90 protein-coding genes are annotated in these 94,363 nt (G+C 60.6%); 41 read left to right on the top strand and 49 right to left on the bottom strand.

The window, feature by feature from the left end:
* Positions 1 to 173 precede the first annotated feature (173 nt).
* From C1X29_RS18790 to C1X29_RS18775, 4 genes are all read left to right on the top strand, one after another.
* Positions 174 to 1,499 (top strand): APC family permease, encoded by a 1,326-nt coding sequence (locus tag C1X29_RS18790; protein WP_085745286.1) that lies wholly within the window; start codon positions 174 to 176, stop codon positions 1,497 to 1,499.
* A gap of 76 nt (positions 1,500 to 1,575) precedes the next feature.
* Complete coding sequence (locus C1X29_RS18785) at positions 1,576 to 2,001, top strand: NUDIX domain-containing protein (protein WP_085745285.1); 426 nt, start codon at positions 1,576 to 1,578, stop codon at positions 1,999 to 2,001.
* Between the two features lie 23 nt (positions 2,002 to 2,024).
* On the top strand, positions 2,025 to 2,663 hold the full coding sequence (locus C1X29_RS18780; RefSeq protein WP_085745284.1) for a LysE family translocator: 639 nt from the start codon (positions 2,025 to 2,027) through the stop codon (positions 2,661 to 2,663).
* A gap of 2 nt (positions 2,664 to 2,665) precedes the next feature.
* Complete coding sequence (locus C1X29_RS18775) at positions 2,666 to 3,196, top strand: GNAT family N-acetyltransferase (protein ID WP_085745283.1); 531 nt, start codon at positions 2,666 to 2,668, stop codon at positions 3,194 to 3,196.
* Here the strand turns inward: C1X29_RS18775 and metR are convergent.
* Positions 3,180 to 4,097, bottom strand: a complete 918-nt coding sequence (gene metR / locus C1X29_RS18770; protein WP_102718081.1) for a transcriptional regulator MetR — start codon at positions 4,095 to 4,097, stop codon at positions 3,180 to 3,182. The genes C1X29_RS18775 and metR overlap by 17 nt on opposite strands.
* A 111-nt stretch (positions 4,098 to 4,208) precedes the next feature.
* On the opposite strand from metR, the gene metE reads away from it, so the two are divergent.
* Together metE and C1X29_RS18760 are read left to right on the top strand one after the other, a co-directional pair.
* Positions 4,209 to 6,521 carry a 5-methyltetrahydropteroyltriglutamate--homocysteine S-methyltransferase gene (gene metE / locus C1X29_RS18765; protein ID WP_102718080.1) on the top strand — a complete coding sequence of 771 codons (2,313 nt, stop codon included), beginning with the start codon at positions 4,209 to 4,211 and terminating at the stop codon, positions 6,519 to 6,521.
* Between the two features lie 130 nt (positions 6,522 to 6,651).
* Positions 6,652 to 7,686: an alpha/beta fold hydrolase gene (locus C1X29_RS18760; RefSeq protein WP_085745281.1), complete on the top strand. Its 1,035-nt coding sequence runs from the start codon at positions 6,652 to 6,654 to the stop codon at positions 7,684 to 7,686.
* Between the two features lie 73 nt (positions 7,687 to 7,759).
* On the opposite strand, the gene C1X29_RS18755 is transcribed toward C1X29_RS18760, so the two are convergent.
* The 12 genes from C1X29_RS18755 to C1X29_RS18700 all read right to left on the bottom strand — a co-directional run bounded on the left by C1X29_RS18755 (position 7,760) and on the right by C1X29_RS18700 (position 22,653).
* Positions 7,760 to 10,102, bottom strand: coding sequence for a hypothetical protein (locus C1X29_RS18755; protein WP_102718079.1), 2,343 nt, complete (start codon positions 10,100 to 10,102; stop codon positions 7,760 to 7,762).
* Positions 10,103 to 10,242: 140 nt separating this feature from the next.
* Positions 10,243 to 10,572 (bottom strand): GlpM family protein, encoded by a 330-nt coding sequence (locus tag C1X29_RS18750; protein ID WP_162831789.1) that lies wholly within the window; start codon positions 10,570 to 10,572, stop codon positions 10,243 to 10,245.
* A gap of 20 nt (positions 10,573 to 10,592) precedes the next feature.
* Complete coding sequence (locus tag C1X29_RS18745; RefSeq protein ID WP_039765821.1) at positions 10,593 to 11,921, bottom strand: sigma-54 dependent transcriptional regulator; 1,329 nt, start codon at positions 11,919 to 11,921, stop codon at positions 10,593 to 10,595.
* Entirely contained in the window at positions 11,918 to 13,831 is a 1,914-nt protein-coding gene (locus C1X29_RS18740; protein ID WP_102718078.1) for a sensor histidine kinase, read from the bottom strand. Before C1X29_RS18740 ends, C1X29_RS18745 begins: the two co-directional genes overlap by 4 nt.
* A gap of 64 nt (positions 13,832 to 13,895) precedes the next feature.
* The gene (locus C1X29_RS18735) at positions 13,896 to 14,630 is read right to left on the bottom strand and encodes an amino acid ABC transporter ATP-binding protein (protein WP_007953170.1); all 735 of its coding nucleotides are present in this window, start codon (positions 14,628 to 14,630) and stop codon (positions 13,896 to 13,898) included.
* Positions 14,627 to 15,298, bottom strand: coding sequence for an amino acid ABC transporter permease (locus C1X29_RS18730; protein WP_007953172.1), 672 nt, complete (start codon positions 15,296 to 15,298; stop codon positions 14,627 to 14,629). The genes C1X29_RS18735 and C1X29_RS18730 overlap by 4 nt, the downstream gene beginning before the upstream one ends.
* Positions 15,298 to 16,044: an amino acid ABC transporter permease gene (locus tag C1X29_RS18725; RefSeq protein ID WP_085745278.1), complete on the bottom strand. Its 747-nt coding sequence runs from the start codon at positions 16,042 to 16,044 to the stop codon at positions 15,298 to 15,300. The genes C1X29_RS18730 and C1X29_RS18725 overlap by 1 nt, the downstream gene beginning before the upstream one ends.
* Positions 16,045 to 16,238: 194 nt before the next feature.
* A complete protein-coding gene (locus tag C1X29_RS18720; protein WP_039765825.1) occupies positions 16,239 to 17,153 on the bottom strand; it encodes a glutamate/aspartate ABC transporter substrate-binding protein in 915 nt (304 codons plus the stop codon).
* 339 nt (positions 17,154 to 17,492) lie between these two features.
* Positions 17,493 to 19,031 (bottom strand): glycerol-3-phosphate dehydrogenase, encoded by a 1,539-nt coding sequence (gene glpD / locus C1X29_RS18715; protein WP_102718077.1) that lies wholly within the window; start codon positions 19,029 to 19,031, stop codon positions 17,493 to 17,495.
* Between the two features lie 339 nt (positions 19,032 to 19,370).
* Positions 19,371 to 20,126 carry a DeoR/GlpR family transcriptional regulator gene (locus C1X29_RS18710; RefSeq protein ID WP_007953179.1) on the bottom strand — a complete coding sequence of 252 codons (756 nt, stop codon included), beginning with the start codon at positions 20,124 to 20,126 and terminating at the stop codon, positions 19,371 to 19,373.
* Positions 20,127 to 20,221: 95 nt separating this feature from the next.
* Positions 20,222 to 21,724 (bottom strand): glycerol kinase GlpK, encoded by a 1,503-nt coding sequence (gene glpK, locus C1X29_RS18705; RefSeq protein WP_039765827.1) that lies wholly within the window; start codon positions 21,722 to 21,724, stop codon positions 20,222 to 20,224.
* 77 nt (positions 21,725 to 21,801) lie between these two features.
* Positions 21,802 to 22,653: an MIP/aquaporin family protein gene (locus C1X29_RS18700; RefSeq protein ID WP_102718076.1), complete on the bottom strand. Its 852-nt coding sequence runs from the start codon at positions 22,651 to 22,653 to the stop codon at positions 21,802 to 21,804.
* A 360-nt stretch (positions 22,654 to 23,013) separates the two neighbouring features.
* Between C1X29_RS18700 and ybaK the strand changes: the two genes are divergently transcribed.
* Both ybaK and C1X29_RS18690 read left to right on the top strand, forming a co-directional pair.
* Positions 23,014 to 23,484 carry a Cys-tRNA(Pro) deacylase gene (ybaK, locus tag C1X29_RS18695; protein ID WP_007953184.1) on the top strand — a complete coding sequence of 157 codons (471 nt, stop codon included), beginning with the start codon at positions 23,014 to 23,016 and terminating at the stop codon, positions 23,482 to 23,484.
* 89 nt (positions 23,485 to 23,573) lie between these two features.
* On the top strand, positions 23,574 to 24,356 hold the full coding sequence (locus C1X29_RS18690) for a PhzF family phenazine biosynthesis protein (protein ID WP_102718075.1): 783 nt from the start codon (positions 23,574 to 23,576) through the stop codon (positions 24,354 to 24,356).
* Positions 24,357 to 24,405: 49 nt separating this feature from the next.
* Here the strand turns inward: C1X29_RS18690 and C1X29_RS18685 are convergent, their stop codons facing one another.
* A complete protein-coding gene (locus C1X29_RS18685; RefSeq protein ID WP_085647248.1) occupies positions 24,406 to 25,515 on the bottom strand; it encodes an ABC transporter ATP-binding protein in 1,110 nt (369 codons plus the stop codon).
* On the bottom strand, positions 25,512 to 26,432 hold the full coding sequence (argF, locus tag C1X29_RS18680) for an ornithine carbamoyltransferase (RefSeq protein WP_039765834.1): 921 nt from the start codon (positions 26,430 to 26,432) through the stop codon (positions 25,512 to 25,514). The genes C1X29_RS18685 and argF overlap by 4 nt, the downstream gene beginning before the upstream one ends.
* Positions 26,433 to 26,838: 406 nt before the next feature.
* Here argF and C1X29_RS18675 point away from each other — a divergent pair, with 406 nt between their 5' ends.
* From C1X29_RS18675 to grxD, 3 genes are all read left to right on the top strand, one after another.
* Complete coding sequence (locus C1X29_RS18675) at positions 26,839 to 27,129, top strand: hypothetical protein (protein ID WP_007953190.1); 291 nt, start codon at positions 26,839 to 26,841, stop codon at positions 27,127 to 27,129.
* Between the two features lie 129 nt (positions 27,130 to 27,258).
* Positions 27,259 to 29,364 (top strand): molybdopterin oxidoreductase family protein, encoded by a 2,106-nt coding sequence (locus tag C1X29_RS18670; RefSeq protein ID WP_102718074.1) that lies wholly within the window; start codon positions 27,259 to 27,261, stop codon positions 29,362 to 29,364.
* A gap of 97 nt (positions 29,365 to 29,461) precedes the next feature.
* The gene (gene grxD, locus C1X29_RS18665; protein ID WP_003227729.1) at positions 29,462 to 29,803 is read left to right on the top strand and encodes a Grx4 family monothiol glutaredoxin; all 342 of its coding nucleotides are present in this window, start codon (positions 29,462 to 29,464) and stop codon (positions 29,801 to 29,803) included.
* A 106-nt stretch (positions 29,804 to 29,909) separates the two neighbouring features.
* On the opposite strand, the gene bfr is transcribed toward grxD, so the two are convergent.
* Together bfr and C1X29_RS18655 are read right to left on the bottom strand one after the other, a co-directional pair.
* Complete coding sequence (gene bfr, locus C1X29_RS18660; RefSeq protein ID WP_011335740.1) at positions 29,910 to 30,386, bottom strand: bacterioferritin; 477 nt, start codon at positions 30,384 to 30,386, stop codon at positions 29,910 to 29,912.
* A gap of 199 nt (positions 30,387 to 30,585) precedes the next feature.
* Positions 30,586 to 30,804: a bacterioferritin-associated ferredoxin gene (locus tag C1X29_RS18655; RefSeq protein ID WP_007953193.1), complete on the bottom strand. Its 219-nt coding sequence runs from the start codon at positions 30,802 to 30,804 to the stop codon at positions 30,586 to 30,588.
* Positions 30,805 to 31,095: 291 nt separating this feature from the next.
* On the opposite strand from C1X29_RS18655, the gene C1X29_RS18650 reads away from it, so the two are divergent.
* Positions 31,096 to 31,698, top strand: coding sequence for a peroxiredoxin (locus C1X29_RS18650; RefSeq protein WP_007953195.1), 603 nt, complete (start codon positions 31,096 to 31,098; stop codon positions 31,696 to 31,698).
* Between the two features lie 74 nt (positions 31,699 to 31,772).
* Here C1X29_RS18650 and rnt read toward each other — a convergent pair whose 3' ends face one another.
* The gene (rnt, locus tag C1X29_RS18645; protein WP_007953196.1) at positions 31,773 to 32,447 is read right to left on the bottom strand and encodes a ribonuclease T; all 675 of its coding nucleotides are present in this window, start codon (positions 32,445 to 32,447) and stop codon (positions 31,773 to 31,775) included.
* Positions 32,444 to 33,490 carry a dihydroorotase gene (pyrC, locus tag C1X29_RS18640; RefSeq protein ID WP_039765844.1) on the bottom strand — a complete coding sequence of 349 codons (1,047 nt, stop codon included), beginning with the start codon at positions 33,488 to 33,490 and terminating at the stop codon, positions 32,444 to 32,446. Before pyrC ends, rnt begins: the two co-directional genes overlap by 4 nt.
* A 160-nt stretch (positions 33,491 to 33,650) precedes the next feature.
* Between pyrC and C1X29_RS18635 the strand changes: the two genes are divergently transcribed.
* Positions 33,651 to 34,559, top strand: a complete 909-nt coding sequence (locus tag C1X29_RS18635) for an OmpA family protein (RefSeq protein ID WP_102718073.1) — start codon at positions 33,651 to 33,653, stop codon at positions 34,557 to 34,559.
* A gap of 129 nt (positions 34,560 to 34,688) precedes the next feature.
* A complete protein-coding gene (locus C1X29_RS18630; protein ID WP_007953201.1) occupies positions 34,689 to 35,906 on the top strand; it encodes an argininosuccinate synthase in 1,218 nt (405 codons plus the stop codon).
* 155 nt (positions 35,907 to 36,061) lie between these two features.
* Here the strand turns inward: C1X29_RS18630 and C1X29_RS18625 are convergent, their stop codons facing one another.
* On the bottom strand, positions 36,062 to 36,646 hold the full coding sequence (locus C1X29_RS18625) for a hypothetical protein (protein ID WP_102718072.1): 585 nt from the start codon (positions 36,644 to 36,646) through the stop codon (positions 36,062 to 36,064).
* A 396-nt stretch (positions 36,647 to 37,042) separates the two neighbouring features.
* On the opposite strand from C1X29_RS18625, the gene C1X29_RS18620 reads away from it, so the two are divergent.
* Positions 37,043 to 37,669, top strand: coding sequence for a response regulator transcription factor (locus C1X29_RS18620; RefSeq protein ID WP_102718071.1), 627 nt, complete (start codon positions 37,043 to 37,045; stop codon positions 37,667 to 37,669).
* An 88-nt stretch (positions 37,670 to 37,757) separates the two neighbouring features.
* On the opposite strand, the gene C1X29_RS18615 is transcribed toward C1X29_RS18620, so the two are convergent.
* The 8 genes from C1X29_RS18615 to metG all read right to left on the bottom strand — a co-directional run bounded on the left by C1X29_RS18615 (position 37,758) and on the right by metG (position 44,793).
* Positions 37,758 to 37,937, bottom strand: a complete 180-nt coding sequence (locus C1X29_RS18615) for a PA3496 family putative envelope integrity protein (RefSeq protein WP_007953204.1) — start codon at positions 37,935 to 37,937, stop codon at positions 37,758 to 37,760.
* Positions 37,938 to 38,044: 107 nt separating this feature from the next.
* Positions 38,045 to 38,683: an endonuclease III gene (gene nth / locus C1X29_RS18610; protein WP_007953205.1), complete on the bottom strand. Its 639-nt coding sequence runs from the start codon at positions 38,681 to 38,683 to the stop codon at positions 38,045 to 38,047.
* Positions 38,680 to 39,261 (bottom strand): Rnf-Nqr domain containing protein, encoded by a 582-nt coding sequence (locus tag C1X29_RS18605; RefSeq protein ID WP_085745273.1) that lies wholly within the window; start codon positions 39,259 to 39,261, stop codon positions 38,680 to 38,682. Before C1X29_RS18605 ends, nth begins: the two co-directional genes overlap by 4 nt.
* Positions 39,258 to 39,863, bottom strand: a complete 606-nt coding sequence (locus tag C1X29_RS18600; RefSeq protein ID WP_085745272.1) for an RnfABCDGE type electron transport complex subunit G — start codon at positions 39,861 to 39,863, stop codon at positions 39,258 to 39,260. Before C1X29_RS18600 ends, C1X29_RS18605 begins: the two co-directional genes overlap by 4 nt.
* The gene (locus C1X29_RS18595; protein WP_102718070.1) at positions 39,860 to 40,843 is read right to left on the bottom strand and encodes an RnfABCDGE type electron transport complex subunit D; all 984 of its coding nucleotides are present in this window, start codon (positions 40,841 to 40,843) and stop codon (positions 39,860 to 39,862) included. The genes C1X29_RS18600 and C1X29_RS18595 overlap by 4 nt, the downstream gene beginning before the upstream one ends.
* Positions 40,830 to 42,044: an electron transport complex subunit RsxB gene (gene rsxB, locus C1X29_RS18590; RefSeq protein ID WP_102718069.1), complete on the bottom strand. Its 1,215-nt coding sequence runs from the start codon at positions 42,042 to 42,044 to the stop codon at positions 40,830 to 40,832. The genes C1X29_RS18595 and rsxB overlap by 14 nt, the downstream gene beginning before the upstream one ends.
* On the bottom strand, positions 42,041 to 42,610 hold the full coding sequence (locus C1X29_RS18585; protein WP_102687208.1) for an electron transport complex protein RnfA: 570 nt from the start codon (positions 42,608 to 42,610) through the stop codon (positions 42,041 to 42,043). Before C1X29_RS18585 ends, rsxB begins: the two co-directional genes overlap by 4 nt.
* Before the next feature lie 131 nt (positions 42,611 to 42,741).
* On the bottom strand, positions 42,742 to 44,793 hold the full coding sequence (gene metG, locus C1X29_RS18580; RefSeq protein ID WP_102718068.1) for a methionine--tRNA ligase: 2,052 nt from the start codon (positions 44,791 to 44,793) through the stop codon (positions 42,742 to 42,744).
* 155 nt (positions 44,794 to 44,948) lie between these two features.
* On the opposite strand from metG, the gene apbC reads away from it, so the two are divergent.
* On the top strand, positions 44,949 to 46,043 hold the full coding sequence (gene apbC / locus C1X29_RS18575; protein WP_085745267.1) for an iron-sulfur cluster carrier protein ApbC: 1,095 nt from the start codon (positions 44,949 to 44,951) through the stop codon (positions 46,041 to 46,043).
* Positions 46,044 to 46,111: 68 nt separating this feature from the next.
* Here the strand turns inward: apbC and C1X29_RS18570 are convergent, their stop codons facing one another.
* Entirely contained in the window at positions 46,112 to 46,870 is a 759-nt protein-coding gene (locus tag C1X29_RS18570; RefSeq protein ID WP_102718067.1) for an SDR family oxidoreductase, read from the bottom strand.
* A gap of 160 nt (positions 46,871 to 47,030) precedes the next feature.
* On the opposite strand from C1X29_RS18570, the gene C1X29_RS18565 reads away from it, so the two are divergent.
* From C1X29_RS18565 to groL, 4 genes are all read left to right on the top strand, one after another.
* Entirely contained in the window at positions 47,031 to 47,762 is a 732-nt protein-coding gene (locus C1X29_RS18565) for a HugZ family protein (RefSeq protein WP_085745266.1), read from the top strand.
* Between the two features lie 65 nt (positions 47,763 to 47,827).
* Positions 47,828 to 48,304 carry an FxsA family protein gene (locus tag C1X29_RS18560; RefSeq protein ID WP_007953217.1) on the top strand — a complete coding sequence of 159 codons (477 nt, stop codon included), beginning with the start codon at positions 47,828 to 47,830 and terminating at the stop codon, positions 48,302 to 48,304.
* 259 nt (positions 48,305 to 48,563) lie between these two features.
* Complete coding sequence (locus tag C1X29_RS18555; RefSeq protein ID WP_011335724.1) at positions 48,564 to 48,857, top strand: co-chaperone GroES; 294 nt, start codon at positions 48,564 to 48,566, stop codon at positions 48,855 to 48,857.
* A gap of 51 nt (positions 48,858 to 48,908) precedes the next feature.
* Positions 48,909 to 50,555, top strand: coding sequence for a chaperonin GroEL (groL, locus tag C1X29_RS18550; protein WP_007953220.1), 1,647 nt, complete (start codon positions 48,909 to 48,911; stop codon positions 50,553 to 50,555).
* Between the two features lie 74 nt (positions 50,556 to 50,629).
* Here the strand turns inward: groL and C1X29_RS18545 are convergent, their stop codons facing one another.
* A complete protein-coding gene (locus tag C1X29_RS18545) occupies positions 50,630 to 51,373 on the bottom strand; it encodes a phosphatase PAP2 family protein (RefSeq protein WP_102687212.1) in 744 nt (247 codons plus the stop codon).
* A gap of 218 nt (positions 51,374 to 51,591) precedes the next feature.
* On the opposite strand from C1X29_RS18545, the gene colR reads away from it, so the two are divergent.
* From colR to C1X29_RS18520, 5 genes are all read left to right on the top strand, one after another.
* Positions 51,592 to 52,275, top strand: a complete 684-nt coding sequence (colR, locus tag C1X29_RS18540) for a two-component system response regulator ColR (protein WP_007953224.1) — start codon at positions 51,592 to 51,594, stop codon at positions 52,273 to 52,275.
* Positions 52,265 to 53,539 carry a HAMP domain-containing sensor histidine kinase gene (locus tag C1X29_RS18535; RefSeq protein WP_085745264.1) on the top strand — a complete coding sequence of 425 codons (1,275 nt, stop codon included), beginning with the start codon at positions 52,265 to 52,267 and terminating at the stop codon, positions 53,537 to 53,539. Before colR ends, C1X29_RS18535 begins: the two co-directional genes overlap by 11 nt.
* Before the next feature lie 162 nt (positions 53,540 to 53,701).
* A complete protein-coding gene (locus C1X29_RS18530; RefSeq protein WP_085745263.1) occupies positions 53,702 to 54,370 on the top strand; it encodes a class I SAM-dependent methyltransferase in 669 nt (222 codons plus the stop codon).
* 4 nt (positions 54,371 to 54,374) lie between these two features.
* The gene (locus tag C1X29_RS18525) at positions 54,375 to 55,088 is read left to right on the top strand and encodes a lipopolysaccharide kinase InaA family protein (RefSeq protein WP_102718066.1); all 714 of its coding nucleotides are present in this window, start codon (positions 54,375 to 54,377) and stop codon (positions 55,086 to 55,088) included.
* A 2-nt stretch (positions 55,089 to 55,090) separates the two neighbouring features.
* Positions 55,091 to 55,318 carry a hypothetical protein gene (locus C1X29_RS18520; RefSeq protein ID WP_011335717.1) on the top strand — a complete coding sequence of 76 codons (228 nt, stop codon included), beginning with the start codon at positions 55,091 to 55,093 and terminating at the stop codon, positions 55,316 to 55,318.
* 84 nt (positions 55,319 to 55,402) lie between these two features.
* Here the strand turns inward: C1X29_RS18520 and C1X29_RS18515 are convergent, their stop codons facing one another.
* The 10 genes from C1X29_RS18515 to C1X29_RS18470 form a co-directional block, all read right to left on the bottom strand.
* Entirely contained in the window at positions 55,403 to 58,432 is a 3,030-nt protein-coding gene (locus tag C1X29_RS18515; RefSeq protein WP_102718065.1) for a multidrug efflux RND transporter permease subunit, read from the bottom strand.
* A 13-nt stretch (positions 58,433 to 58,445) separates the two neighbouring features.
* Complete coding sequence (locus C1X29_RS18510; RefSeq protein ID WP_085610855.1) at positions 58,446 to 59,594, bottom strand: efflux RND transporter periplasmic adaptor subunit; 1,149 nt, start codon at positions 59,592 to 59,594, stop codon at positions 58,446 to 58,448.
* A 147-nt stretch (positions 59,595 to 59,741) separates the two neighbouring features.
* Positions 59,742 to 60,842 carry a DUF1513 domain-containing protein gene (locus C1X29_RS18505; RefSeq protein WP_102718064.1) on the bottom strand — a complete coding sequence of 367 codons (1,101 nt, stop codon included), beginning with the start codon at positions 60,840 to 60,842 and terminating at the stop codon, positions 59,742 to 59,744.
* Positions 60,843 to 60,856: 14 nt separating this feature from the next.
* On the bottom strand, positions 60,857 to 61,921 hold the full coding sequence (locus C1X29_RS18500; RefSeq protein ID WP_007953243.1) for an imelysin family protein: 1,065 nt from the start codon (positions 61,919 to 61,921) through the stop codon (positions 60,857 to 60,859).
* 26 nt (positions 61,922 to 61,947) lie between these two features.
* The gene (locus C1X29_RS18495; protein WP_085745258.1) at positions 61,948 to 63,375 is read right to left on the bottom strand and encodes a di-heme oxidoredictase family protein; all 1,428 of its coding nucleotides are present in this window, start codon (positions 63,373 to 63,375) and stop codon (positions 61,948 to 61,950) included.
* Positions 63,376 to 63,530: 155 nt separating this feature from the next.
* On the bottom strand, positions 63,531 to 64,877 hold the full coding sequence (locus C1X29_RS18490) for an imelysin family protein (protein ID WP_102718063.1): 1,347 nt from the start codon (positions 64,875 to 64,877) through the stop codon (positions 63,531 to 63,533).
* A 196-nt stretch (positions 64,878 to 65,073) separates the two neighbouring features.
* The gene (locus C1X29_RS18485; RefSeq protein WP_011335711.1) at positions 65,074 to 67,125 is read right to left on the bottom strand and encodes a bifunctional diguanylate cyclase/phosphodiesterase; all 2,052 of its coding nucleotides are present in this window, start codon (positions 67,123 to 67,125) and stop codon (positions 65,074 to 65,076) included.
* Positions 67,126 to 67,482: 357 nt separating this feature from the next.
* Entirely contained in the window at positions 67,483 to 68,079 is a 597-nt protein-coding gene (locus C1X29_RS18480; RefSeq protein ID WP_003227660.1) for a superoxide dismutase, read from the bottom strand.
* 176 nt (positions 68,080 to 68,255) lie between these two features.
* Positions 68,256 to 68,858: a LysE/ArgO family amino acid transporter gene (locus tag C1X29_RS18475; protein ID WP_102718062.1), complete on the bottom strand. Its 603-nt coding sequence runs from the start codon at positions 68,856 to 68,858 to the stop codon at positions 68,256 to 68,258.
* A 5-nt stretch (positions 68,859 to 68,863) separates the two neighbouring features.
* The gene (locus C1X29_RS18470) at positions 68,864 to 69,265 is read right to left on the bottom strand and encodes an ACT domain-containing protein (protein ID WP_102718061.1); all 402 of its coding nucleotides are present in this window, start codon (positions 69,263 to 69,265) and stop codon (positions 68,864 to 68,866) included.
* A gap of 96 nt (positions 69,266 to 69,361) precedes the next feature.
* On the opposite strand from C1X29_RS18470, the gene C1X29_RS18465 reads away from it, so the two are divergent.
* From C1X29_RS18465 to C1X29_RS18450, 4 genes are all read left to right on the top strand, one after another.
* On the top strand, positions 69,362 to 70,249 hold the full coding sequence (locus C1X29_RS18465; RefSeq protein ID WP_064383809.1) for a LysR family transcriptional regulator ArgP: 888 nt from the start codon (positions 69,362 to 69,364) through the stop codon (positions 70,247 to 70,249).
* A gap of 115 nt (positions 70,250 to 70,364) precedes the next feature.
* A complete protein-coding gene (locus C1X29_RS18460) occupies positions 70,365 to 71,357 on the top strand; it encodes an NAD(P)-dependent oxidoreductase (RefSeq protein WP_085684455.1) in 993 nt (330 codons plus the stop codon).
* A gap of 116 nt (positions 71,358 to 71,473) precedes the next feature.
* Positions 71,474 to 72,349: an ATPase gene (locus C1X29_RS18455; RefSeq protein WP_102687218.1), complete on the top strand. Its 876-nt coding sequence runs from the start codon at positions 71,474 to 71,476 to the stop codon at positions 72,347 to 72,349.
* Positions 72,350 to 72,473: 124 nt separating this feature from the next.
* Positions 72,474 to 73,322 (top strand): cache domain-containing protein, encoded by an 849-nt coding sequence (locus C1X29_RS18450; protein ID WP_102687219.1) that lies wholly within the window; start codon positions 72,474 to 72,476, stop codon positions 73,320 to 73,322.
* Positions 73,323 to 73,366: 44 nt separating this feature from the next.
* Here C1X29_RS18450 and C1X29_RS18445 read toward each other — a convergent pair whose 3' ends face one another.
* Together C1X29_RS18445 and pobA are read right to left on the bottom strand one after the other, a co-directional pair.
* Entirely contained in the window at positions 73,367 to 74,884 is a 1,518-nt protein-coding gene (locus C1X29_RS18445) for an MDR family MFS transporter (RefSeq protein WP_102718060.1), read from the bottom strand.
* Positions 74,885 to 74,963: 79 nt separating this feature from the next.
* Positions 74,964 to 76,157 carry a 4-hydroxybenzoate 3-monooxygenase gene (gene pobA / locus C1X29_RS18440; protein WP_102718059.1) on the bottom strand — a complete coding sequence of 398 codons (1,194 nt, stop codon included), beginning with the start codon at positions 76,155 to 76,157 and terminating at the stop codon, positions 74,964 to 74,966.
* Positions 76,158 to 76,335: 178 nt separating this feature from the next.
* Between pobA and C1X29_RS18435 the strand changes: the two genes are divergently transcribed.
* Positions 76,336 to 77,232 (top strand): helix-turn-helix domain-containing protein, encoded by an 897-nt coding sequence (locus C1X29_RS18435; protein ID WP_007953272.1) that lies wholly within the window; start codon positions 76,336 to 76,338, stop codon positions 77,230 to 77,232.
* A gap of 8 nt (positions 77,233 to 77,240) precedes the next feature.
* Here C1X29_RS18435 and C1X29_RS29450 read toward each other — a convergent pair whose 3' ends face one another.
* Positions 77,241 to 77,417 carry a hypothetical protein gene (locus C1X29_RS29450; protein ID WP_007953274.1) on the bottom strand — a complete coding sequence of 59 codons (177 nt, stop codon included), beginning with the start codon at positions 77,415 to 77,417 and terminating at the stop codon, positions 77,241 to 77,243.
* 179 nt (positions 77,418 to 77,596) lie between these two features.
* Positions 77,597 to 78,499 (bottom strand): LysR family transcriptional regulator, encoded by a 903-nt coding sequence (locus C1X29_RS18425; RefSeq protein ID WP_218275686.1) that lies wholly within the window; start codon positions 78,497 to 78,499, stop codon positions 77,597 to 77,599.
* Positions 78,500 to 78,614: 115 nt separating this feature from the next.
* Between C1X29_RS18425 and C1X29_RS18420 the strand changes: the two genes are divergently transcribed.
* Both C1X29_RS18420 and C1X29_RS18415 read left to right on the top strand, forming a co-directional pair.
* Positions 78,615 to 79,493 carry an MBL fold metallo-hydrolase gene (locus C1X29_RS18420; protein ID WP_102718057.1) on the top strand — a complete coding sequence of 293 codons (879 nt, stop codon included), beginning with the start codon at positions 78,615 to 78,617 and terminating at the stop codon, positions 79,491 to 79,493.
* A 46-nt stretch (positions 79,494 to 79,539) separates the two neighbouring features.
* Positions 79,540 to 80,154: an NAD(P)-dependent oxidoreductase gene (locus tag C1X29_RS18415; protein ID WP_102718056.1), complete on the top strand. Its 615-nt coding sequence runs from the start codon at positions 79,540 to 79,542 to the stop codon at positions 80,152 to 80,154.
* 195 nt (positions 80,155 to 80,349) lie between these two features.
* On the opposite strand, the gene C1X29_RS18410 is transcribed toward C1X29_RS18415, so the two are convergent.
* Positions 80,350 to 81,228: a LysR substrate-binding domain-containing protein gene (locus C1X29_RS18410; RefSeq protein ID WP_102718055.1), complete on the bottom strand. Its 879-nt coding sequence runs from the start codon at positions 81,226 to 81,228 to the stop codon at positions 80,350 to 80,352.
* A gap of 139 nt (positions 81,229 to 81,367) precedes the next feature.
* On the opposite strand from C1X29_RS18410, the gene C1X29_RS18405 reads away from it, so the two are divergent.
* From C1X29_RS18405 to C1X29_RS18380, 6 genes are all read left to right on the top strand, one after another.
* Complete coding sequence (locus tag C1X29_RS18405) at positions 81,368 to 83,005, top strand: 5-guanidino-2-oxopentanoate decarboxylase (RefSeq protein ID WP_007953284.1); 1,638 nt, start codon at positions 81,368 to 81,370, stop codon at positions 83,003 to 83,005.
* On the top strand, positions 83,002 to 84,453 hold the full coding sequence (locus C1X29_RS18400; protein WP_102718054.1) for an aldehyde dehydrogenase family protein: 1,452 nt from the start codon (positions 83,002 to 83,004) through the stop codon (positions 84,451 to 84,453). The genes C1X29_RS18405 and C1X29_RS18400 overlap by 4 nt, the downstream gene beginning before the upstream one ends.
* Positions 84,454 to 84,670: 217 nt before the next feature.
* Entirely contained in the window at positions 84,671 to 85,774 is a 1,104-nt protein-coding gene (locus C1X29_RS18395) for an extracellular solute-binding protein (RefSeq protein WP_064599076.1), read from the top strand.
* A 186-nt stretch (positions 85,775 to 85,960) separates the two neighbouring features.
* Positions 85,961 to 86,869 carry an ABC transporter permease gene (locus C1X29_RS18390; RefSeq protein ID WP_102718053.1) on the top strand — a complete coding sequence of 303 codons (909 nt, stop codon included), beginning with the start codon at positions 85,961 to 85,963 and terminating at the stop codon, positions 86,867 to 86,869.
* Positions 86,866 to 87,714 carry an ABC transporter permease gene (locus C1X29_RS18385; RefSeq protein WP_064599073.1) on the top strand — a complete coding sequence of 283 codons (849 nt, stop codon included), beginning with the start codon at positions 86,866 to 86,868 and terminating at the stop codon, positions 87,712 to 87,714. The genes C1X29_RS18390 and C1X29_RS18385 overlap by 4 nt, the downstream gene beginning before the upstream one ends.
* A 16-nt stretch (positions 87,715 to 87,730) precedes the next feature.
* Positions 87,731 to 88,786, top strand: a complete 1,056-nt coding sequence (locus C1X29_RS18380; protein ID WP_007960168.1) for an ABC transporter ATP-binding protein — start codon at positions 87,731 to 87,733, stop codon at positions 88,784 to 88,786.
* On the opposite strand, the gene C1X29_RS18375 is transcribed toward C1X29_RS18380, so the two are convergent.
* Positions 88,787 to 89,716 (bottom strand): AraC family transcriptional regulator, encoded by a 930-nt coding sequence (locus C1X29_RS18375; RefSeq protein WP_039765922.1) that lies wholly within the window; start codon positions 89,714 to 89,716, stop codon positions 88,787 to 88,789.
* Positions 89,717 to 90,051: 335 nt separating this feature from the next.
* Between C1X29_RS18375 and C1X29_RS18370 the strand changes: the two genes are divergently transcribed.
* Together C1X29_RS18370 and C1X29_RS18365 are read left to right on the top strand one after the other, a co-directional pair.
* Positions 90,052 to 90,405, top strand: coding sequence for a putative quinol monooxygenase (locus tag C1X29_RS18370; protein ID WP_102687225.1), 354 nt, complete (start codon positions 90,052 to 90,054; stop codon positions 90,403 to 90,405).
* Between the two features lie 43 nt (positions 90,406 to 90,448).
* Positions 90,449 to 90,691 (top strand): hypothetical protein, encoded by a 243-nt coding sequence (locus tag C1X29_RS18365; RefSeq protein WP_007960172.1) that lies wholly within the window; start codon positions 90,449 to 90,451, stop codon positions 90,689 to 90,691.
* Between the two features lie 4 nt (positions 90,692 to 90,695).
* On the opposite strand, the gene C1X29_RS18360 is transcribed toward C1X29_RS18365, so the two are convergent.
* Positions 90,696 to 91,325 carry a flavin reductase family protein gene (locus C1X29_RS18360; RefSeq protein ID WP_085606680.1) on the bottom strand — a complete coding sequence of 210 codons (630 nt, stop codon included), beginning with the start codon at positions 91,323 to 91,325 and terminating at the stop codon, positions 90,696 to 90,698.
* Between the two features lie 128 nt (positions 91,326 to 91,453).
* Entirely contained in the window at positions 91,454 to 91,771 is a 318-nt protein-coding gene (locus C1X29_RS18355; protein WP_102687226.1) for a hypothetical protein, read from the bottom strand.
* 348 nt (positions 91,772 to 92,119) lie between these two features.
* On the opposite strand from C1X29_RS18355, the gene C1X29_RS18350 reads away from it, so the two are divergent.
* Positions 92,120 to 92,878, top strand: a complete 759-nt coding sequence (locus C1X29_RS18350; protein ID WP_085745240.1) for a hypothetical protein — start codon at positions 92,120 to 92,122, stop codon at positions 92,876 to 92,878.
* Positions 92,879 to 92,941: 63 nt separating this feature from the next.
* Here the strand turns inward: C1X29_RS18350 and C1X29_RS18345 are convergent, their stop codons facing one another.
* Complete coding sequence (locus tag C1X29_RS18345; RefSeq protein WP_011335686.1) at positions 92,942 to 94,261, bottom strand: MFS transporter; 1,320 nt, start codon at positions 94,259 to 94,261, stop codon at positions 92,942 to 92,944.
* Positions 94,262 to 94,363: the final 102 nt, after the last annotated feature.

The following is a 94,363-nucleotide window of genomic DNA, read 5'->3' as shown; positions in this document are numbered from 1 at the left end:
CATGGAGATCGGCTCCCTTTCCCCCTCGCCCCCTTGGGGGCGGTCCGACGTTTCGGGAGGGCTGGGGTGAGGGGGTAAGGATCTCCAGTCGAACAAAAAAACAAGCAACACCCGAAACATTCGCCGAACTCGGCCTCTGCCATAAATCCAATAAAATCCGGAGTAAGTCGCCCATGGCTCGTTTGCAACGCACCCTTTCGCTAGGGGCGGTGGTGCTGTTCGGCATCGCCTACATGACGCCGATCATTGTCCTCGGCACGTTCGGCATCCTCGCCCAGTCCACCGCCGGCATGGTGCCCGCCGCGTATCTGGCGGCGCTGGTGGCGATGTTTTTCACCGCCATGAGTTATGGCCGAATGGCCGCCGCGTTCCCGGTGGCCGGCTCGGCCTACAGCTACGTGCGCAGGGCCATCAGCCCGAAACTCGGCTTCATCGCCGGTTGGGCGGTGCTGCTCGATTATCTGTTTCTGCCGATGGCGATCTGGCTGATCGGCGCCGCGTACCTGGCTTCGGCGTTCCCGTCGATCCCGCAGTGGGTCTGGGTACTGGCATTCATCGGCATCACCAGCGCGATCAACATCATCGGCTTGAAACTGGCCAACGGCATCAACGCCTTGCTGATGCTGGTGCAGTTTCTGGTGCTGATCGCCTTCGTCGCACTGTGCGTGCATTACGTTGGCGGCGATGCCAGCACGCCGTTGTGGTCGATCAAACCGTTCTTCAACGGCGACATGCAGATGCCGCTGATCATGAGCGGCGCGGCCATTGCCTGCTACTCGTTTCTCGGCTTCGATGCGGTCAGCACCTTGACCGAAGAAACCCGCGATCCGCGCCGCACCATCCCTCGGGCAATCATGTTGATCACCCTGATCGGCGGGCTGATTTTTGTCGGTGTCTCGTACTTCGTACAGATCGCCCACCCCTCGTTCCAGTTCGACAGCGTCGACTCGGCGGCCTACGAGATTGCGCGCAACATCGGCGGCGACCTGTTCGTGTCGATCTTCCTGATCGGCCTGATCGTCGGTCAGTTCGCCTCGGGCCTGTCGGCGCAGGCCAGCGGTTCGCGCTTGTTGTTCGCGATGGGCCGTGATGGTGTGCTGCCCAAGTCGTTCTTCGGCACCTTGCACGAGCGCTTCGGCACCCCGGTCAACAGCATCCTGCTGTGTGCGGTGGTGGCCTTGCTGGCGCTGAAACTCGACGTGACCACCTCGACCTCGTTCATCAACTTCGGCGCGTTCCTGGCGTTCAGCCTGGTCAATCTGTCGGTGATTTTTCACTATTGGATCGGCGGCGAGAAAAAAGGCCTGCGCGAATTGATCCTGTTCCTGATCTTTCCGTTCATCGGCCTGGCGGCGGACTTGTGGCTGATGGTCAGCCTTGATCACCTGGCGGTGTATCTGGGCCTGAGCTGGCTGGCGATTGGCGTGGTGTACCTGGCGGTGCTTACGGGTGGTTTCCGCCGGCAGCCGCCGGAGATGGATTTCCAGGAAGCGACCTGAGGTTCCGGCCGAGTCTTTGCTCATGAACGGCGGGCGTGTGATGCTTGCCGTTTTTTGAGTCAAAGGCTTTCCGTTCATGTCGACCACAAATAATTCCATCATTCGCATTGCTGCCGCATTGCTGCTCAACCCCGACGGCCAGACCCTGCTGGTGCGCAAGCGCGGCACTACGGCGTTCATGCAACCGGGCGGCAAGATCGAACCTCATGAACTGCCGGTGCATGCATTGGCCCGTGAGCTGGAAGAAGAACTGGGACTGGTGATCGATCCGGCGCAGGCGAGCTTTCTCGGCCAGTTCTCGGCGCCCGCCGCCAACGAGCCGGGATTCGTCGTGCAGGCCGAGATCTTTCAGTTGACCATCGATGCTCAAGTGTTGCCGGCTGCCGAGATCGAAGAGGTGATCTGGATCGACCCGGCCACCGACGGCAATGTAATTCTCGCCCCATTGACACGTGACCTGATCCTGCCGTTTTATCGAGCCTCGCTGACCGCGATCGCCTGATCATTCGTGTAAAGGACTTCGTCATGATCCCGCTTCAAGACCTGCTGATTTTTGCCGCCGCTGCACTGCTGATGGTACTGACGCCGGGGCCGAACATGATCTACCTGATCTCGCGGTCGATCTGTCAGGGACGCCGTGCCGGGGTGACCTCGCTGCTCGGCGTGGTGGCGGGTTTCTTTGTGCATCTGTTCGCGGCGGCCGCCGGTTTGACCGCGGTGTTTCTCGCGGTGCCGATGGCCTATGAAGTGTTGAAGTGGGCCGGCGCGCTGTACATGTTGTGGCTGGCCTGGCAGGCGGTGAAACCCGGCGCCCGCTCGCCATTCGAGGCGCAACAATTGCCGGCGGATTCGTCGCGCAAACTGATCACCATGGGCTTTCTGACCAGCGCCCTGAACCCGAAAATCGCGGTGTTCTACCTCTCGGTATTCCCGCAGTTCATCACCCCCGAGCACGGCTCGGTGTTCACCCAGAGCATCATCCTCGGCCTGACCCAGATCAGCGTCAGTTTCAGCGTCAACCTGCTGATCGCGCTGTTCGCGGCGGGCATCGCGTCGTGGTTCGTCAACAACCCGACCTGGCTGGCGGCGCAGCGTTATTTCATGGGCTTCGTGCTGGGCGGCCTGGCCGTGCGGCTGATGCTTGAACAGCGCAAGGCCGCCTGAACATGTGGATCGAACGGCTGGACGCCAGTCATGCGCTGGCCTATCGCGAATTGATGCTGGAAGCCTATGACCGGCATCCGCAGGCGTTCACCTCCAGCGTGCGCGAGCGCGCAGTGATGCCGCTGAGCTGGTGGGAATCACGCCTGACCAGCAAGCTCGACGCGGTGTTCGGCGCGTTCGAAGACGGCCGGCTGGCGGGCATCGTCGGCCTGGCGTTCGAGCCTCGGGAAAAGGCCCGGCACAAGGCAACGGTCTTCGGCATGTATGTGTCGGCCGACTTTCGTCAGCGCGGGCTGGGGCTGAAATTGATGGAAGCGGTGCTGGGTGAAGCACAGCAGCATCCTGCGCTGAAAGTCATTCAATTGACCGTCACCGCCGGCAATGATGCGGCGTTTCAGCTGTACCAGCGCTGCGGCTTCATCCAGTTCGGCCTGGAGCCGATGGCGGTGCGGGTCGGCGAGGACTATTTCGACAAGATCCACATGTGGTGCCCGCCTTCTGTGCCGACCGCCAGCCTCAACGAACCGCGCTGACCCCCTCCAGGGTCGAGAACGAAGTGTCCTTGGCCGTCAGCAGGAAATCGCGCATGTACGGCGCGTCCAGCATGTCGGCGCGGATCGCCGCGTACAGCGTCGCGAACAGACCTTTCTCACCCAGCCGCTTGCCCTTCACGTAACCGCGCGAGCTGTATTCATGCAGCGCCCAGTGCGGCATGCCGCACACGCCACGACCGCTGGCCACCAGTTGCATCATCATCACCGTCAGCTCTGAGGTACGCACCTGCGCCGGTTCGATGTCGGCCGGTTCGAGGAAGCGGGTGAAGATGTCCAGCCGATCCCGTTCCACCGGGTAGGTGATCAGGGTTTCGGTCAGCAGGTCTTCGGGAACGATGTACGGTTTGCTTGCCAGCGCGTGCTGATTGGCGACCGCGAGCATGGCTTCGTAGGTGAACAGCGGCACGTAGGTGATGCCGGCGATTTCCAGCGGGTCGGACGTCACCACCAGATCCAGATCACCCCGGGCCAGAGCCGGCAGCGGGGCAAACGAGAAACCCGAAGCGAGGTCGAGTTCGACTTCCGGCCACGCATCGCGGAACTGGTCGATGGTCGGCATCAGCCACTGGAAGCAGCTGTGGCATTCGATCGCCATGTGCAGACGCCCGGCGGTGCCCCCGGCCAGACGCCCGATATCACGTTCGGCGGCGCGCAGCAGCGGCAGGGTCGCGTCGGCCAGTTGCAGCAGGCGCAGGCCGGCGCTGGTGAAGCGCACCGGTTTGGTCTTGCGCACGAACAATGGCATGCCCATGCGCTCTTCCAGTTCCTTGAACTGGTGGGACAGCGCCGACTGGGTCAGGTGCAGGCGGTCGGCTGCATCGACCAGGCTGTCGGCTTCGCGCAGGGCATGCAGGGTTTTCAGGTGACGGATCTCAAGCACCGCAGGCTCCATGAGGAAAATTTGTGATCAACACGAAAAGGTTGAGTTTGTCTCATGTTGCCCTGGCTGTCGACAATGGCGCCATCTTTTACGCAATGGAGAACACTCGACATGGCCGTGGCACACACCCTGGGTTTCCCGCGCATCGGCGCCGACCGTGAACTGAAAAAAGCCCTCGAAGCCTGTTGGAAAGGCGATCTCGATCAGGCCGCTTTGAATCAGGTCGGCCGCGAGCTGCGTGCCAGACACTGGCAACTGCAGAAGGATGCCGGCATCGACCTGCTGCCGGTCGGCGACTTCGCCTGGTACGACCAGGTGCTGACCCACTCGCTGACCTTCGGTGTGATCCCCGAGCGCTTCGACGGTGTGCGTGACGAGCGCGGCCTGCCGACCCTCGACACCCTGTTCGCCATGGCCCGTGGCGCCACGTCGTCCTGCTGTGGCGGCGAGCACGGCAAGACTCAGTACGCGCAAGAGCTGACCAAGTGGTTCGATACCAACTACCACTACCTGGTCCCGGAATTCAGCGCAGACCAGCAATTCAAGCTGAGCTGGGAGCAGTTGTTCGATGAAGTCGAAGAAGCCAAAGCCCTCGGTCACAACGTCAAACCGGTGATCATCGGCCCGCTGACTTACCTGTGGCTGGGCAAGGCGAAAGGCAACGACTTCGACAAGCTTGATCTGCTTGAGCGCCTGTTGCCGGTGTACAACGAAATCCTCGGTCGCCTCGCCGCACAGGGCGTGGAGTGGGTGCAGATCGATGAGCCGATCCTCACCCTCGACCTGCCGCAAGCCTGGAAAAGCGCCTTCGAACGCGCCTATCACATCCTTCAGTACTCGCCGCTGAAGAAACTGGTGGCGACCTATTTCAGCGGTCTGCAAGACAACCTCGGTCTGGCCGTCGGCCTGCCGGTGCAAGGTCTGCATATCGACGCCGTGCGTGCACCGGATCAACTGGGTCAGGTGCTCGATCGCCTGCCGACCTACAAGATTCTTTCGGTGGGTCTGGTCAACGGTCGCAACGTCTGGCGCTGCGAACTGGAGCAGGCGCTGGCACAACTGCAACCGGCGCAGGAGCGTTTTGGCGACAACCTGTGGGTCAGCAGTTCCTGCTCGTTGCTGCACAGCCCGGTGGATGTCGAGCGTGAAGACAAGCTCGATCCGGAACTGAAAAGCTGGCTGGCATTCGCCGTGCAGAAGTGCAGCGAAATCTCGGTTTTGCGTGATGCGCTGAACGACCCGCAAGCGCCGAAAGTGCAAAGCGCACTGGCCGAAAGCCGCGCGATTCAAGAAAGTCGCGCCCGTTCACCGCGTATTCACAAGGCCGCCGTGCAGGCGCGGATCGAGGCGATCAATGCCAGCGACAGCCAGCGTCATTCGCCGTTCGCCAAGCGCATCGCCGCACAGCAGGCGCGTCTGAAATTGCCGACGTTCCCGACCACCACCATCGGTTCGTTCCCGCAGACCGGCTCGATTCGTCTGGCCCGTCAGGCGTTCAAGCAGGGCAAGCTGTCGGCCAACGATTACCACGACGCCATGCGCAGCGAAATCCGCCACGCGGTACAGGTGCAGGAACGTCTGGGGCTGGATGTACTGGTGCACGGTGAAGCCGAGCGCAACGACATGGTCGAGTACTTCGCCGAGCAGCTCGACGGCTACCTGTTCACCCGCTTCGGCTGGGTCCAGAGCTACGGTTCCCGTTGCGTCAAACCGGCGGTGATCTACGGCGACCTCAGCCGTCCGAACGCCATGACCGTTGACTGGATCACCTACGCCCAGAGCCTGACGGACAAGGTGATGAAAGGCATGCTGACCGGTCCCGTGACCATGCTGATGTGGTCGTTCCCCCGTGAAGATGTGTCGCGCAAAGTCCAGGCGCAACAACTGGCGCTGGCCCTGCGGGACGAAGTGGTGGATCTGGAAAACGCCGGAATCAAGATCGTGCAGATCGACGAGGCGGCCTTCCGCGAAGGCTTGCCATTGCGCCGTGAACAATGGCAGGAATACCTCGACTGGGCGGTGGAAGCGTTCCGTCTGACAGCGTCGGGCGTGAAGGATGAAACCCAGATCCACACCCACATGTGCTACAGCGAATTCAATGACGTGATCAAGGCGATCGCCGACATGGACGCCGACGTCATCACCATCGAAACCTCGCGCTCGGACATGGAATTGCTCGAAGCCTTCGAAGCGTTCGACTACCCGAACGACATCGGCCCGGGCGTCTACGACATCCACTCGCCGCGGGTGCCGGACACTGCCGAGATGGTGAAACTGATGAGCAAGGCCGTGAAGCGCATCCCGGCGCAGCGCCTGTGGGTCAACCCGGACTGCGGCCTGAAGACCCGCGCATGGCCCGAGACCGAAGCGGCGCTGGTGAACATGGTGGCAGCGGCGCGGCAGTTGCGCAGTCAGTTGGCGTAACGGCAGCACCGGATGAAGAGTGTCGACCGCTCGGCACTCTTCATCAAACTGTCATCGAACTGTGGCAGCGCGCTTGAACAAACTTCATCAGACTCGCGCTCTACTGGGGTTCTGCGTTTCGGTGTTTTTCATGTTCAAGGGATTTTTTGCAATCGCGGCGTTGTTGGCCGCGGTTTTTTTCGTTCCGGCCTCCAATGCGGCGTCGCGTTGCGACGTCAATGTACCGACCGAACGGGTCGATCTGGAGCAGGTGAGCCTGGCCTACGAGAGCGTCGGTCGTGCGTCGGATCCGGCGCTGTTGCTGGTGATGGGCCTGGGTGGGCAGTTGATCCACTGGCCGGATGAAGTGGTGGTTGCGCTGTGTCAGCAAGGCTTTCGGGTGATCCGTTATGACAACCGCGATGTCGGTCTGTCGACCTGGCGCCAGACGCCGGTGGAAGCCAACCTGACTTTTGAGGTACTGCGCTACAAGCTCGGCCTGCCGGTGGCGGCGCCTTACAGCCTGACCGACATGGCCGATGATGCGCTGGGCCTGATGGATGCGTTGCACGTCGAGCAATTCCACGTGCTCGGCGCGAGCATGGGCGGGATGATCGCCCAGCACATGGCGGCCATGGCGCCGCAACGGGTCGAGAGCCTGACGCTGATCATGACCAGCTCCGGCGCCGAAGGGTTGCCGGCGCCGAGCGCGGCGTTGGTGCAGTTGCTGGCACGACGTGGCGCGCCCAATCGCCAGATCGCGCTTGAGCAACAGGCCGATCTGCTGGCGGCGCTGGGCAGTCCTTCAGTCAGCGATGATCGCGAGGCGTTGCTGCATCAAGCGGCGCTGTCCTATGACCGAGCGTTCAATCCCGAAGGCGTGAAGCGCCAGATCATGGCGATCCTCGCCGAACCGAGCCGGGTGGCGTTGCTCAATCAACTACGCGTCCCGACGCTGGTAGTGCATGGCACGGCGGATCCTTTGTTGCCAGTGATGCACGGCGTACATCTGGCGGCACACATTCGTGGTAGTCAGCTGCGGCTGATTCCGGGGCTGGCGCACCGTTTTCAGGAAGCGTTCAAGGAGCCGTTGCTGGCGGCGGTGTTGCCGTATCTGCGCGAGCACCGCGAAGACACGTCGCACTGGGCGCAGATCGAGCCGGTGGCGGAAGGGAATTTGTTGTAGGGAGAGTAGGGCGAAGCCTCGGGGGTGTCAGTCGCCAAGGCTTCTCCGATCCGCGCGTTTGTCGTCTTGCCAATCATCCTGCGATCTTATAAAGCCAGGCTCGTCGTTCTCCGTAAGCTGAGATGCCCAAGTCAGAACCCATACTGGAAAGCCACATCGCCCAAGCGTTCGGACTCCAGGAACCATCGGGGTTGTAAAGAATATTTTCTTTTGACCAATACAGTTCGTTTGGCAGGCCCATTCTTTGGGTCGCGGTACCCGCCGGGCCGCGGTACGTTCTCCTGACGACTTCCAGCTCCCCTAGCGTCAATCCGTAGTTTGCCAGGTTGGGTTGGTCCGGTAGGGTCCAGGTGGTGTAACCGAATTCGAGTCGTTGAACATTGTAAAAAGTGATGGCGTAAAACGCAGTGCCACCTGCACTGTCATAAACCCAGATTATTGCTGTCCCGTTGCCCGTCGCATGCACTCTTCCGGTGTTTATATCTATCCAGGCGACCGACGGATTTGAAGAGTAGTACCGGAATGGTGGGGTGCCTCCTGTGGCGGATCGATGGTAAATGCCTTGCGCCAGTGGTGATTGTGGATTGACTCCCCGGAAGTTGTAACAGCCTTGTGCATTCTGTGAGTGATTCTGGCCCAGGCTCAAAGGCGCGACAACTTTGAACGTCCACGTGTTCGAGAGTGGGTTGGTCCCGGACAGCGCTTTGGCCATTATTTGATAAGTATTTGGTGCAGCGACTACAAAGGTGAAGTCCCATTTGCCGGTCGATCTTGCTGTCGTATTACCGAGCGGTGTGCTTCCGTTCAGAATCTGCAGGTTTTCGTCTTCCGACGAGCTGCCGCTCACGGTCACACTGACTGCCGTCGTGGTACCCCCATTGAGTACAGGCTGGTTGGTCTGAGTGTTGATTGTTGCGGTAATTGTAGGCGTCTGCGTTTGTGAGGCACCGATCTCAAGCAGCAACGGCTCGGACTGCACTGAGGGCGTTCCCGGATTTTCGATTTCGTAGGCAACGATCAATCGCTTGCTTGCGAACCGTTTGATGTAGTCGGCTGGCACTGTGAAGACAACCTTCTGGGTTGCATCGACAATGAATTGTCTGAACATATACATGTTCACCACCCCGTCTGATCCGGTTATCTGCCAGAACATTGTCATCTTTGCATCGTTGGCCAAAGGCCAGTATTTGGGGATCACGACATGCGCCAGCGTGGTGTCCGCAGGTAGTTCGTCTCCTTTCTGTTCGGTAATGGTCGGGGCAGCGGCGGGGTTTTCGGATTTGCTTGCGCTGACGGTAACGGTAGTGGACTTGGAGCTCTGAGTGATCGTGCCGCGTTTTTTCGTGTAGCTGAGCGTAAACAGACCTTTGATGACGTTTCGAATGAGCTCGTTTGGCAACGGTATTTGCAAAAGCCGGCTGTTGGCCTCCATCGTCCTTTCGATCACATGTTCGACCCGGTCACCCCGGGAAGTAAACAGGACAATGGTGAGTAGTACGTTATCGCCAATGCTGAATTGGTCCGTCAAAAGAACTGTTGCCGCAGCGCCGGCTAGGCTGCTGTAGTCGAGATTGTTTGCAGCATCCGTTTCATCTACCTGGGGGGGCGGGAGAAGCACAGCGGTAGGCTTCAGGGACAGCATGACTGCGCTTGACCATCCACTGGCGTTGTGCACCCGGTCTTCGAGTTCATAACTGAGCGCCACCTTGTCGGTGTTGGGCAGCCTGGCCAGGAATTCGGGAAGCAAGTCAAAAAATACCTCCCCCAAAGCGGTGACCGTTACGCTCAGGCCAAGCGGGCCAACCATCAGATAAACCGTGTCGCCGATTGCCTGATACCGGTACTGCGGCACAGTGACGGTCATGCCATTGTCCAGCACGGGTTTGTCAATTACCGTCTCCGAGGGAATTGGCCGTGCCAGTCCCTGGTTGTTGGGCTTGTCGGGCCGTGTATCTTCTTCACCGGGACCGAAGGGTTTGAACAGCAGAGACAGGGGCGGAGAGGTATTTGTATTTCCGCTCGGACGTGTGACTTTGAACACCAACGGCAACGCATCAGGCATGGGGATGGGGGAGGAAAACAACTGATTCAGAAGATCAGACGGCAGGTAAAACGGTACCGGTTTGTCGACGTTTGATCCTACCGAAATGGGGGCGCCGACAGGTCTGGGAGGTGTCCCGATGAGTAACTGTATGAAGTCCAGACTGTCCATGTCCGAGTACGGGAAAAAGTAACCCAATAGTCCCCGTCGATCGCTATTCACCATGTTTCGATTCACGCCGTAGACGTTATTTGCCAGCGCTTTCGCCCCCGGAATGAACGGCGGGACATCCGCCATTATGCGCAAGGGGTCGTGATCCGTTGAAAAGACAAGTTGCTGAGTCGAAGCGTTAGTGTTGCTCGATAGGCTGACCATGTTTTTGCCTCAAGTAAGGTAGCGCTGCAGTCCCCTGCGTATAGGGAGATTGAGCAGCTACCGATGAGGTCCGTCTACTGTCAGATCTAACAGGTCATCGTGATTTTCAGACGAGCGGTGCACCGATACCTACGTCTGATTCAGGCGTGAAGCCGCACCCACACCGACACCAGCACCGTCGCCGCCATCAGCCACGCCACCGCCGCGACCGCCAGCGAAGCCTCTAGGCGCATGCGGTCGACCATCACGTACAAGGTCGCCAGATAGACGAAGTACGGAATGATCGACCACATGCCGAAAACGATGGTGGTCTTCAGGTCGTCGATCGAACGGCCCTTGCCGACAATGTAGTGGGCGATCAGGGCGAAGGTCGGGAACAGCGGCACCAGCCCTGCGATGTAGTAGTTTTTGGTCTTGGCCAGCATGGCGAGGATCACCACCACTGCCGCGCCGAGCATTGCCTTGAAAATCAGATCCACGTCGTTCTCGCTTAATGGCTCAGGCCATATTTTTTCACTTTGTCGAACAACGTGGTCTTGGCCATGCCCAGTTCCAGGCTGGCCTGGGTCAGGTTGCCGCCGCTGCGTTGCAGGGCGTCGCTGAGCAGGTTGCGTTCGAACGCTTCCACCGCTTCGGCGAACGCCAGGCCCTGGCCTGCGCTACCCGCGCCGGTTTTCTTGAACGCCGGCAAACCGAGGGCAAAACGCTCGGCGACGTTGCGCAGCTCGCGCACGTTGCCCGGCCAGTCGTGGCTCATCAGGCTCGACAGGGTCTGGTTGTCCAGCTCCGGCAGCGCGCGGTCGAAACGCAGGGCCGATTGCTGGGTGAAGTGTTCGAACAGTTGCAGGATGTCTTCGCGGCGTTCGCGCAGGGGCGGCAGTTCCAGCGTTACCACGTTGAGGCGGTAGTACAGGTCACTGCGAAATTCCCCGGCCTTGCTCGATTCGTCGAGGTCGGACTTGGTGGCTGCGATCACCCGGCAATCCACCGCCACGCTCTGGTTCGAGCCGAGGCGTTCGAGAGTGCGCTCCTGCAACACCCGCAGCAGTTTGATCTGCAACGGCAGCGGCATGCTTTCCACTTCATCGAGGAACAGCGTGCCGCCGTCGGCGTGTTCGATCTTGCCGATCCGCCGCTTGCCGGCGCCGGTGAAGGCGTTGGCCTCGTGACCGAAGATTTCGCTTTCAAACAGGTTTTCCGGCAGCCCGCCGCAGTTCAGCGCAACGAACTGTTTGCTGTGACGGCGGCTGAAATCATGCAGGCAACGGGCGACCAGTTCCTTGCCGGTACCGGTTTCGCCTTCGATCAGCACATTAGCCGAGGTGTCGGCGACGTTGGCGATCAGCTCGCGCAGGTTCTGCATGGCTGGCGAACGGCCGATGATCCGACCTTCAAGGGAATCGCGTTCGGCCAGTTGCCGGCGCAGGGACGAGACTTCGCGATTCAGGCTGCGTTGTTCGAGGGCTCGGCGGGCCACGTCCACCAGTCGTTCTGGGGAGAACGGTTTCTCCATGAAGTCGTAGGCGCCTTTCTGCATCGCGCCGACGGCCATGGAGATGTCGCCGTGGCCGGTGATCAACACCACCGGCAGGCTGCGGTCGCGCTGCTTGAGCCGGGTCAGCAGTTCCAGGCCGTCGATGCCCGGCAGGCGAATGTCGCTGATGACGATCCCGGCGAAGTTGTCACCGACCTGCTCCAGCGCTTCTTCGGCACTGCCCACGCCGATGCAGGGAATGTCTTCCAGCGTCAGCGCCTGCTGGCAGCCGAGCAGGACATGGGGGTCGTCTTCGACGATCAATACACTGAGGTCGTTGTTCATATTGGCTCGGCAGGAGTAGGGCTTACCAACGGTAAACTGAGGACGAAAGTGGTACCACCGCTGGCCGGGTGTTCGACACCCAGATGCCCGCCGGTGGCGGCCGCCAGACTGGCCGACAGGGTCAGGCCGAGGCCGAGACCCTGTTCGCCGGGCTTGGTGGTGAAGAACGGTTCGAACAGGTGCTTGCGCGCTTCGGCGTCGATGCCGTGACCGTTGTCGCGCACCCGCAGGCGATATTTGCCGTTGAATTCTTCGCCTTCCAGCCACAGTTCCGGCAGCGGTTGCGCCTGCATGGCGTCGAGGGCGTTGCCGATCAGGTTGACCAGAATCTGTTCCAGGCGCGTCTGGTCGATCTGCACCTGCACGTCGTCGAACTGGCGATGCAGTTGCAGGGAGGCACTTTCGACGCGGGCGCCGAGCACTTGCAGCGCGGCATCCACCGCTTTGCCAAGGCTGGCGCGACCCTTGTCGTCACCGCGCCGGGCGAAGGAGCGCAGGCTGGCGGTGATCCGGCCCATGCGGTCGATCAGGTCGTTGATGGTCTTGAGGTTGGTGCTGGCGACATCGAGCTGGCCGCGTTCAAGGAAGCGGATGGTGTTGCCCGACAGTGTGCGCATCGCCGCCAGCGGCTGGTTCAGTTCGTGGGCGATGCTGGTGGACATCTGGCCGATCGCCGCGAGTTTGCCGGCCTGCACCAGTTCGTCCTGGGCACGGCGCAAAGTCTCTTCGGCCTGACGCCGTTCGCGGATCTGGCTCTTGAGCCGGTCGTTGCTGGCGCGCAGGTCGGCGGTGCGTTCGGTAATCCGACGCTCCAGCTGATTGTTGGCTTCCTGCAGGGCTTCACGGGCGGCGAGGCGGGTGGCGATGACCTTGCGCCGTTCGTTCCAGGCGATCAGCAGGAACGCGACCAAGGCAAATGCCACGGCCACCAGAATCCCCTGATTGATCGCCTCGCGCCGCAGATCCTGCAACGGCGTGAGCAGGGTGAAGTTCCACGGGGTATCGCTCAGCGGTCGGGTTTGCGCCAGATAGCTGATGTTTTCCTCATCGCCATCCTGTTGGCTCGGCACTTCGCTGTTGGCCGGGAAGGTGAGTTTCTCCACACCTTCGGACAGGGTTTCGCGGGCCAGCGGTTGCAGTTCGTTCAGCGGAAACCAGTAGTACTGCAGGCTGCGTGCGAGTTTTTCCTTGGTCTCGTCGCTCAGCGGTATGACCGATTTCAGGCGCCGGGCCGGATCGCTGGAGAGAATGATGATGCCGTTTTCATCGCTGACGAAGGCTTCGAGACGCGCTCGTTGCCAGCGTTCTTCCATGGCTTCCAGGCGCACCTTGACCACCGCGACGCCGATGATCTTGCCGTGTTCTTCGAGGCCGTGAGCCAGGTAATAACCGGGTTCGCCGTTGGTGCTGCCGATCCCGTAGAAACGTCCGGGCTGGCCGCGGATGGCATTCTGGAAGTAGGCGCGGAACGACAGGTCTTCACCGAGATAACTGTCGACGTCGCGCCAGTTGCTGGTGGCCATGACGCGGCCTGTGGTGTCCATGACATAGATGGCCCGACTGCGACTGCGTCGGTTCAGGCCTTCAAGGTAATCGTTGACCGTTTGCCGGTGTTCCGGGGTCGGGTCGTCCAGCAACTGCGAAACGCTCGATTCGAGTTCCAGCAGGCTGGGCAGGTAGGTGTATTTGCTGATCTCGCTTTCGACCGCGCGGGCGTGCAGTTCCAGCTGGCGCTGGCCGTTTTCGCCGAGGCTGCGGATGCCGAAATGTTCGCTGGTCCAGAAGCCGATGTAACCCAGTCCGATCATCAGGGCGATGACCAGCGGCGGCAGGAACAGGTGGCGGATCAGACGGGGTTTCACGGCAAGTGATGGCGGCGTGGCGCGATAGAGAGTGGGGTCGCATTTCATCACAGATGCCTTGGGTCAACCACCTGCATTCCCCGACAGAGGATGTCGGGGAATGCAGCCGTTTTTAATGCTGCAGGATTTTCTCGAGGAAATGCTGCGCGCGTTCGGAGCGTTGGCTGATGTCGCCAAAGAACTCTTCTTTCTTGCAGTCTTCGATGATCTTGCCGGCGTCCATGAAGATCACGCGGTCGGCCACTTTACGGGCGAAGCCCATTTCATGGGTCACGCACATCATGGTCATGCCTTCGTGGGCCAGCTGCACCATCACGTCGAGCACTTCGTTGACCATTTCCGGGTCGAGCGCCGAGGTCGGTTCGTCGAACAGCATGACGATCGGGTCCATCGCCAGCGCACGGGCGATCGCCACACGCTGTTGCTGACCGCCGGACAACTGGCCCGGATGTTTGTGGGCATGAGCCGACAGGCCGACGCGCTCGAGCAGTTGCAGGCCTTTCTTGGTCGCCTCTTCCTTGCTGCGGCCCAGCACCTTGATCTGCGCGATGGTCAGGTTTTCGGTGATGGTCAGGTGCGGGAACAGTTCGAAGTGCTGGAACACCATGCCGACGCGCGAGCGCAGTTTCGGCAGGTTGGTCTTCGGATCGGCAATCGACGTGCCGTCGACCACGATGTCACCTTTCTGGAACGGCTCCAGTGCGTTGACGCACTTGATCAGGGTCGACTTGCCCGAACCGGACGGACCGCAGACCACGATCACTTCACCCTTTTTGACCTCGGTGCTGCAATCGGTCAGCACCTGGAAGTCCCCATACCACTTGTTGATGTTCTTGATAGAGATCATACGGCGAACCTTTTTTGCAGACGCTTGACCAGCACCGAGGCGGCAAAGCTGATGGTGAAGTACACGAGACCTGCGAAGATCAGGAACTCATTCGAGCGGCCAATGATGTCGCCACTGGCGCGCGAGGCGTTGAGGAAGTCCACCAGGCCCACGGTGTAGACCAGCGAGGTGTCCTGGAACAGGATGATGCTCTGCTGCAGCAGCAGCGGGGTCATCTTGCGGAACGCCTGGGGCAGGATGATCAGGCGCATCATCTGGCCGTAGGTCATGCCCAGTGCCTGCGCCGCGCCCATCTGGCCTTTCGGGATCGACTGCACGCCGGCCCGGACGATTTCGCAGAAGTACGCCGCTTCGAACATCATGAACGCCACGATGCACGAGGTGAACGCGCCGATCGGGGTGTCTTCGCCGGTGATCCAGCGCAGCACGAACGGCACTGCCAGGTAGAACCAGGTGATCACCAGCAGCAGCGGGATCGAACGGAAATAGTTGACGTACGCGCCGGCGATGCTCGACAGCAGTTTGCTGTGGGACAGGCGCATCAACGCGAGGATGGTGCCGAGGATGATCCCGCCGACCACGCCCAGCGCCATCAGCTTGAGGGTCATCAGCATGCCGTTCCACAGGCCGGGAATGGCCGGAACGATGCCACTGAAATCGAATTCCATTATTTACCCCCCACGGAGATCAGGCCGGGCACGGCGACTTTCTTCTCGACCATGCGCATCAGCAGCATCAGGCTCATGTTGAGGGTGAAATAGATCAGGGTCGCCAGGGTGAACGCTTCAAACAGGTTGGCCGAGAATTCGGCGGTCTGTTTGGTTTGCGCCAGCAGCTCCATCAGACCGATCAGGGACGCCACGGAGGAGTTCTTGAACACGTTCAGGAATTCCGAGGTGAGCGGCGGAATGATGATCCGGTAGGCCTGAGGCAGCAGCACGTTCCAGTAGATCTGCGGCAGCTTGAAACCCATGGCGCGGGCAGCGGATTCCTGGCCGCGTGGCAGCGCCTGGATACCGGTGCGAACCTGTTCGCAGACACGGGCGGCGGTGAACAGGCCCAGGCAGACGACAACGCTCAGGTAGGCCGAAGTGGTCGGGTTCAGGTCCTGCTTGTACCACTCCTGCAGATCCGGCGGCAGCAGATCGGGCACCAGGAAGTACCAGATGAACAGCTGAACCAGCAGCGGCACGTTACGGAACAGTTCGACGTAGCAGGTCGCGATGCCCGACACGATGCGGTTCGGCACGGTGCGCATGATGCCCAGCAGCGAGCCGAGTATCAGGGCGATGATCCAGGCCACGATGGCGATGGCGATGGTCCAGCCCAGACCGGAAATGAACCAGTCGAGATAGGTCTCGCTGCCCACGCCGGTGGACTTGAAGAACACGCCCCAGTCCCAGTTGTAATTCATTAGGGTCTCCCCTCGATTCGATCGATGTACAAGTGCCCGCCTGGGGAAGCTCCGTTCCCGCCCTGATTGTGAAAATCAGGCACACGCGATCGGCTCGACAGCCACCGGTTCGAGTGTTTCCAGAAAATGCCAGCAGGGAGTGACCATCCCCTGAAAAGGCAGGCGCCTCCTCAGGGGATAAGGTTAGTCAGAAATCAGGATTTCTTGTCGTCAGCCGCTTTGTCGGTCGGATTGGCGATCAGGGCCTTGAGCTCGTCGCTCATCGGGAAGTTCAGGTTCAGGCCTTTTGGCGGAATCGGCTGCATGAACCATTTTTCGTAGATCTTGTTGATCTCGCCCGAGGCGTAGGTCGCCTTGATGGCGTCGTCGACAGCCTTTTTGAACGGCGCATCGCCCTTGCGCATCATGCAGCCATAGATTTCGTACGACTGTGGCGTGCCGGTTACAGCCCAGTCGGAGGCTTTCTTGGCCTTGGCGGCTTCGCCGGCCAGCAGGGCGTCGTCCATCATGAACGCAACGGCACGACCCGATTCCAGCATCTGGAAGGATTCACCGTGGTCCTTGGCGGAGATCACGTTCATGCCCATCTGCTTGTCGGCGTTCATCGCCTTGAGGATGCGCTCGGAAGTGGTGCCGGCGGTGGTCACGACGTTCTTGCCTTTCAGATCGTCGAAATCCTTGTACTTGGAGTCAGCCTTGGACAGCAGACGGGTACCGATTTCGAAGATGCCGACGGAGAAATCAACCTGTTGCTGACGCTCGACGTTGTTGGTGGTGGAGCCGCACTCGACGTCCACGGTGCCGTTCTGCACCAGCGGGATACGGGTTTGCGAAGTCACGAGGTTGTATTTGACCTGCAGGTTTGGCAGGTCCAGGTCTTTCTTGATCGCTTCGACGATGGCCAGCTGGATATCGTGGGAGTAGCCGACCGGCTTGCCGGAAGCGTCAGCGATGTAGGAGAAAGGAATGGAAGCGTCACGGTGGCCCAGGGTGATGACGCCGGACTCTTTGATCTTCTTAAGGGTGCCGGTGAGTTCGGCAGCGAAAACTGGTGTGCTGATCAGAGCGGCAGCAATGGCTGCGCCCAGGATATGGGGAACGATGCGCATCAAATTTTCCTCGACATTGTTTTTTTTATGGAGCCGGTTGAGCGGGCCCTTTGTACTTCGAATGCCTGACGGCTCCTGTTGTGTTGGCGCAACGGGCATTCGTCGAAGGAGTGTAGAGCATGAGTCGTGCCAGACCAGTCAGTACAGGTTAATTCATTGATTTATAACGTTATTAAAGTTTTGTGATGGTGTTTTTCCGTCAATCTGATCCGGTTAACCGAATTGACCGTCAGGTCGCGTTCGGAAAACCGAACGTCCTCATTGCGCCTTGTTTCAGCCTGAATGCAAAAAGCCCCTGAATCTTTCGATTCAGGGGCTTTTTGTTCAGCGACGAACGGATCAGGCCGCTTCGATCTTGCTGCGGTTCTGCTCGACCTTGTTCAGGTATGCCGCCAGTCGCTCTTGCTCGTTCGACGTGGTGAACAGGCCCAGTTTGCTGCGACGCCACAGGATGTCGTGCGCCGTGGTGGCCCACTCTTCAGTGCACAGGTAATCGACTTCACGGGTGTAGAGCCCGCCACCGATGTGTTCACCCATGTCGGCCAGGGTGTCGACGCCTTCGAGCATGCGCCAGGTGCGGCTGCCGTAGGTGGTGGCCCAGCGGCGTGCAATTTCGGTCGGCACGAAGTCAAACTTGTCGCGGATCAGCGCGCTCAGGGCCTGTGGCGTGGTCATGTCCTCGCCGCCGGGCAGGGTGGCGGTGGCCGTCCAGCTCGGGCGCATCTGGGTGAAGTACGGCATCAGCTGCGCCATCGCTGACTCGGCGAGCTTGCGATAGGTGGTCAGCTTGCCGCCGAACACCGACAGCAGCGGCGCTTCTTCGGTGCTGCCGGACAGCGCCAGAGTGTAGTCGCGGGTCACGGCCGAAGGGTTGTCGGACTCGTCGTTGCACAGCGGACGTACGCCCGAGTAGGTGTGCAGGATGTCGTCACGGCTGATCTGCTTCTTGAAGTGGGCGTTGACCACTTTGAGCAGGTAATCGGTTTCGCCGTCGGTGATCGCCACTTTGGCCGGATCGCCGGTGTATTCGCGGTCGGTGGTGCCGATCAGGGTCAGGTTGTTCAGGTACGGAATGGTGAAAACGATGCGCTGATCTTCGTTTTGCAGGATGTGCGCGTGATCGCCTTCGTACAGTTTCGGCACGATGATGTGGCTACCCTGGATCAGACGGATGCCGTACGGCGCCTCCATCTTCAGGTCGTCACGGATGAACTTGGCGACCCACGGGCCGGCGGCGTTCACCAGCGCTTTGGCGGTGATCGAAAACAGGCTGCCGTCGGCGCGTTCCAGGTTCAGGTGCCACAGGCCCTTGGCGCGGCGGGCGCTGACGCAACGGGTCTGGGTGTGAATGTGCGCGCCTTTCTCGCGGGCGGCCATGGCGTTCAGAACCACGAGGCGGGCGTCGTCGACCCAGCAGTCGGAGTATTCGAAGCCTTTGCTGATTTCACTTTTCAGTGCGCTGTCGGCGCCGAACTTCAGGCTTTTCGAGCCTGCGAGTTTTTCGCGCTTGCCGAGGTGGTCATAAAGGAACAGGCCCGCACGGATCATCCACGCCGGACGCAGGTGCGGGCGGTGCGGCAGCACGAAACGCATCGGCTTGACGATGTGCGGGGCCTTGGCCAGCAGCACTTCGCGTTCGGCCAGGGCTTCGCGCACCAGACGGAATTCGTAATGTTCGAGGTAGCGCAGGCCACCGTGGATCAGCTTGCTGCTGGCCGACGAGGTGTGGCTGGCCAGATCGTCCTTTTCGCAAAGGAACACCGAAAGACCGCGACCGGCGGCATCCGCTGCGATCCCCACGCCATTGATCCCGCCGCCGATGACGGCGATGTCGTAGATCTCGGAGATAGGGGGCGTACGCAAGGTAGATGTGGACATCGGCTGGCCTCGGGCTCTTTTGATTTTCTGTCTTGGAAATCGAACATGAATGTTCATTTGCGAAAATGGTAGCCCATAAAGACGCGCGCAGCCAGTCGACTTCGATTGAAAAAACTCATCGAAGGACGGGTAAAAGAAAATTTTCGAACATAAGATGCGCGTTAGAGCACTGATCGTTGCACGCAGAGCGGACTGATCGTTCCCACGCTCTGCGTGGGAGTGCATACATTGACGCTCTGCGTCGGCTTCTGAATGGGACGCAGAGCGTCCCGGGCGGCATTCCCACGCAGAGCGTGGGAACGAGAATTCACCGGGAGGGAGTTATATGCGGGAGGGGGGTTAAACGACCTCCAGACGAATCTTGTGCTGGCTCAGCAGTTGCGCCAGGGCTGGCACCGGCTGCTGATCGGTCACCAGGCAATCGATCAGACTGATCGGGCCGAGGCGGATCATCGCATTACGGCCGAATTTGCTGGAGTCCGCCGCCAGGATCACCTGCCGGGCATTGGCGATGATCGCCTGGGACACCCGCACTTCCTGGTAATCGAAGTCGAGCAGGCTGCCGTCTTCGTCGATACCGCTGATGCCCACCAGCGCAAAGTCGACCTTGAACTGGTTGATGAAGTCCACGCTTGCCTGACCCACCACACCGCCGTCGCGACGCACGTTGCCGCCGGTCAGCAACACATCGAAATCATCCTTGGCGCTGAGCATCGAAGCGACGTGCAGGTTGTTGGTGATGATCTTCAGATGGCTGTGATTGAGCAGGGCGCGGGCAATCGATTCGGTCGTCGTGCCGATGTTGATGAACAGCGAGGCGTGATCGGGAATCTGCGCGGCGATGGCTTCGCCGATGCGTTGCTTTTCATCGCGCATCTGATCGGCGCGCATCGCGTAGGCGGTGTTTTCGACGCTGGAATCATAGGCGGCGCCGCCGTGGTAGCGACGCAGCAGATTGGCTTCCGCCAGTTGATTGATATCGCGGCGGATGGTTTGCGGGGTAACAACGAACAGCGTGGCCATTTCCTCGATGCTCACATAGCCGCGTTCGCGGACCAGCTCGAGGATTTGCTGCTGACGGGGAGGCAGATTCATGGGGCTTCCTTTGGGCTGCCGTGCAAAATTTGCCCATGATGCCGCAGGAATCCGCTCCCTACCAGTTACAACAGGTTACGAGTACTCAGCTTGGCTTATTCAGCGTCTTCACGTTCCCAGTCACGGGTACGGCTGACGGCTTTTTTCCAGCCTTTATACAGCTTCTCTTTGGCCGCTTCGTCCAGGCTCGGTTCGAATTCGCGCTCGATCACGGCCTTGCCGCGCAGTTCTTCCAGGCTGCCCCAGAAACCGCACGCCAGACCGGCCAGATATGCGGCGCCCAGCGCCGTGGTTTCGCGCATTTTCGGACGCTCGACCTGAGTGCCGAGGATGTCGGCCTGGAACTGCATGAGGAAGTTGTTGGCTACCGCACCACCGTCCACGCGCAGGGCTTTGAGGCGTTCGCCGGAGTCCTGTTGCATGGCGTCGAGGACGTCGCGAGTCTGGTAGGCAATCGACTCCAGCGCTGCGCGGATGATGTGATCCACGCGCACGCCACGGGTCAGGCCGAACAGGGCGCCACGGGCATACGGGTCCCAGTAGGGAGCGCCGAGGCCCGTGAAGGCTGGCACCAGATAGACGCCGTTGCTGTCCTTCACTTTATTGGCGAAGTATTCGGTGTCATGGGCGTCGTTGACGATTTTCAGTTCATCGCGCAGCCACTGCACGGTCGAACCGCCGTTGAACACAGCGCCTTCCAGTGCGTAAGCCACTTCGCCGCGTGGGCCGCAAGCGATGGTGGTCAGCATGCCGTGCTGGGATTTCACCGCTTTGTCGCCGGTGTTCATCAGCAGGAAGCAACCGGTGCCGTAGGTGTTTTTCGCCTGGCCCGGCTCGACGCACATCTGGCCGAACAGCGCGGCCTGTTGGTCGCCGGCGATACCGCCGATGGCAATCCCACTTTTGGTGCGGCCGTAGATTTCCGAAGAGGCTTTGACTTCCGGCAGCATCTCGCGCGGGATGTCGAGGATCTCCAGCATCTTCGCGTCCCACTCCAGGGTGTGGATGTTGAAGAGCATGGTGCGCGAGGCGTTGGTGTAGTCGGTGACGTGGACCTTGCCGCCGGTAAATTTCCAGATCAGCCAGCTGTCGACAGTGCCGAACAGCAGTTCGCCGTTGCGCGCGCGCTCGCGGCTGCCTTCGACGTTGTCGAGGATCCACTTCAGTTTGGTGCCGGAGAAGTACGGGTCGGTGACCAGACCTGTGGTGTCGCGGATGTAGTCTTCATGACCGTCGCGCTTGAGCTGCTGGCAGATCTCGGTGCTGCGGCGGCATTGCCAGACGATCGCGTTGTACACCGGGCGGCCGGTGGTCTTGTCCCAGACCACGGTGGTTTCACGCTGGTTGGTGATGCCGATGGCAGCGACCTGATCGTGATGCAGACCGGCCTGGGCCAGCGCTTCGACCATCACCGCGCTCTGGGTGGCGAAGATTTCCATCGGATCGTGTTCGACCCAACCGGCTTGCGGGTAATGCTGGGCGAATTCGCGTTGTGCGGTGCACACCACGTTCGCGTCGCGGTCGAAAATGATCGCGCGGGAGCTGGTCGTACCCTGATCGAGGGCAATGATGTAGTTCTTGTTCTGAATATCGGTCATGTCGATTGCCTTGGACGAAATAAGGGAGAGTGGGCCGTGGCGCGGGCTCTAAAGGGCAGGAGCCCGCGCCGACTGTTTCAAGAAGTTCTTGGTTTGCCGTCAATGGCCGGTTCTGCATCCTTTGTAGCAGGTGTGGCGCCGGTCAGGTGACGGGCAATCAGCCCGCGATACCCGGCAGCGCCGAGGCAGGCACCGACAATCGGTGCAAAAATCGGAATCAGGAAGTACGGGATTTCACGTGCGCCGGTGAAGGAAATTTCACCCCAGCCGGCGAAGAAAGTCATCAGTTTCGGACCGAAGTCCCGGGCCGGGTTCATCGCGAAACCGGTCAGCGGGCCCATCGAACTGCCGATCACGGCAATCAGCAGACCGATCAGCAGCGGCGCCAGCGGGCCTTTCGGCAGGCCGTTGTTGTCGTCGGTCAGGGACATGATCACGCCCATCAGGATCGCGGTGATGATCACCTCGACCAGGAACGCCTGGGCAGTCGACAGCGCAGGGTTCGGGAAGGTGGAGAACACCGACGCCAGTTCGAGGCTGGCTTCAGTGCCACGAACCATATGGTGAGTTTGTTCGAAATCGAAGAACAGGTTGCTGTACAGCGTGTAAACCAACAGAGCGCCGCAAAAGGCGCCGGCGACCTGGGCCAGAATGTAGAACGGCAGTTTTCGCTTTTCGAAGTCGGTGAAAATGCTCAGGGCAATACTGACGGCAGGGTTCAGGTGCGCGCCGGAAACGCCGGCGGTGAGGTAGATCGCCATGCTGACGCCGACGCCCCAGATGATGCTGATTTCCCACAGACCGAAGCTGGCGCCCGCGACCTTGAGCGCGGCGACACAACCCGTACCGAAAAAGATCAGAAGTGCAGTACCCAGAAACTCGGCCAGGCACTGGCTCGAGAGCGAAGGTTGCTGTAACGCAGTTGTCATTGAAAACCTCGGTTTTTGTTGTTGTCTGGCGCGTTGCCGACAGGGCAAGGCGCGATTTTCGCCGAGGCAGGATCCCCATCCTGTTCCCGGTTTACTGCTGGGTGCTGCGATGACGATAATTCTTACATTATTCAGATTCGAAAAAATATAGACAAGAAACAAACCTGTCAAAGGTCGAAAGTGAACCGCCAGTCACAAATAAACTATCAGTCACGTGAATGATCCTGCGGGTCACCCGTCTCGCACGATTGTTATCGGCCTGCAAACCCCGGGAAACGTGGCGCGTGGTAGAGCCTTTTGCACAGCGATGGCCTAAAATCCGCCGCAGGATTTTTTGCCACTGCCGAGCCCGGAGCTGCCATGACCCCTGCGTTGGACTTGTTGAAAAAAGTTCGTGCCGAACATCGCGTGCACAGTTACGAACATGACCCCAAGGCCGCGTCGTATGGCCTGGAGGCCGCGGAAAAACTGGGGCTCGATCCGGCGCAGGTGTTCAAGACGCTGCTCGCGGCGAGTGAGAAGGGTGAGTTGCTGGTGGCGGTGGTGCCGGTCGTCGGAAGTCTCGACCTCAAGGGGCTTGCCCATGCCGCCGGCGTGAAAAAAGTCGAGATGGCCGACCCGGCCGCCGCGCAGCGTTCCACCGGTTACCTGCTGGGCGGCATCAGCCCGCTGGGGCAGAAAAAACGCCTGCGTACCTTCATCGATAATTCGGCCCAGCCTTTTGCGACCATTTATGTCAGTGCTGGCCGGCGAGGGCTGGAAGTGGAGCTGGCGCCGGCGGTATTGGCAGAGCACACCCAGGCGAAATTTGCCGACATCGGTCGCCCATGACGTCTGTATGAAGAAAATTGGCCGGTACTGTCACTGGCGCTGATCCGGCCGGCGCTGCATGCTCGTTCGACTGACACAGGGAGAAGGTTATGCAGCTCGAGTTTCATCAGGTCGACGCGTTCAGTGATCGACCGTTCAGTGGCAATCCGGCAATGGTCTATCGGCTCGACGCGTGGCTCGCGGACGAACTGATGCAGAAGATCGCCGCCGAGCACAATCTGGCGGAAACCGCGTTTCTGGTGCGCGAAGGGCAGGCGTGGCACATCCGCTGGTTCACGCCGACCACCGAGGTGCCGCTGTGTGGTCACGCGACCCTGGCCAGCGCCTATGTACTGTTCGAGATCTATAAGGAAAGCGCCGAGCGTCTGGACTTCACCTGTAAGTCCGGGCCGTTGAGCGTCAGCCGCGAGGGTGGCAGGTTGTGGCTGGATTTCCCGGCCATCGAAGCGGTGGAGAAAGGCGTCACCGTGGAGATCGAACGGGCGCTGAATGTTCAGGCGGTGGATGTTCTGAGTTCCAACGAGCTGTTCGTGGTGCTGGAGTCCGAGCAGGCGGTGCTTGATTGCCAGCCGGACATGGTCGCCCTCGCCAAGCTGCCTTGGCTGGGTGCGATCGTCACCGCCCGGGGCAATCAGCATGATTTTGTCTCGCGCTATTTCGCCCCGGCCATCGGCATCAATGAAGACCCGGTGACCGGCTCGACACATTGCAGCCTGATTCCGTACTGGTCGAAACGTCTGGGCAAATCCAGCCTCACTGCATGCCAGCGTTCGGCGCGGGGTGGTGAACTGTTCTGTCAGCTGGAAGGCGAGCGGGTGAAGATCGGCGGGAATGCGACGCTGGTGGCCAGCGGCACATTGATGCTGGGCTGAAGCCAAAAAACAAGGGAGCCATCAAGCTCCCTTATTATTTGTGTGCAGATCAGTGCGCGGTGCTGTAACGGCGAACGCCGTTTTCCACCGCCGGAATCTGTGCAGCGGTGCTGCCGGAGGCCTGGAACAGCACCAGATGTTCCGCTGCCACCCGAATCCCGACATCTGCCCCTACCTGATGGTCGGCATGGCTCGGGAAGATCGATTCCAGCTGTGCGCCGGTCGGCAGTTGCAGGCGATACAGGGTCGAGGCGCCGAGGAAGGTCTTGCCGACGATCCGCGCTTTCAGCGCACTGTCCGGCGCGTAAACGATGTCGTCCGGACGCAGCAGCACATCCACCGCGCCACCGATCGGCCAGGTGTAGGCGCGATTGCCGCGCAGTTCGCCGAGTTCGGTCTGCACCGATTCCGGGCTGCCCAATTGGCCGCGAATGAAGTAACCCTGACCGATAAAACTGGCCACGTACGGCGTCGCCGGCTCGTGATAGAGGTTGTACGGCGTGTCCCACTGCTCCAGCCGGCCTTCCTTGAACACGCCGACGTGGTCGCTGACGGCGAAGGCTTCTTCCTGGTCGTGGGTCACCAGAATCGCGCTGGTGCCACGGGCTTTGAGGATGTCGCGCACTTCATGGCTGAGCTTGCGGCGCAACTCGCCATCGAGGTTGGAGAACGGCTCGTCGAGCAGCAACAGTTGCGGCTCCGGCGCCAGGGCGCGGGCGAGGGCGACACGTTGCTGCTGGCCGCCGGACAGTTCGTGGGGGAAGCGCTTGCCGAGGTTCTTCAGGTTGACCAGTTCCAGCAGCTCTTCGGTGACGCGCTCCTTGTTCGGGTGCTTGCGGATACCGAAGGCGATGTTGTCCGCGACACTCAGGTGCGGGAACAGCGCGTAGTCCTGGAACACCATGCCGATCCGGCGTTTTTCCGGGGCGAGGGTAAAACCGGCGCTGGAGATGACCTCACCGCCGAGAGAAATTTCCCCTTCGTGCACCGGTTCGAAACCGGCAATCGCACGCAGGGTGGTGGTCTTGCCGCAGCCCGAGGAGCCTAGCAGGCAACCGATGTCGCCGGCGTTGAGGTGCAGATTGAGGTTCTGCACCACACGTTGATCTTGATAGCCGCAAGCGAGGTTGCGCAGGTTCAGCAGTAATTCATGACTCATGCGTGGTGATATGCCGGTTCGACGAGGAACTCGAGCAGGGCCTTCTGTGCGTGGAGACGGTTTTCTGCCTGATCCCAGGCGACGGAGCGCGGATCATCGAGCAGGTCGAGGCTGATTTCCTCACCGCGGTGAGCGGGCAGGCAGTGCATGAATAGCACGTCATCGGCAGCCAGGTCGAGCAGGGCGCGGTTGACCTGAAACGGCGCGAACAGTTTGAGGCGCTTGGCGGTTTCCTCTTCCTGACCCATGGAGGTCCAGACGTCGGTGCTCACCAGATGCGCGCCGCGCACGGCGTCTTTCGGGTCGCGGACGATGGTTACGCGATCACCGGCCTTGGCCACGAATTCAGGGTTTGGCTCATAGCCTTCCGGGCAGGCCACGCGCAACTGGAAGTCGAACTGGATCGCCGCTTCTATATAGCTGTTGCACATGTTGTTGCCGTCGCCGATCCAGGCCACGGTCTTGCCCTGGATCGAGCCGCGGTGTTCGAGGAAGGTCTGCATGTCGGCCAGCAACTGACACGGGTGCAGGTCATCGGACAGGCCGTTGATCACTGGCACGCGGGAGTTGGCGGCGAATTCGGTCAGGGTGCTGTGGGCAAAGGTACGGATCATCACTGCGTCGAGCATGCTCGACATGACGATGGCGCAGTCGCCGATCGGCTCGCCACGGCCCAGCTGGGTGTCGCGCGGCGACAGGAAGATCGCCTGGCCACCGAGCTGGATCATGCCGGCCTCGAAGGAGATCCGGGTACGGGTCGAGGATTTCTCGAAGATCATCCCCAGGACGCGGTTTTTCAGAGGCTCGAACAGTACGCCGCGGTTACGCAGGTCCTTGAGCTCAACGCCTCGACGGATCACGCTGACCAGCTCTTCGGGCGTGCAATCCATCAGGGAGAGAAAGTGCCTTGCGCTCATCATTGACTACCTTTTTGCTACAAACCGCAGATGCTCAAAGCCTTGTTTATCGGAACAACGGGCGAGACCTGCGGCGTAAGCCGCACGGGGGCGACGAAATAGGGGAAGGCGCGATATTGACACTAAATGTCGCGTTTTTCCAATAGGCTACGGTTTTTGCAGAAATGTGCCGGAGTGAGAACAGTGCGAACACTGTGATTTCCGGTCAGTTTTCGAGAGGGCAGCGAGGCATTTGTACACTGGCCCCACCGGGCTTGGCAATCAGGCGCGGCGGGGATGGCACAGCCCTGGTCGGTTTGCGACCGATGAGCCACTGGTTCGCTTGGTCGGATGCGCAGGTTGAAACATTTGCTAAAGCAAAGTGCTGGGTTATAAATAAATCACGAGCGACGCAGGAAGCCTCCGCATGGAATCGAAAGAAAAACTGTTAATGGAACTGCTGGGCCACACGGCACGCTCATTGACCCACCTTACCGCCTCGATGACCTCGATGTCCTTCGAACTGCTGCGCAGCGATGACGACGTGGTCAAGGCCGCCAGCCGGCAGATGATCGACCGGATGGCGACCATCAGCGCCGGGCTCGACGAGCATTGGCGACTGATCGGCGAACTCACCGGCGTCCACGTCGCCCACGAGCAGATCGAGACCATCCAGGAAATCCAGCTGGCCGCACCGCCCCAGCTTCCGGCGAACTGACGCGTCTATCGGCGGGCCTGATGGCCGCCGATTCACAAGACGAACGTCGCTGGCGCTGCACCGGGTCGCGGGCCATAGTTTTGTTCCCGCAGGCGTGATTGCCTGCCCAGAACAAGACAGAGACTGGCCATGACCAAGACTCTCCATCACCGTGCCTGCCACCTGTGTGAAGCCATTTGCGGCTTGACCATCGAAACCACCGAAACCGACGGTCAGGTGCAGATCACCTCGATCAAGGGCGATGCGCTGGACACGTTCAGTCGTGGACACATCTGCCCCAAGGCCGTGGCGCTGCAAGACATCCAGAATGATCCGGATCGCCTGCGCCAGCCGATGCGCCGGGTCGGCAGCGAATGGCTGCCCATCGAGTGGGACGAAGCGTTCGAACTGGTCGCCGAAAAACTCTCGGCGATTCAGGAGCGTCATGGGCAGAACGCGGTCGCCGTGTATCAGGGCAACCCCAGCGTCCACAACTATGGGTTGATGACCCACAGCAACTACTTCCTCGGCCTGTTGAAAACCCGCAACCGCTATTCGGCGACGTCGGTCGATCAACTGCCTCATCACCTGACCAGCTACTTGATGTACGGCCACGGCCTGCTGCTGCCGATCCCGGATATCGATCACACCGATTTCATGCTGATCCTGGGCGGTAATCCGCTGGCGTCCAACGGCAGCATCATGACCGTGCCGGATGTCGAGAAGCGTCTGAAGGCGATCCAGGCCCGGGGCGGCAAAGTGGTGGTGGTTGATCCACGGCGCAGCGAGACGGCGGCGATGGCCGATCAGCATTTGTTCGTGCGCCCCGGTGGCGATGCGGCGTTGTTGTTTGGTGTGCTCAACACGTTGTTCAGCGAAGGGCTGACGTCTGACAGTCATTTGCCGGTGGACGGCCTGGATGAGGTTCGCGCTGCGGTGGCGGGGTTCACCGCTGAAGCCATGAGCCCGTTGTGCGCGGTTCCTGCCGAACAGATCCGCCAGTTGGCCCGGGACTTCGCCGCCGCGCCAAGCGCCGTTTGCTACGGTCGGATGGGTGTTTCCACTCAAGCCTTCGGCACGCTGTGCCATTGGGTCGTGCAGTTGATCAATCTGGTCACCGGCAACCTCGACCGCGTCGGCGGTGCCTTGTGCACCGAGCCGGCGGTGGATCTGGTGGCGTCGACTTCGGGTGGACACTTCAATAAATGGCAGAGCCGCGTGTCCGGGCGTCCTGAGTACGGCGGCGAGTTGCCGGTCTCGGCGCTGGCCGAAGAAATGCTCACAGAAGGCGAGGGGCAGATCCGCGCGCTGATTACCGTGGCCGGCAACCCGGTGTTGTCCACACCCAACGGCCGGCAACTGGAGCAGGCGTTGGACGGGCTGGAGTTCATGGTCAGCGTCGATCTGTACATCAACGAAACCACGCGTTACGCCGACCTGATCCTGCCGTCGACTTCGGCGCTGGAGAACGATCACTACGACACCACCTTCAACCTGTTCGCGGTGCGCAACGTCACCCGGTTCAATCGGGCGATCCTCGCCAAACCCGAAGGGGCGCTGCACGACTGGGAAATTTTCGTCGGCCTGGCCAAGGCCTTTGCCGCGAAGACCGGCAAGGAGCTGAAGCCAACGATGCCGCCGGCGAAGATGATCGACATGGGGTTGCGCATGGGTTTGTATGGCGATGCATCCGAGCACAAATTGTCGCTGGCGACGCTGTTCGATCATCCTCACGGCGTTGATCTGGGAGCGCTGAAACCCAACCTGGCACCGCGATTGAAGAGCGCCAATCAACGAGTTCAGGCCGCGCCGCCGGAAATCCTCGCTGACCTCGCGCGTTTCGCCGCTTTGCAGGCACCGGCCGCCGATGAGCTGTTGATGATCGGCCGCCGTCATGTGCGCAGCAACAATTCGTGGATGCACAATTACCATCGGCTGGTGAAGGGCAAGCCGCGTCATCAGCTGTTGATGAACCCGGACGATCTCGCCAGTCGCGGGCTCAGTGATGGTCAGCTTGTGCGCGTGAGTTCACGGGTCGGGCAGATCGAGGTCGAAGTGCTGGGCAGTGCGGACATGATGAAGGGCGTGGTCAGCCTGCCGCATGGATGGGGCCATGCCCGGCCGGGCGTGCAGATGGCGATTGCCAGCGGTCAGCCGGGCTCCAGTGCCAATGACCTGACCGATGAATGCCAGCTCGACGAGCTGTCAGGCAACGCGGCGCTCAATGGCGTGCCGGTGACGGTGGCGGCGGCTTGAGCATGTCTGTCGGGGAGACCGAGCAGCGCGCTCGGGATTCCGTTACAATGCGCCACCGTGCCGACCCATGAGTCGGAAAGTTCAGCCGAGGTGCTCCATGGATATCATCGAAACGATTAAAGAGCAGATTGCCAACAACACCATTCTGCTTTACATGAAAGGCTCGCCGAATGCCCCGCAGTGTGGCTTCTCCGCGAAAGCTGCGCAGGCTGTGATGGGCTGTGGCGAGAAGTTCGCCTACGTCGACATCCTGCAGAACCCGGAAATCCGTGCCAACCTGCCAAAGTACGCCAACTGGCCGACTTTCCCGCAACTGTGGGTCGGCGGTGAACTGGTCGGCGGCAGCGACATCATGGCTGAAATGTTCGCCAACGGTGAGCTGCAGACTCTGGTCAAGGAAGCATCCGCCAAGGCTGCTGCGGCCAAGTCCGAAGCCTGATTGGCTTCTGCCCGGGTTTCAGCCAGTCTGAAATCCGGGCAATAAAAAGCCCCGCCTCTTGAAAGAGGGCGGGGCTTTTTAGTGTCTCGAGTTTAGCGCTGGCTAATTACTCGTCTTCGCCCATCTGCGATTGCAGATAGTTCTCAAGACCGACTTTATCGATCAGGCCCAGTTGGGTTTCCAGCCAGTCGATGTGTTCTTCCTCGGATTCGAGGATGTCTTCGAGCAGTTCGCGGCTGCCGAAGTCACCGACGGATTCGCAGTGGGCGATGGCGGCCTTCAGATCGGCGTGGCCGGTCTTCTCGATACGCAGGTCGCACTCCAGCATTTCCTTGGTGTGCTCGCCGATGTGCAGCTTGCCCAGATCCTGCACGTTCGGCAGGCCTTCGAGGAACAGGATGCGCTTGATCAGCTTGTCCGCGTGCTTCATCTCGTCGATGGATTCGTGGTACTCGTGTTTGCCGAGCTTGTTCAGGCCCCAATCTTCATACATGCGTGCATGCAGGAAGTACTGATTGATCGCGACCAGCTCATTGGCAAGGATCTTGTTGAGATGCTGGATGACTGTTACGTCGCCTTTCATGATGGGAGTCCTGCCCTAAGTAACGGTATATAAGGCAGAGTTTGAGCTTGGTATTTATAAGTGTCAAACCTAAGTTATTGAATAATAAATGAAAATTAATCGGAATAAGAATGTTTGTGTTCCGCGTCTGGGCGCTAAGCAGTTGATTTTCAGGCATAAAAAAACCGGACTTAAGTCCGGTTCTTCGAAATCGGGGTAATTATGCGGCGGTAAATTCTGCCGGGTAGGGGATCGCAGCCTGGGCGGTTTGCAGCTTGGTCAGGGTTTCGCGAACCACTTCCTTCGCCAGGCACGCACATTTGCCGCATTGGCTGGCTACGCCGGTGGCCTGGCGGACTTCTTTATAGCTGCAGCAACCTTCATAGATCGCTTCGCGGATCTGTCCGTCGGTGACGCCAGTGCAGAGGCAAACATACATAAGTGAGAACCGTCGCTGGTTGTGACTCAATTGCGATGGATCTTAATGTTAACGAGAATGATTGTCAAAGTGCTTTCCCAGTGGTTTTCATCGCCAACGCCTGTGACTGACGAACGGTGGTACATGGCCGGATGCCAGCCGGGATTTCGCGAAAAACCTTTGAGGACAGTCGAAAAACGCAGTGTATGATGGTCGGCCCTTGCGAAGGGGGTTCGTGTCACAGGGCTGTCGCCTGAGGGTGGCAGGCTGGCCCGAACCCTGAACTTCAAGTTTCTACACCAGGAGATATCAATGAGCGTACTCGTAGGCAAACAAGCCCCTGACTTCACCGTCCCGGCCGTACTCGGCAATGGCGAGATCGTTGACAGCTTCACCCTGTCCTCGGCCATCAAAGGCAAATACGGCCTGGTGTTCTTCTACCCGCTGGACTTCACCTTCGTCTGCCCGTCCGAGCTGATCGCTCTGGACAACCGCATGGCCGACTTCAAGGCACGCAATGTAGAAGTGATCGCCGTGTCGATCGACTCGCACTTCACCCACAACGCCTGGCGCAACACTCCGGTCAACAATGGCGGCATCGGTCAGGTGAAATACACCATGGCTGCCGACATGAAGCACGACATCGCCAAGGCCTACGACGTTGAATCCGAGGGCGGCGTGGCTTTCCGTGGCGCGTTCCTGATCGACGACAAAGGCGTTGTCCGCTCGCAGATCGTCAACGACCTGCCGCTGGGCCGTAACATGGAAGAGCTGATCCGTCTGGTCGACGCTCTGCAATTCCACGAAGAGCACGGCGAAGTCTGCCCTGCCAACTGGAAAAAAGGCGACAAAGGCATGAACGCTTCGCCAGAAGGCGTTGCGGCTTACCTGACCGAGAACGCTGCTGCCCTGTAAGGCGCAACGTCGAGGTACAAAAAAACCGGCCCATGTGGCCGGTTTTTTCATGAATGGAAGAAACCCGACGAGTATCAGTCGTCGAAGTCTTCCCAACCGCCCATCTGTTTCCACCGGTTGACGATGCCGCAGAACAGCTCGGCCGTCTTCTCGGTGTCGTAACGCGCAGAGTGCGCTTCACGGCCATCGAAGTCGATATCGGCTGCCTGACAGGCCTTGGCCAATACGGTTTGACCGTAAGCCAGACCGGCGAGGGTCGCAGTGTCGAAGCTGGAGAATGGGTGGAATGGGTTGCGCTTCATGTCCAGCCGCGCGACGGCGGCGTTGAGGAAGCCCAGGTCGAAGCTGCTGTTGTGGCCGACCAGAATCGCCCGCTTGCAGCCGTTGGCCTTCAAGGCCTTGCGCACGCCACGGAAGATGTCGGTCAGCGCCGTTTCTTCGCTGACGGCCATGCGCAACGGGTGATCGAGCTTGATCCCGGTGAACTCCAGCGCCGCCGCTTCAACGTTGGCGCCTTCGAACGGCTCGACGCGAAAGAAGTAGGTGTGATCCGGGTAGACGAAACCCTTTTCATCCATGGCGATGGTGGTCGCGGCAATCTCCAGCAGAGCGTCGGTGGCCGAGTTGAAACCACCGGTTTCTACGTCGACGACAACCGGCAGGTAGCCGCGAAAACGTGCTGCCATTGGATGGCGCGAACCGCCGCCACCTTGACCGTCCAGTTCGTCGTCGAAATGGTCTTCACTCACGCGTGTTCCTCCAGCAGGCGCCAGCGCAGTTTTTCACCGGCGCGCAGCGGGATAACGGTCAGCTCGCCGAAAGGCAGGCTGGTCGGGGCGGTCCATTCGTCACGAACCAGGGTGATGCGATCGGTGTTCGCCGGTAGGCCGTAGAAACGCGGGCCGTTGAGGCTGGCGAAGGCTTCGAGCTTGTCCAGCGCATTGCGCTGTTCGAAGGCTTCGGCATACAGCTCGATGGCGGCGTACGCGGTGTAGCAGCCGGCGCAGCCGCAGGCGGCTTCCTTGGCGTGCTGGGCGTGCGGCGCCGAGTCGGTACCGAGGAAGAACTTCGCGCTGCCACTGGTGGCCGCGTCGAGCAAAGCTTCCTGATGGGTATTACGCTTGAGGATCGGCAGGCAGTAGAAGTGCGGCCGGATCCCGCCCACCAGCATGTGGTTGCGGTTGTAGAGCAGGTGATGCGCGGTGATGGTCGCGCCGACGTTGGCCGAAGCCTCGTTGACGAACTGCACGGCGTCGCCGGTGGTGATGTGTTCGAACACCACTTTCAGCGTCGGGAAACGCTCGACCACGCGACGCATGTGCTCGTCGATGAAGATTTTTTCGCGGTCGAACACATCGACGTCGCCACGGGTGACTTCACCGTGGATCAACAGCGGCATGCCGACTTCGGCCATGGCTTCCAGCGCCGGGAAAATCTTGTCGATGCTGGTGACCCCGGAATCGGAGTTGGTGGTGGCGCCGGCCGGGTACAGCTTGGCGGCGTGCACGAAACCGCTGGCCTTGGCCTCACGGATTTCTTCGGGCTGGGTGCGGTCGGTGAGGTACAGCACCATCAGCGGCTCGAAACGACTGCCGGCCGGGCGGGCAGCGAGAATCCGCTGGCGATAGCCGTCGGCTTCAGCGGCGTTGCGCACCGGAGGTACCAGGTTGGGCATGATGATGGCGCGACCAAAGGTGCGCGCGACATCCGCAACGGTATTGGTCAACACGGCACCATCGCGAAGATGAATGTGCCAGTCGTCGGGACGCAGCAGGGTCAGGCGGTCGGACATGAGGGGATTCCAGGCGGGTCAAACTGAGGCGAATGCTACCGGAAAAGACTCTTGCAGGCACTCGCTATCAAGTTTTGCGACGAGCGTCCGATATCCCATAGGTATGCCGTAAAGATGTATGTCTCGGTCTTTTTTGTTGTAGAAGCCAATGGAGCCTCCCGTGCGCCAGCGATATTTAGCCTTGCTCAGTGTGTTTGCCAGCCTTCCCGCGATGGCACTGACCTACCAGACCCGTCTGGAGAACATTGAGTGGACGGTCGAGGGCGACAAGTTCGAGTGCCGCCTGACGCAGCCGATCACCGACTTCGGCTCGGGGCAATTCGTGCGCAAGGCCGGCGAGCAGGCGACCTTCCGCCTGAACGCCTTCAACGCCATGCTCGGCGGCGGTTCGGCGACCCTGCTGGCAGCGGCTGCGCCGTGGCAGCCGGGACGTGGCGACATCAATCTGGGCACGGTTCGACTGGGCAGCGGCAACGTGCTGTTCAACAGTTCTCAGTCCCAGGCCGGGCAACTGATCAGCGGGCTGATGGACGGTCGCAGCCCGGTGGTACGCCGGGCATCGGGCGATGGTCGGGTGTCGGAAGTGCGCCTGTTGCCGGTCAAGTTCAGCAAGGCGTTCAATGACTATCAGACCTGCGTGGCGAAACTGCTCCCGCAGAATTTCGATCAGGTCAAACAATCGCAGATCGGCTTCCCCGGCGAAGGCATCGAACTGGACGCCGCCGCCAAGGCCAAGCTGCAAGTGATGCTCGAGTATATGAAGGCCGATCCGACGGTCAATCACATCGAACTCGACGGCCATTCCGACAACAGCGGCAATCGCCTGACCAATCGCGAACTGTCGCGTCGCCGCGCGCTGGCGGTGGTCGACTTCTTCAAGGCCAATGGCATCCAGGAATCGCAGATCACCGTGCGTTTCCATGGTGAGCGTTATCCTCTGGTGCCGAACACCAATGCCGCCAACCGGGCCAAGAACCGTCGGGTCAACGTACACCTGGCGCGGGTGGCACCGACGACTGCTCCGGCACCTCAGGCCAGCACGCCTGCCAACACGGCGGCGACTTCCTGACCTGCCGGTCATCGTCGCCCTCTCGACAGAATCTGTCGCTTTGTCGTCTTAAGCTGTCGCGCCTCTGTAAATTATCGCGTTTGAGCGGTAGACTCCTCGGCTTTCCGTAGAACCCCGTGGAGTGATGGCATGGCGGACGTAAACAAGGTCGTTCTGGCGTATTCCGGCGGCCTGGACACTTCGGTGATCCTCAAGTGGCTGCAGGATACTTATAACTGTGAAGTCGTGACCTTCACCGCTGACCTGGGTCAGGGCGAAGAAGTCGAGCCGGCTCGCGCCAAGGCGCAGGCCATGGGCGTCAAAGAAATCTACATCGACGACCTGCGCGAAGAATTCGTGCGTGACTTCGTGTTCCCGATGTTCCGTGCCAACACCGTTTACGAAGGCGAGTACCTGCTGGGTACTTCCATTGCGCGTCCGCTGATCGCCAAGCGTCTGATCGAAATCGCCAACGAAACCGGCGCCGACGCCATTTCCCACGGCGCGACCGGCAAGGGCAACGACCAGGTCCGTTTCGAACTGGGTGCCTACGCACTCAAGCCAGGCGTGAAAGTGATCGCCCCTTGGCGCGAGTGGGACCTGCTGTCCCGCGAGAAGCTGATGGACTACGCCGAGAAGCACGCGATCCCGATCGAGCGTCATGGCAAGAAGAAATCCCCGTACTCGATGGACGCCAACCTGCTGCACATCTCCTATGAAGGCGGCGTGCTGGAAGACACCTGGACCGAGCACGAAGAAGACATGTGGCGCTGGACCGTCTCCCCGGAGAAGGCTCCCGACACCCCGCAATATCTGGAACTGACCTACCGCAACGGCGACATCGTTGCGCTGGACGGCGTTGAAATGACCCCGGCCACCGTGCTGGCGACGCTGAACAAGATCGGTGGCGAGCACGGCATCGGCCGTCTGGACATCGTCGAGAACCGTTACGTCGGCATGAAGTCACGTGGCTGCTACGAAACCCCGGGCGGCACCATCATGCTGCGCGCTCACCGCGCCATCGAATCGATCACCCTGGACCGCGAAGTCGCTCACCTCAAAGACGAGCTGATGCCGAAGTACGCCAGCCTGATCTACACCGGTTACTGGTGGAGCCCTGAGCGTCTGATGCTGCAACAGATGATCGACGCCTCCCAGGTCAACGTGAACGGCGTAGTGCGCCTGAAGCTGTACAAGGGCAACGTGATCGTGACCGGCCGCAAGTCCGACGATTCGCTGTTCGACGCCAACATCGCGACCTTCGAAGAAGACGGCGGCGCCTACAACCAGGCCGACGCGGCGGGCTTCATCAAGCTCAACGCGCTACGCATGCGCATTGCTGCCAACAAGGGCCGCAAGCTGTTCTGAGTCCATCGGGACTTGATGTGAAAAAACGGCCTTGTCTTAATGACAAGGCCGTTTTTGGTGTTTCTTTTTCGACCTGATTGATATCGGTCAGCGTTCCCGTCTTCATCGGCTGTAGATCTTGCATTGCATGGATGTCGCGCTCCGCGTTCTATTTTTTAAAACTTTCCCAATACGGAAATGTTAGATGACTGGGTGTTGTAAATACTAAAGTACGTTGTTCCTTGTGGCGTTTTCGCCTGTTTTGCTGATCTGGCGACATGTTCATTGAGTAAAATGTCCGACACTGCGTCAGTTAAAAAAAGGAATAATCGGGGCGAATGCTTGTTTGGGTGTGGGATTTTTTCCAGTAGCTCCTCTATTTTCAGAGTCGTGTTTTTCTGTCGAGCATCAATGATGTACACCTCGCTCAACGGTTTCGGTAGTTTTATTGGGTATGACCCGCTATTGACGTGTTCGCAGGGTACTTCTGGTGGGTGGGTAGTTGTTTCCTCGAAAGCCTTCAGGAAATTCTTGTCATTATCAAAATCCGAAGGTGCATATAGTGCGCGATAGTTAAAGTTGAGTGTGATGAAAAATAGAAGCAGCAGGTAGAAAGGAAAGGTGATCAGAAACCAGACGTAGATTTCCCGTTCATTGTTATTGAGGAATGGCAGGGAAACGGCAGCGGAAGTCTCTGATATAAATGCAAAGATGGCGATAACGCTGATCGGGTTGGGTATCTTCTTGTTGAGTTTTAGCATGTTATTTACTCATGGTTTTAGTCTTTCTCGTTGTCTTGGGTTGGGTGGGTGTGAAATGACTGGGTCAGTCTGAGGTGTGTTTTTTGTGTTTATATTAATTCTCGTGTTTGCGATACCGATAAGTTGTATCTGCTGTTTTTTTGTGCTCGATAATAACTCGTGTTTTTTTTCCTTTTTGGATTTGCGGGCGCTCTCTTAAGCAGGGTGGCAGGCGTTCGTCGTACTGAAAATAGTTTATGTTTTTGTGTGGGTGAGTCATTTCTGTAGGAATAGTCTTTATTGGCTGTAGGAGGCGTCTCTCGCTACCCGTGTAGAGGAACTTCTCTATGCCATGTAGGAAATGACTACGTTATTGTGCCGGTTCTAAAAATTCGAACAGCGAAACTGGACTTGCCCATGAATAAAGTGCTGATCGTGGATGATCACCCCGTCATTCGTCTTGCGGTACGTATGCTGATGGAACGTCATGGCTACGAAGTCATTGCAGAAACCGATAATGGCGTAGATGCGTTACAACTGGCTCGTGACCAGATGCCGGATATCGTCATTCTGGATATCGGCATACCGAAACTGGATGGACTGGAAGTCATCGCGCGCCTTACAACAAGTGCAATGCTGTTGAAAGTGCTCGTGCTGACGTCCCAGTCACCGGGACACTTCTCCATGCGATGCATGCAGTCGGGGGCGGCGGGATATGTTTGCAAGCAACAGGATCTGACGGAGTTGCTGAGTGCAATCAAGGCGGTACTGTCTGGATACAGCTATTTTCCGAACCAGGCGTTGCACACCGTGCGAACCAGCCTGGGGAATGCCAGCGAGGCGGACATGGTTGATCGCCTGTCCGGGCGCGAGATGATGGTGTTGCAGCAATTGGCGCGCGGCAAGACCAACAAGGAGATTGCCGACGGAATGTTCCTCAGCAACAAGACCGTGAGTACCTACAAGACTCGGTTGTTATTGAAACTCAATGCGCGCTCGCTGGTGGATCTGATTGAACTGGCGCAACGAAACGGCCTTGTCTGAGGGTTTCAGTGGCTGACGGATCATGGGCGGATCGGAATCAGCGTGTGACATAAAGAGAAAAGCCTCCGTTTCAGGAGGCTTTCAAATGTCAGAGATCAAAATCGTAATCGGCCAATTGCTTCTGCAGTCGGCGCTCCTCGAGCAGGTTGTCGATGGTTCGGCGTTTGCTCAAGTTGGTCTTGGCGACTTCAACCACAGGTTCGGCATCATCGGCCTCCGTGGCGATAAAATCGTCATCCGCTTCTAATTGCTCTTTGCTGGTGCTCATAAGGTCGACTCCAGGCTAAGACTGCCTTTGGCGCTCCTTATATCGATATTCCAGCAGATGGTAAAAAAGATTTTTTCAATCGATAAATCAATAAAACCCATAGCCGCTCAATCGTCGGAAGTTTTGTGCTTGTAATCGCACAGATCTTCGATCCGACAGCTGCCGCAACGGGGTTTGCGCGCCAGACACACGTAGCGTCCGTGAAGAATGAGCCAGTGGTGCGAGTCGAGCAGGTATTCCTTTGGCACAAATTTCATCAGCTTCTTTTCCACCTCGACCACATTTTTACCCGGTGCAATCCCGGTGCGGTTGCTGACCCGGAAAATGTGGGTGTCCACCGCCATGGTCAACTGGCGGAACGCGGTGTTTAGCACCACGTTGGCGGTTTTGCGGCCAACGCCGGGCAAGGCTTCCAGTTCTTCGCGCGTCTGCGGGACTTCGCCATTGTGCAACTCGACCAGCAGGCGGCAGGTCTCGATCACGTTTTTGGCCTTGCTGTTGTAGAGGCCGATAGTCTTGATGTACTCGGACAACCCTTCGACGCCCAAGGCGTGAATGGCTGCCGGCGTGTTCGCCACCGGGAACAGCTTGGCCGTCGCCTTGTTTACCCCGACGTCCGTTGATTGCGCGGACAGAATCACCGCGATCAACAGTTCGAAAGGCGACGAGTAGGCCAGTTCGGTCTTGGGTTCGGGGTTGTCCTCGTGAAGCCTGCGGAAGATCTCCAGACGTTTTGCGGCATTCATGGGTGATGCGTTTCCTCGGGTAGGTCGGAGGGGCGAGCCCAGGCCTGACGGGCGGCCAGTAACAGTCCAAGCAATATGAAGGCGCCGGGCGCCAGCGTCGCGAAATGCAGGCCGTCGCCGAACAGAATCAAACCTTGCCAGTGTTCCGACAAATGATGGCCGATGCTGCCCTGACCGATCAGCTCACGCAACACCGCGAGCACAATCATCAGTGCGGCAAACAGGCCGCACAGTTTCAGTCGATTACGGACAGACCGGCGAAAAAATCCATTGTGCTCCAGCACGACGCACTGCAAGCCGATCAGCCCGGCATAAAGACTGATCAGTTGATGCCACTGCAGCGCACCGCGTTGCAGAACAATATCGGCGCTGCCGGCCAGGGTCGCGGCCAGTACCAGGCTGACCGGCAACAGGCTCTCGTTGCTCAGGCGCGAGCGCAGCGGTGCCATGCACAAACCGTAAATGCCCACGACAACCGCAAATATCAACAGAGTCGCCAGCGCGCCCGCCACAGAGTCGGTGGCACCGATCAACAACACCAGCATCATTGAGTTCGCCAGAGTCGCTGACGTATTCATGGCGTGCTCCCGAGCAGGGTCGTCCGGTGTTCATCAAAGTAACGCAGGGCATCGTGGATGGCATTGATGGCCGCGCGAGAGGTAATGGTTGCGCCCGCGATCTGGTCGAATTGCCCCTGATCCTTCTTCAAGGCCCATCCGGCGTCCGTCGGTTGGTTGCTCGATTTTCCGCTAAAGGTCTGAAGCCAGCTATTTGGCCAGTCGCCGATATGTCCACCCAGCGAAGGTGTTTCGTTTTGCTCGAGGGTTTTTACACCGAGCAATCGGCCGTTAGCGTCGATGGCAATCAGCAACTCGATATTGCCGGCATAACCTTGGGCCTGGCTGCGCAACAGGACTGCCACGGGTTGGCCGCCTTTGCTCGCCCGATAACCGCCCAGCAACAGACTGTGGCTCAGGTTGATGTCGGTCAGCGCCAGAGGTTGTTCAAGCGGCTGATTGTCGTAAGCGTCGACCGGCAGCACGTCCAACAGCTTGCGACTTTCAAGCAGACGCTGTTCGGCGGCGATCTGAGGTGCGTTGCTGCGTTGCACCAACCACGTCACGCCGATGCCCAACGCAGTAATCAACGCCAGTGTGATCAGGCTGTTCGTCCGGTTCATGGCGCCACCTGCGCCTGACGGGCCATCGCGAAGCGCTCCAGCGCCGGCACGCACAGGTTCATCAACAGCACCGCGAACGCCACGCCATCCGGGTAACCACCCCACGTGCGAATCACGTAAGTCAGCAAGCCCACGCCGACACCGAACAGCAGGCGGGCGAGCGGACTTTTTGCTCCCGACACCGGTTCAGTGACGATGAAAAATGCCCCCAGCATCGTCGCGCCGCTCAGCAGGTGAAACAGTGGCGAGCCGTGGGAGTCGGATCCCGAACCGTTCCAGCACAACAGGCTGATCACGAACAGGCTGGCGAGCATGCCGACCGGCGCGTGCCAGCCAAACACTCGACGCTGCAACAAAAACAGTCCACCGGCGAGGAACGCCAGGTTCACCCATTCAACGCCGTGCCCGCCAAAGCGCCCGAATGCCGGATTGCCGGCAAACAGTTCGTCCATGGTCAGGCTTTTATTGATGCGCAGACTGTCCAGCGCGGTGGCCTGAACCCAGGCATCCGGTTGCGCGCCCAGATTGAACACCTGGCCAAAAGCCGCCGCCAGATCCATGCCATGGCCCGGCCAGTGGGTCATCGGCTGAGGAAACATCACCATGGCCAGTGCGAAGCCGAGCATGGCCGGATTGAACGGGTTTCGGCCCACGCCACCGTAGAGATGCTTGCCCAGCAGCAGGCCCGAGGCGATCGCCGTGACCGTCAGCCACCACGGGCAATAGGGCGGCAGCGCGATCGCCAGCAGCGTGGCGCTGACCACTGCGCTGCCATCGGTCAAGGTGGCCTGCAGAGGTTGCCGACGCAGATGAGTCACGGCAGCTTCAACGCCCAAGGCCGTGACAACGGACAGGATCAGGTTGATCAGCACGCCCCAACCGTAAAACCAGAACAACGCCAGCCATCCCGGCAATGTCGCCAGTAAAACCAGCTTCATTGCCTGTTGCAGGCGCTCGTCTCCGGTTTCAATGGATGACATGGGCTTTTACCTGCTGCTCTGCTTCTTGCAGGCGGGCGCGGGCCTTTTCGAGGATGTCGGCGGGCGTGCCGTCGCGTCGTTGCAGTTTGTTCAGATCGGCGCGAGCGTAGGCCAGTTCGGTTTTCAGTTTACGAAGGTGGTCGTCGATCGGACGTTTCTCGACACGCACAAGCTCGGGCGCCGGTTGATCGCTTGCCGCTTCGGCGTTGTGCAACGCCTGTTCGGCGTCACGCAGCGCTTGCTCCAGCGCGGCGATCTCGGCTGGCGGAGCCTCTGCGGTTTGCGCCTTTTTCAGCTCGGCGCGGCGCATCGCCAACTGGATCTTCGCCCGTTTCAGATCGGCGTCCTTCGCCGGAGCGGCCACGACTGGCGCAGGTGCCGCGCTGTTTTCCAGCTTCGCCAGTGCCTGTTCGGCCGCCTCGAACTGCTGTTGCAGGAGGATCAGTTGCGATTGCTGATCGAAGGTCGGCGGATGACCGAACGCCTTGAGCGACTTGTTCAATTGCGCCCGGCTCATGGCCACGTCGATCTTGGCTTTTTTCAGCGCAGCATCGGCGGTCGCGGCCTTTTGCGCGCGCACCCGTTCCAGCGCCGCCTGCGCCGGATCGAGCGTGGTGGCGGCGACTTCGACCTGTGCCGCGCGCTGTGTCCGGGCCTCGCGCTCGGCCTGCTTCTGCTGTTCTTCGCGTTGCAGGCGAGCATTGCGCCGTTCAAAGCGTTGTCGGGCGTGATCGCGTTTGGCCGCGCGGGCCTGTTGTTCTTCAAGGCTGGCGGCCAGACCGCCTACCACCGGCAGTGTGCCCAAAGGCAGCGGGTGCATCTCGATGCAATCGACCGGGCAGGGCGCCACGCACAGATCGCAACCGGTGCATTCGTCGATGATGACGGTGTGCATCAGCTTCGCTGCGCCGACAATGGCGTCGATCGGGCAGGCCTGAATGCACTTGGTGCAGCCGATGCATTCGGCTTCGCGGATGTAGGCCACTTGCGGCGGCGCCGAACCACGACTGATGTCCAGCTCCAGCACCGGGATTTTCAACAGTTCGGCCAGCGCCGCGATGGTTTCGTCGCCACCCGGCGGGCACTTGTTGATCGGCTCGCCGTCGGCAATGCCTTCAGCGTAGGGTTTGCATCCGGGATGGCCGCACTTGCCGCATTGGGTCTGCGGCAGCAGGGCATCGATGCGTTGAATCAGACTCATGTTTTGATCAGTCCACTGAATCCGAGAAAAGCCACGGCCATCAGTCCGGCGCCGATCAACAGGATCGGCAGGCCACGAAAGGGCAGGGGAATATCGTTGTCGGCCGTGCGCTCACGCAAATCGCTGAACAGGCTCAACACCAGCCAGAAACCCAGACCGGCGCCAAGGCTCAGCGCTGTCGCATGAAACAGGCCTTTGTCCGCTTGCGCGTTGATCAGCGTCAGCCCCAGCACACCGGCATTGCCCAGCAGCAGCGGCCACAAACCGTCGAACGGCATATCGGGTCGCCAACGCGTCAGCAACTTCAGCAACGGCGTGATCAGCAGGACGCTCAGCGGCAGGAATACAAACAGCCGCAGGAATTCCAGTTGCAACGGCACCAGTAGCCAATGCCAGATCGCATAACCCGCCACACCGACAATCAGCATCAGGCACAACGTTGCCAGCCCCAGCGCATGCACCTGACGGCGTTCGCCAGCCAACAGCGGATCGACGCCCAGCGGCCAGTGCAACACGAAGTTGTTGATCAGCGCAGCACTGAAGAGCGTAAGCACGAGTTCGGTCATGGTTCTGCCGGTGAGAGCGGGCGGGTGTCACTTAAGATTAGGCATTATCCGGCCGCCATGACGGGTGGGCCAGATATGAAAAATCCCACAGGCGCACGGGGTACGCCTGTGGGATCGGTCAGTGCAGAACCTTACTTGATGCGCTGACCCGGCTTGGCGCCGCTGTCCGGGCTCAGCAGGTAGATTTCTTCACCGCCAGGGCCGGCCGCCATCACCATGCCTTCGGAGATGCCGAACTTCATTTTCCGTGGCTTGAGGTTGGCGATCATCATGGTCAGACGACCGTCGAGTTTCGACGGATCCGGGTAGGCGCTCTTGATCCCGGAGAACACGTTGCGTTGCTCGTCACCGATGTCCAGGGTCAGACGCAGCAGCTTGTCCGCGCCTTCAACGTGTTCGGCCTTGACGATCAGCGCCACGCGCAGGTCGACAGCGGCGAAGGTGTCGAAGTCGATTTCCGGCGACAGCGGATCCTTGGCCAGTTCGCCATTGCCGGCAGGCGCGGCGGCGCCGGTGTCGGTCTGGCTGGCGGTCAGGTCTTCTTTCGAGGCGTCGGTCATGGCTTGCACTTTTACCGGGTCGATGCGGGTCATCAACGGTTTGAATTCGTTCAGCTGGTGGTTGGCCAGCAGGGTGGTGTGGTCGTTCCAGGTCAGCGGGGCGACGTTGAGGAACGCCTCGGCATCGGCGGCCAGCACTGGCAGCACCGGTTTGAGGAAGATCACCAGCTGGCGGAACAGGTTGATCGCCGTGGCGCAAACCGCCTGGACTTCATCCTGCTTGCCTTCCTGCTTGTTCAGCGACCACGGCGCCTTGTCGGCGATCCAGGCGTTGGCGCGGTCGGCCAGGGCCATGGTTTCGCGCATGGCCCGGGCAAAATCGCGGGCTTCATAGGCGTCGGCGATGCTCGGCGCAGCAGCCAGGAACGCTTCGGTCAGTTCCGGCGCGGCGTTGGTGTCCACCAGCAGACCGGCGTTGCCCTTCTGGATGAAACCGGCGCAACGGCTGGCGATGTTGACCACTTTGCCGACCAGGTCGGAGTTGACCTTCTGCACGAAGTCTTCGAGGTTCAGGTCGAGGTCGTCCACGCCACGGCCCAGTTTGGCCGCGTAGTAGTAGCGCAGGTATTCCGGTGACAGGTGATCCAGGTAGGTACGGGCCTTGATGAAGGTGCCGCGGGACTTGGACATCTTCTGACCGTTGACCGTCAGGTAGCCGTGCACGTTGATCCCGGTCGGCTTGCGGAAACCCGCGCCTTCGAGCATCGCCGGCCAGAACAGGGCGTGGAAGTTGACGATGTCCTTGCCGATGAAGTGATACAGCTCGGCGGTGGAGTCCTTGCCCCAGAACGCGTCGAATTCCAGCTCCGGCGTACGGTTGCAGAGGTTCTTGAAGCTGGCCATGTAGCCGATCGGCGCGTCCAGCCACACGTAGAAGTACTTGCCTGGCTCGCCCGGGATCTCGAAGCCGAAGTACGGTGCATCGCGGGAGATGTCCCACTGTTGCAGGCCGGCGTCCAGCCATTCGGCGATCTTGTTGGCCACGGCGTCTTGCAGGGTGCCGCTGCGGGTCCAGGCCTGCAGCATTTCCTGGAAGTCCGGCAGCTTGAAGAAGAAGTGCTGGGAATCCTTGAGCACCGGGGTGGCGCCGGAGATGGCCGACTTCGGATCCTTCAGGTCGGTCGGCGCGTAGGTTGCACCGCATTTTTCGCAGTTGTCGCCGTACTGGTCTTCGGTGCCGCATTTCGGACAGGTGCCCTTGATGAAGCGGTCGGCCAGGAACATTTTCTTTTCCGGGTCGAAATACTGGGTGATCGAACGTTGGGCGATGTGCCCGGCGTCACGCAGCTTCAGGTAGATCTGGCTCGACAGCTCACGGTTTTCTTCTGCGTGAGTGGAGTGGAAGTTGTCGAAGTCCACCAGGAACTCGGCAAAGTCGGCGCTGTGTTCGGCCTGGACGTTGGCGATCAGTTGTTCCGGGGTGATGCCTTCCTTTTCCGCGCGCAGCATGATCGCCGAACCGTGGGCGTCGTCGGCGCAGACATAAATGCACTGATTGCCGCGATGCTTCTGGAAGCGCACCCACATATCGGTCTGGATGTATTCCAGCATATGGCCAAGGTGGATCGAACCGTTGGCGTAGGGCAGGGCGCTGGTGACGAGAATCTTGCGTGGTTCGGACATGTGGGGCTTCGCTACTTGATGAAACGGAGGTCGGCCACTATAAAGCGCCGGGAAAGATATTTCACCTCTGCAAATCGTTGCCGGGCATGCCGTCCGGAGGACAGAAGGGGTAGGATACCCGCCATCTTTTCCCAGTCTTGTTATCGGAGTTGCCCATGAGTGCCGTCACTCGCGCAGCGGTGGAAGCCGTCCTCAGCCAATACACCGACCCTTACCTGAATCAGGATCCGGTCAGCGCCGGTTGCGTGCGCAACATCGAAATCACCGGCGATCGCGTCAGCGTGCAACTGGAAATCGGTTATGCCGCCGGTCTGTTCAAGAGCGGCTGGGCGCAATTGCTGCAACTGGCCATCGAAAACCTCGACGGCGTGGTGTCGGCCAAGGTTGAAGTCAACAGCGTGATCGCCGCGCACAAGGCCCAGGCACAGATCCCAGGGCTGGCCAACGTCAAGAACGTGGTCGCCGTGGCATCGGGCAAGGGCGGTGTGGGCAAATCCACCACCGCCGCCAACCTGGCGCTGGCGCTGGCTCGCGAAGGTGCGAAGGTCGGGATTCTCGACGCCGATATCTACGGCCCGAGTCAGGGCATCATGTTCGGCATTCCCGAGGGCACCCGACCGCAGATCAAGGATCAGAAGTGGTTCGTGCCGTTGCAGGCCCATGGCGTGGAAGTGATGTCGATGGCGTTCCTGACCGACGACAACACGCCGATGGTCTGGCGCGGGCCGATGGTCTCCGGCGCGCTGCTGCAGCTGGTCACGCAAACCGCTTGGGGCGACCTGGATTATCTGGTGATCGACATGCCGCCAGGCACCGGCGACATCCAGCTGACCCTGGCGCAGAAAGTCCCGGTGGCCGGTGCTGTGATTGTCACGACACCGCAGGATCTGGCGCTGCTGGACGCGCGTAAAGGCGTGGAGATGTTCCGCAAGGTCAACATTCCGGTGCTGGGCGTGGTGGAAAACATGGCCGTGCACATCTGCTCGAACTGCGGACACGCCGAGCATCTGTTCGGTGAGGGCGGTGGCGAGAAGCTGGCGACCCAGTTCGGCGTCGAGCTGCTGGCTTCGTTGCCGCTGTCGATGCTGATCCGCGAACAGGCCGATGGCGGCAAGCCAACGGTGATTTCCGAGCCGGACAGCCAGATCGCCATGGTTTACCAGGAGCTGGCCCGCCACGTCGGCGCGCGGATCGTGTTGCAGGAAGCGGCTTCGCCGGCGATGCCGAACATCACCATCAGCGACGATTGATGGCTGTGGTTTAAACAAAAACGCCCCGGTGCCTGTGCACCGGGGCGTTTTTCATTACGCGACAGAGGTCAGATGCGCAACCCGCCATCCATCTCCAGAATCCGGCCGGTGTAGTAGTCGTTCTCGAAGATGTACGCCGCCGAGTGGGCGATTTCTTCCGGCTTGCCCATGCGCTTGAGCGGAATGCCCGAGGTCATTTTCTCCAGCGCTTCGGGTTTCATGCCCAGGGTCATTTCGGTTTCGATGAAGCCCGGTGCAATGCCCGCCACGCGAATGCCGTAGCGCGCCAGTTCCTTGGCCCAGGTCACGGTCGCTGCCGCCACACCGGCCTTGGCGGCGGAGTAGTTGGTCTGGCCGACGTTGCCCGCGCGGGAGATCGACGAGATGTTGATGATCGCGCCGCTGTTCTTCATCTCGACCATTTTCGCCGCCACTTCACGGGTGCAGAGGAACACGCCGGTCAGGTTGACGTCGATCACCGCCTGCCACTGGGCCAGGCTCATCTTGGTCATCTCGCCGTCCTTGACCTTGAGCAGCAGGCCGTCGCGCAGGATCCCTGCGTTGTTGATCAGGCCGTGGATCGCGCCAAAGTCTTCGGCGACCTGGGCAACCATGTGCGTCACCTGCTCTTCGTTGGCGACGTTGCACAGGTAGCTGCGCGCCTCGACACCCTTGGCCTTGCAGGTCGCAACCGCGTCGTCGAGTTTTTCCTGGTTCAGGTCGACCAGCGCCAGCTTCGCGCCCTTGCCCGCGAAATACTCGGCCATCGAGCGGCCCAAGCCTTGGCAACCGCCAGTGATAATGATTACTTTGTCGTTGAGTTGCATTCGCATGCCCCCGAGAGCAGGTCAGAGTGGTCCTTACAGGTAGCCTCTCGATCTGCACCGGCCAGCAGCCTGTTGCACATGAGAACTGCCCGATGGCGAGTGGGACAAAACCCATGCGCCTGTCCGTTTTGTCGACGGATTCTATTTAAGGAGTCATAAATTGAGCGTTGAAGCGGCTAAGAATGCCCGAGAATTGCTTCTCAAGGAATACCGTGGCGTGCTGTCGACCCACTCCAAATCAATGCCCGGTTTTCCATTCGGCTCTGTGGTTCCCTACTGCCTGGACGACCAGGGCCGGCCGCTGATCCTGATCAGCCGCATCGCCCAGCACACTCACAATCTGCAGAAAGATCCGAAATGTTCGCTGCTGGTGGGCGAGCGCGAGGCTGACGATGTGCAAGCCGTTGGTCGCCTGACCTATCTGGCCGAGGCGGAAAAACTCGAAGACGCTGCCGCCATCGAAGCCGCCGCCGAGCGTTACTACCGCTATTTCCCCGATTCGCAGAATTACCACAAGGCCCACGATTTCGATTTCTGGGTGCTCAATCCGGTGCGCCATCGCTACATCGGCGGTTTTGGCGCGATCCACTGGGTCGATCACCTGACCCTGGCCAACCCGTTCGCCGGCAAGGCCGAAATCAGCATGGTCGAGCACATGAACAGTGACCACGCCAAGGCCATCGCCCATTACGTCGACCTCGCCGGTCTGCCGAAAACCGTACCGGCGCAACTGGCCGGGATCGACACCGAAGGCATGCACCTGCGCATCGGTCAGGCGCTGTACTGGCTGCCGTTTCAAGCGCCTTGTCATACGCCGATACAAGTGCGCGAGGCCTTGGTTTCTCTGGCTCACGCCGAGGTCTGGCCAAAAAATGCGGTGGCCGACGCTTGAATTCACGAAAGGGCGACGTCATCTAAGGCTTACTGCAAGGCATTTCTTGCGTTGAGGAAACTTTGATGCGCCCTTTTTTGTTGCTCTTTCTGCTGTTCCCGGTGTTGGAGCTGTTCGTATTCGTCAAAGTGGCAGGATCGATCGGATTTTTCCCGGCCCTGCTGCTGATCATTCTCGGCTCGATGTTCGGCGTGTTTGTGCTGCGCGTCGCCGGGCTGGCCACCGCACTGCGTGCCCGTGAAAGCCTGAACCGCGGCGAACTGCCTGCGCAAACCATGCTGGAAGGCCTGATGCTGGCCCTGGCCGGTGGTCTGTTGATCCTGCCGGGCTTTATCAGCGACGTGGTCGGTCTGGTGCTGCTGTTGCCGTTCAGTCGTCGACTGGTCGCCAACAAGATGCGCCAGCGTGCCGAAGAACAGGCCATGCGCCAGCGAGCGTTCGCCGATGACCTGCAACCTCGCGGCGGTCCTGCACCGCGCCAGCCTCTTGGCCGCGAAGGTGATGTGATCGAAGGCGAATTCGAACACCGCGACACCAAGTAACTTCTACGTCGACACGGCACCTTCGGGTGCCGTGTTCGTTTGTGGGGCGAATTCATGCAATGTGCGTGAAAATTTTTTAGCCCCCGCCCTTGTAATAAGCTTATGCGCCCTTATGTATCGGTCACCGAAAGGTTTCCGGTATTTGAACCGGACAGACTTCCGCGGTTCGCTCGACGAGCCGCAACCGGCGCAGGCCGGATTCGTTAAACCCGCCGGGACTACACCGGCCGATGAAAACCACAATTAGGAGAGATCGACAATGAAGCTTCGTCCTCTGCATGACCGCGTCGTCATCCGTCGCAGCGAAGAAGAAAAGAAAACCGCTGGCGGTATCGTCCTGCCAGGTTCGGCTGCTGAAAAAGCCAACCACGGTGAGATTCTGGCTGTAGGCCCGGGCAAGGCACTGGAAAGCGGTGAAGTGCGCGCACTGTCCGTGAAGGTAGGCGACAAGGTTGTGTTCGGTCCGTACTCCGGCAGCAACACTGTGAAAGTCGACGGCGAAGACCTGCTGGTAATGAGCGAGAACGAAATCCTCGCCGTTATCGAAGGCTGATTACCCCCGTTCATTTTCCCGCTACTACAAAGTATTTAAGGAATATCGATCATGGCTGCTAAAGAAGTTAAATTCGGCGATTCCGCCCGCAAGAAAATGCTGGTTGGCGTAAACGTCCTGGCTGACGCGGTAAAAGCGACCCTGGGCCCGAAAGGCCGTAACGTGATTCTCGAGAAGAGCTTCGGCGCTCCGACCATCACCAAGGACGGCGTTTCCGTCGCCAAGGAAATCGAACTCGAAGACCGTTTCGAAAACATGGGCGCGCAGCTGGTCAAAGACGTTGCCTCCCGTGCCAACGATGACGCTGGTGACGGTACTACCACCGCTACCGTTCTGGCTCAGTCGATCGTCAACGAAGGCCTGAAAGCCGTCGCTGCCGGCATGAACCCGATGGACCTGAAGCGCGGTATCGACAAAGCGACCATCGCGATCGTCAAAGAACTGAAAGCCCTGTCCAAGCCATGCGCCGACACCAAGGCTATCGCTCAGGTAGGCACCATCTCCGCCAACTCCGACAACTCCATCGGCGACATCATTGCCGAAGCCATGGAAAAAGTCGGTAAAGAAGGCGTGATCACCGTTGAAGAAGGCTCGGGCCTGGAAAACGAACTGTCGGTTGTAGAAGGCATGCAGTTCGACCGTGGCTACCTGTCCCCGTACTTCGTCAACAAGCCGGACACCATGGTTGCCGAGCTGGAAGGCGCGCTGATCCTGCTGGTCGACAAGAAGATCTCGAACATCCGCGAAATGCTGCCAGTGCTGGAAGCCGTTGCCAAAGCCGGCCGTCCACTGCTGATCGTTGCCGAAGACGTTGAAGGCGAAGCCCTGGCGACTCTGGTCGTGAACAACATGCGTGGCATCGTTAAAGTCGCAGCCGTCAAGGCTCCAGGCTTCGGCGACCGTCGCAAGGCCATGCTGCAGGACATCGCTGTTCTGACCGGCGGTACCGTTATCTCCGAAGAGATCGGCCTGAGCCTGGAAAGCACCACCCTGGAACACCTGGGTAGCGCCAAGCGCGTGACCCTGTCCAAGGAAAACACCATCATCGTTGACGGTGCTGGCGTTCAAGGCGACATCGAAGCCCGTATCGCTCAGATCCGTGCCCAGGTTGCCGAGACTTCCTCGGACTACGACCGTGAAAAACTGCAAGAGCGTCTGGCCAAGCTGTCCGGCGGCGTTGCAGTGATCAAGGTTGGCGCCGGTTCCGAAGTTGAAATGAAAGAGAAGAAAGCCCGCGTTGAAGACGCCCTGCACGCAACCCGCGCAGCCGTTGAAGAAGGCGTGGTACCTGGCGGTGGCGTTGCGCTGATCCGCGCTCTGGAAGCCCTGACCGAACTGAAAGGCGACAACGCTGACCAGAACGTCGGTATCGCTGTACTGCGCCGCGCTGTTGAAGCGCCGCTGCGCCAGATCGTTGCCAACTCCGGCGACGAGCCAAGCGTGGTTGTCGACAAGGTCAAGAACGGCGAAGGCAGCTTCGGCTACAACGCTGCTACCGGCGAATACGGCGACATGATCGAAATGGGCATCCTGGACCCAACCAAGGTCACCCGTTCGGCTCTGCAAGCTGCAGCCTCCATCGGCGGTCTGATCCTGACCACCGAAGCTGCTGTTGCTGACGCACCGAAGAAAGAAGGTGCAGCTGGCGGCGGTATGCCAGACATGGGCGGCATGGGTGGCATGGGCGGCATGATGTAAGCCAGCCTCACCCTGTAACGAAAAACCCCGTCTGCGAAAGCAGACGGGGTTTTTTATTGCCCGCGTTTCAGGGGTCAGGCGTTGGCGGGTTGTGCCAACGTCGTGGCCTGGTTCTTGGCTGCCGGGCGATACAGAATCCAGTAATACGAACCCAGACAGATCAGCCAGCAGAAGATCGCCGTCCACACGTTGTGGGAGAAGAAGTGCGCACCCTGCATCATCCGGCTGATCGAAAACACCGAACCCAGCGCAAAGGCAAAGATGAATGCCTGACGGGCCAGCCGCGGGCGGCGGTCACGCAGCACGAAGAACAGCGCAAACAAGGTGAAACCGGTGGCCGCATGACCACCCGGCCAGCAACGACCGGGCTTGTCGGTCGGCGGGCGATGATCCAGCAGTTTGCTGTAGGTTTCGTGGCCACCGAACTGTTCGAGGCTCCATGGGCATTGCACCGCCGTCACGGCTTTCACCGGCGTGACAAACGAGGTGGCCAGACCCAGCGACAACACCAGGCAACCCAGTTCACGCTTGAATGGTTTGAGCCGTTCGATGAAAAAAGCACCGATGAACCCGAGGATGGATAACACCGAAAAGGCGATCACCACTTGTTTGGCGCGGTCGTGGAGGATGTCTTCGAGAAAGTAACTGTGGCGGCCGATGAAGTCGCCCGCGACCGGATCGTAAAACAGCCGGGCCAGATCCATGTCCAGGTCGGTCAGCTCCAGCAACACCAGAATGACCGCCGCGACGGCGGGAATGCCCAGGCAAAGCCATACATTCAAAGGCCTTGAAGCAGGGCGGGCAGAGATCGAAACCATGGCAATTCCTTCATCGGTAAGGTCTTCAAAGAAGCACAACCGTGTGAGTCTGCGCCCGGTTCTGTCGGCGATTTGTCGGTCGCTCGTGAAAAACTCGTCAAGTCCGGCGATCCGTGCAATTAAGTCAAATCAACCCACTCGGTGCCTAGCCGTGAGCCACACTTGGCCGTAAGCTGCGCGGGCCAAGACGGCCGCTACTGTGTACGTAGGAGGTGCCCATGCGAATTCTATTGGTCGAAGACAACCGCGATATCCTGGCCAATCTGGCCGATTACCTGGGGCTCAAAGGCTATACCGTCGATTGCGCCCAGGACGGTCTGTCGGGCCTGCATCTGGCCGCCACCGAGCATTACGACCTGATCGTGCTCGACATCATGCTGCCAGGCATCGACGGCTACACCCTGTGCAAGCGCCTGCGCGAAGACGCCCGTCGCGATACGCCGGTAATCATGCTCACCGCTCGCGATCAGCTCGATGACCGCTTGCAGGGCTTCAAGTCCGGAGCCGACGATTATCTGGTCAAGCCGTTCGCGCTGTCGGAACTGGCGGCGCGGGTCGAAGCGGTGATGCGTCGCACCCAGGGCGGCGGTCGTCGGGCCCTGCAGGTCGGCGATCTGAGCTACGACCTCGATACCCTAGAAGTGACCCGCGAAGGCAAACTGCTCAAGCTCAATCCGGTCGGCCTCAAACTGCTGGCGGTGCTGATGCAAAAGAGCCCGCATGTTTTGCGTCGGGAAATTCTCGAAGAAGCGCTGTGGGGCGATGACTGTCCGGACAGCGACAGCCTGCGCAGCCATGTCCACCAATTGCGCCAGGTGATCGACAAACCATTCGCCAAGCCACTGCTGCACACCGTGCACGGCGTGGGTTACCGCCTGGCCGAGGGCCGCGATGGAGTTTAAGCAAAGCCTTGCCCAGCGGATCATCATCGCCTTTGCGCTGATGAGTGCGCTGGTGGCCGGGGCGTTTGCCATGGGCATCGTCGCGACCGTGCACCTGGTCGAGGAAAAACTGATTTCCGCCGGGTTGGGCGGGGATCTGCAACGCCTGCTGCTGATGGACAACGTCTCGGACTGGAGCCATCGGCCGGAGCCGGATCAACTGTTCTACTTCAGCGGCGGGCCGGGCGACTTCGAGCTGCCCAAGGACCTGCGACACCTGGATTCGGGGTTCCATGAAGTCTTTCGCGAGCAGCTGTCGTACCACGCGATGGTCGAGGTGGTCGACGGTCGCCGCTACGTGCTGCTGCAGGATCAAAGCGATTTTGAAGAACGCGAGCGCGTGCTGTTCGCCGTGGTGCTGGTGGGCTTCGTGCTCAGTCTGGCGCTGGCGGTGTTCCTTGGCTGGGTGCTGGCGCGCAAAGTGATGGCCCCGGTGGTGCGTCTTGCCCGCCAGGTGCGCCATCGCGACCAGTTGCTCGGGCTGGCACCTCCACTGGCGCCGGACTATGCGGCTGACGAGGTGGGCGAACTGGCAGTGGCGTTCGATGCCACGCTTGGGCGCCTGCGTCAGGCGCTGACGCGGGAGCGCCTGTTCACCAGCGACGTCAGCCACGAATTGCGTACACCGCTGATGGTATTGGCCAGCTCCTGTGAACTGCTGCTGGAAAATCCGGGCATCGATCAGCGCGGCAAGGCCCAGGTTCAGCGCATTGCGCGGGCCAGTGAAGAGATGCGTGAGCTGGTGCAGACCTTCCTGATGCTCGCTCGCGCCCAGCGTGAAGACGCAGGCGCGGCGCCCCAGCATAACCTCTCGCAAGTGGCCGACAGTTTGCTTTGCCTGTGGCGAGAACCCATCGAATCCAAGGGCTTGCAGCTGATTTTCGAGCCGGGCAATCCGCCCGACACCTGTTATAACGCGACGCTGCTCAATGCGGTGATGGGCAACTTGCTGCGCAATGCCTTGCACTACACCGAGCAGGGGTTCATTCGCCTGACGCTCAACGAGAACGGTTTCGTGGTCGAGGATTCGGGCGTAGGCATTCCCGAGGAAAAACGCGAGGCGATGTTCCAGCCTTTTGTACGCGGAAACGAAAAACGCGGCGAAGGGCTGGGGTTGGGTCTTTCACTGGTTCAACGCATCTGCGAGAACCAGGGCTGGAGCGTCACGTTGAGCACGATGGAGCCCAATGGCTGCCGTTTCGAGGTCGATCTGGGCAAGCGCTGAAGATCAGCCGGTCGACCAGGGTACTCCCGCCAACCTGTCTAATTCCTGTATAACCTTGAAATAGATTGCCGATTTACATGACGTTTTTTTCACAAAGGGATGACCTGACGCTGACACGCCGCTGCTTAAGGTGGCGTCATCAGTAATTCAGGAGTCCTGGTGATGGCCGGCCCGATCAAGCTCGATTTTTCCGAAAAGTACGACGATAAACATGCGCAGAAATACCTGCGCAAGCACCAGGACGGTCTGGGACGTCGTTTGTCCAACTGGCGGGATCAGCAGATGGCCCGCAAGGCGCTGACCCTGGTCGGTGAGCCGGGGCTGGTACTCGACCTGCCGTGCGGTGCGGGGCGTTTCTGGCCGATGCTCGCGGAAAAACCCAACCGGGTGATCATCGGGGCGGACAATTCCGAGTCGATGATCAAGACCGCCATGCAGGCACAACCGGCGGATGTGGTGAAACGGGTACAACCCTTGCACACATCTGCGTTCGACATTGCCTTGCCCGATAACGCCGTCGACAGCATTTTTTGCATGCGACTGCTGCATCACATCGGCGAAGCCGAGCACCGCCGGGCGATTCTGCGCGAATTCGAGCGCGTCACTCGCGACAGCGTGATCATTTCGCTGTGGGTCGACGGCAATTTCAAGTCCTGGAAACGCAAGCGCGCCGAGCGCACGCGTGGGCAGGAAGGTTACCAGAACCGGTTTGTGTTACCGGCCGCTACAGTTGAAAAGGAATTTGAAGACGCGGGGTTCCGGATCCAGGAACAACTGGACTTTATTCCGCTCTATGCCATGTGGCGAGTCTACGTATTACGCAAGAGGTAACAGGATGGCAGTGCAATTTGCAGCAGAAGCGGAAGTCGCTCCCGAGGATCGCTTCGACTACTACTGGAACCAGCGTGGCGAATGGGTGGAAGAACCCAATGTGCGCCGTGGTGGCGAAAGTGGTGTGCAACGGGTCATGGGGCGCGATGGCCAGCTGCTGTATGCCAAACGCCAGACCGGACATATCTATCGCAGCTGGCAGCACCCGTTCGGCCGACCGACCGTATTGCGTGAGCTCGATGCGCTGACGGGCGTTGCCAAGCTCGGCGTTCGAGTCCCCGAAATCGTGTTCTGCGGTGCCCAGCCCGATTCGCAATTCAAATGGCGAGCGCTGTTGGTGACCAAATCCCTCGATGGCTTTCAGGAGCTTGAGCATTGGGAAGCCGGCGGCGGTCGCGAGCAATATGGCGAAGCTGTCTATGAGCGCGTGCTCAAGGATCTCGCCGAAAATCTCGCGCGCATGCACAAGGGCCGTTGGCAGCACAGCTGCATCTACATCAAGCACGTATTTGTGCGGGTGACGGGCGAAGGTGAGTCGGTCAAGGTCGAAGTCGCCCTGATCGATCTGGAAAAGTGCCGTCAGCGATTGACCGCTTATCGCGCAGCCGCCCATGACATGAAGCAATTGCGTCGCCACTCGTCGTTCAGCGCAACGGACTGGAAAAAACTCGTCTACTTTTATGAGACGGCGTTTGGCAGCGCTATCAAAGGTTTATAGCGATGAAACTAGAAATTGCACGAGGTTTGTTTCTGGTAGGAGCCTTGGCAGTTGCATCATTGGCGGTGGCGGCCTGGGAACAGCCACGCATGCAGGTGATCGGTGCCTCGGCGAGCGATCCGCATTGCCCGATGCCACGGGTGGCGAAAGCCGCCGTGGCCACTCAGCCGGACCATGATCTGTTGCTGTTCATGTTCGGACTCTCTCAAGGAATGAGGCCGCAGAGTTGAATCGATTGAAATCTCTTTCTAGAAGAGCCAAAGGCCTCGCTGATGCGAGGCCTTTTTTATTGGGTCATGGCTTTTTTTACTGCGTCATGCCTTGGGATCGGGTTTCGCCAGCACGGTGTAAACGCACGGCAGGACAAACAGCGTGAACAACGTCCCGATCGACATCCCGGTGGCAATCACCGTCCCGATGTCGAAACGGCTGACCGCACCGGCGCCGGTGGCCACGATCAGCGGCACCATGCCGAAGACCATCGCCGCCGTGGTCATCAACACCGGGCGCAGGCGAATCGCTGCCGCTTCCTCCACTGCCTCGCGGGGTGTCAGGCCCTTCTCCTTGCGTAACTGGTTGGCGAACTCGACGATCAGGATCCCGTGCTTGCTGATCAGCCCGATCAGCGTCACCAGCCCGACCTGGGTGTAGATGTTCATGCTCGACCAGCCGAGGAACAGCGGAATCAGCGCTCCGCAGATCGACAACGGCACGGTCACCAGAATCACTAGTGGATCGCGGAAGCTCTCGAACTGCGCCGCCAGCACCAGGAAAATGATCGCCAGCGCCAAGGCGAACGTCACCCACAGAGCGCTGCCTTCCTGGACGAACTGCCGGGAGGCGCCGCCGTAATCGAAGGCAAAACCGGCCGGGGCTTCTTCCCGGGCTATCTGCAACACGCTGTCGATGGCTTCGCCCATGCTCACCAGCGGGAACCCGGACAGCTTGGCCGCGTTGAGTTGCTGGAACTGGTTGAGCTGTCGCGGTCGTGCGCGGTCGGTCACGGTGATCAGGGTCGACAGCGGCAGCAGTTCGCCCTGGGTGTTTTTCACGTAGTAATTGTTCAGCCAGTCCGGGTTGTCGCGGTAGGCCCGTTCGACCTGGGCGATGACCTTGTAGCTGCGGCCTTCGATGGTGAACCGGTTGATCTCGGCTTCGCCGAGCAAGGTCGCGAGGGTGCCGCCCAGATCCTGCATCGACACGCCCATCTGCGCAGCCTTGGCGCGGTCGATGTCGACCACCACTTCGGGTTTGTCGAAAGCCAGGTCGAGGTCGACGAAGGCGAACTTGCCCGATTCCATGGCGCGCTTCTTGATCCGGTCGGCCACTTGCAGCAACAGCTCGTAGTCGTTGGCGGTGTTGATCACAAACTCGAACGGCAGGCCTTCACCGGTGCCAGGCAGGGACGGCAGGTTGAAGCCGAAGATCTGCAGGCCCGGAATGCCCTCGAGTTTGCCCTGTACCTCGGGGAGGATTTCCATTTGCGTGCGGCTGCGCTCGTTCCACGGTTTGAGCAGGAAACCGCCGATGCCGCTCTGCACCCCGTTGTAGCCGTTGATCTGGAACGAGGAGTAGTACTCCGGAAACTCCTTGAAGATCTTGATGAACTCGTCGGTGTAGGTGTTCAGGTAATCGAGGTTGGTCGGTTGCGGCGCGTTGGCCATCATGAAGATGATGCCCTGATCCTCGTCCGGTGCCAGTTCCGATTTGGTGAACTTGAGCAGCACCGGAATCAGGCACAGCACGATCACCGCGAACACCAGCACCACCGGCCGGGTATTGAGCGTGCCGTGCAGCATGCTTTGATAGCGACGCTTGAGGCTGTCGAAAATCCGGTCGAGGCGGTGGGCCAGGCCCGTGGGATTTTCGTCATGGCGCAGCAGCATGGCGCACATCATCGGCGACAGGGTCAGGGCGACGACGCCGGAAATCACCACCGCCCCGGCCAGGGTCAACGCAAACTCCTTGAACAGTGCCCCCGTCAGTCCGGTGAGAAAACCGATCGGTGCATACACCGCCGCCAAGGTGATGGTCATCGACACCACCGGCATGGCGATTTCCCGTGCGCCCTCGAGCGCGGCGTCCAGCGGTGTCTTGCCTTCCTCGATGTGTCGGTGGATGTTTTCCACCACCACAATCGCGTCGTCCACCACCAGCCCGATGGCCAGCACCATCGCCAGCAGGGTCAGCAGGTTGATCGAGTAGCCCATCATCTGCATGAAGAACATCACGCCGATCATCGACAGCGGAATGGTCACCACCGGAATGACCACTGAACGCAGGGCACCGAGGAACAGGAACACCACCACGATCACGATCAGCACCGCCTCGAACAGGGTTTTCACCACTTCGTCGATGGAGGCCTGGATGAACAGCGTGGCGTCGTAGGCGATCTCGCTCTTGAGGTTGGGCGGCAGCTGGGCTTCCAGCTCCGGCATGATCTTGCGCACTTCCTTGATCACTTCCAGCGGGTTGGCCCCGGGTGTGGCCTTGATCCCGATATACACCGAAGGCGTGCCGCCGAACGAACTGATCGAGTTGTAGTTTTCCGCGCCCATTTCGACCCGTGCCACATCGCTGAGCAGCACCCGGCTGTCACCGCTGACCTTGAGCGGGATCTTGCCGAAGGCTTCGGCGGACTTCAGTTCGGTGTTGGCGTTGATGCTGGTGACCACGTACTCGCCTTTCACTTCGCCAGCGGCGGAGAGAAAGTTGTACTGGCGCACCGCGTTGGTCACGTCGCTGGCGCTGAGGCCGAAGCCGGCGAGTTTCACCGGGTCGATCCACAGGCGCATGGCGAACACCTGGTTGCCGAGAATCTCTGCCTCGGCCATGCCCGGCAGGGTCGCCAGTTTCGGCTGGATCACCCGTGAGAGGTAGTCGGTGATCTGCGGGTTGTTCAGCTCCTTGCTGAAGAAGCTGATGTACATCAGCGCCGAGGCGTCGGCGGCTTCCTTGCTCAGCACCGGATCTTCGGCGTCCTGAGGCAACTTGTTCTTCACCTCGTTGGCCTTGGCCAGCAGTTCGGTGAACAAGCGGTCGCTGTTGGAGCCGATGCGCGCGTAGATCGAAATCACCGAGAAGTTCTGGCGACTGACCGAAGTCATGTAGTCGATGCCCTCGGCGCTGGCCAGGCTCTGTTGCATCGGCTGGGTGATGTAGCCCTGGATGGTTTCGGCGTTGGCCCCGGGGTACGCGGTGGTCACCGTGATCAGGGCGTTTTCCATTTGCGGGTACTGGCGCAGCGGCAGCTTGCTCCAGGCCTGGAAGCCCAGCAGCACAATCAGCAGGCTGACCACGGTGGCGAGCACCGGGCGGCGGATGAACGGATCGGTAAAAGCCATGGGGTTTCCTTGATCAGTCGGCGCGGGGCGGACTGTTCTGCTCGCCGAGGGTCTTGTCGTCGCTGATGGCAATGTGGGCGCCGTTGTCCAGTTTGATCTGGCCGGCCGTCACCACCTGTTCGCCGCTCTGCACGCCCTTGTTGATCATCACCTGGCCATCGCGGCGTTCGCCGGTCTCGACGAACCGACGCTCGGCGATCAGCACCGGTTGGCCCTTGTCGTCTTTTTCGACGGTGCCATCTTCGGCTTTCTTCTGGGTGACCACGTACGTCGAGTTGCCGTAGAGGGTGTAGGTGATCGCGCTTTCCGGGACCACGATGTGTTTCTGCGGATCCGGCAGCAGCACTTCGACGCTGGTGAACATGCCCGGCAGCAACTTGCCATCGGGGTTGGCCAGGGTGGCGCGCACCAGAATGTTGCGAGTGGTGCTTTCGACGATCGGGTTGATGGCGCTGATGGCGCCGGTGAAATGCTGGCCGGGATACGCCGCGACCGTGATCTGTACCGGTTGACCGATAGCCAGTTTCGGCACCGATTGTTCGGGCACGTAGAAATCGGCGTAGAGGCTGCTCAGGTCCTGCAGGGTGGCGATCTTGGTGCCGCTGGCGAGGTAGTCGCCGATGTCGACGAGGCGGATGCCGATGGTGCCGCTGAAGGGCGCGACGATGCGTTTTTTCGCCAGCGCCGCATTGAGCTGATTGACCGTGGCCTTGTTCTTTTGCAACTGCGCCGAGAGCCGGTCGAATTCGCCTTTGGAGATGGCGCTGCTGCCGACGAGTTGACTGCCGCGACCGTAATCCAGCTGCGCGAGGCCGAGATCGGCCTTGGCGGTTTCGAGGAAGGCGGCTTCGACGGCGCTGTCCAGTTGCAGCAACGGCTGGCCGGCCTTGACCTTCTGCCCCGATTCGAACTTCAGCTCGGTGACGGTGCCGGCGTTCTCCAGGCTCAGGTCGACGCCTTGCAGCGCTTTCAGCGTGCCGACGGTGGGCAGACGCATCTGCCACGGGCGCTCGACGGCGGTGGCCACGGCGACGCTGATCGGCGGCTTCGGTTTGGAAAAGCCCTGGATCATCGTATAGATCGAGAAGGCCTTGTAACCGGCGAGAAGCAGAACGATCAGCAGTACAACACCCAACATGATCAGCATGCGGCGACGCAGCATATTTCCAGTTCCTTGGAGAAAATCAGGCGAGACAGGCGGGCACATTACCCCGAGTCCGGCAGGGATTCCAACTGCCAGTTTTTACCGGGTGTTAGGGAAGAAGGTCGAGGAAAGCGGGACCGCCGACCGAGCGGTCGGCGGCGAATTTCAGGCCATCAGATGAAGATGGTTGTCCCAGAGCCCTGCGGGCAAATCCAGCGGCTTGGCCAGCAGATCGTCCTGGCGGCAATCGTAGTATCGGCAGCGTCCCTGACCGGAGGTCACGACAAACCCGTCCTTCACCGCACCGACGCCGGCGCAGTCGGGCAACGGTGCGTCGAGGCGCACTTCGCCGCTGTCCAGATCCCAGATGAAGAAACGGTTGCCGCGCGGTGCGGTCAGTGCCACCAGACGCAGGTCGCTGTGCACGGCGACGCTGGCGGTGTAATGACCCATCGACTGCAACTGATGCTCCGGCACCGGGAACGCCACGAAAGGCTGGCCCGGTCGCTTGATCGCCAGCAGCTCCGAGCGCTCGTGGGAAGGCCCCATGAATTGCTGGCCGGCAACGATGGTGCCGTCGCTGGCGATCCCCAGGTGCCGCACGCTGTTCATCTGCTGGGCGAGGGTTTCCTTGCTCAGCAGGGTGCCATCGCGCTGCATCAGCACCAGGCTTGGCTCCATGGCGTCGAGGTTCATGTCGACCCGGCTTTCGGCCTCGGTGCGGATCCCGCCGTTAGCCACCACCAGGGTTTCACCGTCGGGCATCCACGACACCTGATGCGGGCCGAGACCGTGGGTGGAAAGCTCGCCGCTGTGCACCAGCCGTTCGCCTTCGAACTTGTACACCCCGAGCAGACCACGGCCCGGATCGGTGGTGTCGTTTTCGGTGGCGTACAGGTAATCGCCGCTGTGGTGGATCACCGCGTGGCCGTAGAAATGCCGGTTCGGCTGCGACGTCACGGTTTGCAGCAATGCACCGTTGCGCAGATCGATCAGGTAGCTCTCGGTGCCCGGCCGGCGGGCAACGAACAGCGCGATCGGCAGCGTCGGGTGATTGATGATGTCGTGGCAGCGATGGCCGACTTCGGTGGCAAACACCTGGGTGCCGTCCAGCCGATAACCGACGGCGTAATGCTTGCCGTCGGTGTCGTCCCGCGCCGACAACAGCAGCGGGCTTTGGTCCTTGCGTTTGAACAGCGTCCAGCCGCCCAGTGTCACTGCTCCCAGCAGCAAACTACCTAAAGTCAGAGCCTGGCGTCGCAGCATGGCACGTGCCCTCATCAGTCACCGTCGTTGGCGTTGAAGCCCAGTTGGATGCCCAGCGCCTTGGCCAGCTCGCCTTCGTGCAGGCGGTGGACGACGTTGAGGCTGTCGTAGATGTCGTTGAGCTGCTGGCGACCGGCGTCATCGTTGAGCATTTCGGTCAGCGAGCGCTGAGTGCTGCCGAACAGTTTGAGCGACGCCGCGTAAGCTGCATCGATCTTGTCCGCCAGCGGCTTTTGCTCAGCCGGCAGCAGGCCGCGCAGGCCTTTGTTGTCGACGCCTTCCCAGACGGTTTTGGCCGCTGCGAGGCTGGCTTCCAGCGACTCCATCGACGACTGGCTGCGCCATGCATCGGCCTGGAACGGCTGTGGTACGCCCTTGCTCTGACGGCCCATCGGCGTGCCGAGTTTTTTCTTCAGGGTGTCGAGGGCGGTGACCTGTACCCGCAGCAGATCGGCGATCGCTTCGTGGGAGTCGGCGTAGCGCTGGTTCGGGAACTTGCTCATCTGCGCGAGCATGCCGTCGGTGTTGTTCCAGCTGCTGAGAATCTCTTCGGCCAGTTGTTTCTGACGCTCGCCGATGGCCACCAGCAGTGGGCAGTACTTGGCTTTCTGCGCGTCGTTGGCGACGTCAGGTTTGGCGTCGAACAGGATGTACTCGTAAGCGGACAGGCCTTGAACCACGACGCTGGACTTGGCCAGTGCGGCGGCATCGATCTGCGGCTGCGCGGTGACCAGTTGCTCGACCTGACGGCCGACCAGGTTTTTCTTGTCCGGCCAGAACTGCACCTGCCACGAACGGTTGCCTTCGGCCAGCGGGCCGATCAACAGCGGTTGCAACTCGGCCCAGGCTTTCTGCGCGTGCAGGAAGTCGGCACGGGCGGTGTCCAGCGACTCTTTGCCCTGGCAGTAAGCGAGGGCGCTGACGGCCAGTTGCTTGTCGGCTTCGACCCAGCGGGTGTAGGTCGGCAGGATCACCGATTTGGCGATGGCCGCCGAGGTGACGGCTTGCGGATCCTGCGGCGAGCACGCGCCGAGGGCCAGTGCGGCAAGGCTGGTGAACAACAGCTTGGGACGGAACATGTCGGGCTCCCGATTCTTTTAAGTGTTTAAAGTGAGTTCAAGAACGCCAGCAGCGCGGCACGCTGCTCGGCGTTGAAAGACAAAACCTGTTGCTGCGCCGCCTTCGCTTCGCCGCCGTGCCAGAGCACGGCTTCGAGCAGGTTGCGGGCGCGGCCGTCATGCAGAAACTGGGTGTGGCCGCTGACCGCCTGCGTCAGGCCGATACCCCACAGCGGCGGGGTGCGCCAGTCGCGGCCGGAGGCCTGGAATTCGGTGCGGTTGTCCGCCAGGCCTTCGCCCATGTCGTGCAGCAGCAGATCGCTGTACGGGCGAATCACTTGATTGGCCAGTTCAGGTTCGGCCGCGTTGGCGGCGGTGGTGTATTTCGGTGTGTGACAGGACTGGCAACCCGCCTGGAAGAACAGATTCTTGCCGGCCAGCACTTGCGCATCGTTGACCCCACGGCGGGCGGGAACGGCAAGGTTGCGGCTGTAGAACAGCACCAGGCGCAGGATGTTGTCGCTGACTTCCGGTTCGCCGTCCGGGCCATTGCCGTTCGGTGCCTGTTTGCAGGCGGTTTGCGCGTCGGTGCAGTCATCAAACGGTCTCAGGCTGGTGGTGAGGCCCATATCACCAGAAAACGCGTGAACATTTTGTTGATTGAGGTTCGGCTGGCCGGCTTTCCAGCCAAATCGCCCCATGACGGTCTTTTGCTGCTCATCGTCCCAGACCCGGTTTGGCCGGCCGTTGATGCCGTTGTTCTCTTTGGCCTGCGCGGCGGCGTTGGCGAGGATCGCTTCTTCCGGGATCGCTTCGAGCAGGCCCAGGCCGATCATCGGCGGTGCAACGCGGGCCGAGAAACGTGTGTCCGGGTGCATCGGGCCGTAGCCGAGCTGGGTGATCTGCAGGACCGGTTTACGCAGCTCGACCTCGGTGCCGTCCTTGAAGCGGACCGGCACCGGCGTGTAATCGACCCGCACCTTGCCTTCCGGCGCGACGCCGGGGACGGCCATGTCCTGGAACTGGCCGCCATAGACTGGCTCCGGCACCACGCCCACTTGCTCGATGACCTTGGCATAGGCCGGCGCATCGGGAATCGACAGGCGTACCAGCATCGACACCGCGTTGGCCGCATCCGGCGTCGGCGGATGGCCGCGGCCGTCCTTGATATGGCAGTTCTGGCAGGCGTTGGTGTTGAACAGCGGGCCGAGGCCATCGCGGGCCGTGGTGGTCGATGGCGCGATCACCCACGGGCTGCGAAAGAAGCTGTTGCCGACGCTGAAGTCCACCCGCCGCGAAGGCGGCAGGTTGGCCGACGGCAGGGAAAACGCGTTCTGATCGCTCTTGCGCACGGTCGCCGCGCCGCCGGAACGGGCCTCACCCGGCTCGGCCTTGGTGAAACGCGGGGCGTCATCGCAGGCACTCAGGCCCAGGGCCAGAAACAGTGCGGACAAGCGAAGAGGCAGCGAGGGCATCAGACTTCCTGCAAGAGGGGCGAATTTAAAGGCGCAAAGTCTAACAGGGCGAGGGGGTTTGAATAAGAGGAATTATCGTTTGCTTGATGCACGTCAGGTCAGCCAGAACGAAAAAGGCGACCCGAAGGTCGCCTTTTTTAACGCGGACGCTGTGATCAGAACTCGTGATCGGCGTTGTCCGGGTTCAGGTCGCTGATGCCCAGCTTGCCGGCAGCGGCTTCGATCGAACCGGTCTGCTTGACCAGCGAAGCGATGGCGTCGCGGACGATCTGGTTGCCGGCGGTGTTGCCGGCCGCGATCAACTGGTCGTAGTGCTCACCCTTGTTGGCGTGATCGACCATGACCTGGATCTTGGCTTCGGTGGCGGCCAGACCGGCTTTCAGCGCGGTGTCGGCAGCCGGGTCGACCTTGGCCACCAGCGACGACAGGCTGGCGCCGGTCATTTTGGTGCCGTCGACACGGGTGTACTCGCCCAGGTACACGTTACGAATGCCCTTGGCATCGTAGAAGTGCGAGTTGTGGGTGTTGTCGCTGAAGCAATCCTGTTCGTCTTCCGGGGAGTTCGCTTCCAGGGACACTTTCATGCGCTCGCCGGCCAGTTCGCCCAGGGACAGACTGCCCATGCCGAACAGCATTTTGCGCAGGCCGCTTTCAGCCGGTTCGGCTTCCAGGGTGGCGCGGTAGTTGTCGGCCACGTTCGGCTTCCAGTTAGCGACCATTTCTTCCAGGTCGCTGACCAGCAGCTGGGTCACGGCTTTCAGGTAGGCACGACGACGATCGTTGTGACCGCCGGTGGCGCCGGCGCCTTCCAGGTAGTCCGACGCAGGACGGTTGCCGGCGCCAGGGCCGGTGCCGTTCAGGTCCTGGCCCCAGAGCAGGAATTCGATGGCGTGGTAGCCGGTGGCAACGTTGGCTTCGGAACCGCCCAGCTCGTTCAGGCTGGCGAGTTTTTCCGGGGTGATGTCCTTGACGTCGACCTTGTCTTCGCCGACCTGTACTTCGGTGTTGGCGATGATGTTGGCGGTGGCGCCCGGGTTGCCCAGTGCGTGTTCGTAGGACTTGTCGACGTAGTCGATCAGGCCTTCGTCCAGAGGCCAGGCGTTCACCTGACCTTCCCAGTCGTCGATGATGGTGTTGCCAAAGCGGAACACTTCGCTCTGCAGGTAAGGAACGCGGGCGGCGACCCAGGCAGCCTTGGCGGCTTTCAGGGTGTCGGCGTTCGGCTTGGCGAGGAACGCGTCGATGGCGGTTTGCAGGGTTTTCGCGGTGGATTCGGCATCGCTGTAAACGGCGAAGACCATGTCGGCGTAGTGCGAGACAACGGCTTTGCCGGCGGCCTCGTCGACTTTACCGGCGGCAGCAGGCGCAGCCGGTGCAGCGGTGCTGGCAGCCGGGGTCGGCGCAGGAGCGGCGGCCTTGTCTTTGTCTTTACCTTCGCCGCAACCGGCGAGGGAAATAGCGATGGCCAGCAGACTGGCGGTAGCCAGAGGCATACGAATCATGGCGAACATCCTGCTTCGGTAATTGAGTGGACAGGCGCGGGGGTGCGCAAAAGCTGCGACATAATGCAAATCTTTCGCATTATGTGTAAAGGGTTGTAGCTGGAAATATTTCTTATTTGCGCGGGGGTTGCGCTGGATCAACAGCGTAGAGCACGCCCGGCGGATCAAGGGGTTTGCCGGGCTTCGCAGGGAGATTTCAGAGGATGGCCGCGTTGCTGCGCTGGGCCTGCTTGAGATAAATGCTCAGCTCGCGCGCCGGTAGCGGTTTGCTGTAGTGGTAGCCCTGACCTTCATGGCAGCCTTCGGAGATGATGTAGGTTTCCTGTTCGGCGGTTTCCACGCCCTCGGCGATCACCTGCATGCCCAGGCTCTTGCCCAGTTGAATGATGGCGCGAACGATGGTCGCGTCATCGTCGTCGTCCAGCAGGTCCTGGACGAAGCTCTTGTCGATCTTGATCTTGTCCAGCGGCAGACTCTTGAGATAACTCAGCGAGGAGTAGCCGGTGCCGAAGTCGTCGATGGCGATCAAGGCGCCGGAGCGGCGCAGGCTCAGCAGGTGCTGGGCGGCGGTGCTGATGTCTTCCATCAGGCCGGTTTCGGTGACTTCCAGTTCCAGGCTCCGCGGTGGCAGGCGGTACATCTGCAACAGGTTGTTGACCACCCGCGGCAGCTCGGCGTGGTGCAGTTGCACGGTGGACAGGTTGACCGCCATGCGCAGATCGACGAAGCCCTGATCGTGCCAGTCGCGCAGTTGCTTGCAGGCCTGATCCAGCACCCATTCGCCAATGGCGATGATGGTGCCGTTCTGCTCGGCCAGCGGGATGAACAGGTCCGGCGGCACCAGACCGTGTTCCGGATGCTGCCAGCGGATCAATGCCTCGACGCCGACCACGCGATGATCGCGGTAGCTGATCTGCGGCTGATAGACGAGGTAGAACTGATCGCGCAGCAAGGCGTCGCGCAGGTCTTTTTCCAGTTCGCGACGGCGGCGCATTTCGCTGTCGACGCTGGCGATATAAAACTGATAACGGTTGCGCGAGCGGGTCTTGGCCAGGGTCATGGTCTGCTCGGCTTTCTGCAACAGCTTCTCGGTGCTGTCGCCGTCCTCCGGGAACAGGGTGATGCCGATGGTCGCGCGCAGACGGATTTCCTGATGATCGAGGGCGAACGGCGCTTCCAGGTCATCAAGAATGCTTTGCGCCAGTTCCGCCGCTTCGTAGGGTTGCTCGATATCGGCCTGCACCAGCGCGAACTGGTCGCCGCCAAGACGGGCGAGGGCGCCGAGGCGACCGCTGTGGGCGCGCAGGCGGTCGGCGAGTGCCAGCAGCAATTGGTCGCCGGTCTGGTAGCTGAATTGTTCGTTGATGCCTTTGAAGTCATCCAGTCCGACACACAACACCGCAACCCGGCGCTGCAGCTTGCCGGCATCCACCAGGATCTTGTCCAGTTGCTGCTGCAATTGCTGGCGGTTCGGCAGGCCGGTGAGGAAATCGTACTGGGCCATGCGCAGCAGGCTGTTTTCCGCTTCGTGGCGCAGGTGGGTATTGCGTTCGATGGATTCGAGCAACTGGTTGGCGGTGTTGATCCAGATCCCCAGTTCGTTTTTCTCGTGGCCCTTGAGCTGCGGAATCTTGTGTTCGCTGGGGCGGTCCGGGTTGATCTCGGTGAGGTGTTCGATGATCCGCGACAGCGGTTTGGTCAGCAGCCAGTGATAGACCAGATACAGCACCAGCCCCATGGCCAAGGCGCGCAACACGCCGGAAATGAAGATGATCACCGAGCTGACGATGAAACCCTGACCGTAGGTGGCCGTGTCGAGGGTAATGCTCAGGTCGCCGTAATATTCGCTGTAGGGGCCGCGTCCCACCAGTTGGGTGGTGAACGTGCGTTCCTGGCCGAGGATCAGGTCGGTCAGCCAGCGACTGTTGGAATGCTGCAGCTCACGGGATTTCTGCGCGAGCATCGCTTCGTTGGGATGGCCGATGGAGGCCTGGCGCACAGCGTCGTCCTGGAACAGGCCTTCGATCACTTGCATGCCCATCTCCCGGTCCAGGCTATAAACCGCCTGGGTGGAGGGATCGCGGAACATGTCGAGGATGCGTTCGGCATCGCCGGCGACGGCCTGGCGTGTTTTATAGGCATCGAAAACGATCTGCGCGCAGCTCAAGACCACGCCGACGATCAATGCCGACAGGAGCACGACCCGGAGCAACTTCACCGACAAGCTGTTCTTGAGTTCCAGCTTCAAAGGGTTATTCCTTGTTCCGTGCGGGTAGCGTCAAGTTGCCATGAGTATTGGCAATCCCGTGTTGGCAGTCAAAGGGACAATCGAGCCGCGGAAAATTTGTCCGTGGCCTTGGCCGAAATGCTGCTGTCTGGAGTATTTGCCCTATTTGTACTGTGTCGGTAGTTTTGGCCTCCAACTTGAGGGGCGTCGGACAATTTTTCCTCTTTTGATGGTAGTTCGCCGTGGCTTGGGGGCAAGGCGAGAAGGGCTGCTTTACGTGTGGGAAAAGGCCCTGTTGGTGATGCGACGCATCCGTGATGATTTCTGCGGGCAGAAAAAAAACCCGGCAATAGCCGGGTTTTTTTTCTGGCGTGCAGCTTAAGCGGTGAAGGTCTTGCCTTCGAACTGCTCGGCCACGAACTTCCAGTTGACCAGGTTCCAGAACGCCTCGACGTACTTAGGACGCAGGTTACGGTAGTCGATGTAGTAAGCGTGTTCCCACACGTCGCAGGTCAGCAGCGGGGTGTCGCCGCTGGTCAGCGGGTTGCCGGCGCCGATGGTGCTGGCCAGAGCCAGGGAACCGTCAGCCTTTTTCACCAGCCAGCCCCAGCCGGAACCGAATGTGCCGATCGAGGTTTTGCTGAACTCTTCCTTGAACTTGTCGAACGAACCGAAAGCCGCGTTGATGGCTTCAGCCAGGGCGCCGGTTGGTTGACCGCCGGCGTTTGGCGCCAGGCAGTTCCAGTAGAAGGTGTGGTTCCAGACCTGAGCGGCGTTGTTGAAGATGCCGCCCGAGGAAGTCTTGACGATTTCTTCCAGGGTCTTGCCTTCGAACTCGGTGCCTGGCACCAGGTTGTTCAGGTTCACGACATAGGTGTTGTGGTGCTTGTCGTGGTGGAATTCCAGGGTTTCCTTGGAAATGTGCGGCTGCAGGGCATCGTGTGCGTAAGGCAGCGGCGGCAATTCGAAAGCCATGATGATTCTCCTAATCAGGTCTGTTGCGGTGAGCGCAAGGCCGATCACGGGCGGCCAGAAATGCACCGGCGAGTTTTTACTCTTTGCGGCGCAGGGTTCGGATCATAGCACCGGGGGTGCGGCTTAACCACGCAACAACTGTGTGGGATAGAGGTTCCAGAGCCTTTTGGAATAATTCAGGAAGCCAATATCAATTGCCCCGCCACCGTGAACATCATCACCGCTACCAGCAGATCCAGAATCCGCCACGTACTCGGCCGTGCCAGCCACGGTGCGAGCCATGCCGCGCCGAACGCCAGGGTGAAGAACCACAGCAGCGAAGCACTCGCCGCGCCGACCACATAAGCGCCGGGTACCGACTGTTGCGCACCGAGGGAGCCGATCAGCAAAACGGTGTCGAGATAGACGTGTGGGTTGAGCAGGGTCACCGCCAGAGCGCTGAGCATCACCGCCCGCAGCGAACGTACGGTCTGGTTTTCACCCTGTTGCAGGCTCTGTTTCGAACAGGCCCGGCGCAGCGCCTGGCTGCCGTACCAGATCAGGAACACCGCGCCGCCCCAGCGGGTAACCGCCAGCAAGGTCGGGTTCTGCGCCAGCACCGTGGCCAGACCGAACACACCGGCCGCCACCAGCAACGCATCACAGGCGACGCACAGCGCGGCGACCGGCAGGTGATGTTCACGCCGCAGGCTCTGCGCCAGGACAAAAGCATTCTGGGTGCCGATCGCCATGATCAGCCCGAACGCCACCAGCAAGCCGTTGGTATAGCTTTGCCACATGACGGTTACTCCGCGTTGGCTGCGAGATCGCGCAGCACTTGCATGGCGCGTTCGGCGTCGGCCTGACCGACGAACAAATGATCGTGGTAGTAGCCGGCAATCACGTTGCAACTGATCCCGGCCTTACCCAGTGCGGTGGCGAATGCGGCGGTCAGGCCGACGGCTTCCAGCGCCGAATGCACGTTCAAGGTGATCCAGGCTGCGACGTAGTCGAAGCTGAAACCGGCGCGCTCGGCGCGGGAACGTTCGAGAATTACCGTCAGGCCTTCCTGTTCGCGGAAACTGCCGACGATTTCCAGACCGCTCGGCAACTGGCCGTCGCGCAAGGTGCAGAACACGTATTCGCCGGCATTGAGCTGCGGGCTCATGCTGCGCAGCAGGGTGGTCAATGAGGTTTCGCCAGCCATCATGGTGGTCCTTGATAAAGAGTGCTTGCTGGCTATTCTCCCGGTTGACGCGGTATAAGAAAAACCAATAGTGCTGATCGCTCATTAGGAAAACTGATGTTCGACTACAAATTGCTTTCCGCTCTGGCCGCTGTGGTCGAGCAGGCCGGATTCGAACGCGCGGCGCAGGTGTTGGGCCTTTCGCAATCGGCGATTTCCCAAAGGATCAAACTGCTGGAAGCTCGGGTCGGCCAACCGGTGCTGGTACGCGGGACACCGCCGTCGCCAACCGAAATTGGCCGGCGTCTGCTCAACCATGTGCAGCAGGTGCGCCTGCTCGAACGGGATTTGCAGACGCTGGTGCCGGCGCTGGACGAAGAGGGCCTGCCGGAACGCCTGCGCATCGCCCTGAATGCCGACAGCCTAGCCACCTGGTGGGCCGAGGCGGTGGGCGACTTCTGCGCCGAACAACATCTATTGCTCGATCTGATCGTCGAAGACCAGACCGTCGGCCTCAAGCGCATGCGCGCCGGTGAAGTGGCCGGTTGCCTGTGCGCCAGTGAGCGTCCGGTGGCAGGCGCGCGCAGCGTGCTGCTCGGAGCGATGCGCTATCGGGCGCTGGCCAGTCCGGCGTTCATCGAGCGGCATTTTCCCGACGGCGTGCGGGCCGAACAATTGCCGCGCACCCCGGCGCTGGTGTTTGGCCCGGACGATTTTCTCCAGCATCGTTACCTCGCCTCCCTCGGCGTCGATGGCGGTTTCGAACATCACCTGTGCCCGTCGTCCGAAGGTTTCATCCGCCTGACCGAAGCCGGGCTTGGCTGGGGACTGGTGCCGGAATTGCAGGTGCGCGAGCAGCTGGAGCGCGGCGTACTGCGCGAACTGTTGCCAGATAAACCGATCGACGTGCCCTTGTATTGGCATCATTGGCGCAATGGCGGTCAGTTGCTCGGGCTGTTGACCGAGCAATTGGTGCGCTCGTCGGCGCAATGGCTGGTGGCCTGAAAGCAGCTACGAGCGTCAAGCTGCAAGCGCCAAGTAAAGCGCTTGCGTACTGTATTTACCTTGCAGCTCGAAGCTCGAAGCTCGAAGCTTGCAGCTGGTTTTGTTGGAGCTCTACATGAAAATTCTGGTCACCGGCGCAAGCGGCTTCATTGGCGGACGCTTTGCGCGTTTCGCCCTGGAGCAGGGCCTGGACGTGCGGGTCAACGGTCGCCGGGCCGAGGGTGTCGAGCATCTGGTGCGTCGCGGTGCCGAGTTCGTTCAAGGCGATTTGAGCGATCCGGATCTGGTGCGTGCGCTGTGCAGCGATGTCGAAGCCGTGGTGCATTGCGCCGGCGCGGTCGGTTTGTGGGGCCGTTATCAGGACTTCCATCAGGGCAACGTGCAAGTCACCGAAAACGTGGTCGAGGCCTGCCTGAAGCAACGGGTCCGGCGGCTGGTGCATCTGTCGTCGCCCTCGATCTACTTTGACGGTCGCGACCATCTCGGCCTGACCGAAGAGCAAGTGCCCAAGCGCTTCAAGCATCACTACGCCGCGACCAAATACCTGGCCGAGCAAAAGGTCTTCGGCGCCCAGGAATTCGGCCTCGAAACCCTCGCCCTGCGCCCGCGTTTCGTCACCGGCGCCGGCGACATGAGCATCTTTCCGCGCTTGCTGAACATGCAGCGCAAGGGCCGTCTGGCGATCATCGGCAACGGTCTGAACAAGGTCGATTTCACCAGCGTACACAACCTCAACGAAGCGTTGCTCAGCAGCCTGCTGGCCGACGCCTCCGCGTTGGGCAAAGCCTACAACATCAGCAACGGCGCTCCGGTGCCGCTGTGGGATGTGGTCAATTACGTGATGCGCAAGATGGAAGTCCCACAGGTCACCAAGTACCGTTCCTACGGTCTGGCCTACAGCGTGGCGGCGCTCAACGAAGGGGTGTGCAAGCTCTGGCCCGGGCGTCCCGAGCCGACCCTGTCGCGCCTGGGCATGCAGGTGATGAACAAAAATTTCACCCTCGACATCAGTCGCGCCCGGCATTATCTGGACTACGATCCGAAAGTCAGTCTGTGGACGGCCCTCGATGAGTTCTGTGGCTGGTGGAAGGCCCAGGACATTCGTTGATACGAATCTGCCGGCCGGCACTGAACCGCGCCACGGCTTGAGGGTCAACCCCAGCGGCCGCGGGGTTTATACTTCGCCCCACTCTGCCATCACCGCGTTTCACAAAGGTTGCCTCAATGTCCATGCGTAACGATGCCCACGACGATTTCGACGATGTACCGAGCCTGCGCGCCGACACCCTCGATGACGACGATTTTCCGGTCACCGCCCGCACCACCGTGCATTCGCGCACGCCGCCGGTGGTCAAGGTCAAGGCCGCCAGCACCGGGCCGTTGTGGGCACTGGTCGGCGCATTGTTCTTCGCCTTCATTGGTCTTGCCTGGTGGAGCTTCCAGCAGATCTCGCTGATGGAGCAGCAACTGGTGGCGACCCAGGAAAGTTTCGCGCGCATCAGTGAGGAAGCGGCGGGGCGCCTGCAGGACATTTCCGGCAAGGTCGTGGCCAGCCAGACCAACGTCACCACCGACAGCGAAGCGTTGAAGCTGCAGATCAAACAGCTGCAAAGTGCGCTTCAGGATCAGAGCAAACAGCAGCAGGGCGTGGCCGGGCAGGCGACGGATCTGGACAAGCGGCTGGCGCAGATGACCGCCCAGACCACTGAACAACAGAACGCCAACACTCAGTTGCAGGCCCAGGTCAAAGCCCTGAGCGCCGAACTGGCCACGCTGAAAAGCACCTCGGCCGACACCAGCAAGCTCGATGCTCAGCTCAAGAGCTTTGATGCACAGGTGAAGGGATTCGATGCGCAGTTCAAGAGCCTCGGTGCCGACATTACGGCTTTGAAAAAACAAGGTGGGTCGAACCCGGCGATCGATCGTCTGGAGCAGGAAATCGTCATCCTCAAGAGCGAGCAGGACAACCGTCCGGCCGCTGCGCAGGGAGGCACCAACACCGCCGAGTTCGATGCGTTCCGAGCGCAGATGACCCGCAACATCAACACCCTGCAAGCGCAGATCCAGAACCTGCAACAGCAACTCAACGCCCGTCCGTAAGCCTCTTGTGTGGCGAGGGCGCGAACGCCCTCGCCACAGCAACATTCAGAAGCTTTCTGAATATCCATACATGCCTTCAGGCCGTCTACGCTCTTGAAACACCAACAAGAACGAGGGATGCGTCATGGGGTTTGTGCACAAGCTGGCCTGGCTCGGCGCGGTGCTGCTGTTGAGTTTCGGTCAGGCCAATGCGGCCACCACGGAAAAAGACGACAGCAAGGCCGCCATCGCCTTGCTGGAAAAGGCTCTGGCCTATTACCACGACAACGGCGACAAGGCGTTCGCGGCGTTCAGCCGCCAGGGCGAATTCGTCGACAAGGACCGTTACGTGTTCGTGGTCGACACCAAGGGCGTGATGCTCGCCAGCGGCGGGCCGTCGTCGGCATTGATCGGTCGCGACGTCAGCGAAGTCCTCGGGCCGGACTTGCAGAAGTCCTTCAAGGACGCCTTGAAAGTGCCGGAAGGCAACGGCATCCAGCAGGCCGAATACCGCTGGCAGAACTGGTCCGACGGCAAGGTCGAGCGCAAGCACGTTTACTATCAACGCATCGGTCAGCGGATTCTGGCGGTGGGTTATTACTTGCCGCGGGCGTCGGCGGAGCAGGCAAAAGCGTTGCTCGACAAAGCGGCCAGCGATTTGACCAAGGACGAGAAGGGCACGCTGTCCGCGATCAACTCGCTCAAGGGCGGTTACCTGCAGGACGACCTGTATGTGTTCGTGGTCAATCTCAACAACCACCGCTACGTCGCCCACGGCACCAACCTGCGGCTGATCAACACCGATTTCGCCAAGGTCGACGACCCGGAAGGCAAACCGGTGGGCGAGCCGATTCTGTCGTTGATCGGCAAACAGGATGAGGGCGAGTATGAATACCGCTGGAAAAATCCGGTGACCGGCAAGGTCGAGAACAAGCATGCCTACCTGAAGAAGGTCGGGAACATGCTGGTGGCGGTCGGTTATTACAGTGCTTGATTGCTGAAAGCTCCCACGCGGCGCGTGGGAGCCATCGGCATCAATCAGCGGGCGCCGTGCTCACGGCCCCGCAGCAACCGGTTGGGCATCGCAATCGCCGCCGCCAGCCCGAGCAGCGACACCGCCGCACTGACCATCAGCAAATGCCGGAACGTCACCAGCAGCTCAGCGCGCAAGGCATTCTGCGCATCGCCGGGCGCGGCGTTCAGACCGTCGAGCAGCACGTTGCCGGAATGCCCTTCACTCATCAGCGAGCTGCCGGTCAGGTGGGCGAAACTGGAGTCCTGCAACAACGCCAGCAACAGCGCCGACATCAACGCCACACCGACCGCACCGCCCAAAGAGCGGAACAGGTTGGTGGTGCTGGTGGCGACGCCGATGTCCTTTTGCTCGACCGAGTTCTGCGTACCCACCAGCGAAGTCGGGAACTGCATGCCACCGGCGATCCCGCTGAGCAGCATGAACAGGCTGCTGAGCAGCGTGGCATCGGGCGGGCTGAAGGCCATGCCAAGGATCGAGATCGGCATCAGCAGCGCACCGGTCAGAATCTGCGGTTTGTAGCGCCCGGTGATCGAAGTACGACGTCCGGCGAAATACGCGCCGATCGGCAAACCCATCGCCAGCGGCAGCAAGTGCAGTGCCGCGCTGTCGGCCCCCGCGCCAGTCACGCTCTGAAAGCGCAGCGGCATCAGCACGATCAGGGAAATCGCCTGGAAGCTGCAAAAGAAAATCGTGCACCAGCACAGCAGGGCGCTGCGGTTGGTGAACAGGTGCATCGGCAGCAACGGCTCCCGGGCGCGCCGCTCATGCCAGACGAACACCGCAAGCACCGCTACCGCACAAGCGAACAGACCGAGCACTTCGCTGCTGCGCCAAGCATGGCCCTGGCCGACCTGAGTGATCGCCAGCAACAACGCGGTCAGGCCGATGATCATCAGCAGCGTGCCGAGGTAATCGATGATCGGTTTGCGCTGGGGAATCGGCAGGCCGATCAGATTGCGTCGCGCCACCCAGTAAGCGCCAAGGCCCAGCGGCAGGTTGATCAGGAACACCCAGCGCCACGACAGGTACTCGGTCATGTAACCGCCGAGCACCGGGCCGGCGACACTGGCCACCGCGTACATGCTGGAGAAATAGCCTTGATAACGCCCGCGTTCGCGAGGTGGGACGATATCGCCGATGATCGCCTGGCTCACCGAAATCATCCCGCCGGCACCGATGCCCTGGAAAATCCGCGCCAGCACCAGTTGCTCCATGCTCTGGGCCATGCCGCAGAACAGCGAGGCGAGGGTGAACAGGCCCATGCCGAACAGCATCAGTTTGCGCCGCCCGTACAGGTCACCGAGCTTGCCGTAGATCGGCACCGCGACGGTCATCGCCACCATGTAGCCGGAAATCACCCAGGCCAGCAGGCTGACGTCCTTGAACTGGGCGGAGATGGCCGGCATGGAAACGGCGACGATGGTCTGGTCCAGCGCACCGAGAAAGATCGCCATCATCAGCGCGACCAGCACGCTGCGAATGGCCGGTTTGGGCGTTTCGGGATGGTTGAGATTGGTCACGGGCGAACCTGCGGGCAGTGATTGACCCGCAGTGCCACGGCGAGCGGGTGAGTGCTCGCCAGTGTAAGTCGGTAGCAGGCTATTCGATAGCCTCATAAGGAAGCCCGACGTAATTTTCTGCAATGGTTTTTTGACCGGCCTCCGAGCTGACAAAGTAGTCCAGTTCCGAAGCGCAGATCCGCTGGCTGAAATCATCATGCTCGTCGAAGCGGTGCAGCATCGAAGTCATCCACCAGGAAAACCGCTCGGCTTTCCACACCCGGCGCAGGCAGATCTCCGAGTATTTCTCCAGCAAGTCAGTGCGACCTTCGCGGTAAACCTTCAGCAAAATCCTGAACAGCGTGCTGACATCGCTGGCCGCCAGATTCAAGCCCTTGGCACCGGTCGGCGGAACGATGTGCGCCGCATCCCCGACCAGAAACATCCGCCCGTATTGCATCGGCTCGACCACAAAACTGCGCAGCGGCGCGATGCTCTTTTCAATCGACGGACCGGTCACCAGTTTCTGCGCCAGATCCTCCGGCAGACGATTGCGCAGCTCATCCCAGAAACGCTGATCCGACCAGTCGTCGACGTTTTCCTCGGCCGGCACTTGCAGGTAATAACGGGTGCGGGTCGCCGAGCGCATGCTGCACAGGGCGAAGCCGCGCTCGTGGCGGGCGTAGACCAGTTCATCATGAATCGGTGGTGTGTCGGCGAGAATCCCCAGCCAGCCGAACGGATACACCCGTTCGAAGACTTTCAGGCAGTCCTCGGGAATCGACTGCCGGGCTACGCCGTGGAAACCGTCGCAACCGGCGATGTAGTCGCAATCGACGCGCCAGGTTTCGCCATCCTTTTCGAAGGTGACATAGGCTTCGTCGCTTTTCATGCCACAGGGAACGACATGGCTGGCTTCATAGATTGTCTGTCCGCCGGTCTCCCGACGAGCGGCCATCAGGTCGCGAGTGACCTCGGTCTGACCGTAGACCATCACGGTTTTTCCGCCGGTCAGGGCTTGCAGGTCGATGTGGATCCGGCGCCCGTCGAGGGCCAGTTCGAAACCACCGTGCACCAGACCTTCGGCGTCCATCCGCTGACCTACGCCAGCCTCGCGCAACAGCTCTACCATGCCTTGTTCAAGTACGCCGGCGCGGATTCGGCCGAGCACATAGTCAGGTGTCTGGCGCTCCAGAATCAGGGTGTCGATGCCGGCGTTGTGCAGCAGTTGGCCGAGCAATAATCCGGACGGACCGGCGCCGATGATGGCGACTTGGGTTTTCAGCGTTTTCATTGTTTTTATGACTCGCAAGCTTCACGCGACAACGGCCGGTGAATGATTTTCAGGATTCGAGTGCTTGCATTTTTCCCTTGCGGGTCTGTCAATTGAAGGTGAAAACTGAGCCGATACCTGTACATTCTGCCAATCGGTGCGATTATCGCCCGCAAACCTCGAGGCCTGGATTGAAGTGATGAACAAGCCTGACCTGCCTTCGATTCCGGTGTTCAAGCTCTACGGTGAAAGCCTGGACTGGCCGACCCCTGACTTGCTGCACTGTGAAACCATTTCCAAACGCAGTCGCGAACACCAATGGGAAATCAAACCCCACCGCCACGCCGATTTGTGCCAGTTGCTCTTCGTATTCAAAGGTCAGGCAGAGCTTGAAATCGAAGGCCAACGCACGCAACTGAACGAAGCCGCGATCCAGATCCTGCCGCCGTTATCGGTGCATGGATTCCGTTTTTCCGAGGACGTCGAAGGATTTGTCGTTACCCTCGCCACACCGTTGATCAACCATTTGCAGGCGCAACTGGGTAGCGCGGTGCAGGCCCTGGCCCAGGCCGAAAGTTATCCGGCGGGCAAGGACGCGGAGTACCTCAACAGTCTGTTTGCCGCGTTGCAGGCCGAGTACAACGGCCATCAACCGGCGCGGGAAATGCTCATGCATTCGCTGGTCAGCGTGATCATGGTCTGGGTCAGCCGTCAGGCGATCCACCGTCACAACGCCACGCAACGCCCGCAGCGTCAGCGCGAATACCTCAACGGGTTCATTCAGCTGGTGGAAGAAACCTACCGCCAGCACGTCAAGGTCGAAGACCTGGCCCATCGGCTGGGGATTTCCGTCTCGCACCTCAACGGCACCTGCCGTGAACTGGCGGGGCAGCCGGCGCTGCAGATCATGCACGAGCGTCAGTTGCTGGAAGCCAAGCGCCTGCTGACTTACACCAGCATGACCATTTACGAGATGTCCGAGGTGTTGGGGTTTTCCGATCCGACCAACTTCACGCGCCTGTTCCGGCGCCGGGTGGGGATCTCGCCAAAGGCGTTCCGCGACCGCTTGAAGGCCGAGCAGAACGACGACGCCTGAACTGTGTATCAGCGCAGGGCGTTGAGGGTGGCGTTGTGAGGGATGCAGCGCTCGAAGTTGCAGCTCGCGTACTCACGGGGCAGTTGCCGCAACTGCTCCACGCGCCACGCCGCGGTGCCGTACAGCGCCAGCGTGGCCGCGCAGGTGATGAAAATCGCGAGGTATCTTCTTGTTCTGGTGTTCATGGCGTTGACCTCTGAACGAATACCCTTGGGTACTACTTTCAGCATAGGCCAGAGGGGAGCAGCTGCAAGCTTCGAGCTTCAAGATTGAAGCTTCAAGATTGACGCAGGCTCTCCGCTCTCCGCTTGGAGCTCTCCGCTCTCCGCTTGGAGCTCTCCGCTTGCAGCTTGCAGCTTGCAGCTTAAAGCTGATCCCACTGCGGGTTTTCGGGAAAGCGCTGCACCAGAAAATCCAGCATGCAGCGCAGCGCCGCCGGCATGTGCTTGCGCGAGGCATAGACGGCGTAGATGTTCATCTGCCGAGGCTCGGCGTGGGGCAGCAGGCGAACCAGTTCACCGCTGTGCACATGCACCCCGGCCTGATAGGTCGGCAGCATCGCGACCCCGGCGCCGGCCAGAGTCGCGCGCAGCAGGGTGCTGGCCTCGTTGGCGCTGATGTTGCCCTGCACCGGCACCGAAACCGGTTCGCCATCTTCCTCGAAGTGCCACAGGCTCTTGCCGAAATAGGAATGGGTCAGGCAGTTGTGCCGGCTCAGATCCTCGACCCGTTGTGGCTGCGGATGTTCCTGCAGATAGGCGGGCGCCGCGCAGACCACCGAACGGCAGACCGTCAGTCGCCGGGCGATCAGGTTGGGATCGAGATCGTTGCTGGTGCGGATCGCAAGGTCGATGCGCTCGTCCACCAGGTTCACGGTGCGATCGAGCATTTGCAGGTCGATGTTCACCCCCGGATACGCTTTGACGAACGCCGCCATGGCATCGGCCAGTTGCGCCTGGCCGAACGAGGTACTGACGCTGATCCGCAGCAAACCCCGTGGCGCATCGGCAGGTTCGCTGACGGCGGCCTGCATGTCGCCGGACAGCTCCAGCATCTGCCGGCAGCGCGGCAGGATTTCGTTGCCGGCGGCGGTCAGGCTCAACTTGCGCGTGGTGCGGTGCATCAGGCGCGCGCCGACCCAGTCTTCCAGTTCCGCCAGATAGCGCGACACCACCGGCCGTGACAGGTCCAGTTGATCGGCCGCCGCCGACTGGCTGCCCAGATCCACCACCGTGACAAACACCCGCATTGCTTGGAGACGATCCATGATTTGCCCGCTTTCAGAAACAAACTATGTTCAAGCATCGCATTTTTTGTAACGAGTCTGGCAACTAAGCTCTGTCCCCATCGCCAAGCACGGCATTCGAACAGCGGAGCAACCCATGATCGGCTTCACCACCCTCAAGCGCGTTTTACTGGCCACCGCCACCCTCGGCTTTGCTGCCCACGCAGCGGCTGCGAACCTGACCCTCGATGTCTACAACCCGGGCACCCATGCGATCTTCCCGGTGACCTCGGTGCTGGTCAGCGGCGAGAAGGACGCGATTCTGGTGGACGCGCAGTTCGGCAAATCCCAGGCCGAGCAAGTGGTGGAAAAGATCCGCGCCAGCGGCAAGCAACTGACCACCATCTACATCAGCCACGGTGACCCGGATTACTACTTCGGTCTCGACACCCTGACCAAAGCCTTCCCGGACGCCAAGGTGCTGGCTTCGCAACCGACCGTTGATCACATCAAAAAAACCGTCGACGGCAAGCTTGCGTTCTGGGGTCCGAAAATGGGCGCCGACGTGCCGGCCAAAACCATCGTGCCGGGCGTGCTCAAGGGCGACAGCCTGATGCTCGAAGGTCAGAAATTGCAGGTGGTCGGTCTGGACGGCAAGCAACCGGATCGTAGCTTCGTGTGGATTCCTTCGCTGAAAGCCGTGGTCGGTGGTGTGGTTGTCGCCGAGAACATTCACGTGTGGATGGCCGACACCCAGACTGCGCAATCCCACGCCGACTGGCTGCAAACCCTGCACTCGATCGAAACCCTGAAACCGAAAACCGTGGTGCCGGGTCACTATCTGGGTGACAGCGCCCGTTCGCTGGCGGCCGTGAAATTCACCGCCGACTACATCAAGGCGTTCGATGCCGAAACCGCCAAGGCCAAGGACTCTGCCGCGCTGATCGCCGCGATGAAAAAACGCTACCCGACACTGGGCGAAGAAAGCTCGCTGGAGCTGAGCGCCAAAGTCGCCAAGGGCGAAATGCAGTGGTAACCCGATTCTGAAAAACGCAGCACTCTCAAGCCAACTGGAGAATGTCATGAGCAAGATCGCAATCATTGGTGCCACCGGCCGTGCCGGCAGCCAACTGCTGGAAGAAGCCCTGCGTCGCGGCCATAGCGTCACCGCCATCGCCCGTGATACCTCGAAGATCGGCGCCCGCGCCGGTGTGCTCAGCAAGAATGTCGACGTGCTGGACGCCGCCGCGTTGCAGGACGCCGTCGCCGGTCACGATGTGGTGATCAGCGCAGCGCATTTCGCCACGGTGCCGGCCAGCGCGCTGATCGGCCCGGTGAAACAGGCCGGGGTGAAACGTCTGCTGGTTGTGGGCGGTGCCGGTTCGCTGTTGCTGCCGGACGGCACCCGCGTGATCGACAGCGCCGGTTTCCCGGCCGAGTACAAGGCTGAGGCCAGCGCCGGTGCGGCGTTCCTTGATGCCTTGCGTCAGGAAAAGGAACTGGACTGGACGTTCCTGTCGCCGTCGGCGCTGTTCTTCGAAGGCGAGCGCACCGGCAAGTTCCGCGTCGGCAAGGATGACTTACTGGTGAGTGCTGAAGGTCAGAGCTCGATCAGCTTTGCCGACTATGCGATTGCGTTGATCGACGAAGTGGAAACGCCGAAGCATTCGCGTCAGCGGTTTACCGTCGGTTATTAAGTACTGAAAAGCCCCTCACCCCAGCCCTCTCCCGGAGGGAGAGGGAGCCGATCGTGGGATGCTTGAAAATTACGCCGACTTGAACGGGATGTATTGAATCCATAATCGCCCAGATTTTTCAGGTCGATGTATTACGTAAGACACCTCGGTCAGTTCCCTCTCCCTCCGGGAGAGGGTTAGGGTGAGGGCAAGGCCTCACCGCGTATGAGCCTGCTCAACCAACCACCCCATCAACTCCTGCAATTTCGCCGACGGCTCCGACGCCGGCGCCACGATGTAATAGCCCAGTCCCGTCTTCACCTTCAGATCGAACGGCATCACCAGTCGCCCGGCGTTCAGGTCGTCGCCGATCAGTGACCAGTCGCCGATCGCCACCCCCGTCCCGTGGGACGCCATCGACATCGCCTGATCCAGCGTCTCGAAATGCTGACCGCTGGCGATATTGCTCAAGTGCAGTTCGGCGGCTTCGAGCCAGAGTGTCCAGTCGTCATCCGTGTGAGTCGGGTGCAGCAGCAGATGCTGTTGCAGATCTGCCGGTGTGAGCAGGGCCGGCCCACCGTTGAGCAGTGTCGGCGAGCAGACCGGCGTCAGTTGCTCATCGAACAGATGCAGGGTCGCGGGTGAGTCGTGGGGCGCGGTGCCGTAGATCACCGCCGCGTCGAATTGCTCGCGATGAAAGTCCACCCCGTGCTGCAACGACGCCGTGAGTTTCACCGGCACGTCCGGGCGCTCGCGCTGCCATTGCAGCAGGCGCGGCAACAACCAGCGCATCACGCAGCTCGGCGCCTTGAGTTGCAGGGTCTCGCGTTTGGCGCCGATCTGCTCCACCGAGTCGCCGATCAGGCTGAACACCTGCTGCACCCGTGGCAGCCATTCGCGACCTTCAGCCGTCAGCTCCAGGCCCCGGGCCAGGCGAATGAACAGCTCATAACCCAGATGTTCCTCAAGCCCGGCGATCTGCCGGCTCACCGCACCCTGGGTGATGTGCAACTGCTCGGCGGCCCGGGTGAAGTTGCAGCACTGCGCGGTAATCAGAAACGTGTGCAGGGCGGGCAGGGGAGGCAGTCGTTTCATGTGGATCCAAGGTATGACGTGAGGACATGGCTAGTATGAGCTTTTATCGATTGTTGCGGCTACGGGTCGCCCGTTTCAATGAGGCCAATCACCGGTTCCTTTAAAGCCCGGTGCCTCAACGAACAAGAAGGGCAAAGACATGGCGACGTGTGGCGAAGTACTGGTCAAGTTACTCGAAGATTATGGGGTCGAGCAGGTGTTCGGCATTCCCGGGGTGCATACCGTGGAGCTGTATCGCGGGCTGGCCCGTTCGAGCATCAACCACGTCACCCCGCGCCACGAGCAAGGCGCCGGCTTCATGGCCGACGGTTATGCCCGCACCAGCGGCAAACCGGGTGTGTGCTTCATCATCACAGGTCCAGGCATGACCAACATCACCACCGCCATGGGCCAGGCGTACGCCGATTCGATCCCGATGCTGGTGATCTCCAGCGTGCAGTCGCGCAGCCAACTGGGCGGCGGTCGCGGCAAGCTGCATGAACTGCCGAACCAGAGCGCATTGGTCGGCGGCGTGGCGGCGTTCTCCCACACCCTGATGTCGGCGTCCGAATTGCCGGGCGTACTGGCCCGTGCGTTTGCGCTGTTCCAGGCCGGGCGTCCGCGTCCGGTGCACATCGAAATTCCGCTGGACGTGCTGGTCGAAGAAGCCGACGAACTGCTGACCAGCGTGCCGGTCAACATCGACCGCGCCGGTGCTGCGCCGGCCGCCGTGAGCCGCATGACTGAACTGCTGGCCGGCGCCCAGCGTCCGCTGATCCTCGCCGGGGGCGGCGCCATCGACGCAGCGGCCGAACTCACCGAACTGGCCGAGCTGCTCGACGCACCGGTGGCCCTGACCATCAACGCCAAAGGCATGCTGCCGTCCAGCCATCCTCTGCTGATCGGATCGACCCAGAGCCTGGTGGCGACTCGCGCTCTGGTGGCCGATGCCGACGTGGTGCTGGCGATCGGCACCGAGCTGGCGGAAACCGACTACGACGTCACCTTCGCCGGCGGCTTCGAAATCCCCGGCAAGTTGCTTCGCGTCGATATCGATCCCGACCAGACCGTGCGCAACTACCCGCCGCACGTGGCGCTAGTGGCCGACTCGCGCAACGCTGCGCAAGCATTGCTGAGCGCGCTGTCGCACAAACCGCTGGCCGAGCGCCGCAACGATTGGGGTCAGGTGCGTGCCGCGCGTCTGCGTGAAGACCTGGCTGCGACCTGGGATGCCCCGACGCTGGCCCAGACCCGTTTCCTCGAAACCGTGCTGCACGAATTGCCGAACGCAGTGTTCGTCGGTGACTCCACGCAACCGGTGTACACCGGCAACCTGACGTTCAACCCGGAGCGCCCGCGCCGCTGGTTCAACTCGTCCACCGGTTACGGCACCCTCGGTTACGCCTTGCCGGCAGCGATCGGCGCGTGGCTCGGTGGCAACCTCGAACACGGCGCACGTCCGCCGGTGGTGTGTCTGATCGGCGACGGCGGTCTGCAATTCACCCTGCCGGAACTGGCCAGCGCCGTCGAAGCGCGCACCCCGGTGATCATCCTGCTGTGGAATAACCAGGGTTACGAAGAGATCAAGAAGTACATGGTCAACCGCGCCATCGAGCCGGTGGGCGTGGATATCTATACCCCGGATTTCATCGGTGTGGCCAAGGCACTGGGTTGCGCAGCAGAAGCGATCAGCTCGGCCGAACACCTGCGCGGTGCACTGCGCGCCGCCACCGATCGTCAGGGCCCGACCCTGATCGAAATCGACCAGACCCAATGGATGAAGGCGGTGGCCCAATGATCAATTTCCCGACCACACTCGACGGCCTGTACATCAACGGCCAATGGTCCGCCGGCCGCGAACACCTGCGCGTCATCAACCCGGCCACCGAAGCGCTGCTGACCACGGTCAATGGCGGTGACGAAAGCGCCGTCAACCAGGCTGTAACGGCGGCGACCGAAGCCTTCAAGGGCTGGTCGAAAACCACCGGTGCCGAGCGCGCCGCGATACTGCGCAACATCGCCAATGGCGTGCGCAACGGCCGCGAACATCTGATGAGGTTGCAGTCGAGCAACAACGGAAAACCGCAGTTCGAAGCGGGCATCGATGTCGACGACGTGATCGCCACGTTCGAGTATTACGCCGAACTCGCCGAAGGCCTCGACGCCAGACTCGACAGCGACGTGCCGCTGCCCAGCGACGATTTCAGCGCACGTCTGCGCCGCGAGCCGTGCGGTGTGGTCGGGCTGATCGTGCCGTGGAATTTCCCGATGGTCACCACCGCGTGGAAACTCGCGCCAGCTCTCGCTGCCGGTTGCTGCGTGGTGCTCAAGCCGTCGGAAGTCACGCCGCTGCCGGAGCTGGAACTGGCGACCATCATCGCCGAATCCGGTCTGCCCAAAGGCGTGTTCAACCTGGTGTGCGGCACCGGTCTGGCAGTCGGTGCACCGCTGTCAGCGGATCCGCGCATCGCCAAGGTTTCCTTCACCGGCAGCAACGCCGTGGGTGTGCAAGTGATGCAGCGCGCCGCTGAAACCGTGAAGGGCGTTAGCCTGGAACTGGGCGGCAAATCCTCGCTGCTGATTCTTGAAGATGCCGACCTGGATCTGGCGGTGGAGCTGGCTTGCGGTGGCGGTTTCTTCAACGCCGGGCAGATGTGCTCGGCCACCAGCCGGGTGCTGGTTGCCGATGAAATCGCCGATGAATTCCTGATTCGTCTGAAGGCCCGCGCGGAAAAAATCCGGGTGGCCGATCCGTTCGATCCTGAAGTCGAGATGGGCGCGCTGGTCAATCAGGCGCAGTACCAGCGTGTGCTCGGTCACATCGACCGTGGCCTCAGCGCCGGGGCCAAGCTGATCTGTGGCGGTAATCGTCCGGCCGATCTGCCGCGCGGATATTTCTTGCAGCCGACGATCTTCACCGAAGTGCCCCTCGACAGTGCGCTGTGGTGTGAAGAGATTTTCGGCCCGGTGATCTGCGTGCGCAGTTTCGCTTCGGAAGCGGAGGCGATTGCCCTGGCCAACGACAGTCAGTTCGGGCTGGTCGCCAGTGTCGTCACGCGCAATGCCGAGACCGCGGATCGGGTCGCCAACGCCCTGCAGGCGGGGCTGGTGTGGCTCAACGCGCCGCAGGTGATCTTCCCGCAGACCGCGTGGGGCGGCTACAAACAGAGCAGCATCGGCCGCGAATTGGGGCCATGGGGCCTGGCGGCATTTCAGGAAATCAAGCACGTGATTCGCGCGCTCTGAATGCCCGAAAAAGGTCAGCGCATGCCTCGCAACGAGGCATGCGCCGGCGTCATGGCTCCAATGAGTTTTTATCGATAGTCAGGTGTTTTGCACGACCTCAGGATGAACCCGCAGACCACGCTCAAGCCCTTTGAAACCGGGCGCTTGAGCAATTTCGGTCAGGCAGATGCAAGGGTTGCGATCAGTCTCATACTTACAAGAATAATGGGAGTCCTAAATGGGCGAGCACGATCTGAACAGGCGTCAATTCATCAAAACCGTCGGTGTGGCCTCGGTGGCTGCGGCGGCCATGAGCATGCCCTTCATCCGGGCCAGTGCCAGCGACACCCGCTTTGCCGGCAAGACCCTGCGCCTGTTGACCTGGTCCGATGACACGGGCCTCGCCGCACTGCGCAACATCGCTGCAACGTTCGAAGCCAAGACCGGCGCCAAAGTGATTGCCGACCGTACCGGCAGCACCTCGGAAATGGTCGCCAAGCTCAAGGCCGGTGGTGACCGCCCGCAGTACGACATCATCACCCTGGCTGGCGTCGGCGCCGAAGGTCTGGCCGCTGCCGGACTGCTGGAAAAACCCGATCTCAACCGCATTCCCAACCTGGTCGACGTACCGGAAAAATACCGCACCGGGGCCAACGGTCACGGCATCGGTTACCTGCTGTGGTGCAACAGTCTGGTTTACAGCACTCGCACCCAGACCACCGCGCCGGACAGTTACGCGGCACTGTGGGACGCCGATCTGGCACCGAACATTTTCCTGCCGCCGCCGAACTGGACCGAGGCCATGGACCTGATCATCATCGCCGCCAAACTGGCCGGTGGTGACGAGCACAACATCGAGCCGGGCTTCAAGAAACTCGCCGAGCTGAAAGACCGCGTGGTGACCCTGGGCGAAAACCCGAACCAGATCGCCGAGCTGTTCCGCACCGGCTCCCTGGACATGGGCGGCCTGTATGCCCCGGCGTTTTTCCCCAAGCAGATCCGCGACCCGAACTATGGCCTCGGCGCCACGTTCGGCATGAAGGAAGGTTTCTACACCGACCTGATGCTTTCGGTAATGCCGAAGAACCGTCCGGGCGACACCGACCTGGCCTACGCCTTCATCGACCACTCCCTCGACCCGCTGGTGCAGGGCAAGATGGCCGAAGACATCTTCAACGGTCCGGTCAACGCCAAGGCGATCATCTCCGCCGAAGCGCGCAAGAGCCCGTTCATCCTCACGCCGGAGCAGATCGCGGAGAAGGCGATCATGCACGACAACGCCTTCCTGGCGACCGTGCATGACCAGTGGATTCGTCGCTACACGGAAATCTTTTCTTCCTGACGCAAACACAAACCTTCAGAACACCGCAAACCCCTGTGGGAGCTGGCTTGCCAGCGATGACGGCCTACCTGTCGACAGTGATGTCACTGACAGATTGCTATCGCGAGCAAGCTCGCTCTTACAGGTTTCTCGGTGGATTTGAAGGCAGTGTCTGTCAGTTGTTTTTCCATTGACGAGATCATTGCTATGGAACATCAATCCCTGACCCAACCGGTCGGCGCGGGTGACGCGCGCCCGGCGCGCGGTGTTTCGCCGACCGCGCGGGCGTGGTTTTTCCTCACGCCGTCGATGCTGTTTCTCGGCGTGCTGATTGCCGCCAGCCTGCTGGTGCTGCGCATGAGTGTCGGTACCAAGGGTGCGGAGTGGTCCGGTTTCAGCCTGACCAGTTACGCCCAGTTGCTCGAACCCTACTACCTCAAATCGTTGCTGCTGACCTTGCGTCTGGCGCTGATCAGCGCGGTGATCGCCGTGGTGCTGGCGATCCCGGTGGCGTACACCATGTCGCGCCTGACTTCGCCATTCGTGCGACGGATTTTTCTGGCGGCGGTGCTGCTGCCGCTGCTGGTCAACCTGCTGCTGCAAAGCTATGGCTGGCTGGTGATCCTCGGCCCTGGCGGCATGCTCAACCAGACCCTGATGGGCCTCGGTCTGATCAAGCGTCCGATCATGTTGCTGTACAACCAGAACGGCGTGTTGATGGGCCTGGTGCAGACCGCGTTCCCGCTGGCTGTGCTGCCGATTGCCAGCGCCATGCGCGGTGTTGCTCGCAGCTATGAAGAAGCCGCCGCGACCCTCGGTGCCAGCCGCTTTCAAGTGTTCCGTCAGGTGGTGTTGCCGATGAGTCTGCCGGGGATCATCACCGGCGCGACCCTGGTGTTCGCCTACAACGCCAGCAGCTTCGTGGTGCCGCTTTTGCTCGGCGGTCGGCGCGTGCCGATGCTCGCGGTGATGGTGCATGACCAGATCGCCCCGCTGATGAACTGGCCCGCCGCATCCGCCGCCGGTGTGGTGCTGATCGTCACCACGCTCGCCATCATGACCTTGTCCGAATACATCACCGGCCGCCGTCGCCGTCTGCTGGAGGCTTCGCAATGAGTGCCCTGATCAAGAAGCGTCAGTCGCTGTTGCCGGGCGACACCGGCAAGTTCGCCGGCATTCTTTCCGGGATCATTTTGTTCCTGGCCGTGTTGCCGATCCTGACCATGATCGTGATGTCGTTCAGCGGCGCGTCTAACCTTGACTTCCCGCCGAGCAGCTACAGCCTGCAGTGGTACAAAGCGGCGTGGCACACCTTCGTTTCGCCCGATGCCAGCGATGTGCTGAGCCTCGGCCAGGCCATGGGCACCAGTTTGCTGGTGGCGTGCCTGACGATGATTTTCGCCACGCTGATCGCGGTGCCGGCGGCCTACGCGCTGACCCGTTGCGAGTTCCGTGGCAAGGGTGTGGCGCTGCAGCTGATGTCGCTGCCGCTGGTGTTCCCGATGGTGGTGCTGGGGCTGGCGTTGCTGCTGGTGTTCGACAGCCTGCCGTTCCACATGACCACCTCGCGGCTGGTGATTGCTCACGTGATTCTGGCGCTGCCGTTCGTGGTGAAGAACTGCACGGCGGCCATGCTTTCCATCGGCAGCGAAGTCGAAGAGGCGGCGCAGATGCTCGGCGCTTCGCCGTTGCGGGCCATCGTCGATGTGGTGGTGCCGTTGATGAAATCGGGGATTCTGGCGGGGATGCTGCTGGCGTTCATCGTCTCGTTCAACGAATTCACCGTGACCTATTTCCTCTACACCATCGACGTCATGACCGTGCCGATCTGGATGTACAGCCGCACCGTGTCTTCGCTCGACCCAACCGTGTTCTCGTTTGCCGTGCTGATCGTGCTGATCGACTTCGTCCTGATCTGGGCGCTGGAGAAGCTGGTCGGTGAGGGCGGCGTTTCGTTCTGATTTCTTGAGGTGATTTATGTCTGGTCTGATTCTGGAAAACGTCGAGAAACACTACGGCTCGGCCTGCGCGGTAAAAGACGTCAACCTGCATTTGCCCGAGGGCAAACTGGTGTGCTTCCTCGGCCCGTCGGGCTGCGGCAAGACCACGTTGCTGCGCATGATCGCCGGGCTGGAAACCCTCACCGGCGGCGAGATCCGCCTGGACGGCGAGGACATCGGCCACACCCCGGCGCATCTGCGCAACTTCGGCATGGTGTTTCAGTCGCTGGCGCTGTTCCCGCACATGACCGTGGGCGAGAACATCGCCTATCCGCTGAAACTGCGCGGTGTGAGCAAGGCTGATCAACAGGCGCGGGTGGTGGAGTTGCTGGAGCTGATCCAGTTGCAACCGATGATTGATCGTCCGGTGGCGAAACTGTCCGGTGGCCAGCGTCAGCGAGTGGCGATTGCCCGGGCGATTGCCTCGCATCCGAAAATCCTTCTGCTCGACGAACCGCTGTCGGCGTTGGATGCCAAGTTGCGCGAGTCGATGCAGGTGGAAATCCGTCAGCTGCAGCAACGCTTGAACATCACCACCATCATGGTTACCCACGATCAACGTGAAGCCATGACCATGGCCGATATCGTGGTGGTGTTGGGCGAGCATCGGGTGCAGCAGGTGGGTACGCCGATTGAAATCTACCGGCACCCGGCCAACGAATTCGTCGCGGACTTTATCGGCTCCGGCAATATCTTCCCGGCCACCGCACTGGGCGATGGCAAGGTCGTGCTGCCGGGCGGCGATGCCCTGCAAGTGCCGATCTGCAGCAGCATCGTAGTCGGGCAGAAAGTGAAGATGCTGATTCGTCCCGAAGACCTGCAACTGTCGGCGCCCCAGGCCACGGCGGGCAATCGCCTGCTGGGCAAGGTGACGTTTGTGCGCGACATCGGCGCGACCATCGAGACTACGGTGGAGTGTTCCGGCGTGACGTTTACGGCGCTGAGTACGCCGTGTCAGGGCTTCGGTCTGGGGATCGGGCATCCGGTGTCGGTGACGTTGCCGAGTGAGGCGTGTCGGGTGCTCGGCGCCTGATCAGACACTCAATCGCAGGCGCGCCAGATCCCGCAACGGCGGCGCGCCAAACAACCGGCTGTACTCGCGACTGAACTGCGACGGACTTTCATACCCCACCCGATACCCCGCCGCCGACGCTTCCAGCCCTTCAGCCAGCATCAAACGCCGCGCCTCCTGCAGGCGCAGCTGCTTCTGATACTGCAACGGACTCATCGCCGTCATCGCCTTGAAACGGTGATGCAGGGTCGAGACGCTGAGGTTCACTTCCTTCGCCAGATCATCGATGCGCAGCGGCTGTTCGAAGTTGCCGTTGAGCCATTTGATCGCCTGGCTGATGCGGTGGCTCTGGCTGTTGGCGATGGCGATTTCGTACAGCCGATGGCCCTGCGGACTGCGCAGCAGGCGATAGAGAATCTCCCGGCGGATCAGCGGCGCGAGCATGGCGATGTCTTTCGGCGCGTCGAGCAGGCGGGCCAGACGCAGCACCGCATCGAGCATGGCGCTGTCGATCTTCTCCACATACAAACCGCGTCCGGTCGGACGGGTCGGCACGCCCATCGGGCCGGCATCGGCGATCAGCGCGGTGATTTCCGCAGGATCAATGTCCAGGCGCACGGCGAGGATCGGCTCTTCGGGCGAGACATTCACCACCCGACCACTCAACGGCATCGAGACCGATACCACCAGGTAATTAAGCGGGTCGTAATTGAAGAATTCGTCCGCCAGCCGTACCTCTTTGCGACCCTGGGCCATGATGCACAGCGCCGGTTGCGCGAGCACCGGGGCGAAGTCATGGGACTGGGTGTGGCGCGACATGAACAGCGAGCCGACGGCAGTGGCATAACTGCCATCTTCGGATGTGTTGCGGCGAATGATGGCCGCCAGTTCCGCGCGCTGCTTTTCCATGTCGGCATCGGGCGGCGCCTGAAAACGATCGAACGACGTCATGCACAGCCTCCTCGGCAAGGGATGGAATGGGAGCAGAGCATAAGTTTGTGCAAGCGCAAGCGGTAGACACATCCTGCGAAATGCTTGCCTGATCCTGCATGGGTTTGTTGACTCGTCCAGCCATAGCAGGACGCAGATCGTCAGAGTTGCCCGAAACCGGTGTGACAGGACGGTGACAGCAATTCACGACTTGTTACAGGTCTGCACGACAGTCTCGCAGGATTGTGCAACGCGACGGCAGGAATCGACTAACGGCGAACGGGAGGCGGCCCTTAACCTTGAATCCTGTCGCAGCCCGTCCCCGGCTGCCACGCGACTCCCTGGGAGGGTTGAACATGTCCAAGCAGATTCCCGTCAGTCATATGGCCTTCGTTCGAGCGCGCGCCGGACGCTCGGCGGAACTCGGCATGCGCCTGAGCGCCCTGATCGAACCGTCCCGTGCCGCCCCCGGTTGCCTGAGCTTCGCCTTGCAGCATTCGCAGTGTGATCCGGAGTTGTGGCTGGTCTCCGGTTTCTGGAACAACCAGCAATCGATGACCGCGTATTTCAGCAGCCCGTCGATGGAAATCTTTGCCGAGCTGGTGCAGGACCTGGTGGTCAACAGCCTGGATTTCCACACCTTCAAGGAAGTCTCGGCCGCACAGGCCGTAGGGCAATGCACTGCGCCGATACACAAACTCGCCGGTTGAATGTTTAATGTCGGGCTTATCCGATTGAGCCAGGACCTGCGATATGGCACGTAAAGAGTTCGAACACTTCGAAGCGGTTTCCGCTGTAGTCCCCGTCGAGTTGGGCGGCAACAAGGGTTATCACGCGGCGATCGCCGTCAAGGCCCTGGTCGACGGCGGTGCACCGCGCTTTCACAAATTGCTGAACGATCAGGTTTTCCCCGGCGCCATCGCGGCCGATGAAGCCGCGATCAATGAGCTGGACAAGCTCAAGGGCGTTACCGACGACGCCGAGCTGATCTGGTAAGCGCTTACTTCGTTGCCCCCGGGCGCCACATCTTGAACAACGCCTCCGGCCCCAGCTGGAAATAGTCCGCCGGCCCGCCGCCCCGCAGTATCGGTTCGGCGGCGGCCGTGTCGTAGATCCCGTCCTTCAACAGCCACTTGGCGATATGCACGGCGACCACTTCGCCGAGCACCAGCCAGCTCGGCACGGTCTCGCCGTCGGCGCGTTGCAACTGAATGATCTGGGTGACCTTGCACTCGAAGGACACCGGGCTTTCGGCCACGCGCGGCACGGCAATCACCTTCGACGCCACCGGCGTCAGCCCTGCGAGTTCGAACTCGTTGACCTGCGGCCCGACCATCGCGCAGCTCTGGTTCATCTGCTCGGCCAGCGGTCGGGTGGCGAGGTTCCAGACGAATTCGCCGGTCTGCTCGATGTTGTTCAGGCTGTCTTTGCGACCGACGCTGGAGAACCCGATGATCGGCGGAATGTAGTTGAACGCGTTGAAAAAGCTGTAGGGCGCCAGGTTCAGCCGGCCCTCGGCATCCTGCGAAGAAATCCAGCCGATGGGACGCGGGCCGACGATGGCGTTGAACGGATCGTGGGGCAGGCCGTGGCCGTTGGCCGGTTCGTAGAAATGGATGTCATCGGGCATGGCGGGGTGATCCTGAAGGCTTCTATAAGCGACCAATAGTGCAAGTCCGATCCGCGAAGATCAAATACCGACCTTTGGAAATGAACAAGCCCGGCAATGGCCGGGCTTTGGTGTCTGCATTCTGGCAATCAGTTGATGGCAGCGGCGGTACCGGTTTTATCAAAGCCGTCGGCGGCGATGGCGTTTGCGGTGCCTGTTTTATCGAAACCGTCTGCAGCGATGGCGTTGGCAGTGCCGGTTTTATCGAAACCATCGGCAGCAACGGCTTTGCCAACGTTGGTTTTATCGAAACCATCGGCAGCGTAGGCGCCGGTGTGGCTGGTTTCGATGGCAGCGCTGGCGCCGGAAATGAAGTCGGCGGATTTGGTTTTGTCCGAACCGTCGGCGGCAAAAGTGTTGGCGGCCAGTACGGACAGGGTCAGGGCGAGGATCAGTTTGGTTTTCATGGTCGTTCTCCAGATTCGAAATTCGTTGGCGATGTGTTTCGCATGGGGTTCATGCTACGCCAACTAAATTGATTAAAAAGCGCAAAATAATGCTAGAAACAATCGATTAAATTGATATTAAGGGCGACACATTCAATTCGCTTTCGTCGTCGGAGCGAGCGTCGCGCAGTTAATCGATCAGGTAGGTGCAGGATGCGGCAGGGGCATTAACCGGTGATTAATCGCCGTTTTTTGCGTGTGTGACAGAATTTTCATGGATTCCCGACCGGTTTTTCACCCGCGCAACGCCAGTCTGCCCACGGCCATAAAGCCAAAAACCGGCCGTCACACACTGGAGCGTTGCCTGCGATGAATAAACTGCCTCAAATCACCCTGGCCTTCTGGGTCATGAAAATCTGCGCGACGACCCTGGGGGAAACCGCGGGGGATTTGTTGTCGATGACCCTTAACGTCGGCTACGCCATCAGCTCGCTGATCCTGATCAGCGTGTTTGTCCTGACGCTGGTCGCGCAGTTGATGTCCAAGACTTACAAGCCGTTGCTGTACTGGATCGTGATCCTGTCGACCAGCACCGCCGGCACCACCATGTCCGACTTCATGGACCGCACGCTGGAACTGGGTTACGCCACCGGTTCCATGATCCTGATCGCGATCCTGCTGGCGATCTTCGCGGCTTGGCGCCTGAGCGGCGACTCGCTCAACGTCACCAAGGTGCAGAGCTTTCGCGGCGAGATGTTCTACTGGATGGCGATTCTGTTCTCCAACACCCTGGGCACCGCACTCGGCGATTACCTGGCGGACGACTCCGGCCTGGGCTTTGCCGGTGGCGCGCTGTTGATCGGCTCGGCGATTGGTGTGGTCGTGCTGCTCAAGTACTTCACGAAGATTTCGTCGGTGGCGCTGTTCTGGGTGGCGTTCGTGCTGACCCGGCCGTTTGGCGCGACATTGGGCGACTTGATGACCAAGTCCCATGAGAAGGGCGGACTGGATTTCGGCACCATCGGTTCGTCGGCGGTGCTGGCGGGGATTCTGCTGGTGATGATCGTCGGGGCGTCGTATGCGCAGAAGCGTTATGGCAGCAAACAGGGCGTTGCCGAGTTGTCCTGATCGGGAAATCGGACAGAAAAGAAAACGCGCGAAGGTCTTGCACCTTCGCGCGTTTTTTTGCGATCAGTCAGTGACGATACGCGAGTGTTTCTGCGTGTCTTTCATGGTGATGTACACCAGCAGGGACACCGCGATGCACGCGGTCACGTACCAGTAGTAACCGGTTTCCATGCCGATGCTCTTGAACCACAGCGCGATGTATTCGGCGGTGCCGCCGAAGATCGACACGGTCAGTGCGTACGGCAGGCCGACGCCCAGGGCGCGGATTTCGGTCGGGAACAGCTCGGCCTTCACCACGGCGTTGATCGAGGTGTAGCCGCTGACGATGATCAGCGCCGCCATGATCAGGAAGAACGCGCCCCACCAGGTCTGGATGGTGTGCAGGGTCATCAGGATCGGCACGGTGAAGATCGTACCGAGCACGCCGAAGGCGATCAGGATCGGACGACGACCGATTTTATCGGACAGGCCGCCGATGATCGGTTGCAGGCACATGAACAGGAACAGCGTGGCGGCAGAAATGGTGGTGGAGTCGGAGATGCTCATGCCGACGGTGTTCACCAGGTATTTCTGCATGTAGGTGGTGTAGGTGTAGAACGCCAGCGTACCGCCCATGGTCAGGCCGACCACGGTGAGCAGTTCCTTCGGATGACGAAGCAAGGTGCGCATGGCGCTTTCCTTGGACTTCTCTTTCTTGGTGAACGACTCGGTTTCTTCCATGCCGCGACGCAGGTACAGCGCCACGATTGCGCACAGCGCGCCGATGGCGAACGGAATACGCCAGCCCCACGCGTACAGCTCTTCGGTGGTCAGGAACTGTTGCAGCACGATCAGGACGCCCAGCGCGATGAGCTGGCCGGAAATCAGGGTCACGTACTGGAAGCTGGAGAAGAAGCCGCGACGATCCTTGGTCGCCATCTCCGACAGATAAGTCGCCGAGGTGCCGTATTCGCCACCGACCGACAGGCCTTGCAGCAGGCGGGCGAACACCAGCAGGATCGGCGCGCCGACACCGATGGTTTCATAACCCGGGCTCAGGGCGATGATCAGCGAGCCGAAGCACATCAGGTAAACCGAGGCCATCAGGGCTTTTTTGCGTCCGACCTTGTCGGCGTACAGGCCCATCAGCCAGCCACCGATCGGGCGCATCAGGAAGCCCACGGCGAAGATCGCGGCGGTGTTGAGCAGTTGGGCGGTGGTGTCGCCTTTGGGGAAGAAGGCTTTGGCGAAGTACAGCGAGAAGGCGGCATAGACGTACCAGTCGTACCACTCGACCATGTTGCCGACGGAACCGCTGAAGATCGACTTGATGCGACTGGCGGTGGTTCGTTCTTTAGCCGGCACGGCAGCCGACCCAAGAGGCAGGGCGTTGGAGTTATCCATTGAAGGATCCTTCATTTAATTGTTTTTGTGGAGCGCGTTGAAACGCAGCCTGCGAGGGCTATAGCAGGAGCTGTGCCAACGGGGGGAGGGCCGGTTTAGAGG

The sequence above is a fragment of the Pseudomonas sp. GW456-12-10-14-LB2 genome (assembly GCF_002884345.1).
In the GTDB taxonomy this organism is placed as follows: Bacteria; Pseudomonadota; Gammaproteobacteria; order Pseudomonadales; family Pseudomonadaceae; genus Aquipseudomonas; species Aquipseudomonas paraglycinae.
Note: the sequence above shows the minus strand (reverse complement) of the source record. Positions and strands in the feature narration are given on the sequence as shown.

Coding starts and splice junctions, on each gene's coding strand:
- C1X29_RS18545 (WP_102687212.1), bottom strand. CDS start 51,373: ATGGTTTCGATCTCTGCCCGCCCTGCTTCAAGGCCTTTGAATGTATGG.
- C1X29_RS18515 (WP_102718065.1), bottom strand. CDS start 58,432: ATGGCTTTTACCGATCCGTTCATCCGCCGCCCGGTGCTCGCCACCGTG.
- C1X29_RS18760 (WP_085745281.1), top strand. CDS start 6,652: ATGTTCAAGGGATTTTTTGCAATCGCGGCGTTGTTGGCCGCGGTTTTT.
- C1X29_RS18560 (WP_007953217.1), top strand. CDS start 47,828: ATGCGCCCTTTTTTGTTGCTCTTTCTGCTGTTCCCGGTGTTGGAGCTG.
- C1X29_RS18650 (WP_007953195.1), top strand. CDS start 31,096: ATGAGCGTACTCGTAGGCAAACAAGCCCCTGACTTCACCGTCCCGGCC.
- glpK (WP_039765827.1), bottom strand. CDS start 21,724: ATGACCGATATTCAGAACAAGAACTACATCATTGCCCTCGATCAGGGT.
- metE (WP_102718080.1), top strand. CDS start 4,209: ATGGCCGTGGCACACACCCTGGGTTTCCCGCGCATCGGCGCCGACCGT.
- C1X29_RS18535 (WP_085745264.1), top strand. CDS start 52,265: ATGGAGTTTAAGCAAAGCCTTGCCCAGCGGATCATCATCGCCTTTGCG.
- glpD (WP_102718077.1), bottom strand. CDS start 19,031: ATGTCCACATCTACCTTGCGTACGCCCCCTATCTCCGAGATCTACGAC.
- C1X29_RS18675 (WP_007953190.1), top strand. CDS start 26,839: ATGGAATCGAAAGAAAAACTGTTAATGGAACTGCTGGGCCACACGGCA.
- C1X29_RS18755 (WP_102718079.1), bottom strand. CDS start 10,102: ATGGTCAGCCTATCGAGCAACACTAACGCTTCGACTCAGCAACTTGTC.
- C1X29_RS18370 (WP_102687225.1), top strand. CDS start 90,052: ATGTCCAAGCAGATTCCCGTCAGTCATATGGCCTTCGTTCGAGCGCGC.
- C1X29_RS18605 (WP_085745273.1), bottom strand. CDS start 39,261: ATGAATACGTCAGCGACTCTGGCGAACTCAATGATGCTGGTGTTGTTG.
- C1X29_RS18785 (WP_085745285.1), top strand. CDS start 1,576: ATGTCGACCACAAATAATTCCATCATTCGCATTGCTGCCGCATTGCTG.
- C1X29_RS18415 (WP_102718056.1), top strand. CDS start 79,540: ATGAGCAAGATCGCAATCATTGGTGCCACCGGCCGTGCCGGCAGCCAA.
- metG (WP_102718068.1), bottom strand. CDS start 44,793: ATGTCCGAACCACGCAAGATTCTCGTCACCAGCGCCCTGCCCTACGCC.
- colR (WP_007953224.1), top strand. CDS start 51,592: ATGCGAATTCTATTGGTCGAAGACAACCGCGATATCCTGGCCAATCTG.
- C1X29_RS18465 (WP_064383809.1), top strand. CDS start 69,362: ATGTTCGACTACAAATTGCTTTCCGCTCTGGCCGCTGTGGTCGAGCAG.
- C1X29_RS18690 (WP_102718075.1), top strand. CDS start 23,574: ATGCAGCTCGAGTTTCATCAGGTCGACGCGTTCAGTGATCGACCGTTC.
- C1X29_RS18350 (WP_085745240.1), top strand. CDS start 92,120: ATGAATAAACTGCCTCAAATCACCCTGGCCTTCTGGGTCATGAAAATC.
- C1X29_RS18775 (WP_085745283.1), top strand. CDS start 2,666: ATGTGGATCGAACGGCTGGACGCCAGTCATGCGCTGGCCTATCGCGAA.
- C1X29_RS18625 (WP_102718072.1), bottom strand. CDS start 36,646: ATGCTAAAACTCAACAAGAAGATACCCAACCCGATCAGCGTTATCGCC.
- C1X29_RS18790 (WP_085745286.1), top strand. CDS start 174: ATGGCTCGTTTGCAACGCACCCTTTCGCTAGGGGCGGTGGTGCTGTTC.
- C1X29_RS18780 (WP_085745284.1), top strand. CDS start 2,025: ATGATCCCGCTTCAAGACCTGCTGATTTTTGCCGCCGCTGCACTGCTG.
- grxD (WP_003227729.1), top strand. CDS start 29,462: ATGGATATCATCGAAACGATTAAAGAGCAGATTGCCAACAACACCATT.
- C1X29_RS18685 (WP_085647248.1), bottom strand. CDS start 25,515: ATGAGTCATGAATTACTGCTGAACCTGCGCAACCTCGCTTGCGGCTAT.
- C1X29_RS18730 (WP_007953172.1), bottom strand. CDS start 15,298: ATGGAATTCGATTTCAGTGGCATCGTTCCGGCCATTCCCGGCCTGTGG.
- pobA (WP_102718059.1), bottom strand. CDS start 76,157: ATGAAAACGCTGAAAACCCAAGTCGCCATCATCGGCGCCGGTCCGTCC.
- C1X29_RS18735 (WP_007953170.1), bottom strand. CDS start 14,630: ATGATCTCTATCAAGAACATCAACAAGTGGTATGGGGACTTCCAGGTG.
- C1X29_RS18555 (WP_011335724.1), top strand. CDS start 48,564: ATGAAGCTTCGTCCTCTGCATGACCGCGTCGTCATCCGTCGCAGCGAA.
- pyrC (WP_039765844.1), bottom strand. CDS start 33,490: ATGTCCGACCGCCTGACCCTGCTGCGTCCCGACGACTGGCACATTCAT.
- C1X29_RS18410 (WP_102718055.1), bottom strand. CDS start 81,228: ATGAAACGACTGCCTCCCCTGCCCGCCCTGCACACGTTTCTGATTACC.
- C1X29_RS18510 (WP_085610855.1), bottom strand. CDS start 59,594: ATGCTGCGTCGCCGCATGCTGATCATGTTGGGTGTTGTACTGCTGATC.
- argF (WP_039765834.1), bottom strand. CDS start 26,432: ATGAGCGCAAGGCACTTTCTCTCCCTGATGGATTGCACGCCCGAAGAG.
- C1X29_RS18530 (WP_085745263.1), top strand. CDS start 53,702: ATGGCCGGCCCGATCAAGCTCGATTTTTCCGAAAAGTACGACGATAAA.
- C1X29_RS18595 (WP_102718070.1), bottom strand. CDS start 40,843: ATGTCATCCATTGAAACCGGAGACGAGCGCCTGCAACAGGCAATGAAG.
- bfr (WP_011335740.1), bottom strand. CDS start 30,386: ATGAAAGGCGACGTAACAGTCATCCAGCATCTCAACAAGATCCTTGCC.
- C1X29_RS18500 (WP_007953243.1), bottom strand. CDS start 61,921: ATGTTCCGTCCCAAGCTGTTGTTCACCAGCCTTGCCGCACTGGCCCTC.
- C1X29_RS18375 (WP_039765922.1), bottom strand. CDS start 89,716: ATGACGTCGTTCGATCGTTTTCAGGCGCCGCCCGATGCCGACATGGAA.
- C1X29_RS18460 (WP_085684455.1), top strand. CDS start 70,365: ATGAAAATTCTGGTCACCGGCGCAAGCGGCTTCATTGGCGGACGCTTT.
- C1X29_RS18475 (WP_102718062.1), bottom strand. CDS start 68,858: ATGTGGCAAAGCTATACCAACGGCTTGCTGGTGGCGTTCGGGCTGATC.
- C1X29_RS18620 (WP_102718071.1), top strand. CDS start 37,043: ATGAATAAAGTGCTGATCGTGGATGATCACCCCGTCATTCGTCTTGCG.
- C1X29_RS29450 (WP_007953274.1), bottom strand. CDS start 77,417: ATGAACACCAGAACAAGAAGATACCTCGCGATTTTCATCACCTGCGCG.
- C1X29_RS18355 (WP_102687226.1), bottom strand. CDS start 91,771: ATGAAAACCAAACTGATCCTCGCCCTGACCCTGTCCGTACTGGCCGCC.
- C1X29_RS18570 (WP_102718067.1), bottom strand. CDS start 46,870: ATGCAACTCAACGACAAAGTAATCATTATCACTGGCGGTTGCCAAGGC.
- C1X29_RS18360 (WP_085606680.1), bottom strand. CDS start 91,325: ATGCCCGATGACATCCATTTCTACGAACCGGCCAACGGCCACGGCCTG.
- C1X29_RS18365 (WP_007960172.1), top strand. CDS start 90,449: ATGGCACGTAAAGAGTTCGAACACTTCGAAGCGGTTTCCGCTGTAGTC.
- nth (WP_007953205.1), bottom strand. CDS start 38,683: ATGAATGCCGCAAAACGTCTGGAGATCTTCCGCAGGCTTCACGAGGAC.
- C1X29_RS18525 (WP_102718066.1), top strand. CDS start 54,375: ATGGCAGTGCAATTTGCAGCAGAAGCGGAAGTCGCTCCCGAGGATCGC.
- C1X29_RS18455 (WP_102687218.1), top strand. CDS start 71,474: ATGTCCATGCGTAACGATGCCCACGACGATTTCGACGATGTACCGAGC.
- C1X29_RS18450 (WP_102687219.1), top strand. CDS start 72,474: ATGGGGTTTGTGCACAAGCTGGCCTGGCTCGGCGCGGTGCTGCTGTTG.
- groL (WP_007953220.1), top strand. CDS start 48,909: ATGGCTGCTAAAGAAGTTAAATTCGGCGATTCCGCCCGCAAGAAAATG.
- C1X29_RS18405 (WP_007953284.1), top strand. CDS start 81,368: ATGGCGACGTGTGGCGAAGTACTGGTCAAGTTACTCGAAGATTATGGG.
- C1X29_RS18480 (WP_003227660.1), bottom strand. CDS start 68,079: ATGGCTTTCGAATTGCCGCCGCTGCCTTACGCACACGATGCCCTGCAG.
- C1X29_RS18600 (WP_085745272.1), bottom strand. CDS start 39,863: ATGAACCGGACGAACAGCCTGATCACACTGGCGTTGATTACTGCGTTG.
- C1X29_RS18520 (WP_011335717.1), top strand. CDS start 55,091: ATGAAACTAGAAATTGCACGAGGTTTGTTTCTGGTAGGAGCCTTGGCA.
- C1X29_RS18740 (WP_102718078.1), bottom strand. CDS start 13,831: ATGAAATGCGACCCCACTCTCTATCGCGCCACGCCGCCATCACTTGCC.
- C1X29_RS18490 (WP_102718063.1), bottom strand. CDS start 64,877: ATGATTCGTATGCCTCTGGCTACCGCCAGTCTGCTGGCCATCGCTATT.
- C1X29_RS18505 (WP_102718064.1), bottom strand. CDS start 60,842: ATGCTGCGACGCCAGGCTCTGACTTTAGGTAGTTTGCTGCTGGGAGCA.
- C1X29_RS18470 (WP_102718061.1), bottom strand. CDS start 69,265: ATGGCTGGCGAAACCTCATTGACCACCCTGCTGCGCAGCATGAGCCCG.
- C1X29_RS18670 (WP_102718074.1), top strand. CDS start 27,259: ATGACCAAGACTCTCCATCACCGTGCCTGCCACCTGTGTGAAGCCATT.
- C1X29_RS18615 (WP_007953204.1), bottom strand. CDS start 37,937: ATGAGCACCAGCAAAGAGCAATTAGAAGCGGATGACGATTTTATCGCC.
- C1X29_RS18420 (WP_102718057.1), top strand. CDS start 78,615: ATGATCGGCTTCACCACCCTCAAGCGCGTTTTACTGGCCACCGCCACC.
- C1X29_RS18655 (WP_007953193.1), bottom strand. CDS start 30,804: ATGTATGTTTGCCTCTGCACTGGCGTCACCGACGGACAGATCCGCGAA.
- C1X29_RS18400 (WP_102718054.1), top strand. CDS start 83,002: ATGATCAATTTCCCGACCACACTCGACGGCCTGTACATCAACGGCCAA.
- C1X29_RS18700 (WP_102718076.1), bottom strand. CDS start 22,653: ATGACAACTGCGTTACAGCAACCTTCGCTCTCGAGCCAGTGCCTGGCC.
- C1X29_RS18710 (WP_007953179.1), bottom strand. CDS start 20,126: ATGAATCTGCCTCCCCGTCAGCAGCAAATCCTCGAGCTGGTCCGCGAA.
- C1X29_RS18345 (WP_011335686.1), bottom strand. CDS start 94,261: ATGGATAACTCCAACGCCCTGCCTCTTGGGTCGGCTGCCGTGCCGGCT.
- C1X29_RS18585 (WP_102687208.1), bottom strand. CDS start 42,610: ATGACCGAACTCGTGCTTACGCTCTTCAGTGCTGCGCTGATCAACAAC.
- C1X29_RS18745 (WP_039765821.1), bottom strand. CDS start 11,921: ATGAACAACGACCTCAGTGTATTGATCGTCGAAGACGACCCCCATGTC.
- rsxB (WP_102718069.1), bottom strand. CDS start 42,044: ATGAGTCTGATTCAACGCATCGATGCCCTGCTGCCGCAGACCCAATGC.
- ybaK (WP_007953184.1), top strand. CDS start 23,014: ATGACCCCTGCGTTGGACTTGTTGAAAAAAGTTCGTGCCGAACATCGC.
- C1X29_RS18380 (WP_007960168.1), top strand. CDS start 87,731: ATGTCTGGTCTGATTCTGGAAAACGTCGAGAAACACTACGGCTCGGCC.
- C1X29_RS18395 (WP_064599076.1), top strand. CDS start 84,671: ATGGGCGAGCACGATCTGAACAGGCGTCAATTCATCAAAACCGTCGGT.
- C1X29_RS18435 (WP_007953272.1), top strand. CDS start 76,336: ATGAACAAGCCTGACCTGCCTTCGATTCCGGTGTTCAAGCTCTACGGT.
- C1X29_RS18425 (WP_218275686.1), bottom strand. CDS start 78,499: ATGGATCGTCTCCAAGCAATGCGGGTGTTTGTCACGGTGGTGGATCTG.
- C1X29_RS18495 (WP_085745258.1), bottom strand. CDS start 63,375: ATGCCCTCGCTGCCTCTTCGCTTGTCCGCACTGTTTCTGGCCCTGGGC.
- C1X29_RS18630 (WP_007953201.1), top strand. CDS start 34,689: ATGGCGGACGTAAACAAGGTCGTTCTGGCGTATTCCGGCGGCCTGGAC.
- C1X29_RS18725 (WP_085745278.1), bottom strand. CDS start 16,044: ATGAATTACAACTGGGACTGGGGCGTGTTCTTCAAGTCCACCGGCGTG.
- apbC (WP_085745267.1), top strand. CDS start 44,949: ATGAGTGCCGTCACTCGCGCAGCGGTGGAAGCCGTCCTCAGCCAATAC.
- C1X29_RS18390 (WP_102718053.1), top strand. CDS start 85,961: ATGGAACATCAATCCCTGACCCAACCGGTCGGCGCGGGTGACGCGCGC.
- C1X29_RS18385 (WP_064599073.1), top strand. CDS start 86,866: ATGAGTGCCCTGATCAAGAAGCGTCAGTCGCTGTTGCCGGGCGACACC.
- C1X29_RS18720 (WP_039765825.1), bottom strand. CDS start 17,153: ATGCGCATCGTTCCCCATATCCTGGGCGCAGCCATTGCTGCCGCTCTG.